The 83,049-nt window shown below is 56.4% G+C and carries 88 protein-coding genes (1 of these 88 only partly in view); 37 read left to right on the top strand and 51 right to left on the bottom strand.

Annotated elements, in window-relative coordinates; genetic code table 11:
- The first annotated feature begins 95 nt into the window (after positions 1 to 95).
- The 6 genes from pta (at position 96) to ACR0IO_RS20005 (ending at position 7,116) form a co-directional block, all read left to right on the top strand.
- On the top strand, positions 96 to 1,118 hold the full coding sequence (pta, locus tag ACR0IO_RS20030) for a phosphate acetyltransferase (protein WP_480744050.1): 1,023 nt from the start codon (positions 96 to 98) through the stop codon (positions 1,116 to 1,118).
- 77 nt (positions 1,119 to 1,195) lie between these two features.
- Positions 1,196 to 4,009 carry a molybdopterin oxidoreductase family protein gene (locus ACR0IO_RS20025; RefSeq protein ID WP_480744048.1) on the top strand — a complete coding sequence of 938 codons (2,814 nt, stop codon included), beginning with the start codon at positions 1,196 to 1,198 and terminating at the stop codon, positions 4,007 to 4,009.
- A complete protein-coding gene (locus tag ACR0IO_RS20020; RefSeq protein WP_170336767.1) occupies positions 4,006 to 4,770 on the top strand; it encodes a 4Fe-4S dicluster domain-containing protein in 765 nt (254 codons plus the stop codon). Before ACR0IO_RS20025 ends, ACR0IO_RS20020 begins: the two co-directional genes overlap by 4 nt.
- Positions 4,770 to 5,657 carry a dimethyl sulfoxide reductase anchor subunit family protein gene (locus ACR0IO_RS20015; protein ID WP_480744046.1) on the top strand — a complete coding sequence of 296 codons (888 nt, stop codon included), beginning with the start codon at positions 4,770 to 4,772 and terminating at the stop codon, positions 5,655 to 5,657. Before ACR0IO_RS20020 ends, ACR0IO_RS20015 begins: the two co-directional genes overlap by 1 nt.
- A gap of 104 nt (positions 5,658 to 5,761) precedes the next feature.
- Entirely contained in the window at positions 5,762 to 6,223 is a 462-nt protein-coding gene (locus ACR0IO_RS20010; protein WP_480744044.1) for a carboxymuconolactone decarboxylase family protein, read from the top strand.
- Positions 6,220 to 7,116, top strand: coding sequence for a sigma-70 family RNA polymerase sigma factor (locus ACR0IO_RS20005; RefSeq protein ID WP_480744042.1), 897 nt, complete (start codon positions 6,220 to 6,222; stop codon positions 7,114 to 7,116). The genes ACR0IO_RS20010 and ACR0IO_RS20005 overlap by 4 nt, the downstream gene beginning before the upstream one ends.
- 23 nt (positions 7,117 to 7,139) lie before the next feature.
- Here ACR0IO_RS20005 and dapA read toward each other — a convergent pair whose 3' ends face one another.
- Positions 7,140 to 8,012, bottom strand: coding sequence for a 4-hydroxy-tetrahydrodipicolinate synthase (gene dapA / locus ACR0IO_RS20000; RefSeq protein WP_480744038.1), 873 nt, complete (start codon positions 8,010 to 8,012; stop codon positions 7,140 to 7,142).
- 133 nt (positions 8,013 to 8,145) lie between these two features.
- Here dapA and ACR0IO_RS19995 point away from each other — a divergent pair, with 133 nt between their 5' ends.
- Entirely contained in the window at positions 8,146 to 10,119 is a 1,974-nt protein-coding gene (locus tag ACR0IO_RS19995) for a lytic transglycosylase domain-containing protein (protein WP_480744036.1), read from the top strand.
- Here ACR0IO_RS19995 and ACR0IO_RS19990 read toward each other — a convergent pair.
- Together ACR0IO_RS19990 and mnmC2 are read right to left on the bottom strand one after the other, a co-directional pair.
- Positions 10,093 to 10,962: a DMT family transporter gene (locus tag ACR0IO_RS19990; protein WP_480744034.1), complete on the bottom strand. Its 870-nt coding sequence runs from the start codon at positions 10,960 to 10,962 to the stop codon at positions 10,093 to 10,095. The genes ACR0IO_RS19995 and ACR0IO_RS19990 overlap by 27 nt on opposite strands.
- Positions 10,959 to 11,624 (bottom strand): tRNA (5-methylaminomethyl-2-thiouridine)(34)-methyltransferase MnmC2, encoded by a 666-nt coding sequence (gene mnmC2 / locus ACR0IO_RS19985; RefSeq protein WP_480744030.1) that lies wholly within the window; start codon positions 11,622 to 11,624, stop codon positions 10,959 to 10,961. The genes ACR0IO_RS19990 and mnmC2 overlap by 4 nt, the downstream gene beginning before the upstream one ends.
- A gap of 55 nt (positions 11,625 to 11,679) precedes the next feature.
- Here mnmC2 and ACR0IO_RS19980 point away from each other — a divergent pair, with 55 nt between their 5' ends.
- Positions 11,680 to 12,714: an NAD(P)/FAD-dependent oxidoreductase gene (locus ACR0IO_RS19980; protein ID WP_480744054.1), complete on the top strand. Its 1,035-nt coding sequence runs from the start codon at positions 11,680 to 11,682 to the stop codon at positions 12,712 to 12,714.
- On the opposite strand, the gene ACR0IO_RS19975 is transcribed toward ACR0IO_RS19980, so the two are convergent.
- From ACR0IO_RS19975 to ACR0IO_RS19960, 4 genes are all read right to left on the bottom strand, one after another.
- Complete coding sequence (locus ACR0IO_RS19975) at positions 12,706 to 13,521, bottom strand: HTD2 family dehydratase (RefSeq protein WP_480744028.1); 816 nt, start codon at positions 13,519 to 13,521, stop codon at positions 12,706 to 12,708. The two genes, ACR0IO_RS19980 and ACR0IO_RS19975, sit on opposite strands and share 9 nt — an antisense overlap.
- A 49-nt stretch (positions 13,522 to 13,570) precedes the next feature.
- Positions 13,571 to 14,113, bottom strand: coding sequence for an NADPH-dependent FMN reductase (locus ACR0IO_RS19970; RefSeq protein WP_480744026.1), 543 nt, complete (start codon positions 14,111 to 14,113; stop codon positions 13,571 to 13,573).
- Between the two features lie 134 nt (positions 14,114 to 14,247).
- Positions 14,248 to 14,919 carry a YiaD family glycine zipper/OmpA-like lipoprotein gene (locus tag ACR0IO_RS19965; RefSeq protein ID WP_480744024.1) on the bottom strand — a complete coding sequence of 224 codons (672 nt, stop codon included), beginning with the start codon at positions 14,917 to 14,919 and terminating at the stop codon, positions 14,248 to 14,250.
- 117 nt (positions 14,920 to 15,036) lie between these two features.
- Entirely contained in the window at positions 15,037 to 15,729 is a 693-nt protein-coding gene (locus ACR0IO_RS19960; RefSeq protein ID WP_170336783.1) for a helix-turn-helix transcriptional regulator, read from the bottom strand.
- 104 nt (positions 15,730 to 15,833) lie between these two features.
- Here ACR0IO_RS19960 and ACR0IO_RS19955 point away from each other — a divergent pair, with 104 nt between their 5' ends.
- Positions 15,834 to 16,025, top strand: coding sequence for a hypothetical protein (locus ACR0IO_RS19955; protein WP_480744022.1), 192 nt, complete (start codon positions 15,834 to 15,836; stop codon positions 16,023 to 16,025).
- Between the two features lie 6 nt (positions 16,026 to 16,031).
- Here ACR0IO_RS19955 and ACR0IO_RS19950 read toward each other — a convergent pair whose 3' ends face one another.
- Positions 16,032 to 16,679, bottom strand: a complete 648-nt coding sequence (locus ACR0IO_RS19950) for an RluA family pseudouridine synthase (protein WP_480744020.1) — start codon at positions 16,677 to 16,679, stop codon at positions 16,032 to 16,034.
- A 96-nt stretch (positions 16,680 to 16,775) separates the two neighbouring features.
- Here ACR0IO_RS19950 and ACR0IO_RS19945 point away from each other — a divergent pair, with 96 nt between their 5' ends.
- Together ACR0IO_RS19945 and ACR0IO_RS19940 are read left to right on the top strand one after the other, a co-directional pair.
- Positions 16,776 to 17,186, top strand: coding sequence for a nuclear transport factor 2 family protein (locus ACR0IO_RS19945; protein WP_480744017.1), 411 nt, complete (start codon positions 16,776 to 16,778; stop codon positions 17,184 to 17,186).
- 2 nt (positions 17,187 to 17,188) lie between these two features.
- Complete coding sequence (locus tag ACR0IO_RS19940; protein ID WP_480744015.1) at positions 17,189 to 17,902, top strand: SGNH/GDSL hydrolase family protein; 714 nt, start codon at positions 17,189 to 17,191, stop codon at positions 17,900 to 17,902.
- Here the strand turns inward: ACR0IO_RS19940 and rarD are convergent.
- The 10 genes from rarD to ACR0IO_RS19890 form a co-directional block, all read right to left on the bottom strand.
- Positions 17,893 to 18,795: an EamA family transporter RarD gene (gene rarD, locus ACR0IO_RS19935; protein ID WP_480744013.1), complete on the bottom strand. Its 903-nt coding sequence runs from the start codon at positions 18,793 to 18,795 to the stop codon at positions 17,893 to 17,895. The two genes, ACR0IO_RS19940 and rarD, sit on opposite strands and share 10 nt — an antisense overlap.
- Positions 18,796 to 18,973: 178 nt before the next feature.
- Positions 18,974 to 21,427, bottom strand: a complete 2,454-nt coding sequence (locus ACR0IO_RS19930; protein ID WP_480744010.1) for a GcvT family protein — start codon at positions 21,425 to 21,427, stop codon at positions 18,974 to 18,976.
- Positions 21,428 to 21,514: 87 nt separating this feature from the next.
- On the bottom strand, positions 21,515 to 22,498 hold the full coding sequence (locus ACR0IO_RS19925) for a GlxA family transcriptional regulator (RefSeq protein ID WP_480744008.1): 984 nt from the start codon (positions 22,496 to 22,498) through the stop codon (positions 21,515 to 21,517).
- A 10-nt stretch (positions 22,499 to 22,508) separates the two neighbouring features.
- On the bottom strand, positions 22,509 to 23,402 hold the full coding sequence (locus tag ACR0IO_RS19920) for a homocysteine S-methyltransferase family protein (RefSeq protein WP_480744006.1): 894 nt from the start codon (positions 23,400 to 23,402) through the stop codon (positions 22,509 to 22,511).
- A gap of 12 nt (positions 23,403 to 23,414) precedes the next feature.
- Positions 23,415 to 24,467 (bottom strand): alcohol dehydrogenase family protein, encoded by a 1,053-nt coding sequence (locus tag ACR0IO_RS19915; protein ID WP_480744004.1) that lies wholly within the window; start codon positions 24,465 to 24,467, stop codon positions 23,415 to 23,417.
- Positions 24,468 to 24,477: 10 nt separating this feature from the next.
- Positions 24,478 to 24,954, bottom strand: a complete 477-nt coding sequence (locus ACR0IO_RS19910) for a cupin domain-containing protein (RefSeq protein WP_170336798.1) — start codon at positions 24,952 to 24,954, stop codon at positions 24,478 to 24,480.
- 19 nt (positions 24,955 to 24,973) lie between these two features.
- Positions 24,974 to 27,424, bottom strand: a complete 2,451-nt coding sequence (locus ACR0IO_RS19905; RefSeq protein ID WP_480744001.1) for a GcvT family protein — start codon at positions 27,422 to 27,424, stop codon at positions 24,974 to 24,976.
- A gap of 15 nt (positions 27,425 to 27,439) precedes the next feature.
- Entirely contained in the window at positions 27,440 to 27,820 is a 381-nt protein-coding gene (locus tag ACR0IO_RS19900) for a GFA family protein (RefSeq protein WP_480743999.1), read from the bottom strand.
- A gap of 4 nt (positions 27,821 to 27,824) precedes the next feature.
- Positions 27,825 to 28,448, bottom strand: coding sequence for a LysE family translocator (locus ACR0IO_RS19895; protein WP_480743996.1), 624 nt, complete (start codon positions 28,446 to 28,448; stop codon positions 27,825 to 27,827).
- Positions 28,448 to 29,017: a helix-turn-helix domain-containing protein gene (locus ACR0IO_RS19890; RefSeq protein ID WP_155145780.1), complete on the bottom strand. Its 570-nt coding sequence runs from the start codon at positions 29,015 to 29,017 to the stop codon at positions 28,448 to 28,450. The genes ACR0IO_RS19895 and ACR0IO_RS19890 overlap by 1 nt, the downstream gene beginning before the upstream one ends.
- Positions 29,018 to 29,073: 56 nt before the next feature.
- Between ACR0IO_RS19890 and ACR0IO_RS19885 the strand changes: the two genes are divergently transcribed.
- Positions 29,074 to 29,415: a DUF1294 domain-containing protein gene (locus tag ACR0IO_RS19885; RefSeq protein ID WP_480743994.1), complete on the top strand. Its 342-nt coding sequence runs from the start codon at positions 29,074 to 29,076 to the stop codon at positions 29,413 to 29,415.
- Between the two features lie 21 nt (positions 29,416 to 29,436).
- On the opposite strand, the gene ACR0IO_RS19880 is transcribed toward ACR0IO_RS19885, so the two are convergent.
- The 3 genes from ACR0IO_RS19880 to ACR0IO_RS19870 all read right to left on the bottom strand — a co-directional run bounded on the left by ACR0IO_RS19880 (position 29,437) and on the right by ACR0IO_RS19870 (position 31,535).
- Positions 29,437 to 29,715, bottom strand: coding sequence for a DUF3303 family protein (locus ACR0IO_RS19880; protein WP_480743992.1), 279 nt, complete (start codon positions 29,713 to 29,715; stop codon positions 29,437 to 29,439).
- A gap of 108 nt (positions 29,716 to 29,823) precedes the next feature.
- Positions 29,824 to 30,273 carry a GAF domain-containing protein gene (locus ACR0IO_RS19875; RefSeq protein WP_155145784.1) on the bottom strand — a complete coding sequence of 150 codons (450 nt, stop codon included), beginning with the start codon at positions 30,271 to 30,273 and terminating at the stop codon, positions 29,824 to 29,826.
- A gap of 89 nt (positions 30,274 to 30,362) precedes the next feature.
- Complete coding sequence (locus ACR0IO_RS19870; protein WP_480743988.1) at positions 30,363 to 31,535, bottom strand: thiolase family protein; 1,173 nt, start codon at positions 31,533 to 31,535, stop codon at positions 30,363 to 30,365.
- Positions 31,536 to 31,632: 97 nt separating this feature from the next.
- Between ACR0IO_RS19870 and ACR0IO_RS19865 the strand changes: the two genes are divergently transcribed.
- The 3 genes from ACR0IO_RS19865 to ACR0IO_RS19855 all read left to right on the top strand — a co-directional run bounded on the left by ACR0IO_RS19865 (position 31,633) and on the right by ACR0IO_RS19855 (position 34,222).
- Positions 31,633 to 31,974: an STAS domain-containing protein gene (locus ACR0IO_RS19865; protein ID WP_155145788.1), complete on the top strand. Its 342-nt coding sequence runs from the start codon at positions 31,633 to 31,635 to the stop codon at positions 31,972 to 31,974.
- A 19-nt stretch (positions 31,975 to 31,993) separates the two neighbouring features.
- Positions 31,994 to 32,431, top strand: coding sequence for an ATP-binding protein (locus ACR0IO_RS19860; RefSeq protein ID WP_209016161.1), 438 nt, complete (start codon positions 31,994 to 31,996; stop codon positions 32,429 to 32,431).
- A gap of 213 nt (positions 32,432 to 32,644) precedes the next feature.
- On the top strand, positions 32,645 to 34,222 hold the full coding sequence (locus ACR0IO_RS19855) for a gamma-glutamyltransferase family protein (RefSeq protein ID WP_480743985.1): 1,578 nt from the start codon (positions 32,645 to 32,647) through the stop codon (positions 34,220 to 34,222).
- 35 nt (positions 34,223 to 34,257) lie between these two features.
- Here the strand turns inward: ACR0IO_RS19855 and hspQ are convergent, their stop codons facing one another.
- Positions 34,258 to 34,584, bottom strand: coding sequence for a heat shock protein HspQ (gene hspQ, locus ACR0IO_RS19850; RefSeq protein WP_155145794.1), 327 nt, complete (start codon positions 34,582 to 34,584; stop codon positions 34,258 to 34,260).
- Between the two features lie 80 nt (positions 34,585 to 34,664).
- Between hspQ and ACR0IO_RS19845 the strand changes: the two genes are divergently transcribed.
- Positions 34,665 to 35,546 carry an AEC family transporter gene (locus ACR0IO_RS19845; protein ID WP_480743983.1) on the top strand — a complete coding sequence of 294 codons (882 nt, stop codon included), beginning with the start codon at positions 34,665 to 34,667 and terminating at the stop codon, positions 35,544 to 35,546.
- Between the two features lie 60 nt (positions 35,547 to 35,606).
- A complete protein-coding gene (locus tag ACR0IO_RS19840; protein WP_155145795.1) occupies positions 35,607 to 36,188 on the top strand; it encodes a transglycosylase SLT domain-containing protein in 582 nt (193 codons plus the stop codon).
- A 16-nt stretch (positions 36,189 to 36,204) separates the two neighbouring features.
- Here the strand turns inward: ACR0IO_RS19840 and ACR0IO_RS19835 are convergent, their stop codons facing one another.
- From ACR0IO_RS19835 to ACR0IO_RS19820, 4 genes are all read right to left on the bottom strand, one after another.
- On the bottom strand, positions 36,205 to 36,801 hold the full coding sequence (locus ACR0IO_RS19835) for a LolA family protein (protein ID WP_480743980.1): 597 nt from the start codon (positions 36,799 to 36,801) through the stop codon (positions 36,205 to 36,207).
- Positions 36,802 to 36,841: 40 nt separating this feature from the next.
- Positions 36,842 to 39,787, bottom strand: a complete 2,946-nt coding sequence (locus ACR0IO_RS19830; RefSeq protein WP_480743978.1) for a DNA translocase FtsK — start codon at positions 39,785 to 39,787, stop codon at positions 36,842 to 36,844.
- Between the two features lie 14 nt (positions 39,788 to 39,801).
- Positions 39,802 to 40,983 (bottom strand): aminotransferase class I/II-fold pyridoxal phosphate-dependent enzyme, encoded by a 1,182-nt coding sequence (locus tag ACR0IO_RS19825; protein ID WP_480743976.1) that lies wholly within the window; start codon positions 40,981 to 40,983, stop codon positions 39,802 to 39,804.
- Positions 40,984 to 41,092: 109 nt separating this feature from the next.
- Positions 41,093 to 42,421 carry an amidase gene (locus ACR0IO_RS19820; RefSeq protein ID WP_480743973.1) on the bottom strand — a complete coding sequence of 443 codons (1,329 nt, stop codon included), beginning with the start codon at positions 42,419 to 42,421 and terminating at the stop codon, positions 41,093 to 41,095.
- Positions 42,422 to 42,509: 88 nt separating this feature from the next.
- Here ACR0IO_RS19820 and ACR0IO_RS19815 point away from each other — a divergent pair, with 88 nt between their 5' ends.
- Entirely contained in the window at positions 42,510 to 43,736 is a 1,227-nt protein-coding gene (locus tag ACR0IO_RS19815) for an FAD-dependent monooxygenase (protein WP_480743971.1), read from the top strand.
- Here the strand turns inward: ACR0IO_RS19815 and ACR0IO_RS19810 are convergent.
- The 6 genes from ACR0IO_RS19810 to ACR0IO_RS19785 form a co-directional block, all read right to left on the bottom strand.
- Positions 43,733 to 43,918: a Trm112 family protein gene (locus tag ACR0IO_RS19810; protein ID WP_155145805.1), complete on the bottom strand. Its 186-nt coding sequence runs from the start codon at positions 43,916 to 43,918 to the stop codon at positions 43,733 to 43,735. The two genes, ACR0IO_RS19815 and ACR0IO_RS19810, sit on opposite strands and share 4 nt — an antisense overlap.
- Complete coding sequence (locus ACR0IO_RS19805; RefSeq protein WP_155145807.1) at positions 43,915 to 44,556, bottom strand: LON peptidase substrate-binding domain-containing protein; 642 nt, start codon at positions 44,554 to 44,556, stop codon at positions 43,915 to 43,917. The genes ACR0IO_RS19810 and ACR0IO_RS19805 overlap by 4 nt, the downstream gene beginning before the upstream one ends.
- A 27-nt stretch (positions 44,557 to 44,583) precedes the next feature.
- Positions 44,584 to 45,501, bottom strand: a complete 918-nt coding sequence (gene trxA / locus ACR0IO_RS19800) for a thioredoxin (RefSeq protein WP_480743967.1) — start codon at positions 45,499 to 45,501, stop codon at positions 44,584 to 44,586.
- An 88-nt stretch (positions 45,502 to 45,589) separates the two neighbouring features.
- Positions 45,590 to 46,378 carry an exodeoxyribonuclease III gene (locus ACR0IO_RS19795; RefSeq protein WP_480743965.1) on the bottom strand — a complete coding sequence of 263 codons (789 nt, stop codon included), beginning with the start codon at positions 46,376 to 46,378 and terminating at the stop codon, positions 45,590 to 45,592.
- Between the two features lie 98 nt (positions 46,379 to 46,476).
- Positions 46,477 to 47,019 (bottom strand): Imm26 family immunity protein, encoded by a 543-nt coding sequence (locus ACR0IO_RS19790; RefSeq protein WP_480743962.1) that lies wholly within the window; start codon positions 47,017 to 47,019, stop codon positions 46,477 to 46,479.
- Positions 47,020 to 47,232: 213 nt separating this feature from the next.
- Complete coding sequence (locus tag ACR0IO_RS19785) at positions 47,233 to 47,919, bottom strand: response regulator transcription factor (protein ID WP_120634046.1); 687 nt, start codon at positions 47,917 to 47,919, stop codon at positions 47,233 to 47,235.
- 162 nt (positions 47,920 to 48,081) lie between these two features.
- Between ACR0IO_RS19785 and ribA the strand changes: the two genes are divergently transcribed.
- Both ribA and ACR0IO_RS19775 read left to right on the top strand, forming a co-directional pair.
- A complete protein-coding gene (ribA, locus tag ACR0IO_RS19780) occupies positions 48,082 to 49,176 on the top strand; it encodes a GTP cyclohydrolase II (protein ID WP_170336832.1) in 1,095 nt (364 codons plus the stop codon).
- A complete protein-coding gene (locus ACR0IO_RS19775) occupies positions 49,173 to 49,673 on the top strand; it encodes a L,D-transpeptidase family protein (protein ID WP_480743957.1) in 501 nt (166 codons plus the stop codon). Before ribA ends, ACR0IO_RS19775 begins: the two co-directional genes overlap by 4 nt.
- Here the strand turns inward: ACR0IO_RS19775 and ACR0IO_RS19770 are convergent.
- Positions 49,657 to 50,316: a YggS family pyridoxal phosphate-dependent enzyme gene (locus ACR0IO_RS19770; protein ID WP_480743955.1), complete on the bottom strand. Its 660-nt coding sequence runs from the start codon at positions 50,314 to 50,316 to the stop codon at positions 49,657 to 49,659. The genes ACR0IO_RS19775 and ACR0IO_RS19770 overlap by 17 nt on opposite strands.
- 103 nt (positions 50,317 to 50,419) lie before the next feature.
- Complete coding sequence (locus tag ACR0IO_RS19765) at positions 50,420 to 51,439, bottom strand: porin (protein ID WP_155145821.1); 1,020 nt, start codon at positions 51,437 to 51,439, stop codon at positions 50,420 to 50,422.
- A gap of 314 nt (positions 51,440 to 51,753) precedes the next feature.
- Between ACR0IO_RS19765 and ACR0IO_RS19760 the strand changes: the two genes are divergently transcribed.
- From ACR0IO_RS19760 to ACR0IO_RS19740, 5 genes are all read left to right on the top strand, one after another.
- Positions 51,754 to 52,242 (top strand): DUF3576 domain-containing protein, encoded by a 489-nt coding sequence (locus ACR0IO_RS19760; RefSeq protein ID WP_480743950.1) that lies wholly within the window; start codon positions 51,754 to 51,756, stop codon positions 52,240 to 52,242.
- Positions 52,243 to 52,313: 71 nt separating this feature from the next.
- On the top strand, positions 52,314 to 54,869 hold the full coding sequence (gene leuS, locus ACR0IO_RS19755; protein WP_480743948.1) for a leucine--tRNA ligase: 2,556 nt from the start codon (positions 52,314 to 52,316) through the stop codon (positions 54,867 to 54,869).
- Positions 54,856 to 55,347: an LPS assembly lipoprotein LptE gene (lptE, locus tag ACR0IO_RS19750; protein WP_170336839.1), complete on the top strand. Its 492-nt coding sequence runs from the start codon at positions 54,856 to 54,858 to the stop codon at positions 55,345 to 55,347. The genes leuS and lptE overlap by 14 nt, the downstream gene beginning before the upstream one ends.
- Positions 55,344 to 56,372 carry a DNA polymerase III subunit delta gene (holA, locus tag ACR0IO_RS19745; RefSeq protein WP_480743945.1) on the top strand — a complete coding sequence of 343 codons (1,029 nt, stop codon included), beginning with the start codon at positions 55,344 to 55,346 and terminating at the stop codon, positions 56,370 to 56,372. Before lptE ends, holA begins: the two co-directional genes overlap by 4 nt.
- Positions 56,373 to 56,448: 76 nt before the next feature.
- A complete protein-coding gene (locus tag ACR0IO_RS19740; RefSeq protein WP_480743943.1) occupies positions 56,449 to 57,045 on the top strand; it encodes a glutathione S-transferase family protein in 597 nt (198 codons plus the stop codon).
- Here ACR0IO_RS19740 and ACR0IO_RS19735 read toward each other — a convergent pair.
- Complete coding sequence (locus ACR0IO_RS19735; protein WP_480743941.1) at positions 57,042 to 58,232, bottom strand: TIGR03862 family flavoprotein; 1,191 nt, start codon at positions 58,230 to 58,232, stop codon at positions 57,042 to 57,044. The genes ACR0IO_RS19740 and ACR0IO_RS19735 overlap by 4 nt on opposite strands.
- A gap of 48 nt (positions 58,233 to 58,280) precedes the next feature.
- Between ACR0IO_RS19735 and ACR0IO_RS19730 the strand changes: the two genes are divergently transcribed.
- On the top strand, positions 58,281 to 58,577 hold the full coding sequence (locus ACR0IO_RS19730; RefSeq protein ID WP_155145833.1) for an HNH endonuclease: 297 nt from the start codon (positions 58,281 to 58,283) through the stop codon (positions 58,575 to 58,577).
- Here ACR0IO_RS19730 and ACR0IO_RS19725 read toward each other — a convergent pair whose 3' ends face one another.
- The 3 genes from ACR0IO_RS19725 to ACR0IO_RS19715 are packed head-to-tail and all read right to left on the bottom strand — an operon-like array spanning position 58,578 to position 60,666.
- On the bottom strand, positions 58,578 to 59,315 hold the full coding sequence (locus ACR0IO_RS19725; protein WP_155145835.1) for a VOC family protein: 738 nt from the start codon (positions 59,313 to 59,315) through the stop codon (positions 58,578 to 58,580). It abuts the gene before it with no gap.
- Positions 59,312 to 59,920 (bottom strand): enoyl-CoA hydratase/isomerase family protein, encoded by a 609-nt coding sequence (locus ACR0IO_RS19720; RefSeq protein ID WP_209016163.1) that lies wholly within the window; start codon positions 59,918 to 59,920, stop codon positions 59,312 to 59,314. Before ACR0IO_RS19720 ends, ACR0IO_RS19725 begins: the two co-directional genes overlap by 4 nt.
- Positions 59,917 to 60,666: an SDR family oxidoreductase gene (locus ACR0IO_RS19715; protein WP_155145837.1), complete on the bottom strand. Its 750-nt coding sequence runs from the start codon at positions 60,664 to 60,666 to the stop codon at positions 59,917 to 59,919. Before ACR0IO_RS19715 ends, ACR0IO_RS19720 begins: the two co-directional genes overlap by 4 nt.
- Before the next feature lie 134 nt (positions 60,667 to 60,800).
- On the opposite strand from ACR0IO_RS19715, the gene ACR0IO_RS19710 reads away from it, so the two are divergent.
- From ACR0IO_RS19710 to lpxK, 5 genes are all read left to right on the top strand, one after another.
- Entirely contained in the window at positions 60,801 to 62,324 is a 1,524-nt protein-coding gene (locus ACR0IO_RS19710; protein ID WP_480743938.1) for a DUF2125 domain-containing protein, read from the top strand.
- 231 nt (positions 62,325 to 62,555) lie between these two features.
- The gene (locus tag ACR0IO_RS19705; RefSeq protein ID WP_480743936.1) at positions 62,556 to 63,902 is read left to right on the top strand and encodes a TldD/PmbA family protein; all 1,347 of its coding nucleotides are present in this window, start codon (positions 62,556 to 62,558) and stop codon (positions 63,900 to 63,902) included.
- The gene (locus tag ACR0IO_RS19700; protein WP_480743933.1) at positions 63,889 to 64,689 is read left to right on the top strand and encodes a 3'(2'),5'-bisphosphate nucleotidase CysQ; all 801 of its coding nucleotides are present in this window, start codon (positions 63,889 to 63,891) and stop codon (positions 64,687 to 64,689) included. Before ACR0IO_RS19705 ends, ACR0IO_RS19700 begins: the two co-directional genes overlap by 14 nt.
- Complete coding sequence (locus tag ACR0IO_RS19695; protein ID WP_480743931.1) at positions 64,686 to 65,921, top strand: 3-deoxy-D-manno-octulosonic acid transferase; 1,236 nt, start codon at positions 64,686 to 64,688, stop codon at positions 65,919 to 65,921. The genes ACR0IO_RS19700 and ACR0IO_RS19695 overlap by 4 nt, the downstream gene beginning before the upstream one ends.
- Positions 65,908 to 66,906 (top strand): tetraacyldisaccharide 4'-kinase, encoded by a 999-nt coding sequence (lpxK, locus tag ACR0IO_RS19690; RefSeq protein WP_480743929.1) that lies wholly within the window; start codon positions 65,908 to 65,910, stop codon positions 66,904 to 66,906. The genes ACR0IO_RS19695 and lpxK overlap by 14 nt, the downstream gene beginning before the upstream one ends.
- On the opposite strand, the gene ACR0IO_RS19685 is transcribed toward lpxK, so the two are convergent.
- Genes ACR0IO_RS19685 through ACR0IO_RS19675 form a run of 3 tightly spaced genes read right to left on the bottom strand, consistent with a single transcriptional unit; the run spans position 66,907 to position 69,204 of the window.
- Positions 66,907 to 68,019, bottom strand: coding sequence for a CaiB/BaiF CoA transferase family protein (locus ACR0IO_RS19685; protein ID WP_480743928.1), 1,113 nt, complete (start codon positions 68,017 to 68,019; stop codon positions 66,907 to 66,909).
- The gene (locus ACR0IO_RS19680; RefSeq protein ID WP_155145849.1) at positions 68,019 to 68,684 is read right to left on the bottom strand and encodes a DsbA family protein; all 666 of its coding nucleotides are present in this window, start codon (positions 68,682 to 68,684) and stop codon (positions 68,019 to 68,021) included. Before ACR0IO_RS19680 ends, ACR0IO_RS19685 begins: the two co-directional genes overlap by 1 nt.
- A 13-nt stretch (positions 68,685 to 68,697) precedes the next feature.
- A complete protein-coding gene (locus ACR0IO_RS19675) occupies positions 68,698 to 69,204 on the bottom strand; it encodes a DUF721 domain-containing protein (protein ID WP_170336866.1) in 507 nt (168 codons plus the stop codon).
- A gap of 81 nt (positions 69,205 to 69,285) precedes the next feature.
- Between ACR0IO_RS19675 and mutY the strand changes: the two genes are divergently transcribed.
- Positions 69,286 to 70,341, top strand: coding sequence for an A/G-specific adenine glycosylase (gene mutY, locus ACR0IO_RS19670; protein ID WP_480743925.1), 1,056 nt, complete (start codon positions 69,286 to 69,288; stop codon positions 70,339 to 70,341).
- A gap of 59 nt (positions 70,342 to 70,400) precedes the next feature.
- Positions 70,401 to 71,537, top strand: coding sequence for an alkane 1-monooxygenase (locus tag ACR0IO_RS19665; RefSeq protein WP_480743923.1), 1,137 nt, complete (start codon positions 70,401 to 70,403; stop codon positions 71,535 to 71,537).
- A 56-nt stretch (positions 71,538 to 71,593) separates the two neighbouring features.
- Here ACR0IO_RS19665 and ACR0IO_RS19660 read toward each other — a convergent pair whose 3' ends face one another.
- The 4 genes from ACR0IO_RS19660 to ACR0IO_RS19645 form a co-directional block, all read right to left on the bottom strand.
- Positions 71,594 to 72,976, bottom strand: coding sequence for an adenylate/guanylate cyclase domain-containing protein (locus ACR0IO_RS19660; protein ID WP_480743921.1), 1,383 nt, complete (start codon positions 72,974 to 72,976; stop codon positions 71,594 to 71,596).
- Positions 72,977 to 73,125: 149 nt separating this feature from the next.
- On the bottom strand, positions 73,126 to 74,229 hold the full coding sequence (locus tag ACR0IO_RS19655; protein ID WP_170336873.1) for a site-specific DNA-methyltransferase: 1,104 nt from the start codon (positions 74,227 to 74,229) through the stop codon (positions 73,126 to 73,128).
- A 106-nt stretch (positions 74,230 to 74,335) separates the two neighbouring features.
- Complete coding sequence (locus ACR0IO_RS19650) at positions 74,336 to 74,953, bottom strand: ribonuclease HII (RefSeq protein ID WP_480743917.1); 618 nt, start codon at positions 74,951 to 74,953, stop codon at positions 74,336 to 74,338.
- Between the two features lie 111 nt (positions 74,954 to 75,064).
- Positions 75,065 to 75,532: a hypothetical protein gene (locus ACR0IO_RS19645; protein WP_155145863.1), complete on the bottom strand. Its 468-nt coding sequence runs from the start codon at positions 75,530 to 75,532 to the stop codon at positions 75,065 to 75,067.
- A 176-nt stretch (positions 75,533 to 75,708) separates the two neighbouring features.
- Here ACR0IO_RS19645 and ACR0IO_RS19640 point away from each other — a divergent pair, with 176 nt between their 5' ends.
- The 3 genes from ACR0IO_RS19640 to ACR0IO_RS19630 all read left to right on the top strand — a co-directional run bounded on the left by ACR0IO_RS19640 (position 75,709) and on the right by ACR0IO_RS19630 (position 78,359).
- Positions 75,709 to 75,996 (top strand): hypothetical protein, encoded by a 288-nt coding sequence (locus ACR0IO_RS19640; RefSeq protein WP_155145865.1) that lies wholly within the window; start codon positions 75,709 to 75,711, stop codon positions 75,994 to 75,996.
- Entirely contained in the window at positions 75,968 to 76,669 is a 702-nt protein-coding gene (locus tag ACR0IO_RS19635; RefSeq protein WP_155145867.1) for a winged helix-turn-helix domain-containing protein, read from the top strand. Before ACR0IO_RS19640 ends, ACR0IO_RS19635 begins: the two co-directional genes overlap by 29 nt.
- Positions 76,670 to 76,787: 118 nt before the next feature.
- Positions 76,788 to 78,359, top strand: a complete 1,572-nt coding sequence (locus ACR0IO_RS19630; RefSeq protein WP_480743911.1) for a DUF427 domain-containing protein — start codon at positions 76,788 to 76,790, stop codon at positions 78,357 to 78,359.
- A 49-nt stretch (positions 78,360 to 78,408) separates the two neighbouring features.
- Here ACR0IO_RS19630 and ACR0IO_RS19625 read toward each other — a convergent pair whose 3' ends face one another.
- The 6 genes from ACR0IO_RS19625 to ACR0IO_RS19600 all read right to left on the bottom strand — a co-directional run bounded on the left by ACR0IO_RS19625 (position 78,409) and on the right by ACR0IO_RS19600 (position 82,094).
- A complete protein-coding gene (locus ACR0IO_RS19625) occupies positions 78,409 to 79,200 on the bottom strand; it encodes a DUF1217 domain-containing protein (protein ID WP_480743909.1) in 792 nt (263 codons plus the stop codon).
- A complete protein-coding gene (gene flbT / locus ACR0IO_RS19620) occupies positions 79,197 to 79,598 on the bottom strand; it encodes a flagellar biosynthesis repressor FlbT (RefSeq protein WP_155145873.1) in 402 nt (133 codons plus the stop codon). Before flbT ends, ACR0IO_RS19625 begins: the two co-directional genes overlap by 4 nt.
- Positions 79,595 to 79,972: a flagellar biosynthesis regulator FlaF gene (flaF, locus tag ACR0IO_RS19615; protein WP_170336883.1), complete on the bottom strand. Its 378-nt coding sequence runs from the start codon at positions 79,970 to 79,972 to the stop codon at positions 79,595 to 79,597. Before flaF ends, flbT begins: the two co-directional genes overlap by 4 nt.
- A 77-nt stretch (positions 79,973 to 80,049) precedes the next feature.
- On the bottom strand, positions 80,050 to 81,261 hold the full coding sequence (locus tag ACR0IO_RS19610; protein ID WP_155145877.1) for a flagellin N-terminal helical domain-containing protein: 1,212 nt from the start codon (positions 81,259 to 81,261) through the stop codon (positions 80,050 to 80,052).
- Between the two features lie 208 nt (positions 81,262 to 81,469).
- Positions 81,470 to 81,829: a flagellar biosynthesis protein FlgN gene (locus ACR0IO_RS19605; protein ID WP_480743906.1), complete on the bottom strand. Its 360-nt coding sequence runs from the start codon at positions 81,827 to 81,829 to the stop codon at positions 81,470 to 81,472.
- The gene (locus tag ACR0IO_RS19600; RefSeq protein WP_170336886.1) at positions 81,813 to 82,094 is read right to left on the bottom strand and encodes a rod-binding protein; all 282 of its coding nucleotides are present in this window, start codon (positions 82,092 to 82,094) and stop codon (positions 81,813 to 81,815) included. Before ACR0IO_RS19600 ends, ACR0IO_RS19605 begins: the two co-directional genes overlap by 17 nt.
- 111 nt (positions 82,095 to 82,205) lie before the next feature.
- Between ACR0IO_RS19600 and ACR0IO_RS19595 the strand changes: the two genes are divergently transcribed.
- Positions 82,206 to 83,049, top strand: partial view of a flagellar hook-length control protein FliK gene (locus ACR0IO_RS19595; RefSeq protein WP_480743903.1) — the 5' portion only. It continues 401 nt past the right edge of the window; only the first 844 of its 1,245 coding nucleotides appear in the window; it begins with the start codon at positions 82,206 to 82,208; its stop codon lies off the right edge, out of view.

The following is an 83,049-nucleotide window of genomic DNA, read 5'->3' as shown; positions in this document are numbered from 1 at the left end:
ACTGGGTGAACCCTTCCGCCGCGACGCCATGAAAAAACCCGTCGCAGTCGCAGGCATCGACGCAAACGACATGACACCACAAGAGGCGTAACTGGGTGAAACCTCTACGCACAATACTCGGAGCTGCAACCAGCTCCGACAAGATCATCGCCCTCGCTGAGGGCGATGATCCAAGAGTCGTCGAAGGCGCCCTGAAGGCCCGCTCTGAAGGGGTCGCCCGGATTATCCTTATTGGTGAGCAGGCCAAGGTCAAAGCTGAACTGGCAAAGCAAGGCGGTTCGGATGTTGATGGGATCGAAATTCACGACCCCAACAGCTCTTCTCTGACCGAGTCCTTCGCCGCGGAACTGCACGAACTGCGCAAGCATAAGGGCATGACGCCCGAGCAGGCCCGAGAGCAGATCACGAAACGCCTGAACTATGCCGCGATGCTGGTTCACAAGGGGCTGGCCGATGGAACTGTCGGCGGCGCGGTAGAAACAACATCGGACACCGTCCGTGCAGCCTTGCAAATCATTGGCAAAGCACCTGATGCTGCTATGGTCTCGAGCTTCTTCCTGATGCTCTATTGCCGCGATCATCATTCGGTAAGGGGCGCTCATATCTTTGCGGATTGCGGTCTGGTTGTTGATCCGAACGAAGAAGAACTGGCGGCAATCGCCCGTGCCTCGGCAGCATCCTACCACGCATTGACGAATGAAACGCCACGCGTGGCGATGTTGTCATTCTCGACTACAGGCAGCGCCAAACATCCGAAAGTGTCAAAGGTCGTCGAGGCGACAGAGATTGCCAAGGCTGCGGACCCGGATCTGCTGATCGATGGTGAACTGCAGTTTGACGCAGCCTTTGTTCCGGAAGTAGCGGCCAAGAAAGCGGCAGCTTCTCCGTTGCAGGGCCAAGCAAATGTCTTTGTTTTTCCAAATCTCGACGCTGGCAACCTTGGCTACAAGATTGCGCAACGTATCGGCGGCGCCGAGGCGATCGGACCAGTCCTGCAAGGATTAGCGAAACCTGCAAATGACCTCTCGCGCGGTTGCTCGGCCGAAGATGTCCTGCACATGGTGGCGGTGACCGCAGTCCAGGCGCAAACCTCCCAAACCCGAAAGGATGTTTCCTAAACTCGGGCGAAGCAAAATAATGTTCCGATTTTTCCATCGGGTATGGAAAGATCGGTTCAATAGCCACAGGGACCCAAATGAACCAGCCAATCATCGACACATCGCCAAAGGTTTCAGACGAAATCCGGCGAACCACTTGCTACATGTGTGCCTGCCGCTGCGGCATCAATGTGCACATGAAAGACGGCAAGGTTGCCTATATCGAAGGCAACCGCGATCACCCTGTCAACAAGGGGGTGTTATGTGCCAAGGGCTCGGCTGGCATTATGCAGGTCAACGCTCCATCGCGGCTACGTGCACCGCTAAAGCGGGTGGGGCCGCGCGGTTCCGGCGAATTCGAAGAGATCAGCTGGAATGAGGCGCTTGAAATCGCGGTTGGTTGGCTGAAGCCAATCCGCGAGGACAACCCCGAGAAGCTGGCGTTTTTCACTGGCCGCGACCAGAGCCAAAGCTTCACCAGTTTCTGGGCGCAGAATTTCGGCACCTGCAACTACGCAGCCCATGGCGGGTTCTGTTCCGTGAACATGGCCGCCGGTGGCATATATACTATGGGAGGGGCGTTCTGGGAGTTCGGCCAGCCCGACTGGGACCACACCAAACTGTTCATGCTGTTCGGCGTGGCCGAAGATCACGACTCGAACCCGATCAAGATGGGCATCGGCAAGATCAAGGCGCGCGGCGCGCGGGTGATTGGTGTCAACCCGATCCGTTCGGGCTATAACGCCGTTGCGGACGACTGGGTTGGGATCACTCCGGGAACCGACGGCCTGTTCATCCTGTCGATGATCCACGTGCTGATGAAGGCGGGCAAAATCGATCTCGATTACCTTAGCCGCTACACCAACGCGCCGGTTCTGATTGACGCGTCCGAAGGACCGACCAAAGGCCTGTTCCTGCGGGATGAAGACGGTAAACCGCTGGTCATCGACCGCGCCACCGGCGAGTTGACGGCCTTTGACAAACCCGGTGTCCGCCCGGACCTGTCGGCCACCTATGAAAAGGATGGCGTCACCCACCGTCCGGTCTTCCACCTGATGGCCGAGCGCTATCTCAGCGACGAATACGCCCCCGAAAAGGTGGCCGAACAGTGCGGCATTCCCGCCACTCGCATCCGCGCCATCGCCGGTGAACTGGCCCGTGTTGCCTTTGACGAGGCGTTCGAACTGGATCACGAATGGACCGATTTCCGTGGTGAGAAACACACCAAGATGATCGGTCGCCCCGTCGCCATGCACTCGATGCGCGGCGTGTCGGCCCATGCCAACGGTTTCCAGACCTGCCGCGCGCTGCACGTGCTGCAGATCATCCTCGGCACGGTCGAGGTTCCGGGCGGCTTCCGCTTCAAACCGCCCTATCCCAAGCCGGTCGAGGCACACCCGACACCGCACTGCAAGGTGACGCCGAACTCGCCACTGGATGGCCCGCATCTCGGCTTTGTTCAGGGGCCAGAGCATCTGGCGCTGAAAGAAGACGGCAGCCCGGCGCGGATCGACAAGGCGTTCACCTGGGAAAATCCGATGTCCAGCCACGGGCTGATGCATATGGTGATCTCGAACGCGCATGCGGGCGATCCCTACAAGATCGACACATTGTTCATGTACATGGCCAACATGTCCTGGAACTCGACCATGAATACCAAAGGTGTCATGGAGATGCTGACGGACAAGGATGAGAACGGCGATTATGTGATCCCACACATCATCTATTCCGACGCTTACAGCTCGGAAATGGTGGCCTATGCCGACCTGATCCTGCCGGACACCACCTATCTGGAGCGCCACGACTGTATCTCGCTGCTTGACCGCCCGATCTGTGAGGCCGAGGCAGCAGCAGACGCCATCCGCTGGCCCGTGATAGAACCCGACCGAGACGTGCGCGGCTTCCAATCGGTGCTCATCGATCTGGCCAACCGGTTGGAATTGCCAGGCTTCACCAAAGAGGATGGCAGCGCCAAATGGGTCGATTATGCGGACTATATCGTCAATCACGAACGTAAGCCCGGCATCGGTCCCCTCGCCGGCTTCCGTGGTGAAAATGGCGACAAGGAAGGTCGTGGCGAGGTCAATCCAGACCAGCTGAACCGTTACATTGAGAACGGCGGCTTCTACGTAGCCCACATTCCCGAAGGTGCGGACTACTACAAACCGTGGAACACCGCCTATCAGGACTGGGCCGTTGGTATGGGCATCTATGACAGCCCGCAGCCTTACCTGTTCCAGCTGTATTCCGAGCCGATGCGCAAATTCCAGCTTGCCGCCGAAGGCCATGGTGAGCGTCAGCCGCCGGACCATCTGCGCGCGCGGATCAAGGAAACGCTGGACCCGATGCCGATCTGGTATGAAACCGACCAGCACGGCAACGAAGGCTTCACCGTTAACGCCCTGACACAGCGCCCGATGGCGATGTATCACAGCTGGGGCACTCAGAACGCGTGGCTGCGTCAATTACACGGTCGCAACCCACTCTATGTTCCGACAAAACTGATGCGCGAGCATGGGCTGCAGGATGGCGACTGGGCAAAAGTGACGTCTCCGCATGGTGAGATCACGGTTTCGGTCATGGAAATGGCGGCACTGAACGAAAACACCGTCTGGACCTGGAACGCCATCGGCAAGCGCAAAGGCGCGTGGGCATTGCAAGAGGACGCACCCGAGGCGACCAAGGGCTTCCTGCTGAACCACCTGATCCACGAGCTTCTGCCGCCTAAGGGTGACGGTTTGCGATGGGCCAACTCTGACCCGATCACCGGTCAGGCTGCGTGGTTCGACCTCAAAGTGAAAATCGAAAAAGCTGCGCCACCTTCGGATGCAGAAAGCCAACCCGAGTTCGATCCAATTAAATCGCCGGTTGGCACCGGCCCCAAAGACTTGGCGTGGAAGGTAGGCAAATGACCCAACTCCCCCAATCCACTGAACGCAAGATGGGTCTGGTCATCGATCTGGATACCTGCGTCGGCTGCCACGCCTGCGTGATTTCGTGCAAAGGCTGGAACACCGAAAATTACGGCGCACCCCTGTCAGATCAGGACGCTTATGGCGCCAACCCATCAGGGACCTTCCTGAACCGAGTACATTCCTACGAAGTGCAGCCCGAGCAGGGTCATGCCCAGCTCATCCACTTTCCCAAATCCTGCCTGCATTGCGAAGACGCGCCCTGTGTCACCGTTTGTCCCACAGGGGCCAGCTACAAGCGGGTCGAGGACGGTATCGTGCTGGTGAACGAAAGCGATTGCATCGGCTGCGGCCTGTGCGCGTGGTCCTGCCCTTACGGTGCACGTGAACTGGATCAGGCCGAAGGCGTGATGAAAAAGTGCACCCTCTGCGTTGACCGGATCTATAACGAAAACCTGCCCGAAGTAGATCGCGTCCCGTCATGCGTTCGCACCTGCCCCGCCGGAGCGCGACATTTTGGCGATCTTGGTGACCCGGACAGCGATGTCAGCAAACTGGTCGCAGACCGTGGAGGCATGGATCTTATGCCCGAAATGGGCACCAAGCCGGTCAACAAATACCTGCCGCCGCGCCCCAAGGATCAGGTCGAAGAACAAATCGACATCCTGGCACCGCTGCTGGCCCCGGTCGCTGAGGAGTCCAAAGGGTTCCTGGGCTGGCTGGACAAAGCGCTCGACAAAATTCCCGGAGGAGCGAACTGATGCATCCCGCACCTTCAGTCATCATCTTCACGACCTTTTCGGGTCTGGGCTTTGGGCTCTTGTTTTTCCTGGGCCTCGGCCAACCGTCGGTCACTGGCTTTGTCGCCTTCGTATTCTACGCCATCGCCTATGCGCTGGCGGTGGGCGGTCTTCTGGCGTCAACATTTCACCTGGGCCATCCGGAACGCGCATGGAAAGCCTTCAGCCAATGGAAATCCAGCTGGCTCAGCCGCGAGGGCGTCTGCGCAGTAGCCGCGCTTATCATTATGGGTCTCTATGCGCTTGGAGCAGTGTTCCTGCAAAGCCACTGGACATTGTTGGGTTGGGTCGGTGCGATACTCAGCCTTGCTACCGTCTTCACCACCTCAATGATCTACACCCAGCTCAAGACCATCCCACGCTGGAACATGAATCTTACACCAGCCATGTTTCTGTCCTTTAGCCTGGCGGGCGGTGCGCTGTTATCAGGGGCTGAAACACTTGCCCCCTGGCTGCTTGCAATAGCGGGCGCAATTCAGCTGGCATACTGGGCCAAGGGCGATCAGGCCTTGGCAAGCTCCGGCACCAATCTGGGCACAGCAACTGGTCTTGGGGATCGTGGCACCGTTCGGGCGTTCGAACCACCGCATACCGGAACCAACTATCTGCTGCGTGAATTCGTCCATGTCGTGGGCCGCAAACACGCTCAGAAGCTGCGTGTGATTTCATTCGTTCTTGCGTTTATCCTGCCCTTGCTGCTGATCCTGACACCGGTCGCGGGGGTCGCGATCAAGCATGTCTTTGCGCTGCTTGCCGTACTGTCACACCTGACCGGGGTTGTGGTCTCGCGTTGGCTGTTCTTTGCTCAGGCCGAACATGTGGTCGGGTTGTACTACGGAAAACGATAATCTGATTAAGAGCCTCGTTACCGAGGCTCTTTTTTTAATAACAATGTCACAAACCCGGTGGCCCGTCCGTCCTGTTTTTGTTCAAATCAAAACAGGAGAATTCGATGTCCCCTCGGATCAATCATTTTGCCGTCGCGCCTGAACTGCTGCAACCGATGCTCGACATGGAGGAGCGCCTGCGTGCCTCAGGGTTGGAGCATAGTCTGAATGAACTCGTCAAACTTAGGGTTTCACAGATCAATGGCTGCGCCTATTGCATTCACATGCACACGCACGACGCCCGAACCAATGGTGAGAGCGAAGATCGCCTGCACCTTCTGAACGCCTGGCATGAGTCTTCGCTTTATTCAGAACGTGAACGCGCCGCTCTTGCATGGGCCGAAGCCCTGACCCGCGTTGAAGCCAATCGGGCTCCGGACGATGTGTATGAGACGATGGCGAAGTATTTTTCGGAACACGAACAGGTCGCACTGACTTTGGTGGTCACCACCATCAATGCGTGGAATCGTCTGGCGATCGGATTTGCAGTTCCTCACCCCGACACCACTAAGGCCACAGCAGCGTGACACAGACGGGTCCACAGCCTAAAGAACAGGCCTTTGTCGATATGCAACCGCGACTTTTCGCGGTTGCATATCGCATGCTCGGATCGGTCAGCGACGCTGAGGACATCGTACAGGACGCCTATCTACGCTGGCAGAGTGTCGAGTTCGATCAGGTACGAGATAAAGCGGGTTACTTGATCCGGATCGTAACGCGCCTGTGTCTCGACCAACTGCGCGCAGCACGAACAGTACGTGAGACCTATCCCGGTGAGTGGTTGCCGGAACCTCTGATCACTGACGATTCGACAGAGCGGCTGGATCGCGATGTTTCGGTCGCGCTTTTGATGGCATTGGAACGTTTGTCACCGCTCGAACGCGCGGCCTTTCTTCTTCATGACGTTTTCGAACACTCTTATGAAGAGCTTTCAGAAACGCTCAAACGCAGTCAGAGCAGTTGTCGTCAACTCGTCAGCCGTGCGCGCAAACATGTCGAACAGGTCAAGCCACGGGTTCGGGTTGAACGTGAACACGGTGAGGAATTGGCCAAAGCGTTTTTCAGCGCTGCAAAAAGTGGTGATACAAAGCACCTGACTGCTCTTCTGGCGCGCGATGTTCAATTGCACTCGGACGGTGGTGGAAAGATCATTGCGACTCTGAACCCGATCTACGGACGGGACAAAGTCATCCGTTTCTTTGCCGGGCTGGCACGAAAGCCGTCAGCACCACGTTCATTCCGATGGGCATTTTGTTGGTTGAATGGTTTGCCCGCAATCATCAACCGCGAGCCCGGAGGCTCATTGCAGGCAACATCACTGAAGATCGAAGATGGAGAGATTGCGGAGATCTACATGGTCCGCAATCCGGACAAAACTCAGCATCTGGAAGATCTGCTGGATAAACAGGGCCTGCTTTAGCCAGTAGACCCTGACAGCTGAATCTACACCAGTCCGGCGTGCGCCATGGCCTTGTCGATGGCGGATTTTGTGCTGTCCTCAAGTGTGGTCAGCGGCGAACGAACCTCTTCACTGCAACGGTCCAGCTTGCTGAGGGCGTATTTGGCACCCACGAGACCGGGTTCGATGAAGATAGCCTCATGCAGAGGCATCAGACGATCCTGATACTCCAGCGCTTTCGCATAGTCGCCATTCAGCGTCGCCTGCTGGAACTCAGCGCAAAGCTTGGGCGCAACATTCGCTGTGACCGAGATACAACCCACACCCCCATGCGCATTGAAGCCCAGCGCCGTCGCGTCTTCGCCAGACAGCTGGCAGAAATCTGCGCCACAGCTGGCACGTTGCTGGCTGACACGCGCCAGATCACCGGTGGCATCCTTGACGCCGACAATGCGCGGCAACTGAGCCAACTCACCCATCGTGGCAGGTGTCATGTCGATGACCGAACGACCCGGAATATTGTAGATGATGATCGGAATATCTGCGCAGTCGTGCAGTGCACGGAAATGCGTGATCAGCCCCTTCTGGGTCGGCTTGTTATAGTAGGGGGTCACAACCAGAGCCGCCGCCGCACCAACCTTTTGAGCGAATCGCACAAAGCGGATTGCTTCGACGGTATTGTTGGAACCAGCACCTGCGATGACCGGCACGCGCCCTGCCGCCGCTTTCACAACCTCTTCGACCACGACCTCGTGTTCTTCGTGGCTCAGTGTGGGGCTTTCACCGGTAGTCCCAACAGGCACAAGTCCGGTCGAACCTTCCTGAATCTGCCATTCCACCAATTGTTTGAGCGTATCCAGGTCCAACTCGCCGTTGCGGAACGGGGTGACGAGAGCTGGCATCGAGCCTTTGAACATGGAGCGCTCCTTAGCGTGCAGTTTGCAGATTTTGCGTCCCGGCCTGTCACGATTTTGAGTTTGTGAGTTGATCCCGGTGGCGCAAGGTTTATCCTGCATGGCTGTATCCTTGGTTGGTTGGGAAATGCAAGGGATGACACGCATTCTGTCACTTATGATCGCCGTGATTCTGGCTTCGGTGTTGCAGGTTCAGGCTGCCCGCGCCGATGCGGCTGCGGATTTGCGCGCCGCGCTGTATCAAATGCGGAAAGGCGATTGGAACGAAGCACTGCGGGTGGCAGGTGCGCGTGGCTCTGTCTCGCGCGACATCATTGTCTGGCATTGGCTGCGCGAGGGTTTTGGCAGTTCGGGCGACGTGCTTGTGTTTCTTGACCGCCGTCCTGACTGGCCCGGTCTGGCGTGGCTTCGCCGCAAGAGCGAACCCTCCTTCACGGGTGCTGACCCGGATCGGGTCTTAAGGTTCTATTCGGACACGCCTCCGCAATCTGCCGAGGGCGCCCTGAACTATGCCGTAGCCCTGATGGCCAAGGGGCGTCAGGGTGATGCTGAGGCAGATATCGTGGCCGCATGGCGCACGATGCCCATGGGGTCGGGACTGCAAGGTGACTATCTGGAAAACTTCGGCAAGTTGCTGAAACCACATCACGAAGCGCGGTTGGATCGTCTGTTATGGGATGGTCATCTGGTCAGCGCCAAACGGATGCTGCCGCTTGTAAGTTCCGATCAACGCAAACTGGCCGAAGCGCGCATTGCGCTGCAGGAACGTGCGCCAGGTGTAGACAGCAAGATTTCGGCTATACCCAAATCGCTCACATCATCGCCGGGCTTGGCATTCGACCGTTTCGTTTGGCGGGATCGGAAAGAACTGGATGACAGCGCAATCGATCTGATGCTGGAACGCTCGACCAGCCCAAAGTCGTTGGGCGAACCGGATAAATGGGCCGAAGGGCGACGCCGGCTGGCCCGGCTGGAAATGCGCAACGGGGACGCAAACCGCGCTTATGTCATCGCCGCAAACCATCACATGACGCCTGAAATGGGCTATGGTTATGCCGATCTGGAGTGGCTGGCGGGATTCCTTGCCCTGCGCAAGTTGGATGATCCGGCGACAGCTGTGCGGCATTTCCAGAATTTCTCGGACGCTGTTGCATCACCGATCTCCAAAGGCCGTGGCGGGTACTGGCTGGGTCGCGCCTATGCCGCGCAAGGTAACGCCGAGAAAGCTTATGAGGCCTATGCGGTCGGTGCTGACTATCAGACCTCTTTCTACGGTCTGCTTGCGGCCGAGCAGATCGGTCGCCCATTCGACAGCGAATTGGCGAACCCGCGCCGCGCGCCCCATTGGAAACAAGCGGAGTTCACGAAATCCAGCGTGTTGGAAGCCGGGTTGCTACTGCATGCAGCCGGGGAGCCAAACCTGTCCGAACGATTTCTGACACATCTGGTCGAAGAACTTGATCAGGTTCAGGCCAATCAGCTTGGGGATCTCGCGCTTGAGCTGAAAGAGCCCCACCTCGCCGTCATGATCGCCAAACGCGCCGCTAAAACCGGTGTTGTCCTGCCTGCAGCCTATTATCCGGTGCATCCGGTGGCTGATATGGGCCTGCCAATGGCCAAAGAGATGACGCTGGCCATTGCCCGTCGTGAAAGCGAATTCGATCCGGTCGTCATCAGCGGGGCCGGCGCCCGTGGACTGATGCAGGTCATGCCAGCCACTGCGAAACTGGTCGCAAAGGACCTGGGTATCCTCAGCGGCCATCAGACCGGTCGACTGACCACTGACTGGCAGTACAACGCCAAACTGGGGGCAAACTATCTGGCTGGGTTGGCCGAGGATTTCAACGGCAACATTGTCATGATGGCTGCAGGTTATAATGCAGGACCAAGGCGACCCATCTCATGGATGGAGCGCTATGGCGATCCCCGCGCCGGAGAGATTGACGTGGTGGATTGGATCGAAACGATCCCCTTCAACGAGACCCGGAACTACGTGATGCGGGTCTCCGAAAGTCTGCCGGTTTATCGGGCGCGACTGGGTCAGCCTGCCTTGCCCGTTCCGTTCACAGAAGAACTGATCGGCTCAACCCTGTCGTCTTTCGCGCCATAGGGTGAACAACCCGGCTGCGACCACCAGTGCAGCGCCAATTACGACTGCAGGTCGCAGCGTTTCGCCAAAGATCGAGATGCCCAGAATGGCGCTCCAAACCAGATGGAAATAGGCAAAGGGCTGAACTGCGCTGGCCTCGGCCATCTCGTAGCATTTGATCAGCAACCAGTGACCCAACACACCACTGACGCAAAGCAACGCCATCCACAGCCAGTCCGGGCGGGCCATCGGTTCCCAGAACCACATGCCCACCGCGGTCATCGCGACCGCACCGACAATACCTGTCCAGAAAAAGCTGGTGGCTGAGCTGTCACGCCGGGCAACATATCGGGTCAACAGTCCATAAATTGCAAACATCAGGGCCGAAATCAGCGGTATGATTGCCCAGGGGTTGAACACCCCAACACCCGGTTCGAGGATGATAAGCACACCGATGCATCCTACCCCGATAGCCGCCCACCGGCGCCAACCGACCTTTTCGCCCAGTACCGGTCCGCTAAGCGCCGCAACCAACAGTGGGTAGCAAATGAAAACGGCCATACTGTCGATCAGACCAAGGACAGTGAAACCATAAACAGCAACACAGATTTCACCCGCCAGCAACACACCACGCAGAATCTGCAGACCCGGTTGGCTTGTCTGTGTGGCTGCCTTCAGACCACCCGGCGCACGCGCTGCAAGCGCTATAACAAAGGCAGCAAAGAACCAGTACCGGATCATCACGACCATATAGGTGTTGTAGGTGCCCGCCAGATGACGCGAGACGCCGTCCTGTAGTGCGAAGACGATAGTTGCCGCGATCATCAGAACAATACCTGCGCGGCTGTTGTTCTGCTGTGTCATGCTTTGACTGCCTGCGTCATGTGCCGCTTGCGGCCATATCCGGAACTTCGCGTAACGGCAAAGCCAGCCTCTTCAAGTCCCCTGCGGACAAAGCCAGCGGCGGTATAGGTCGCAGCCGTTCCGCCCGTCGCTGTGTGATCCGCAACCTGTTGCATCAGATCTGCTTCCCACAATTCGGGGTTCTTCGCGGGAGAGAAGCCATCAAGAAACCAGGCATCCGCGCTGCCCGTCCAGCAGGACAAAGTCTGGCGTGCATCGCCTTCGATGACCTCCAGATGAAGCGTATCCAGATCGCATGTTTTGCCATTCCAGGCTGCCAGGAATCTCTCGCTCCAAGGCGACAACTCGGGAAAAGCTTGCAGCGCGCGATCCATGTCTTCTACCGCCATTGGGAAAGCTTCAAAGCTGGTGAAAGACAAAGGAGTGGTTTGCCCCGATCTCTCCCACTCGGACCAGACCGTCAGCATATTGAGGCCAGTGCCAAATCCCAGCTCGGCAATCCGGAATCCGGGTGCAAAACGTGCTGGCAAATCATTACCCGCCAGAAAGACATGGCGTGTTTCCTCCAACCCGTTCTGAAGCGAGTAGTAAGGGTCGTCGAAACGGTCCGAGACGGGAATCTGGTCCTCCGTCCAAGTCAATTTGGCGCGCTGGTTTGCCATCGGGTATTCCTGTAGCTAAGCGACGCGACACTGAAGAAGGAAAAAGGGATTGGCAATGGTCGATGTGACGGTTCGCGGTGCAGGAATTTTCGGCCTGTCCATCGCCTGGACCTGCGCCCGTCGCGGCGCAAGGGTACAGATTGTTGACCCCTTCGGCCCCGGCGCAGGATCAAGCGGGGGACTGGTCGGTGCATTGGCGCCACATGTTCCTGAAAACTGGAATGCAAAAAAGGCGTTTCAGTTTGAAAGCCTGATCATGGCCGAACCATTCTGGAAGCAGGTCGAAGCGACCGGAGGTGTGTCGCCCGGCTACGCTCGTCTGGGCCGCATTCAACCGATCCCGGATCAGCGCAGTCTGGAACTTGCACAACAACGTCATGTCACGGCGCAAGAGCTTTGGCACGGTAAAGCGGAATGGCGTGTGGTCGAAGCGGCTGCGGAAGGTGCATGGTGCCCTCCAACCCCGACCGGTTACGTCATTCACGATACTCTGACGGCCCGCATGCATCCGCGCCGCGCATGTGCCGCTCTGGTCGCCGCTCTCGCGGTGATGGGAGTTGAAGTTGTGACAGAGGCGCAGGACAGGGGGCGCATCATTCACGCAACCGGAGTCGCCGGTCTGCAGGAGCTTAGCGAAGCCCTTGGTAAAACCGTTGGGAACGGCGTTAAAGGACAGGCGGCTTTGCTGCGGTTTGATGCGGGCGAGGTGCCTCAGCTATTTGCGGATGCGATCCATATCGTCCCCCACGCCGATGGAACACTGGCAATCGGCTCCACATCGGAACGCGAGTATAATGACCCTACTGGCACAGACGATGCATTGGATGACGTGATCGAGCGAGCGATGCGCGCAGTCCCGGTTTTGCACGGTGCAGAAGTCATAGAACGCTGGGCCGGTGTCAGACCGCGCAGCAAGAGCCGGGCACCAATGCTGGGTCAGCACCCTCTTTATTCGGGGCAATTCATTGCAAATGGTGGTTTCAAGATCGGGTTTGGCATGGCCCCGAAAGTAGCAGAGGTGATGTCAGATCTGGTTCTGGAGGACCGCGATACGATCCCCGAAGATTTCAGGCCCGACGCCTCACTCTGATCGCGGTACTGCCACCGCTTGCATGCACTGACGACCATCCGGGCCGCGTACCCAAAGGTCTTGCCCATTGCGACAGAACAGAGCGGTTTCAAAATGCATAAGCGGTGACGACGCTCTGAATGAAAACTCGGCCATGGGCCCAATAACTTCGGTCGCAAGCAGCATCAGATGTTGGGCCAATAGCGGTCCGTGAACCACCAGCCCGGTATACCCTTCGACATCGCGGGCGTAGTCCAAATCATAGTGGATACGGTGACCGTTGAACGTCAGTGCCGAATAACGAAACAACAATGTGGAATCGAAGCTGATTTTGCGGCTATCCGTTTCATCGACCCGGGCCGTGGGTGGGGTCGGCTTCGTTGCGTCAGGGACAGGATCTTCACGATAGACGAGGTCCTGCCACTCGGTCAGACGCAAAGTGCCTTCCTGCCGGATTTCATGCCTGAGCGTGACAAAACCCAGCGGGCCGGTTCTTCCGGTTTTAGAGCTTGCGCTATCCAGCATCGACCGACGCTCTGCCTCGACCCCCGCCATCAGGGGGGATTGGAACTGCAATCGCCCGCCGGCCCACATGCGGCGCGGCAATCCCATGTCCGGGATCAACCCGGTCCCACCAACCTTAGGGTGCCCATCCCTTCCCAATCCGGAAGGCGGTTGAGGGGACCAGAAGTAGAGCTGGTGGAAAAATGGCGGAAGCGGCGACCCATGTGTGATCGAAGCTGCCTGCCCCAGCGCCACCTGAAAGGCGGCAGCCCGGGCAGGATCCATTACATCGCTTTGCGTTTCGGTCAGTGTTTTGTTCGTCATACCGGCAGCTTAGGTCCCGTCGGATGGCGGAACAAGCGGCAAGGTATGGTCAGAACCCCACTTCGGCACGAAGCTTCTTCATCAGGGAGTGAAGCGATTTCTCATATCGCTCATTTGTCAGCTTGCCCAGTTCATCAAACTCATTCGAACTGTCGGCAATATGAATCTCCGGACCTTGCAGAATCCGGGGTTGGAACGGAACCATATAGGCACGCAGGATCATCTGGGCACGTTCACCACCTGCCCGGCCTGCGGCAGCGGACATGACGGCAACCGGCTTGTCCGCCCATGGCCGCCCATCCGTACGGCTCACCCAATCCAGCGCGTTCTTCAACACACCAGATGGGCCTTTGTTATATTCCGGGGTCGAGATGACCACAGCGTGGGCCTGCGCAATCTGATCAGCCAGCACCTGAACCTTTTCCGGGATCCCCTCGCCATCTTCCAGATCACCATCATACAAAGGCAAGTCCAGATCAGCCTCGATGTAGGTTCCGGGCTCAAACAGCCGTGCTGCTTCGCGCACAAGTTTGCGGTTGGTTGCGCTTTGGCGCAGCGAGCCGGACAGGGCCAGAAGGATTGGTTCAGACATTATGGGGAACTCCGTCAGTCAAATTTCCGGTAGTTTAGCCAAGTCATTACCGCACTGCAGCCCAATTGACGCGCAGTCACTGTGCAAAAAAGGGGCCTGGCAGGCCCCCTTTGATCATAGCGACTGCGTAGGGATTACGTGTTGCCGCTGGGCACAACTACGATTTCAACCCGACGGTTCTGAGCTTTGCCTTCTGCCGTCAGGTTCGAAGCGATCGGGTTATTCTCACCCTGCCCAACTGTCGTGATGCGGCTGTAGCTGACACCATTTGCCTGAAGAATGTCCGCCACCGCATTTGCGCGCCGTTCTGACAAACGCAGGTTATATGCGGCTTCACCATCGCTGTCGGTGTGGCCGATAATCTGGACGTTAGAGTTGGGGTAATTGACCAGATTCTGACCGACCCGGACCAAGTCCGACCGCAGCGCCGGGCGCACAGTTGAACTGTCCGTATCAAAAGTAATGTCATTTGGCACCGTCACAATCAGCCGGTCGCCCGCATTTACGATTGTGATGCCATCGTTGGCCAATTGCTGACGCAACTCAGCCGCCTGTCGGTCCAGTTGATTGCCGATCAGGCCACCACCGGCCGCCCCAACCGCAGCACCTGCCAGAGCACCCAAGCCAGGGTTTGAATCATTTGCAATGGCGCCAACGCCGGCACCGATAAGGCCGCCCAGCAGAGCACCCTGCTTTGCGTTCTGGTTCGGATCGTTCTGTACAGTCAGCGTACCCGGGTCGGTACATGCGCTCAAAACAAGAGCCGAACACAGCCCTGCCGACAGAACAAACTTGGAAATCGTCATGGAATCACCTTCTGCTCCACTACCCGTTAGCCGGGTTTGCCTCTTTGGCGCAGTATAGCATGGCAGTCATAAGCGGGCTCAAGCAACAATGCAGTGAGATCGGCAAATACCTGCCGTCTACTCTGCGGCAGCATAGGTCTCCCATTGGTTCTGCTCCTGCCAGATGGCACGCAGATGCTGTCCCTGGCCGCAAAAGTGATCGTCGATAAGGTCGCAGGACCAGATCCGGTCGGTGCGAAAATGGCGAAATCCATTCCTCATCTCGCACCAAGCAGCCAGCATGGTGCATTCGATATGGTAGATCAGCGCGACAGGTCGCACGATCCTCTCTGTGCGCTCATCCTTGGCATTTACATAGGTGATGCGAATCTTCTGCTCGGCCCGGATGGCTTCGCGATAGTTCACTACAGGCACGCATCCCTTTTCCGGATCATCAAGCGGCGCCCCCCAAGGCGCAACCTGTAGCCAGTCGGCCGGATCACGCAGCGCTTCGATCTTGCGACACACGCGGTCTGCTGCCTGTTGCAGCGTACTGTCACCCGTTCGGGCCAGCATCGACAAGCCCACCCAAAGCGCCTCGACCTCTTCCGCGTCGAAATTCAGTGGCGGCAGATCATAGCCTCGCCGCATCAAGTATCCCACACCAGCTTCGCCTTCTATCGGCGTACGCTGGGATTGCAGGGCAGCAATATCGCGATAGACCGTGCGCACCGACACTTCGAGCTTGTCCGCCAAGGCCTCAGCCGTCACCGGCGCATCAGCTGCGCGCAGAATCTGAATGATCTCGAACAAACGGGTCGAACGGCGCATGTCTCACTCCTAGCGGTCTGCTGACACTTTAGCACACCCCCCTGACAAGGTGGTGTCAGGAGTGATGGGCGAAGCTTGGTCAAACACAAGAAAGGAGATTGGATATGCCAAGCCGGGACAATCACGTCATGATGACCTTGCAACTGGGCCGCTGGGCGCAGGATCATACACTGCGCGCCTATGAGATTGAGCGCGAGATTATGGCTGATCGGCAGCCACGGTTCGCAAGCCCCAAAAGACGCACCAAACGATTCTCGCTGGGAAATCTGAAAATGTTGTGGAGCAGCACAGCCTAGCGACGCTTAGAAATCTGCTGCTGCCCTGAACTTCATCGACATGCCATCTTCGGGATGCTTCAATCGCAGTTCTTCGGAATGCAGCATTAGCCGTTCGAAATCCCGAGCCGGGCCATCAGCATAGAATGGGTCCCCCAGTATCGGATGCCCAAGCGCCTGCATATGAACGCGTAACTGATGTGATCTACCCGTTTTGGGAAACAGGCGAATACGCGTGGTATTGCCCTCATGCTTTACCACGCGCCAGTCGGTCACCGCGGGCTTTCCGGTTTCGTGACACACCATCTGCAAAGGACGATTTGGCCAGTCGACGATCAGCGGCAAATCAACCGTTCCTGTCTTGGGCTCGACACTGCCCCAGACCCGCGCGACATAGGTCTTGCGGGTCTGACGTTTTTCAAACTGTAGGCTCAGATGGCGTTGCGCATGGGGTGATTGCGCAAAAACCATTACGCCAGATGTATCCCGATCCAAACGATGCACCAGCAACGCCTGAGGAAACGCAGCCTGAACGCGGATTAGCAGGCAATCGGCCAGATGCTCTCCCCGCCCCGGCACAGACAACAGGCCAGAGGGTTTGTTCACCACGATCAACTGCGCATCTTCATGCAGCACGTCCAATGGGGTTGTCGGGGGATTATAGGTCTCGCTCATGCGCGCCTGCCTATCGCAGCGCGCAACCTCTCGCAACGTCGTCCTTGCCCAGACCCCTAGCTTAGGCAAATCTGACCCCAACGGAGAGGAGAAATCATGCACCCGACTATTGAGCGAATGCAGGAGGTTGTCGCCAAAGGAGACGAAAACCTGATCCACGAGCTGCTGGCCGAAGATGTACGTTTTATGCCGCCAACCTACTATAAAACATGGACCGGTCGTGCGCCGGTGGCAGCTGTGCTCGGCCATGTGGGAAAGGTATTCTCGGACTTTCGCTATCGCCGGATCATGGGGCAGGGCAACGATTGGGCGCTGGAGTTTCAGTGCAGGGTCGGAGAGCTGGATGCCATTGGCGTCGATCTGATCACACTCAACGAGGATGGACTGATCCAGGAGTTCGAGGTGGTGATGCGCCCCTACAAAACCATCGGCACGTTGCGGGATGCTATGAATGCCCGGGTTATGACCGATGCCCGTTTCCTTGAATATCGCGAAGCTTTGTCCTGACAATGCCCAGCCCTATCGCCGCTGATCAGATCCTACGTGTTCCCTTGTTGCCGCTGTTGGCAGCGCAGGGCCTGTCCGTTCGGCGCAATGCGCAATTGCTCCCGGAACCAACAGGCCCACGCGAAGGGCGCGAAGGGCGAGGGCCACGGCTGCGATTGCTGATCGCCGGGGACAGCTCTGCCGCCGGTGTCGGTGCCGGAACCCAAAAGCAGGCTTTGTCCGGACAACTGGTGCGGCAACTGGGCAAACACTACACGGTCGAGTGGCGGCTGGAGGCTACCACCGGCCATACCACCCGTGACACCATTGAACGGCTGCAAAACATCGAAGGTCGTTACGATGTCGCTGTAACCGCGCTGGGTGTGAATGATGTCACCCGTGCGGTGACCAAAGCACAGTTCATGCACAGGCAAACCCGGTTGCTGAAGCTGCTCACGGAAACCCTGGGAACCCGTCTCATAGTGCTTACCGGCGTTCCTCAGATGCACCGGTTTCCAGCCTTGCCGCAACCATTGGCCTGGGTACTGGGCAGGCAGGCAGGTCGCCTTGATCACGGGTTGCAGCAGGTTGCGGCGTCTTTTACGCAAGCCCGTCACCTTTCGCTGGATTTACCCGCTGACCCGGCACTGGCCGCACCAGATGGCTATCATCCAAGCCCCAAGGCCTATGCGATCTGGGCTGAGGAAGCGGCGCAGATCATCCGTGATCAGGGCTGAGCCCGCATCTGCCGCACCATCGGAATAGAGTAGATTACCAGTGCAGCCCAAATCATGGGAAACGCAATCATGCGGCCCCGGTCAATGTGTTCTCCGAACAGTGTGATCGCGGTAATGAAGATCATGGTTGGTGCAATGTATTGCAGGATGCCCATTGTCGACAGGCGCACCAGCTTGGCCCCATTCGCATAGATCAACAACGGGACTGCAGTCACCACACCCGCACCGGCCAGCAAAAGTGTATCAGTCGTTGCGGCGCCGAAATGCCCGGTGCCTTGCGCACCCAACCATGTGACATAGGCGAGCGCCGGGATCAGCAGGATCAGCACTTCAAGCAGAAAACCCTGATTGGGACCGATCGGAAGCGACCTCTTGAAGAAAGCGTAGAAACCCCAACTGACCATAAGACCCAATGCGGCCCAAGGGAATTTTCCTGCCTCAAGCACCAGAACAAGGACGCCCAGCGCAGCCAGTGCGACGGCTGCCAATTGCGTTCTGTTCAGCGGCTCTCGCAGAAGGATCGCGCCCAGTGCGATGCTGAACAGAGGGTTGATGTAGTAGCCCAGCGCTGCATCCAACGCATTGCCGCTGGCGATGGCCCAAACATAAATCGCCCAGTTGACCGAGATCAGGGCTGCAGTCAGACAGGCCATTCCAAGCATTTTCGGATTGCGCAAAGCCGCCTTCAGATCACGGGTACGTCCCAGCGCAATCAGCAATAGCCCCGCGATGGGGATCGACCAGATGATCCGGTGCGCCACGACCTCGACCGGAGAGATGTGCGCCATCGCCTTCATATAGAGCGGAAGAAACCCCCAAAGAAGGTAGGCCGTAATGGCCAGCGCCAAACCCTTAGGGGTGTCGACATTCTCTGGTTTCACAGGTTCAGTCATGGTTTGTCTCCGCATGATACCGTTTGTCTTTACGGCACGTCGAGCGGGTAAGGGAACTGCAAAAACTGTGAGGTGGGGTATCAAGAAAATTGATAAGTTGCAGTCAACGGCGATCTGTGAATCACAAACGAAAAACGGGGCGCATGAAGCGCCCCGCTCAACTACTCACCGTGAGGGATCAGACCTTCACGCGTTCGGATTTTGGATCGTACATCGGCTTTAGCGAAGCCTCGGCTTTCACTTTCACACCGCAAACGTCGATCTCATATGTCGACGCCAGCACGTCGGCCGCTTTTTCGCCTTCGCAAGGCACATAACCCAGACCGATGGCGCCGCCCAGCGTATGACCATAATTGCCCGAGCTGAGATAGCCGACGTATTCACCGTCACGGATGATCGGTTCATTGTGGAACAGCAATGGTTCGGCTTCGGTCAGCTTGAACTGGACCAGACGGTTTTTCGGGCCGCTTTCCTTGCGCGCGATCACTGCCTCTCGGCCGATGAAGTCGCTGCCCTTGTCCACCTTGACCGCAAAACCAAGGCCCGCATCAACAACGTGATCTTCGCAGGTGATGTCGTGGCCAAAGTGGCGGAAGCCCTTTTCGATCCGAGCGCTGTCCATCATGTGCATGCCGCACAGCTTCAGGCCCATGTCCTGCCCCGCTTCGTGCAGGGTTTCGAAAACGTGACCAGCCATGTCGGAGGAGACATAAATTTCCCAACCAAGCTCACCAACGTAGGTAACACGGTGTGCGCGCGCCAGGCCCAAACCGATCTCGATTTCCTGTGCAGTGCCAAAGGGATTAGTCGCGTTGGTGAAATCGTTCGGTGAAACCTTCTCGAGCAGAGTACGCGCGTTGGGGCCCATCACCGCCAGAACGCCTTCACCCGCTGTCACATCAGTGATGACCACGTTGAAGTTGCCCGCGTGACGCTGCATCCAGGTCTGATCTGCCAGACGAGTCGCTGCTGGGGTAACCACCAAGTAGGACGTTTCAGTCAGACGCGTTACAGTAACGTCAGCTTCGATCCCACCGGTCCGGTTGAGGAACTGGGTGTAAACGATCTTGCCGTTCGGCACCGAGTAGTCGCCGCCGCCCACGTAGTTCATGAATGCTTCGGCATCCGGGCCTTCGACCCGGATCTTACCGAACGAAGACATGTCGTACATGCCAACGTTTTCGCGAACGGCTTTATGTTCAGCGGCCGAGTTCTCGAACCAGTTCTGACGCTTCCAGCTGTACTGGTACTCCCGCTCCTGCCCTTCATTCGCAAACCAGTTGGCACGTTCCCAACCTGCAAGCTCACCAAATACAGCACCCTGTTCTTTCAGGTGATGATGGAACGGAGTACGGCGCACACCACGTGCCGTGGCCTTTTGGCGATAGGGATAGTGATCGGCATAAAGCAGGCCCAGCGTTTCTTTCGAACGCTCAAACAGGTATTGCTTGTTGCCCTGGAACGGTTGCATCCGGCTGATGTCTACATCGCCCAGATCAAAGGGTTTCTCTCCGGTATCCATCCACTCGGCCAGTGCCATACCCGCACCACCGGCAGATTGAATACCGATCGAGTTGAAGCCTGCCGCGATCCAGACATTGTCCATCTCAGGTGCCAGACCCAAGTGATACGCATCATCCGGCGTGAAGGATTCAGGACCGTTGAAGAAGGTATGAATGCCCGCTTCGGCCAGCATCGGCATCCGGTTACAGGCCGCTTCGAGGATCGGTTCAAAGTGATCGAAGTCTTCGGGCAACTGGTCGAACTCGAACGTATCCGGGATACCGTCCATGGCCCAAGGCTTGGCGTTGGGCTCGAATGCGCCCAGCAGAATTTTCCCGGCATCTTCCTTGTAATAAGCGCATTCGTCTGGAACCCGCAGAACCGGCAATTGGGACAGTCCGTCGATGTTTTCGGTCACGATGTAGAAATGCTCGCATGCGTGTAGCGGTACGTTAACACCAGCCATGCGACCAACTTCATGCCCCCACATGCCGGCACAGTTCACAACCATATCGCATTCGATGTGGCCCGAGGCACTGCCGTCATCGGCAACCCAGTCAACGCCGGTTACTTTGCGCCCATCTTTGACGATATCGGTGAACTTCACGCGCTCCTTGACGATACCGCCACGCTGACGCGCACCTTTGGCTAGAGCCAGCGCAATATTGGCCGGGTCGCCCTGACCGTCGAGCGGCAGATGAACAGCGCCCTTGACCCCTTCGAGGTTCAGATGGGGATACAGTTCCTGCACACGCTCGTTGGAAATCTCTTCAACTTCGACACCAAAGGCGCGAGCCATAGCTGCCTGACGGTAAATCTCTTCCTTGCGCTCTTCGGTCAGTGCCACAGTGATTGAGCCGTTGCGCTTGAAGCCGGTTGCGACGCCGGTCTCTTCTTCAAGCGAGCCGTAAAGCTCCTGGCTATACTTTGCCAGCTTGGTCATGTTCGCTGTTGCCCGCAGCTGCGCGATCAGACCCGCCGCGTGCCAGGTCGTACCGGACGTCAGCTGCTTGCGTTCCAACAGGACAACATCAGTCCAGCCCTTTTTCGTCAGGTGATAAGCAACAGAACATCCGATCACACCGCCGCCAACAATGACCACACGGGCTTTGGTAGGAAGATCAACCATGGTGAAGACTCCGAATTTTAGCTGAATTCTGACTGACACGAATTGCCGACAGAAAACCCATCAAAAACGTCAGAGCATCCGTAATAATCACCGATGTGAGGCTTGCCGCTTTTCTCGCCGTAGAACAAATGGCGTAATGCCAAAGTAACTCTTGTAGACGGAAGAGAATCCGTTGGGAAAGCCGCATGCAAGTCCGATCTCGCGAACACTCATGGTCGTGTTCAGAAGCAGGTTGTTGGCCTTGGCCAGACGCATTTCACGATAGAACCCGTTGGGAGTTGTCCCGAAAAACGACTTGAACTTACGCTCAAGTGACCTGTTTGAAAGATGCAGTTCCTCAACGATCCGATTAATCGGCAAAGGCTCTTCAATGTTTGCCTGCATAAGCTTGATGCACTGATCCAGCTTGGCGTCCCCGGTTGCAGTGTTTTTGGCACCCGAAAAGGGCTGCATTGACGAAAAGTCGCGAATATTCTCATGCAACATAATATCGGCAACCGTCATCTTGGCCGGTCCGGAAATGTGACGCCCGATCACGGCCAAAGCAATGTCCGTCGTGGCCTCCATCCCTGCACAGGTGACGACCCCACCCTGTTCGGTTGCGATTGACAGCTTGGCTTCAAACTGAGCACCGCGTTCGCGCAGGAATGATGCGTTTTCCCAATGGGTTGCCAGATCAGCTGTCCCTTGCTCTTTGATGTAGCGACTGGCCGCCTCGGCCAGCAGAAACACCTGCGCGCCACGATAGGTATAATCCGATACAATTCGCCCAAGCGACAGATCCGGCTGATCCGGATCAGAATTGCCAATCACGAACAGATAATCCGCATCCGGCTGTGCAGATACGCCTTTGGTCGAAATCATCGCAGCACTGCTGCTTTCAATCGGCCCGCCCCTGATCGAACGATAGGTATAGGTAAAAGGTGGATGTGGGCAAACGCGGTTAGCAAGACGTATGACCTCGACCAAAGAAGCCAATTCCAGCAGCACATATCCCGGCGCCACCAGAATATCGAAGTGTTTCTGCTTCGTCTTGTTTGGCGATTCATCCGGCCTTTTATTGGCAGCCATCATCCTCTCCTCAAACGATTCGATGCCCGGCATTGCGCAGGTTTTGGGCTAGTGTTTCGATGTGGTCTGGGCCAACTTCGCAGCATCCACCCACAATCGTTGCGCCTTGGGCAATCCACGTCATCGCGTGTTCTGCATAGGCTTCCGGTCCGAGATCTTTGCGTTGCTCAAGCGCATCGACAGTCGGCGCGTCCTTCAGAAACCCCTCGGAGATACGCGTGAACCCATTTGCATAAGCACCAAACGGGCGACCCGCTTCCGATACTATATCCAGCGCGGCCGGAATCGCCTCGGGTCGGGAGCAGTTGATCAAAACGGCCTCGACATCAAAACGCTCAATCACCGGCATGATATCAGCTAGCGCCTCACCTGAACGCAGGTGGGTGCCGTCTTCATCCATAACGGTCAACGCCAGCCAGACAGGCTTGCCACAGCCCTGAGTTCCTCGCAGCGCACCTTCCGCCTCTTGCAATGACGACACGGTTTCGATGAGAAACAGATCGACACGATCCGCCATCTTACGAACGATTTCCGAGTACTTTTCTGCGGCTTCGTCCGGGTCCGGTTTCAGATCCGGGCGATATGAGGCAAGCAACGGACCGAGTGATCCGGCGATGCGGCCTTCAGCCCCTTCACGCGCCTTTTCGGCTTGCGAAACTGCCGTGTCGATCAGAGAATCCATCTGATCTTCCATTCCAACGCGTACGAGGCGGGACCGATGCACTGCATAGGTGTTGGTCGTGGCTATGGTCGCACCCCGCCGGAAGTATTCAGCATGAACATCACCGACCAAATCGGGGTAATCAATCATGACACGCGTCGACCAAAGCGGTGTCGCTCTGTCACCGCTGCGCTTTACCAGCTCCTGACCGATCGAACCGTCGAGCAGAGTTATGTCAGCCATGGATCAGCCTCCTTAAGGGATCAGGACAAGTTTTCCCGCAAGCGCCTTGGATTGGAAATCCTCCTGCGCTTTCGCAATTTCGTTCAACGGGTAGGTTTTTGAGATCAAGGGTTTGATCTGGCCTTCGTTCATCATCGCGACAAGACGACTGAAGACCTCATAGGCCTGATGGGTACATCCGTGGATGGTAATGTCACGCAGGTAGATTTCGCGCAGGTCTGCCTCGACAATCGGACCGGCAATCGCGCCGGACACGGCATAGTGCCCGCCGGGCTTCACCGCGCGTATGAGGCCGGGCCAAGCAGGTCCACCAACGACATCAATCACAACGTCGAACATATCTTTGGGAAGGTTGGCATCGCGGGCGAATGTGTCTGTTGCACCCTGCCCTATGACAAAATCGGCCTTGGCTGAGCTGGTCACCCCCCAGACAGCGGCACCGCGTAACGCCGCCAACTGCACAGCCGCCAATCCCACACCGCCGGATGCGCCGGTAACCAGAACCTTGTGTCCTGCGGTTATGCCTGCGCGTGTCAGCAGGTTTTCAGCTGTCCCAAAAGCACACGGGATTGCAGCAATTTCGACATCAGTCAGCGGGGATGCAGAAACATCATAGAGATCGTCCGCTTCGACCAGACAATATTGGGCAAATGCACCGTCGATCTCAGAACCCAACGCAATGAACCCCTGAGGATTTCCGGGGCGCGGGCGCGGCAAATTGATAGGACAGGTAACGCGCTGGCTAGGATCAAAGGAAACACCCGGTCCAACCGCGTCAACAATCCCGCACAGATCACCACCCTGAATGCGTGGAAAAGCTAGGGCACCGCCCCAGCCGCCTGTCTCGACATCCTGTTCAACGGAATCCGTCGCAGCCGTCACATCAGACGAGTACCATCCGATCCGGGTATTGATATCCGTGTTGTTGACCCCTGCTGCAGCAACTTTGACCAGAACCTGACCGGGTCCGGGCGTTGGAACAGGGATATCGTCCCTCCATTCCAGCACCTCCGGCCCGCCGTGACGGGTCAGGTAAACTCCGGACATTGTCTTTGGTGTTGCCATGACGTCCCTTTCAGACAGTGTCGTCGGGATGCGCGGGAACCGGTCCCATGGGGATGATGTCATAGCGACTGTTGAGTTCAGCCATCTTGGCCTCGTCTGCAAAATCAGCCTCAGTCATTGTTGCAAGTTCAGCCAGAAACCCGTCGAAACCCGAAGGCTGAAAGATCATCAGCATCCGGGCCGGAGCATTATTGGCAACGCGACAGGCATGGGGTACGCCGGGCGGAACATGCATTGTCGTCCCTTGCTTGCAGCAATGCCAATCCCCATCGACATAGAAATCGACCTCGCCCTCAAGAAAGTAAAAGGTCTCGGCATGCGTATCGTGCCGATGCAAACCCAGCGCAAAGCTGGATTTGAGGTTGTCCTCCATGAGCGTATAGGCGCCACCGGTGTCCTGACCGGACACTTTGACAAAGGTATGATCGTTTTCCCAGTCATAGTTGGGACCCTCACCGGGTCCCAGTTTGGCGTACCTTGTGCCCATGGAGGCCTCCTTATCGCGATCAGGCGCGGAGCCGCTCGTTTTCAGCATCCCAGAGCGGCTGATCTTCCTGTACCACAGCGCGGCACTTTTCGCCGTAGATTTCGACCTCAAGCTCGGTACCCGGCACCGCCAGATCAGGGCGAACCATGCCCAGCGCGACTGACGCATTGATGCGATAGCCCCATGCGCCAGAGGTGGTTTCGCCAACAATCTGGCCATCATGCCAGATGCAGGACATGTACGGCGCGTCGCAATCCTTGGCATCGACCAGCAAGGTTACGAATTGCTTCTTCGCGCCCTGCTGCTTTTCGTTCAGGATTGCAGCCTTGCCGGGGAAGTCCTGCGGTTTATCGAGTTTAACAAACCGACCCAGACCACCTTCGAGCAGCGAGAAGTCAGTCGACAGATCGCCTTTCCACGCACGGTATCCCTTTTCGATGCGCAGGCTGTTGAGCGCATACATTCCAAAGGGCTTGGCACCCGCATCGATGATCGCCCCGTAGATCGCGGGCATGTGCTCGTTCAGGGCGTGCACTTCCCAGCCCAACTCTCCGGCGAAGGAAACGCGGATCAGATAGGCAGGCTGGCCAGCAACAGTTGCCGATTGGTGGGTCAGCCATCCGGTCGACAGATCCGCATCGGTCAGACCCGACAGGATCTCACGCGATTTCGGACCGGTCACGATCAGCGTGTCACGGGTAGTGGTCACATCATCGACTGTAACGCCGGCAGGCATAGCATTGATCAGGATGTCCCGATCATGCCACTGAGCGGTCGCAGCTGTGATCATCATGAACTCGTCGTCACCTAGACGGATACAGGACATCTCGGTCAGAATGCGGCCACGGTCGTCAGAGACATAGATCAGGTTCATCCGGCCTACTTTTGGCAACCCACCGGTTGCGAGACCGCGCAATGCCTCAGCGGCACCCTCTCCTTTGACCATGAAGCGCGAGAAGCCTGGCAAATCCAAAACGCCACAATGATCCCGCACGGCCTCGCATTCTTCTTTGATCCGTTGCTCCCAAGGGCCGGAACGACCCCATGTGTGAGTGCTTTCCTCGCTTACATCATCACCGGGTTGCGCGAACCAGTTGGCACGCTCCCAGCCGTTGTAAGCACCCATGACACCACCCAGTTCCTTAACCTTGGCATGCACCGGCGACAGTTTCTTGTCGCGCGCCGCAGGCCATTCGTGATGAGGGAAGTGCATGGCGTATTCGTTGCCGTAGACTTCCAGCCCTTTCTGGTTGCAGTAGTCCTGATCGGTGTAGTCGGTGTAGCGGCGCGGATCGACGGCCCACATGTCCCACTCGGTGAAACCATCGACAATCCACTCGGCCAACACTTTGCCGGCACCACCACCCTGCGCGATACCGAAGGTGAATGTGTGCGCCTCAAATGCGTTCTGAACACCTGGCATCGGGCCAATCAGCGGCAGACCATCCGGGGCATATGGGATTGGTCCGTTGATCACACGACCAACGCCCGATGTCGCCATCAGCGGCACGCGCTCCATCGCATCGGTGACGATATCCTCGATGCGGTCCAGATCATCATTCCACAGCTGGAAGCTGAAGTCTTCGGGCATCGGATCATCCTCAGTCATCCAATGGCCCTTGCAGTTGGGCTCGTACGGACCAAGGTTGAAGCCGTTCTTTTCTTGCCGCAGATAGTAAGAGATATCCACGTCACGCAGCAGCGGCAGTTTCTTACCACCGTTTTCCTTCGACCAGGCTTCGATTTCAGGCACTTCGTCCGTCAACAAATACTGGTGGCTCATGACCATCGCAGGAACGGTTCGCCCGCCGAACGGCTTGAACCATTCACCTACACGTTGCGCATAGTATCCGGCCGCGTTCACGACATAGTCACAGTCGATATCACCCTTTTCGGTGTGCACGGTCCATGTGCCATCTTCCTTCTGCGTCACACCCGTCGCAGGGGTGAACCGCAAAATCTTCTGACCCATGTCGCGGGCGCCTTTGGCCAACGCCTGCGTCAGCTGCGCCGGGTCGATGTCACCATCGCTTGGGTCAAACAGCACGCCCTCAAGGTCGTGGGTTTCAAGGAACGGGTATTGGTCCTTGGCCTGTTCCGGCGTCCACATCTCCATCTCGATGCCCTGATAGCGGCCCATGGCGCATGCGCGCTCGAACTCCTGCATCCGCTCTTTGCTGTGTGCCAGACGGATCGAGCCGGACTGATGATAGTTCATCGGATAGTCGACCTCTTCCCCAAGGCGCGCATACAGCTCGGTTGAGTAGCGCTGCATGTTCATGATCGCCCAAGAGGTCGAGAAGGTAGGCACGTTACCAGCCGCGTGCCAGGTCGAGCCAGCAGTCAGCTCGTTCTTTTCCAGCAAAACGCAGTCAGTCCAGCCCTTTTTGGCCAGATGGTAGAGCGAGGAGGCCCCCACCACACCGCCACCGATGATGACCACGCGGGCTTTCGTCGGAAAATCACTCATGTCTTTCAGTTCCTGTTATTGCGCCTCTTGAGGCAGGTCGTCCGTGATGTCGTAGTAGTCGCCCTTGTCAGCCACAAAGATGTGGCGGGCGAGTTTCAGTCCGGTAGGTGCATCCAGCACCCCCATGGAAATCGAAATCGTGTCTTCGTCATTGTGCTGCCAGAACAGGAATGAACCGCAATTCCGGCAGAATCCGCGCCGGGCAAAATCCGAGGCGCGGAACCAGCTAAGCGTATCGCTGGCCGTAAAGCTCAGATTGTCCTGATGGGTCCAGGTCGAAGCCCAGACATGGCCCGATTGCCTGCGACACTGGCCGCAATGGCAAACTGATGGTGGCGACAGCTCTCCTTCAATCGTGAAAGCCACCGAACCGCACAGACAAGAACCAGTATGCATTACCTTATCCTCTTGCTGCGGGCGTGGTGCTGGTTCCCAGCAACACACCGTAGATGATGAAACACGTCGCCATGACCCGGCGCACCCAGATGTTGAACACCGCGCCCAGCGCTGCTTTGCCCATCAGGGCACCCAGTAGTGTAAAGCCTGTGTAGCTGAGCGTTGTGATGACCAAAGCGGTCGGCATGATGATCGTCATTTGCTGCCAGATCGACACGTCGGGCTGCACGAACTGCGAAAACGCAGCAAGGTAGCCGGCAACACTTTTTGGGTTGATTGTGGCAACGGCCAGCGCATGCAGATAGACGTGGCGCGCAGGGCGTTCCGTTGCAGGAGCCGGTTTAGTCGCGTTCATCCAACCGCGAACACCCAGCCAGATCAGAAAGCCGGCACCGATCAGCTTGGCAATAAAGAACCCTGTCGGAGAGGCCGCGATCAATGCGGTTATGCCTAACGCCGACAAGATCAGAAATGCACTGGCCTGTGTCAGGATCGCCAGCACGCCCAGCATCGCCTTGGGGAACGGCAGGCTCATCCCGTTTGAGATGCAGTTAACTGCATTCGGGCCCGGGGTGGTCACGAATACCACCCAGAAAACCGCAAATATGGTCCACGCCTCAAAGCTCATCAGTACACCGGTGGAGCGATGACCCAAACTGCAACAGCAGGCTCGTCATAGGGGTTGGACCATTGGTAGGGCTCGTGCTTGATCCGGAAACTGTCGCCGGGACCAACGGTGTATTCGCGATCTCCGATTTTCAGATCAAGCTGGCCGGAAACCAAATAGCCGACTTCCTGCGTGGGGCGGTTCGCCGGGGTTTGCATATGGGAGTGCGGCTGAAATGTGGAATGCACCATCTCGAAATCGTCGGTCAGATCGGGTGAAAGCAGCTCTTCGATTAGCCCTTCTTCGCCCGAACCCATGGGACGGCGTGATCCCGCGCGAACAATATGACCCTGTTCGTCAGCAGGTGCAGCCGAATGTGCGAACAACATCGACATCGGAACACCCAGACATTGAGCAATCTGCCGCAGATCAGAGATCGAGGGCTCTGACATGTCGCGTTCAACCTGACTGAACCAACCGACTGATCGATCAAGCTTGGCAGCTATCTCGGCAAGTGTCAGTCCGCGCGCCTTTCTCAAGGCACGGATATCGGCACCAAGTGTCGCGCTATGAGGGGCTTGGTCGTTCAAGAACCGCTCCGAATCTCGTGAAATTTTCTCCTCGTTTTTCACGATGCCTCGAATCGGTGAAAAAACCAAGCGTTTTTTCATTTGCTGCGATCATAGGCATTGGCTATGTCCGGCGCATGTGGATCGCGATCATGTATCTTTGGGCCATCAACGGGCTGACACTGTTGGCTTTTGGCTGGGACAAGCTGCGTGCTCGTCGCAAGAAGCGACGGATACCGGAACGCAGGCTGTTGTGGCTGGCCGCTCTGGGCGGTAGCCCCGGCGCTCTGGTCGGGCGCTGGATTTTTCAGCACAAGACCCGCAAGCGCAGCTTTTCTGTCTGGTTATTCGCGATCACTGCTATTCAGTTGGCGACTTACTATTTAATAGCGTCAGGCGCTTTATCGATACAATCGTGATTAAAGGCGAGCAGCCATGCCTTACAAGGCACGCTGCAAATCATCCGCTGTAAGTACTGGCTGAATTTCAATTGATGCGTTGAGCGCTGCAAACAGCGGTTCGTTGAGCTTAGGCATCCGGGCCTGATCTGTTTCTTCAAAGATGATGATACCCATGCGCTTACCATCTTCGAGCGCGAAGTAAGACGCCTCGGCCTTGACCTCTTCGATCAGCCCGGCAATCGTCTTACCCAATGTACCGTCGCGCTCGGCCTCGTTTCCTTTTTCAACCGGAATCGTGAATTTCATCATCAAACGCATTGTGTTCTCCAATACTTGAACCTGCAGCGCTTGTATCAGAAACCGCTCAATCGCTCACGCGGTATCCACGCGCAGCGTTTTCTCAGACCTTTGAATCATCGTCTATGACTAGGCAAACACAGTCGACAAAATCGCACCAATCGCGTCTGCGTCAGCTTGGGTAAAGGCATCAGGCTGATCACTGTCGATATCAAAGACCGCTATGATTTCGCCCGCGGCATTCCGAACCGGCAGCACCAGTTCTGAACGTGTCGATGACGCGCAGGCAATGTGCCCCGGGAATGCATCCACATCCGGCACCAGTTGCGTTTCACCTGTGCGAGCAGCTGCACCGCAAACACCGCGCTCGAATGGAATGACAAGACAGCCGTGCCCGCCCTGATAAGGCCCTATCTTCAATAGACCCGGTTCAGTCACACGATAGAAACCCGTCCAGTCGAACCGATCATCCGAATGGTGCACTTCGCAGGTAACAGTCGCCATGAGTGCGACTTCATCGGTTTCACCTTCAGTCAGTGCAGCGATTGTCTTTGCAAGCGTGTCGTAATCGGCGGTCATGGCAATGCTCTTGATAGATTTGGGAAAGGACTTCCCTTTCCCAAACCCGGTTTCATTCGATCCGGAAGTATTTGGAAATAGCCGAGGCGTCAAACACGTTCGATCGCGATGGCCGTACCTTCACCACCCCCGATGCAAATGGCAGCCACACCTCGTTTGAGTCCGCGTTTCTCAAGCGCGTTCAGCAGTGTCACCATGATGCGAGCACCGGACGCACCGATAGGATGGCCCAGTGCACACGCACCACCGTTTACGTTTACCTTATCGCGCTGAAGACCCATTTCATGCATGAACGCCATCGGAACAACGGCGAAGGCTTCGTTGACTTCCCAGAGATCAACCTCATCAGCACTCCAACCGATCCGATCAAGAAGTTTCCGGGCAGCAGGAACGGGGGCCGTTGTGAAAAGACCCGGCGCTTGCGCATGGCTGGCGTGCCCGACAATCCTTGCACGCACCGTCAGTCCCTTTGCCTCGGCCGCGTCTGCGGAAGCCAGTACCAGTGCGGCTGCACCATCTGAGATTGACGAGGAATTGGCAGCCGTCACGGTGCCATCCTTACGGAAGGCTGGCTTCAGCGTCGGAATTTTCTCAGGGCGGGCAGATTTGGGCTGTTCATCTGCATCGCGAGAAGTTTCACCTTTACGAGTTTTGACGAGAACCGAGGCAATTTCACCATCGAAAGCTCCACTCTCCTGCGCAGCCAGTGCATTCGACAACGACCGAAGCGCATACTCATCCTGCGCCTCGCGAGTGAATTGATAGGCCTCAGCGCAGTCTTCCGCGAAGGTCCCCATCAAACGGCCTTTGTCATAGGCATCTTCCAGACCATCCAAAAACATATGGTCTACGACCTGGCCATGGCCGATCCGGGCACCGCCGCGCATTTTGGGCAGAAGATACGGGGCGTTGGTCATGCTCTCCATTCCGCCAGCAACCATCGTATCCGCATGGCCTAGCGAAATCTGGTCAAAGGCCATCATCGCCGCCTTCATGCCCGATCCGCACATCTTGTTCAGCGTGGTGGCCGGCACCTCTTCGCCAAGTCCCGCTGCGAACCCGGCCTGCCGAGCCGGAGCCTGACCCTGTCCGGCCGGAAGAACGCAGCCCATCAGCACTTCGTCCACTGTCGATGTACCCGCACCTTCGAGAGCTGCGCGGATAGCGGCCCCACCCAGATCAGCAGCGGCAACCCCATCAAACATACCCTGGAACCCACCCATCGGCGTCCGGGCGGCACCGGCGATCACGACCTCTTTCATCTCAACTCCTCCTCTTTTGATGAGTTGAATACCGAATGGTAAGAAATGCCGTCTAGCGTATTTCTACGAGGTTTTTTAGTTTTGGAGAGTGGCGCCAATGGCTCTGACCAGCAGCACGACCGGCACGACGCAGGTTATTACAGTTCGCGCGGATCGGATTGATGCCGCCATGGCCATCCAATTCAAAGAGGACATGCGATGCCAAACCGAAGGCGGGCCCACACGCGTCATACTGGACCTGAGCTCTGTCGAATTCATCGATTCCAGCGGTCTGGGAGCGATAGTCGCCTCGATGAAACAACTCGGCAACGGGCGCACTCTGGATCTGGCCGGACTTCATCCGGTTGTTGAAAAGGTATTTCGATTAACGCGCATGGACACAGTTTTCAGATTATATCCAACCATGGACAGCGCCCTTTCGACGGCGGTGGAACAATAGTCGGCGGGAGTTGACGAGTGTGAACCGCAAGTGTGACAAGAAATGCCTTGAGCTGAGCTTTCCGGCAGTCGAAGCGGAGGCAAGCATTGGGATTGCGACGCTTAGCGCGCGATTGACCCAAAACGGTTTGCCTGAACACAAAACCGATGACGTCAAGATTGCTCTTGCAGAGGCCATCAATAACGTTGTCGAGCATGCCTATTCGGGAATAGCCCCGGCAAATGTGCAGGTGAATTGCCGCCTTTGCAAAGAACGTTTGGAAATCGTGATCTCGGATAGCGGCGCTCCGTTGCCCGGCCTGCGCATTCCTGACGGCAAACCGGCGGCATTGGGATCAAGCATTCAGAACCTGCCAGAAGGCGGATTTGGCTGGTTCCTGATCCACCAGCTTACAAGCGAAATTCGCTACGAACGGTATGACGGTAACAACCATTTGTGCTTGCGATTTGACCTGTAAGAGCGGCATCGAATGGCCACAATAACGCCGTTTTCGCACCATTGTCGCGCCGCAAACAAATGTGAAAAACAGAATGTAGCTCAGATAGCTTCCCTCGGCGCCTTGTGTCACAGCCCCCACCCAGTGAACGGCGCCGAGGAACTTCTCCTTGAAATGACTGGACAAACTTTAAGCGCGTTCTAGTGTCGGCGTGTTCAAAGGGAGAGCGGTATCATGCGTGATTTGCACATGCCGGGCCGATCCGAGGTTCTGGCGACTGAGGGGATGTGCGCAACATCTCATCCACTGGCGGCTAAGGTAGCTCTGGATATTCTGGCTCAAGGTGGCAATGCGATGGATGCCGCAATTGCAGGCGCGGTGTTGCTGGGTATTTGCGAACCTCAGATGACCGGCCTCGGCGGTGATTGCTTTGTGCTCTATAACCGCCCCGGTGAAAATAACATTCGCGCTTTGAACGGATCGGGCCGGGCCGCGTCCGCCGCGACAGCGCAATCGCTGCGTGCTCAAGGTCTGTCTGCTGTGCCGCTGAACAGCCCTGATGCAGTCACCATACCCGGCGCAGTGGATGCATTTTGTCATTTGTCGGAAACAGAGGGACGTCTGGGTCTCGATACCATTCTACAACCAGCTATTCAGTACGCTGAGATTGGCGTGCCCGTCGCCCCGCGCGTGGCGTTTGACTGGGCAACCGGGGTCTCAACCTTGCAAGGTGCGGCGCGAGACCACTATCTGATCAACGGCAAAGCGCCCAAAATCGGGCAAGTTTTCCGCTCACCCGGGCAGGCAGAAGTCTTACGGCGAATTGCCACAGAAGGTCGGGATGCATTTTATTCAGGGGAAGTTGCTGATGACATGATCGCCACCCTGACAGCCAAAGGTGGCGTACACACGGCCAAGGATTTTGCAGATACAAAGTGCAGTGAAACCCAGCCGGTCAGTGGCGAATATGGCGGCACGGAACTCGTCGAGCACCCACCAAACGGTCAAGGCGCAACTGCAATCCTTCTACTGAATATCCTGAAACATTTCGATTTGGCCGGGATGGATCCATGGGGCGCAGAGCGCGTTCATATCGAGGCCGAAGCAACCAAGCTTGCCTATGATGCAAGGGACCGATTCATCGCGGATCCGAACTACACCACCCGAATGGAGCATTTTCTGGCACCAGAAACCGCCGCAGAACTGGCTGCATTGATCAATCCACAAAAAGCGATGGCAGCCGCAGCACCATTGACCGAGGCGGTTCACAAAGACACGGTTTACATCACAGTCGTGGACCGGGACCGTATGGCCGTATCACTCATCTATTCCATCTTTCACAGCTTCGGGTCGGGGATTGCTTCTGACAAATTCGGGATTTTGCTGCAAAATCGGGGGGCCGGTTTCACACTCGAGGCGGGGCACCCTAACGAGCTTGGTGGCGGTAAACGTCCAATGCACACCATCATCCCCGGCATGTTGCGCCAGAACGGCAAGGTTACGATGCCATTTGGTGTAATGGGCGGCGCGTATCAGCCAACTGGCCATGCGCGCTTCTTGTCAAACCTCACCGATTTTGGCCTTGAACTGCAACAAGCAGTGGATGCGCCGCGCGCATTTGTCGAAGATGGCACTTTGAAACTGGAACGTGGCTATTCAGATCAAGTTTTGAGACAATTATCCGACTTTGGCCACAATGTTGAGATCAGGGAAACGCCATTGGGCGGAGCTCAGGCCATACGAATCCGTGAAGACGGAGTTCTGGAAGGAGCAAGTGACCCACGAAAAGATGGTTGCGCACTAGGCTATTGATGAAAACCCAAAGGCGTCAATCTCAACCGGTCAAATCAGTTCAACTGGAAGTGCAGCGGGTACGACCCGTCTTCGAATGGTCCAAACATATCTGGGATATCCGGATGGTCCACCGGTTCACCGGATTGGTCCTCAACCAGATTTTGTTCAGAAACATAAGCCACATAGAAGGATTGATCGTTCTCGGCCAACAGGTGGTAGAACGGTTGATCCTTGATCGGACGGCTGTCTTCCGGGATCGCCTGATACCATTCTTCGGTATTTGCAAATTCCGGATCCACGTCAAAAATCACCCCTCGGAAGGGATGTTTTTTGTGTCGAACCACCTGACCCAGGCGGTACTTGGCATGTGTCTTCAGCATTGTTTCAGCCCCCAAACACGTTACTACATCTTTCCGGGCCGGATTGCCAATCATTGATCTGAAATTCAGGGAAACAGTCTGTGAACCTCATACTGACAGTGTTCGAAATCGTGGCCCCCGTCTTCCTGTTGTCAGGGATTGGATTCACGTGGGTTAAGCTGGGATTCGAGTATCGGCTTCAGTTCGTTACACGCTTTGCGATGACATTGGCGGTGCCCAGCCTGATCTTCGTCGCCCTGATGCAGACCGAAATCCCGGGCGGGGATCTATCCCGGTTCACGCTCGCTACCATCGCAGCCAATCTTATTCTGGCTGTCGTTTTCTGGGTGCTGGTTCGCGTGCTGAAGCTCGAGCAACGCACATATCTTTCTCCGCTTATATTTGGGAATACCGGCAATCTGGGCCTACCATTGTGCATCTTTGCATTTGGTCAGGCCGGACTTGGGTATGCAGTGATTTTCCTGGCCGTTACGGCTTTGTTTTCATTCACTTACGGCATCTATCTGGTCGCGGGAAAAGGTGCATTTGGCAAAGTTGTACGTGAACCCATGGTGTGGGCGACATTGCTGGGTGCCCTGTTTCTGTGGCGTGGATGGGAAACACCCTTGTTCCTGACAAATACGCTGGATTTGCTGGGGCAGATGGCGGTTCCGATGATGCTGATTACTGTTGGGGTCGCGATCGCACGTCTGACAACCCACAGCCTGAGCCAAGCAGTCTGGTTATCGATGCTTAAGCTGGCAGTGTGCTTTGCCTTGGGGTGGGGAATCGCCGTTGCCTTTGAGCTCGAAGCGATCGCGTTTGGTGTTCTTGTCGTACAGATGTGTACGCCGGTTGCGGTGACCTCATATCTGTTGGCTGAGCGGTTCAATGCCAACTCGGATGCGGTTGCCGGAATGGTTATGGTCTCGACACTGCTTTCAGTGGCCGCATTACCTGTCGTTCTGGCTATGGTTTTGTAACGATTGTGATTTCCTAAGCGGTCAATTTGCGCTAGAATGCCGAAAAAAGGCACGAGGCACATGAGCAGAATTCTTTTCGTACTCTTCGGGGTGCTTCTTTTGGCATCCTGCGGGGGCGGGTCTCAGCGACCCCCCAGCAATCTGAATGACGCCTGCAGCATTGCGCGCGAGCGTCCGGATTTCATCAAGGCCTTCAAAAGCACCGAACGCAAATGGGGTGTTCCCGTGCATGTTCAGATGGCCACGATCTATCAGGAAAGCCGTTATCGGCATGATGCACGCACCCCACATAAATACGTACTGGGCGTGATCCCCATGGGACGTCAAAGCAGTGCCTATGGGTTCAGTCAGGCACTGGACGGAACATGGGATGAGTATCAACGCGAAACCGGGAAACGCCGCGCGAAGCGGGATCGGATTCGTGACGCATCTGACTTTGTCGGCTGGTACATGAACAAAAGCTATGAGCGGAACGGTATCCACCCCAGCGATACGCGCAATCAGTATCTGGCCTATCACGAAGGGCACACTGGCTTCTCGCGCGGTACCTACAACAACAAGTCGTGGCTGCTGCGGGTAGCCAACGATGTTGACGCCCGCGCGCAGCTTTATCAGGCCCAGTTGGCCAGCTGCAGATACTAGCTAGTACCCTTGCGGGTCAGCGATCAGCTGACCCGCTTCTTTTTCTGTTGGAAAACAGGCTCTGATCCACAGACCCTGTCTCGTTCAACGGGCCAAGCAAAACGGTTGTCTGACTGCCTGCATTGTCATGAATAACCCATTTGCGCAGTTCGATCGGCTCACCAGTGAACATCAGTTCAATGCGACCCGACTCCGGGTTTTTGGGATCCTGTGCGGTCACAACGGTCGCTGTGCCATCAAAATCATGCCCCACGACCATATTGGCCTGATTCAGGTTCACGTTTCGGGCCAAAACCAACGATAGCGGTGTACGCTTTAGCGGATACTGCTCGGGTGGCTGATTGGACTTTGGATCAAAAATCATCACCGTCCCGGCACGTGCAAGTACCACAGCACTGTTGGGCGGGTCATATTCGAAGCGCATCTTTCCCGGTCTTTGCAGCCACAGCTTACCTGTGCTGAGCGATCCGTCGTCGTTCACCTGCGTGAACGTCGTCTGAACCGTCTTCATATTGTTCAGGTAGTTGGAAATCTGAGAGAGAGGCAGCTTATCAGCAGCCCAGGCCGCCGGAGCAGCCAGTGTAAATGCAAGGGCAAAGGCAATCTGTTTCATAAGCTACCAGATAAGCGCTTTGCCCTTGTTATTAAATATCCTACTGCTCAGGAACGAGGATTTCGCGCTTACCGACGTGATTTGCCGCCGAAACAACGCCTTCGTCCTCCATTTGCTCAACAAGTCGCGCAGCTTTGTTGTAGCCAATGGCGAGTTTCCGCTGAATGTATGAGGTCGAGCATTTGCGATCCTTGATCACAATCGCCACCGCCTGATCATACAGAGCATCCTCACCGTTGGTATTGCCACCCGTATTGAGCCCCAGAACAGCGTCAATGTTATCGGCCTTGTCCTCGGCCGGACCATCAACGACACCACCGATATAGTCCGGCGGACCAAACTGCTTGAGGTGGTTCACAACCTCTTCAACTTCTTCATCCGAAACAAACGGGCCATGGCAGCGCGTGATCTTGGCACCGCCGGCCATATAGAGCATATCACCCTGCCCCAGCAGTTGTTCGGCACCCATTTCACCCAGGATGGTACGGCTGTCGACCTTTGAGGTCACCTGGAATGATATCCGGGTGGGGAAGTTCGCTTTGATCGTACCGGTGATCACATCCACCGATGGGCGCTGCGTGGCCATGATCAGGTGAATGCCTGAGGCGCGCGCCATCTGTGCCAGACGCTGGATACAGGCTTCGATTTCTTTACCTGCAACCATCATCAGGTCCGCCATCTCGTCGACGATGACCACGATATAGGGCATGGACTTGGGCTCGAACTCTTCGGTCTCGAACATCGGTTCGCCGGTTTCATCGTCGAAGCCGGTCTGAACTGTACGACTGAACATCTCGCCCTTGGCCAGCGCATCCTTCACACGGCCATTGTAGCCCGCGATGTTACGCACACCCATCTTGGACATCTTGCGATAGCGGTCTTCCATCTCGCCCACGACCCATTTCAAGGCAACAACCGCCTTTTTGGGGTCGGTAACGACCGGCGACAGCAGATGCGGAATGCCGTCATAGACCGAAAGTTCCAGCATTTTGGGGTCGATCATGATCAGGCGGCATTCATCCGGCGACAGCTTGTACAGCAGTGACAGGATCATGGTGTTGATCGCAACCGACTTACCCGAACCCGTCGTACCCGCAATCAGCAGGTGAGGCATCTTGGCGAGATTGGCCACGACCGAGTCACCACCGATGTCCTTGCCCAGCGCAAGCGGCAATGCCTGATTGCCATCGCCAAAGTCACGGCTTGCAAGAATCTCGCGCAGAACAACCATTTCGCGGTTTTCGTTCGGAAGTTCGATACCGATGACCGAGCGGCCCGGCACCGTTGAAACACGTGCCGAAAGGGCTGACATCGAGCGGGCAATATCGTCCGCCAAACCGATCACACGGCTGGCTTTCAGACCCGGCGCAGGTTCCAGCTCGTACATGGTGACCACAGGGCCAGGGCGAACGCTGACGATCTCGCCCTTTACGCCGTAGTCATCCAGAACATTTTCCAGCATCCGAGCGTTTTCTTCCAACGCTTCATCACTCAGATGGTGGCGTTGAATGCCTGTCGGATTGGTCAACAAGCCCAGAGGCGGCAGTTCGAAATCCGAGTGACGCTCTTCAAAGGACAAGGTAGGCTGCGCCTCGGCCTGCGCACGGCGGGATGGCAGAACATTCCGGCGAACTGGTTGAGCTACGACCGGCTTGCGTGGCTCAGCCACGGGAATTTTCATTGCTGGTGCTGCAGGGGCTACAGGCTCAACTGCTTCCTCGAACACTGCCTCGTCTTCGTAGCCCGGATCCGACGGATCGTCCTGAACATAACCAGCTTCGGACGCGTAGTCCGGTTCGGGCGCGTATTCGTTGATCTGAGGCTGTTCCCACTGTGATGCTTCCATCGCCGTCATCGGTGGCTCTGGCGGCAAACCATCAGATGTCAGCGGCGGCTCAGCTGGCAATTCGCCCGATTGCATCGAATTCAGGATCAACGGGTCCGGCCCTCTGCCCCGGCCTTTGGTCAGCGGCAGATTGGGATCGGGTTCAGGGGTCAGCTCTCCTGATGCAACTTTGCGGTTGCGCACGGCTGCCGAGATTTTTGAGCGAATACGGTCCTCGCCCGGCATTTCATCATAGCCCTGGACAGGTTCGGGATCGACCAGTTCCGGCTCTGGCATAGGTTCGGGGCGACGGATCAGAGCAGGCATCCGCGCCAACAGCCCCGTTTTGGCCACTGGTTCGGGTTGCTCAATCTCCGGTTCCTCAAAGATGGGGTCGGCGTAGGCCAGCTCATCATCAAACGTGGCCAGTGCGGGTTCAGCACGCGCTGCCTTGCGTTCTTCCCATTGCGCCCGACGTTCACGGGCCGCCTGGGCAGTCGCAGTGGCTCCACGGCCCAGAAGTTTCATCATCATGTCATATGACATCACGAGACCCAGCAGGAAGGCGCGGAACCCGCGCTGAACATCAACTTTGCTAAAGCCGAGTACGAATACCCCAAGCGCCAACATGCCTACAGCCATGGCCAGAGACATCAGCTTGACCAGAAAGTGTGAGGAGATTGGCAAAAGCGTCAGCAAAGCACCCATTACGGTGTCGCCGAATAGACCGCCAAGGCCATAGCTGTGTGTTGCACGCCACTCCGCACCCGGCACCAGCGTCGCAGCATATACTGATACAACCGCAATCCAGATTGGTGCAAAAATCAAACGGGCGACAGCGCGCTCTTCGCTGAAATGGCCCGTGAAACGGACACCCCAACCGATAAGCACCAGCGCAATACCCAGACTGCCCCAGCCCACGATCATGAACAAAGGCGCAGCAATCGATGCCCCAATCCGCCCCATCCAGTTCTGTACCGGTGCATCTGTTGACACCATCCAGTTCGGATCATCGGGCGTGTAGGACCAGATCATCGCCGCAGATGCCAAACCCAACAGGATCAGGGCAATTCCGATCAGTTCCTTACTGCGCCGCTCGAGTGCGGCCTGAGTCGTGCTGTCCAACAATGGGTCGCGATTGCGCGCGTTCAAAGATGCCATTTTGCCCTCGTACCTCACGAATAGATGCAGTCGCGGAGTGTAATCAGCCCGCGCTGCAACTCTGTTTTTGGGGCCACCATTGCGACCCTGATAAATTCTTCGCCCGGGTTCTGCCCCGGATCACCTTGTGAAAGATAAGCACCAGGCAGAACCCGAACACCGGTCTCCTGCCACAGTTTCAATGCGGTTGCTTCGCCGCTCTCGACCGGCAGCCACAGGAAAAAGCCAGCTTCGGGGGGCATATAGCCCTGTACCCCTGCAAACACATCGTCTGCGATGGCGTATTTCTCCTGATAGAACGCGCGATTCTCCTGAACATGAACTTCATCTGACCAGACCTTGGCCGCTGCAGCTTGCAGAGGCGCTGGCAGAGGTGCACCGGAATAGGCGCGCAACTGTTTCACTCGTTTGATGGTTTCCGGACCACCAGCAATAAGGCCCGAGCGCAGACCAGCCAGATTCGACCGTTTCGAAAGCGAGTTGAACAATGTGATCCGCTCAGGATCCGCGCCAAGCTCGTGCGCGACTGTCAACACACCGGTAGGAGCTTCTTCCCGATAAATCTCCGAATAGCACTCATCGGCGAAAATGCGGAAATCATACTTCTCGGCAAGCTGGATCAGCTCGGCCCAATACTCGCGTGACGCAACCGCGCCCTGCGGATTGGCCGGCGAGCAGATATAGGCAATAGCGGTGCGGTTCAGCACATCCTCGGGCAATCCAGCGTAATCCGGCAGATGCCCAGTAGCGGCGGTGGCAGGCACAAAGTAAGGCTCGGCGCCAACCGAAATCGAAGCCACCATGTAGACCTGATAGAAAGGGTTCGGGCAAAGAATGATCGGCCTTTGACCATTTTTCTGCTCGGGGCACAGCGCCATGGCAGCGTTATACAGGCCTTCACGCGTGCCATTCAGCGCCATGACGTTGGCGTCGGCATCTAAAGAAACGCCATACCTGCGCCCGATCCAATCGGTGATGGAGGCCCGCAGCTCTGGCGATCCTTCATTTGGCGGATAGCCCCGAAAATCCGCTGCATTTTCCATGATGATGTCGGTGACCCAACCCGGAAAATCGTGTTTCGGCTCACCAATCGTCATATGCACGACTTCACCGCCCGGCTGATGGTGATCCAACAGGGCGCGCAGACGCGGGAATGCATAAGCCGGTAGGTTCGAAAACCGCTCGGGGAAATTCATAACTACTGCCTCAATACCGGGATCATTTTCGCCCCGTTTTTTTGGCAGATTACAGGGCACGCCCTGCTTCGTCCAGACAAAGAGGTTCCGAATCAGGGGATTGTGGCATTCAGGCCAACGCAGTTTCGGCCGCTGATCCCAGGCGCAGCAAGACTTCTTCAGACCTCGGATAACCCAGCATCATCAACCCGCACCCCGGGGTTCCGGTAGGCAAAGTCAACGCCGCCAGACCCATCAGATTCCCGATACGCGTGTTGCGCAGGGCCAGAAGATTCTCGGTCACGTAATACTCATGATCGCTCATCAACCGATCCAGGTTTGGTGGCAGTATTGGCGCAGTCGGCGCAAGAACCGCATCGAATCCGGAAGTCGCCTCATCCCACGCAGCCCGACAGGCCTTCAGCCTGGACCACGCCGCAACATAGTCCGGACCGGAATATTCTTTCCCCATGCGGAACCGCTCCAGTATCTCCGGGTACATCGCATCTGGATTGGCCTCGATCACATCACGCCACAGCCCATAGGCTTCGGTCGTGTACAAAACACCTGACAAGGCCATCGCTTCGTTCAATTCAGGCACTTCGAGCGGGACGATTTCGGCCCCTGCATCCCGCAAACATTGCAGGGCGTGCTCATAGGCCTCGCGCGGGGTATCGCGCAGATCGTCTTTGGCTACGTTCTGCAAATCCGCAAAACGGCGGCCCTTCAATGTTGAGCCGCGCAAATCGGCCACTGGTTTGCCTTCCAGAAGCGCCAGCATATGCGCTGCATCCTCGACCGAGCGCGCCAGCGGCCCCACGGTATCGAACCTCAGGCAAAGCGGCACTGTACCCTCAAGGCTGACACGTCCGGCGGTTGTTTTCAGACCCACCAGGTTGTTCCACGCAGAGGGAATTCGGACCGACCCACCTGTATCCGAACCAATCCCACACGCCGCCAGACCCCACGCAACCGATGCCGCCGCACCTGAAGATGACCCGCCTGGCACCGCATCTTCATCATCCACACAAGGCGGTGTGTCGGTGATCGGGTTCAGCCCCAAACCGGAAAAGGCGAGCTCGCTCATATGGGTTTTGCCAAGGCAGACCGTCCCCATTGCCGTGGCATTGCGCACTACAACGGCGTCATGGTCAGGTACCCGCCCCTTCAGAAGAGCCGAACCTGCCTCTGTCCCAATACCAGCAGTGTCGAAGAGGTCTTTCCAACTGATCGGAACCCCGTCCAACAGGGAACGGCGAAGCCCTAATCCTGCCCGCTCCTGCGCAGCTTTTGCCTCTGCACGGGCACGATCGTGGGTTACGCGGGCATAAATTCGGTCCCGATGCGGGTGCGCGTCAATCGCTGCAAGATAGGTCTCCGTCAGCTCAACCGGATCGATCTGCCCCATGCCAATGCCCCGGCCCAGATCACACGCTGTCATGGTCAGCCAATCCTGCATCACACCCCTCCCGAATTCTGTGCTTTCGGGGACGGTAGCGACAGGACCGCACATGGACAATCCCGAAAGGGCGCGCATATTGCACATCATGACAAAGGCTTCGGATATCCTGATCGTTGGCGGTGGCCTGAACGGCCCTGCCTTGGCACTGGCACTTGCGCAGACCGGGCATTCAGTGACCGTGATTGATGCTCTGGCTCAGAAGGTGCGCAAGAACGCTGCCTTTGACGGGCGGGCCTATGCGCTTGCACTTGCATCAAAGCGATTGCTGGACGCCATCGGAGTTTGGGAGCGTGTCGCAGACCACGCCCAGCCGATGTTGGAAATCAAGGTGACTGACGGCCATGCCGGTGCTGGTCCTGCGCCCTTCTTCATGCATTTCGACCATGCCGAAATAGAAGAAGGCCCCATGGGTTACATGGTAGAAGATCGCCATCTGCGCCGCGCCTTTCTTGATGCAATGGCTGAAAACGAACGAATTACGGAAATCAGTGGCAAAACCGTTGTGTCTCAGGACGCGGATGTGTCCGGGGCAACGGTTACGCTGAATGACGGGACAACCCTCACGGGCGAACTGCTTGTCGGATGTGACGGGCGTCGCAGCGGAACAGCGCAACGAGCAGGCATCAAGCGAACCGGTTGGGATTATGGCCAAACCGCGCTCGTATGCGCCATCGAACACGACCTGCCGCATCACGGCGTCGCACACCAGTTTTTCATGCCGCCGGGACCGCTGGCGATCCTGCCTTTGACTGGAAATCGCAGCTCAATTGTCTGGAGCGAGCGTACAGAGACAGCTCACCAGATCAACGCCATGTCCGAGTCAGACTATCTTCAGGTTCTGAGGCCCCGTTTCGGGGACTTTCTGGGCGAAATCCGACTGCAAGGCGATCGCTTCACTTATCCGCTGAACCTTACGATCGCAAATTCATTCATCTCGGATCGTCTCGCTCTGGTTGGGGATGCAGCCCACGGCATGCACCCGATTGCCGGTCAGGGGTTGAACGCGGGCCTGCGCGATGTTGGCGCTCTGGCCGAGGTCCTCACACTGGCCGGTCGCCGCGGTGAAGACATCGGTTCGATACTGGTTCTGGAACGGTATCAGGAGTGGCGCCGTTTCGACACCGCAGCGCTTGCGATAGCGACGGACGTGTTCAACAAGCTGTTTTCAAACGACAACCCTATCCTGCGGATGGGGCGTGATATTGGCATGGGGATTGTCGGCTCATTGCCAGGCCTGCGCCGGGGCTTTGTACGAGAAGCAGCCGGGCTGACGGGTGATCTGCCCAAACTGCTGCAGGGTCGCGCGATCTAGTCGAGTTCGCGCGCCTCATCCACCAGCATGACCGGAATGCCATTGCGGATCGGAAACGCAAGACCAGCAGCCTTGGAAACAAGTTCCTGCCGGTCAGCATCATAGTGCAGTGTCGTATGGGTCTGCGGACAGATCAGTGCCTCAAGCATGTGCCGGTCAAAGGCAAATTCAGAATCGGTCATTGCAGTGTTTCCTCATTTGATCCGCCTCGCAGCGAAAATTCGATCAGTGTCACAAGTGTCTCACGCCGGGTACGCAGGCAAGGTGCCTCAAGCAGGGCCTGTTTATCCTCGGGGTCGAAATCCAATAGCATCGAAAGCGAATTGACCAACAATTCGTCGTCAGCATCCTTCAACGTGTCCCAATCGGTCGACAACTGGCGCGAAGAAAAGAAGCGCTCCAAAAGCTCAAGGAAACGCGCACGGTTAAAACTGTCATCCAATTCAGCCTTACCCAGATCGCGATCAAAGCCATCCCATGAGACCTGACAGCGGCGATATGGGGTAAAACTGTCCAGCTCGGACTTGATCCGAAACCGAGAAATCCCGGTCAGCGTGATCAGATATCGGCCGTCTTCGGTTTCGGAAAATTGCGTCACACGGCCAGCACAGCCGATCTGATGCAGCTTGTTCTCATTGCTAAGGCAAGGGTTTGGCTGAACCATACCGATCAGCCGTTCCTGCGTTTTCAACGCATCGTCCAGCATCTGCAGATAACGCGGCTCGAAGATGTGCAACGGCAAGCGTGAACGGGGCAGCAACAGCGCCCCGGGCAATGGAAAAACGGATACCATATCCGGCAGGTCGGCGGGATGCATCATGTACCCGAGTGTAGTCCTGAACGGGAATTAGGCAAATATCATCGAGCTGAGCTTGCGTCGCCCATTCAGAACAATCGGATCATTGGGCTTGAGCGCATCGAAAACGGTGAACAACTGCGTCTTGGCCGCGCCGTCGTTCCATTCACGGTCCCGGCGGAACAGCTCGAGCAATTGTGCCACTGCTTCTTCGACATCACCATTGGCGTGCAACGCCTGTGCCAGATCGAAACGGGCCTGATGATTGTCGGGCTCAGCCTCGACCGCTGCAGTCAATTCAACCACCGGGCCCGCATCAGCGGCTTGCTTGGCCAGTTCAAGCTGGGCATGTGCCGCCTCAAGCTCCGGTGAACCTGAAATCTCAGCCGGTGCGCCATTCAGGATGGCTTCGGCCTGCTCCAAATCACCAAGGGCGATATGGGCACGCACCAGCCCGCCATAAGCGCCCGCATGGTTTGGATCTTCGCCCAGAATTGCAGCAAAGGTCTGGGCCGCATCGACCGCTGCGCCGTCGTTCAGCATGTCTTCGGCGGCTTGCACTGCATCATCCAACTGACCTCCGGGGCTTTCACCACCGGCAGCTTCAATCACGCGATCGACAAAAGCCTTGATCTCGGATCCGGGCACAGCCCCCTGAAAGCCATCAACCGGCTGACCTTTGAAAAATGCATAAACGGTCGGAATGGACTGAATACGCATCTGCGAGGCGATCATCTGCGCCTCGTCGACGTTGATCTTGACCATCTTCACCGCGCCCTTGGCGGCGGTTACGGCCTCTTCCAACAGCGGACCAAGTGTTTTGCAAGGGCCACACCAGGGCGCCCAGAAATCAACGATCACCGGGGTTTCCTGCGAGGCTTCGACCACGTCGGCCATAAAGGTCGCCTCTGACCCGTCCTTGATCAGATCGGTGGCTTCGGGGCTGGCTGCGCCGTTCAGAAGGTCCATAGCATTCACTCTCCGGTTCGTCCTTGCGCCCTATATGCAACCACGTCGCGCGGAAACCAAGGGCCGAGTTGGCGAATTACGTTTTTGATCAGACGTCGAAAGTTGCAAAGACGGGTGCATGATCGCTGGGTTTTTCCCAGCCACGCGCGTCACGTAACACACGACTTGAATGGCCCGCGTTCGAAATGTCGGGCGTTGCCCATACATGGTCCAGGCGCCGTCCTTTGTCCGCAGCATCCCAGTCACGCGCGCGATACGACCACCAGCTATAAAGCTGTCCTTCGGGGATATCCTGACGCGTAATGTCGACCCAGCCACCTGCATCCTGCGTTTCGGCCAGCGTTTCGACCTCGATTGGTGTATGCGAGACCACTTTCAACAACTGCTTGTGAGACCAGACGTCATCTTCACGCGGAGCAATATTCAGATCGCCGACAAGGATGGATTTCTTGGGCTTTTCAGCATGGAACCAATCGCGCATATCCGTGAGGTAGTCGAGTTTTTGGCCGAACTTCTCATTCTTTTCGCGATCCGGAATGTCACCGCCTGCCGGAACGTAGAAATTGTGGATCGTCACACCGTTTTCCAAACGACCCGCGATATGGCGTGCGTGGCCCAGACCGGCAAAATCCTTGTCACCCACTTCCTCGATCGGCAAACGCGACAGGATGGCAACACCGTTATATCCCTTTTGCCCGCGCGCAATCATGTGGGTGTAACCCAGTTCGGCGAACCCCTCGGTCGGGATCTTTTCGACCGGAGATTTGCACTCCTGCAGACACAGCACATCCGGAGCTTCTTCCTGCAACAGTTTCAGCACGATAGGCTCGCGCAGACGCACGGAGTTGATGTTCCAGGTGGCAAGGGTAAAGGGCATCGGCGGTTTCCTTTGTCGCGTTTGGCGAGAGGTTAGCGTGGTGTGAGATGGGGTGCCATGAGAAAAGGAAGCTAAGCGGACTTAGCGGACATCTATCATCAGTGAATGTCGTTCTGGTGTGCAGGGACTCTTGTCAAATCTATCGCCAAGGAACTGACCCATTTACATTCGTGGCCGTTACGCGCAGCGATGATCCGGTCTTCAACATGACTTGCCTCCCATACTGCAGCGCATTCCAATCCAAGGCACTCGCTCAGAAGCGCTGGCCGTTCCCAGCCTTGCTCAGCAAAGTCTGAATGATGAAGCGAAAGAGCCCCGGAAATTTTGTCCTGCTTGAAACGGTAATCTTCGTTCATCACATCACTTCGAGGCTCAACTCGGCCAATTTTCAGCCAAAAACCTCTACTAATAACGTCACGATAGACAAAGGACTTGAACAATATAGGCAGGTGAATCAAATTTTCGATTGCCGGGCGTTCTGAGAAATATCCTTCAAAAACCGCGACGAAATACTCTTCCCCAAGCTGCCCATATGCCCAACAGTTTTCAGCAATTGGAATCTCAACTAACGCCCCAACTTGCCAGCGCTGCCGTTTTATAGGTTGGCCTCTTTGTGCTCGTAGTAAGTCATTCGTGCCCATGCTTCGTGCATCGCATGCTAAACACTTATTCTCAATGTCAAAGAAGGGCTCTATGCCGACCTTTGCTTCCAATCAAATCACAAAAAAAAGCCGGGCCAAAGGCCCGGCAGTCCAACAGGGAGGTACATGTCATTACCCGGACATGTGCGGGATGGAAGTAACCTTAATATGGGTCAGATAGTATCACTTTGATCCAACTCAATCCACATCCAGTTAAGAAACCAGCCTATAGCCACCAGATTCTGTGACCAAAAGGCGTGCATTCGACGGATCAGGCTCAATCTTCTGACGGAGTCGGTAGATGTGAGTTTCAAGCGTATGAGTTGTCACACCGGCGTTATAGCCCCAGACCTCGTGCAGCAGCACATCGCGTGCAACTACGCCATCTGTCGAGCGATACAGGAACTTGAGGATGTTGGTTTCTTTCTCAGTCAGGCGAATCTTGCGATCATCTTCGGTGATCAGCATTTTCATCGCGGGTTTGAACGTATACGGCCCCAATACGAACACTGCATCCTCAGATTGTTCGTGCTGGCGCAGCTGCGCACGAATACGGGCCAGCAGCACCGGGAACTTAAATGGCTTCGAGACATAGTCGTTGGCACCGGCATCCAGACCCAAAATCGTATCTGCATCGCTGTCGTGACCAGTCAGCATCAGAATTGGGCTTTTCACACCCTGTTTGCGCATCAGACGGCACAGTTCACGCCCATCGGTGTCCGGCAGGCCCACATCCAGAATCACCAGGTCGTAAATCGCCTCGCGGGCGCGCTCCATGGCGGATTGACCGTCATGAGCTTCGAACACATCGAAATCCTCGGTCATCACAAGTTGCTCGCTGAGCGCCTCGCGTAGGTCTTCATCATCATCCACCAGCAGGATTTTCTTGAGCTGAGCCATGTTCGGGTCCTCCTAAGCCTGTTGCATCACTTGCGCGTGGAATATGCAATCAACAAGATTTACTGCAATCGTCTCACGGCCTCGTGTCCGACGCGGCGGAAATGTTTCACATTTGCTGCAGAAAGGGCTAGGAGAATGCCTGATCGCTATAGGGTATCATAGATGAGTCTCATCCCTGACATTACCGAACTGCTCGCGCGCGCACGTGCGGATCTGCGAATGGGCGTGCCTGTGGTCCTGACCGATGACAGCGGTTTCAGCGTGCTCGCACTAGCCTCCGAGACCTTGAGTGCTCAGCGCCTTGCCGATTTAAGAGGATTGGGGGGTGAGCCTGTTGTCGCCATCACCGGACGTCGGGCGGAAACACTCAAGGCGCGGGCCTATGATGGTGATCTGGCACGTGTGATCATTCCGTCAGATGTAGACATCGCCTGGGTTCAGGCCGTCGCCGACCCATCCGACGATCTCAATGCCCCTATGAAAGGTCCGCTGATGACAGAGCGGCAGGGCAACGCCAACCTGCATCGCATCGCCATTGCGCTGACGAAATCCGCGCGCCTGCTGCCTGCCGCCGTGGTAGTCCCTGTCGAAGATGGTCGGGCATTCGCTGCAACGAACGGGCTGACCTGCATTGATCATACGTCTGCCGCACCACACCTTGCAGATCGCAGTGCGCTACATGAGGTTGTAGCAGCGCGTTTGCCTATGGAAGTATCCGAGGCTGGCCGATTGCATGTATTCCGGCCCGAAGATGGGGGCGAGGAGCATTATGCTGTGGAAATCGGGCGACCTGATCGCGGAAAACCCGTCTTAGCTCGCCTGCATTCGGCCTGTTTCACCGGCGACCTCATGGGCAGCCTGAAATGTGACTGCGGGCCGCAACTGCGCGGTGCGTTGGCGCAGATGGGCGCCGAAGGCTCAGGTGTATTGCTATATCTGAATCAGGAAGGCCGAGGTATTGGCCTGGCCAACAAAATGCGAGCCTATTTCCTGCAGGATCAGGGATTCGATACCGTCGAAGCCAATCACAGGCTGGGCTTCGAAGATGATGAACGCGATTTCCGACTGGGATCGGATATTCTGAAATCACTCGGGTTTAATTCGGTACGGCTGTTGACCAATAACCCTGCCAAAATCTCCATGATGGAACGCACAGGCATTGCAGTCACCGAACGCGTGCCACTCAAAGTCGGTGAAACAGCCCACAATCGGGGATATCTGGCTACAAAGGCGGCGAAATCGGGTCATCTGCTTTGACACCCGACGATCTGGTTCTGACCCCAAAGGGGGTGCGGTTTTCAGGAAGACTCTTTCCCTGTTCAATCGGCAAGGGTGGACTGAGCGACCAAAAGCGCGAGGGTGATGGCGCGACCCCGATCGGCGTTCATAGAATCGCTGGCATGCTCTATCGACCTGACCGGATCACGCCCCCTGCCCCGTGGGCACGCCCCATAGGGCCACATGACCTCTGGTCGGATGATGTTTCAGACAGCAGCTACAATCATCTCGTTACAGCCCCATATCCGTTCAGCCACGAACGTCTAAGACGATCCGATCCTTTGTATGATCTTGTGCTGATCACAGATTGGAACTGGCCCAATGCAGTTCCGGGAAAAGGATCTGCGATTTTCATCCACCAATGGAGGCGGCCAGGCTATTCGACAGAAGGCTGCGTGGCATTTCGACGTGACCACCTGCGCTGGATCGCGGAACGGATATCGCCCGGTACCCGCCTGATTATTCCGCCGACTTAATCCGCTCACCAAAGATGGCAGATCCCACGCGCACATGTGTAGCACCCAGCGCGATCGCAGATTCGAAGTCTCCACTCATCCCCATCGACAACCCTTCAAGCCCGTTTCGCTGAGCGATTTTGGCGAGCAATGCGAAATGCAAAGAAGGCTCTTCCTCGACAGGGGGGATGCACATCAATCCACGCACAGGCAGATCAAGTTCTCGGCAATCGGCAATGAATTCATCCGCATCAGCAGGCAGAACACCCGCCTTTTGCTCCTCTTCACCTGTGTTGACCTGAATGAACAGGTCCGGACAGGAACCCATTTCCTGCGCGAGCCGGGCGAGAGTCTTTGCCAGTTTCGGTCGGTCCAGCGAATGGATCGCGTTACACAGCTCCATCGCCTGCCGGGCTTTGTTCGTCTGCAATGGGCCGATCAGATGTAAATCTATGTCCGAATAGCGCTCTTTGAATTCCGGCCACTTCCCGGTTGCCTCCTGAACACGGTTTTCGCCAAAGCAACGGTGCCCCTGATCAAGGACGGCCTCGACGCGCTCATTCGGTTGCACCTTAGAGACAGCTATCAGCTTCACCGATCCCGCCGGGCGACCAGCTGCGGTTTCAGCTTTGGCGATACGGGCGGTGATTTCTTGCAGCGGCATTGCGCGGTCCTCAATTTTGTTTTGCGCAGAGAAACACCAAGTCAGCGCAAAAGAAAAGGGCAGGTCCTAAGACCTGCCCTCAAACCTTGCGGTTCAGATCAACTTAGAAGTTGAACTGTGCACCGAAGTCAGCTTGGGTCACGCTTGTGCCCTGACCGCGCTTCGAGCGACCAACACCACCGCGCAGGGTTACACCGCCGCCCAGATCGTAGATGGCGCCGATGCCGTACTGCTGGTTATCGTCGTCAGCAGAACCGTCACCGTAGACGAACTGCAGAGTGGTTGCGGAACCAACAGTGTAGGCACCCGAAACACCGTATGCAGTACCGTTGCGAGCAGCGTTGACCACGTCATCGTCCGCTACAAACAGGCTACCAGTGAAGTTGCCGAATTCTGCACCCAGAGTGAATACAGTCAGCGACTCTTTTGTGCTGGAGCTGTTCACGCTTGCTTTGGTCTGACCGTAGGCCAGAGCAGCTGTGATGTTGTTGAACGCATAGGTTGCGCTGATGTCCCAGCGGTCGCCGTCCTGCGGAACACCGTTAACTGCGAAAGTCGCTTGGTCGTACGATGCGCCGAACGAGAAGTCGCCAACTGCATACTGGAAGAATACAGCGTTCGAGCCCGAACCGGTCGACGAGTAAGCCAGGAAGTTGTAGTCAACGCCCGAGTACTGACCTGCGAACAGTTCCAGACCGATTTCAGTACCGTAGTAGTTTGCCAGGTTGTCAAACGAACCCGCTACGTTACCCGCGTCAACACGCAGACCGCCGTAGATGACCGAGAAACGTGCGCCGTTCAGGCCAGCCGAGTTGGCTTCACCGGTGTTGGCGTTTTCGTCAGCCTGCAGACGAACACGAGCCGAGAACTCAACGCCACCGTCGGTTTCTGCGGTGCCGTCGATGTTCAGGCGGAAGCGCGAGACCAGGATGGTGTTGTCGGTTGCAACAGTCGCCGTGCCAACGGTCGGCGGAGTTGTGGTGGTGTCGATGTTCGGTACAGTACCGGTACGGTCTTCTTTGTACGCGATACCAAAACGGCCGTAGCCGCTGAACTTAACTTCCGCTGCTGCAACGCTTGCGGTCGCGATCAGCGCGGTCGTTGCGAAGAGAACTTTTTTCATCTTGTTTCCCTCGGTTTCAATAATTTCTACTCGACATATGCCTGCTGCACATGTCTCAGCACGGACATCGTTTCGCTCTTTTCGCCCCCAAAGCGCAAGCTTGCTATAAATGCACCGACGTCATTGAGCCCTGATTGGTGCAAGGATGCCACAGTGCATTTGTGCGAAAAGCTGTGCCGACCCCCCGACGGCACATGAACGTGCCCGCAGTGCCCCTAATTAATAAGTGCCAAGTTGGGGGTTGTTGCAGGAGTTTTCCTTCTCTAGGAGTATCTCTCAGCAATAAACAACAAGTGAAACAGGACCTGCCGACGATGCGCCTGCTGACGATTCCGGGTTTGATCATACTGACTGCCACCGTTTCGGCCTGCAGTCGTAATAACGACGGGCCTCCGGCTTACAACCCGAAGACACTTGGGGGCGGAAATGCAGCCGAGGCGGAACTTGATGATCCGAATCGCTCGACAATCTGGGATTTGTTTGGCCCGAATAACGCCGAACAGACCACCCAGGTGAATCGGTACTTGTGGGCGGCATCGCTTGATGTGCTGAATTTCCTGCCCGTTCAGGAGGTTGATCCGTTTACCGGTGTCATCGTCACTGGATACGGCACACCTCCGGGTGGAGGCCGATCCTATCGCGCGACTGTGCATATCAGCGATCCGGCCCTTGCAGCACGCTCTTTGTCGGTCGCGCTGCAGACGAGCGGAGGTGCTCCGGTAAGCGCCGCAACAACGCGGGCGGTCGAAGACGCCATCCTGTCGCGGGCGCGCCAGCTACGTATTGCGGACAACAAGCTCTAGTAACCCGCATCAAATCGCAATATTACCACGCCGGGTTCATGCCCGGCGTTTTCATTACGAAGGACCGTACGATGTCTCGCTACTCGGCCAACGAAATCGAAGCAAAATGGCAGGAAGCCTGGGACAAGGCTGGAATCTTCACCGCCAACCACAAGGCGGACAAGCCGAAGTATTACGTGCTTGAGATGTTCCCCTACCCGTCGGGCCGAATCCATATGGGGCACGTACGCAACTATACGATGGGCGATGTGATCGCGCGTCACAAGCTGGCAACCGGACACAACGTGCTGCACCCGATGGGCTGGGATGCGTTCGGGATGCCCGCGGAAAATGCCGCTATGGCCATTGGCGGCCACCCCAAAGACTGGACCTATAGCAATATTGCCGACATGCGTGGGCAAATGAAACCGCTGGGCCTGTCGATAGACTGGTCCCGCGAATTCGCCACCTGTGACCCGGAATATTACGGCCAGCAGCAGGCATTGTTCCTTGATATGCTCGATGCTGGCTTGGTTTACCGCAAGAACGCCGTGGTGAACTGGGACCCGGTCGATATGACGGTTTTGGCCAATGAGCAGGTGGAAAACGGCCGCGGGTGGCGCTCGGGTGCGCTGGTGGAACGGCGCGAGCTGACCCAGTGGTTCTTCAAAATCTCAGACTATTCCGAAGAATTGCTCGACGCGCTGGACACTCTGGATGACTGGCCCGCTAAGGTACGCCTGATGCAGGAAAACTGGATCGGCAAGTCACGCGGCCTTCAGTTCGGGTTCGAACGTACCGATGGCGAAGAGCCGATCACCGTATACACGACTCGCCCGGATACTTTGCTGGGCGCGTCTTTCGTTGGCATCTCACCAGACCACCCGATTGCCAAGCAGCTTGAGGCCGAAAACCCCAAAGTCGCTGAATTTGTTGCCGAATGCCGCAAGGGTGGCACCACGGAAGAGGCGATCGAGACCGCTGAGAAACTGGGCTATGATACCGGTATCCGCGTCAAACACCCGCTGGACCCGAATTGGGAACTGCCGGTCTGGATCGCGAACTTCATCCTGATGGACTACGGCACCGGCGCGATCTTTGCCTGTCCGGCGCATGATCAGCGCGACCTCGACTTCTGCCGCAAATACGGCCTGCCGGTGGTCGATACCTTCTTTGCACTTGATGACGACACACCGGTCGACCGGATCGCCTTTGTACCTCCCAAAACTGAAAAAGTCCGCTGGGTGAACCATTTCGCAGGCTTGACCGAGGCGACAGGTGAAGAGGCAATCAACGCCACAGTCGATTTCGCAGAAAAGGCCGGTTGGGGCGAAGGTGTCACCAAATACCGTCTGCGCGACTGGGGCTTGTCACGCCAGCGCTATTGGGGCTGCCCGATTCCCGTTGTTCACTGTGAAAAATGCGGCACCGTGCCCGAAAAGAAAGAGAATCTGCCGATCGAGCTGCCATATGACGATGGCAACGGTAAGCCGATAGACTTCTCGATCCCCGGCAACCCACTGGACCGCCACCCCAACTGGCGTGATACCCCGTGTCCGTCCTGCGGAGCCTCGGCCAAGCGCGAAACCGACACGATGGACACTTTCGTCGATTCGTCCTGGTATTTTGCCCGTTTCACTGCTCCGCGCGCTGAAACGCCAACCGATCTGACTGAGGCCGAATACTGGATGAATGTCGACCAGTATATCGGCGGGATCGAGCATGCGATTCTGCACCTGCTCTATTCGCGTTTCTTTGCCCGGGCGATGCACATCACCGGACACCTGCCGAAGAAGGCCATTGAGCCGTTCAATGCCCTGTTCACGCAAGGCATGGTGACACATGAGATTTATCAGACCCGTGATGCCAACGGTCGTCCGGTCTATCACCTGCCCGAGGACGTGACCGACGGCAAATTAGCTGACGGCACCGAGGTCGAGATCATTCCCTCGGCCAAAATGTCGAAGTCCAAGAAAAACGTGGTCGACCCCGTCAGCATCATCTCGGCCTTCGGTGCGGACACCGCACGATGGTTCGTTCTGTCCGATTCGCCGCCGGAGCGTGACGTGGAGTGGACAGCTGCGGGTGCGGAAGCAGCCTTTAAACACCTGAACCGGGTGTGGAATCTCTGCGACAAGATCGGCGCAATGGACCCTGATGCGAAAGGCGAAGGGGATGAGGAGCTGCTGCGCGAGATGCACAAGACCATACACGATGTGACACTGGGTGTGGAAAGCTTTGGCTTTAACGCAGCTATCGCGAAACTCTATGCATTCACCAATACGCTTGCGAAATCCAAAGCAGGTGCAGCCGCTCAAAAGCAGGCGATCAAGACACTGGCGCAGCTGATGTCGCCAATGACCCCGCATCTGGCCGAGGATATCTGGGCACATCAGGGCGGCGAAGGTCTGGTGGCCGTCGCTCCTTGGCCGGTCGCTGACGAGGCAATGCTGGTTGATGACACCGTCACCCTGCCGATCCAGATCAACGGCAAGCGTCGCGCAGAAATCAGCGTGGCCAAGGATCTGGCCAAGGATGAGGTTGAAAAAATCGCGCTCAGCACCGAAGCTGTGCAAAAGGCGCTGGATGGTAATGCGCCCAAGAAAGTGATTGTTGTACCGGGCCGGATCGTCAATGTCGTCGTTTGATCGCAGAACCTTGTTGCTGATGCCGCTGGCAATCGCCGCGTGCGGTTTTCAGCCCGTGTATGCCCCAGGTGGGGCGGGATCGAACCTTTACGGAAAGGTCGCCGTTTCTGCCCCCAATACGGTCGACAGCTATTTGCTGGTCCAGAATCTCGAACAACGGCTCGGGCGTAGTGCGACATCGGGCAGTGATTACAATCTGGATGTGCAGGTTTCGGCCGTTGTCCGGGGGGCCGCCATCACCCCAACCAACGAAACCACGCGCTACACGATCGATGGTCGGGCGGATTACTCGCTGAAATCCGCAGAAACCGGTCAGATCGTTGCCTCGGGCACGGTGACCGATTTCGTCGCCTACTCTGCTGCCGGTTCAACCGTGTCCACGCTCGCAGATGAACGCGATGCAAAGGATCGGTTGATGACGATTCTTGCGGATCAGATTGTCACGCAGCTTTACGCCAACCCCGGTCTCGCCACATGAAGTTAAGCCCGCGTGAGGCAGAAGGCTATTTCGCTAAGCCTGACGCGGACAAGGTTGGATTGTTGATCTACGGGTCGGATGCCATGCGCGTCGCACTCAAGCGTCAACAAGTCTTGGTATCTCTGCTCGGCCCGAATGCCGAAGAAGAGATGCGCCTGACACGAATGCCCGGTGCAGATTTGCGCGGTGATCCGGCACTTTTGTTGGATGCAGTCAAAGCAGTTGGCTTTTTCCCTGGTCCCCGGGCCGTTTTCGTTGAAGACACAACAGATGCTGCCGCACCGGCGATCATCTCGGCGCTTGAAGACTGGGCACCCGGTGACGCACAGATCATCATCACGGCCGGGCAGCTCAAACCAAGTTCCAAAATCCGCAAGGCGTTTGAGGCGAATCCTGCAGCCTATGCGGTTGGTATCTATGACGATCCGCCATCGCGGGCCGAGGTTGAGCGGGTACTCAACCAGGCCGGATTGCAGAACATCTCACGTGATTCCATGTCTGCTCTCAGCGAGTTGGCGACAGGGTTAAGTCCGGGAGATTTCACCCAAACCGTTGAAAAACTGTCGCTTTACAAGCGCGGTGACGAATCGGAATTGACGGTCGAAGATATCGAGGCTTGCGCACCCCGCTCGACCGAGGCGGCATTGGATGATGTACTCAACGTGGTAGCCGAAGGTCGCGCCGGAGAGATCGGACCGCTGATCCGACGCCTGCAGGCGCAGGGGACCAATGGTGTAACCCTGTGCATCGGCGCAACCCGGCATTTTCGTACCCTGTATGCGTGTGCCTCTGATCCGGGTGGGGCCGCACAAGGCATCGGCAAACTGCGCCCGCCGATTTATGGCAAACGGCGTGACCGCATTCTGCGACAGGCGCAGGGTTGGGGTGCACCCAAGCTACAAACCGCACTTACGGTTCTGACCGATACGGACCTGTCTCTGCGGTCAGCTGGACAAACTGCGCCCGCTATGGCGTTGGTCGAACGCGCGATGATCCGGATCGCCATGCTGGCCCGCTCACGCTGAGGTGACCTCCCGTTTGACTTGACGCCCGCCAATTGAACTTCAGATTGGACGCAGACATGTCAGCCGGGAGATTCTCATGTACAAAGTCTATGGTCGCATCCAAAGCCGCGCATCGCGGGTAATCTGGTTGCTGGAGGAGCTGGGACAGGACTACGAGTTCATCAATGTCGGACCGCATGATCCTCAGGTGCTGGCTTTGAACCCGTCGGGTAAAATTCCGGTTCTCGTGGACGGGAACACTGTAATCTCAGACAGCTCGGCGATCATGACCTATCTGGCCGACAAGCATGGCGCATTTACCTTCCCGGCCGGCACCGAAGAGCGCGCTGTGCAGGATTCTCTGTTTCACGCGCTTCTGGATGAATTTGACGCAGTTCTGTGGGTCGCTGCGCGCCACGGGTTCGCATTGCCCGAAGAAAAACGTGTGCCGCAGATCTCGGATTCAGCGAAATGGGAATTCGACCGAAACTTTCAGCGTATGGGTGATCGGTTCAAAGGTCCCTTCCTGCAAGGTGAGACCATGACCATTGCCGACATCCTGTGCATCCATTGCATGAGCTGGGCAAAGTCCGCCGGTTTCCCGCTGAACTCAGACGTGTTGAGAGCTTACGGCAAAGAGGTACGCAATCGCCCCGCCTATCTTAAGCTAGGAGAGCTGGCTCAAGCCGCCTAAGCGTTACCGGTCTGCTGCAACCATTCCGCAGCAGACCTGCCAGCCCACCGACCAGTCGCGAGACACGCGGTCAACAGATACCCCCCGGTCGGGGCCTCCCAATCCAGCATCTCACCGGCACAGAACACGCCCGGCAAGTCGCGTAACATTAACCCGTCATCCATGGCTGATCTCTTCACGCCACCAGCTGTTGAGATAGCCTCGTCCAATGGTCGCAATCCTGCATGGCGGATTGGAAGCTTTTTCAGCATCCTGACCGGGTCTTCCTGCATTTGAGGATCGCCTTTTGACATCTCATGAAAAAGGGCAATCTTTTGCGGCGAAAGGCGCAACCCATTCTTAAGCCATTGGGAAAGAGTAGTTTTTGATTTTTTCCTGGCAAATCTGACCTTCAATTCGTCCCGAGTTAAATCGGGCAGCAGATCAACACAAAGCGGCACCCCTTCCCGCAATGCAGGGGTCAGAGGGTAGAGGCCACCACCTTCCAATCCGTTTGCTGATATCGTCGCCTCACCCCGGCTTTCCAATTCTCCGGCGGTCCAGCGCACCGCCTTGAGAGCAGCACCAAAATGGGCCTGCATATATGCGCTCCATTCTACTGAGAGTGCCGAATTAGCGGGCGCAAACGGAGCAATCGGAACACTTTTGTCAGCCAGAACCGGTGCCCATGCACCATCCGAGCCCAGACGAGACCAACTGGCACCGCCCAGCGCCAGAATCGTCGCATCCGCCTGTACTTCAGTGCGGTTATCAGGGGTCTCAAACACCAGCGAAGAACCCTCCCAGCCAGTCCAACGCCATCGGGTTCTGATCTGAACACCTTTTTCCCCCAGACGCGCCAACCAAGCCCGAAGCAGAGGTGACGCCTTCATGACCTTCGGAAATACTCGTCCAGTGGAACCGGTAAACAACTCCTGCCCCAGATCTTGGGCCCAGCCCTGAACGGAATGTGCGTCGAATTCGGCAATGATCGGGCCCAGCCAGTTCTGCGCCTGATCGTAAGACTGGATCAATTGCTCGAACGGCTCATCCTTGGTCAGGTTCAGACCGGACTTCCCGGCCATCAGAAACTTGCGCGCGACCGAGGGTTTGGCTTCGGCTACGAGAACCGAATGACCAGCATCAGCAAGCTGCTCAGCGGCCATCAGCCCGGCTGGACCTGCCCCGATCACCACGGTCTGCGCCATCATCACCCTCTTGCGTTGCTCTGTTTTCAGCGCGAATTTGCTGTCATCATGACGAACAGCGATCCGATCTGCCCACTTTGCGACCGCCCCATTCCGGACGGGACCGGCAGCCTGCATCATCTGATCCCAAAACTCAAAGGGGGCAAGGGTGGAGCAACAGTTTTGCTACATCAGATTTGTCATAAAGAGGTTCACGCCACTCTGACCGAGGCCGAGCTTGCGCGCAGTTTCAATACTGTCGATGCCCTGCGCGCCCACCCTCGCCTCGAGAAATTTCTCAATTGGGTTCGCAAACGTCCGCCCGGATTTCGCTCCAAAGTTCCGGGCAAGCGACGCGGGCGATGATCAGCCGGGCAAGACCGGATCGCCCTGCACATCCTGCAACGGCTGGGTGAGGCCCTGAACCTCAATCCCCCGATATTCTGGCACAGAGACAAATCGAGCCTCAGGAACGTGTTGGAGTTCAAGCGTTGTATAGGGACGCTTCCAAAGCCACTCTCGGTTTTCAACGGCCCAGAGATCCGGGTTTGGCGGCCTCTCATCGGTGAAAGCATAGAAATGCAGATCGAAACCGTAGGGGGCAACTTCCTGTATCGAAAGCAATTGCATTCCCTGTTTGCGCCAGAAAGTTTCTTCGGAGGCTATATCACCTGTCCGCAGCGTGATCTGACCGATGCAGGCTTCAGAAAACGGTGAAGCCGGATCGCCAGCTTTCACCGGACGATTGCTTTCGAAATCATGCTGCAGCAATTCGATGACAAAGCCTTCGGGGTCGCTCAGATGGCACATATAGCCGATATCCAGAAACTGGTTCGGCTCACTTACGGGCACACCCATCCGACGTAGATGCGAAGCTGCTAAATCCACGTTCGGCAGCGTGATGCCAATCTTCCAATATCGATGCCCCCTGTCGTGGCTGTACCCGTTGCCTCCGGGCATCAACAAAAGATCTGCATCCTGCCCGGGATAACCAACGCGAAGGTTTGGCCCCTCGTGTGATACCGACATCCCCAGAACATCCCGATAGAAATCGGCCAATCGACCCGGGTCGGCAACACGCAGGTGTAATGCGGAAAGCCTCATCCACATAGCTCCGCAATGCCTGCCGCAATCCTGGGCTCAGCGGCAACGCTGTCAGCAACGAGGTCACGTGCGGTTTGCATCAGCAGGTCGGGTTCAACGATGCGATCCACCAGTCCGAAGGCATAAGCCTCGTCTGCTGAAATTTTCTGCCCTGCCATCAGGATCATTTTGGTTCTCGATGGACCGATCAATGCAGCCATCCGTTTAGGATCAGAGGGTTGCGGCAGGAAACCCAGTTTCATCACAGGATAGAAAAACCTGGCAGAAGGGACGGCAATACGAATATCGCAGGCCAGTACCATCCCATTCGCACCGCCAGCCAATGTACCATTCAGAGCGGCAACAGTCAGGCACGGCAGGGCTGCAATAGCACCCGACAAACGCTCCCACACATCCGAGGTCGCAAGCCCGGCACGTGCCTCATCAAGATCTGCGCCGGCGCTGAACACTTTGCCAGCACCGGTCAGAATCAAAGCCTTGGCTTCGGTCGCCGACTCGGCGATTTCGGCCAGTTCCGTCAGCATGGCCTCGGTCAAGGCGTTCGCCTTGTCGGGGTTATTGATAGTGACCGTCCACAGACCACCGTCTTGGGTGAGTTCGATCACGACAGTCCGATCCTTTTGCGAATGTCTTCCACCCTCAGCGAGATTTCCGCACCAAGAAACTCATCTGCATCTTCAGAACACATCCACAGCAGCGCGCGGGCAGGCCAATCCGCCGGGATGTGATCCTCCCAGTCCAACTGGCTGACGGGGTTGATGCCGCTAGCCTTGATCACACGCTGCATTTCTGTGGCAACCGTTCCGGGTGAAAGCCCCATTGCACGGATCCCGTGATGTGCTTCTTCCAGATGCAGACATTCGGTCAGCATCTTTGCACCGGCCTTCGAGGCACAATAGTGGCTCCATGCCTCAACCGGGTTTGATGCCGCACCCGAAGATACTGTCAACACAGTACCTCCGCCTGCCGCTCTCATGATGGGTAAAGCAGCACGCATTCCGTAGAAGACACCCTTGAGGTTGATATCAATCGCCTGACTCCATGCATCTGTATCAGCGTTGGATAAATGGAATATCGGCTCGATGACCCCTGCATTGCCGATCAGGATGTCCAGACCACCGAACCGGTCAACACAATCAGCAACCGCCTGCTCGACCTGTGCAAAGTTGCTGACGTCGCAGGCCAGCGCGATTGCATTATCGCCCAGCGCGGCCGCGAGCGCCTCGATCTGGTCGCGGCTGCGAGCCACCAAAGCGACATTGGCACCGGCTGCGGCAAAAACGCGCCCCGCCTCTGCGCCGATACCCCTGCTCGCGCCGGTAATGAGTACTGTTTTGCCCTGCAACTGCATCGTCTGCTCCCCATGCTTTGAGATTGAGTAACGTCGTACCGTGCAAAGGGGGAATTGGTCCACCCCTTGCCCCCTTGACGACCGACGCCTCAGGCACGACGATGCGCCCAAAATTGATGAAGAAGGGTTCCCTTATGTCTGTTTTCCTTCGCCGCAGCTGCGGCGCGGCCTTGGCTTATGCCGTTATTACCCAAGGCGCATTTGCTGAAGTTACTGCAAAAGATGTCTGGTCGGACTGGCAGTCCTACATGAGCAGCATGGGTTACACCGTGAGCGGAGACGAGAGCGTCTCGGGCGATGTAACCACCATTTCCAATCTCACCATGACCATGGATATCCCGGAAAATGACGGGAAATTCGACATGGTCGTGCCTGAAATGAAGCTGACTGAAAACGGCGATGGCACTGTGAGCATCAACTTCCCCGATAGCTTCCCAATGACCATTTCCGGGGATGCTGAAGGTGAGGCGTTCTCGGTTGATGTTCTGTATACCCATAGTCAGCTTGAGATGCTTGTCTCGGGCTCGCCCGAAGATATGACCTATGACTATTCGGCCGACAGCCTTGGAATCTCGCTGGACAAGATCGAGGTTGATGGGGAAGCCATGCCCGACGACGCGCTTGTCGTGAAAGTCTCGATGAATGACTTTGCCGGCAAATCACGAATGCTGATCGGTGAAAACCGCGATGTTGATCAGAGCTTTACCGCAGCGGACCTGACTTATGATCTGATGTTCGATGAACCGGACTCAGATGAAAAGGCCCGGATCAACGGCAAGCTGGAGAAACTAGCTTTTGAGGGTGAAAACATCATCCCCGCTGGTTTCAACTTTGCAGACATCCAGAGCGCTTACGAAGCAGGCTTCTCGTTCTCGGGCGTCTTTGACTACGCTGCCGGGATGACAAACATCGCTGGAACCAGCGAAGGCGAAGACTTCTCGATGGCCAGCAGCTCGGAAGGGGGTCGTTTCGCGGCCAGCATCGACGCCGAGCGCCTTGCTTATGACGTTGAGCAGAACAGTTCGAAACTGGAAGTAACAACCGCTGAACTGCCTTTCCCAATCGAAATCGCTATGGCGAAAGCAGGCTTCAAGTTCGAATTCCCTATTAAAGCTTCGGAAGAGATTCAGCCTTTCGGCTTTGCCATGAACCTGACCGATTTCACCATGTCAGATGTGCTGTGGAGCATGTTCGATCCTGCAGGCGAATTGCCGCGTGATCCGGCGACAATCTCACTCGACACGACCGGCACGGCTAAGGTCATGGTGAACATTTTGGATCCTGAAGTCGCAGAATCGCTCGAATCTTCGGATGAGATGCCAGGTGAACTGCACTCGCTGAAGGTTAACGAGCTGCTGGTTTCGCTGGTTGGCGCAAAACTGACGGGCGATGGTGATTTCACCTTCGACAATTCCAACACCGAGAGCATTGACGATCTTCCGGTTCCGGCTGGCGTTGCAAATCTGCAATTGGTTGGTGCAAACGCTCTGATCGACAAACTGATCGGCATGGGTCTGATGTCTGACAACGACGCGATGGGCGCGCGTATGATGATGGGAATGATGGCCGTACCGGGCGAAGAACCCGATACGCTGAACTCGACCATCGAATTCACAGAAGACGGTCAGATTCTGGCTAACGGTCAGCGCATCAAGTAAGCGCCGCAGAATAGAAAAGACCGCACTGCGGTCTTTTCCTCCCTCGGGAACTCAGGGTTACAGTGATCGCTTCAATTTCGCTAAGAATTGACGGCAACCGAACCCTATGAATACCTTCATTATCTCAGGTATATCGCTCGTTTCGCTGGGTTTTGATGCACCCAACCAGGTGTCTGGCCTTGCGGGACGCGCCGTCCAAGGCTAGGTCCAATGAAGTCAGACGGAGGCCTCATGACCAGAACGCCCGAAGAAATAAGCCACCAGTTGCTGGATGCCGCGCGCAAAGCGGGCGCTGAAACTGCGGACGCCATCGTAATCGACGGCTCGTCGGTTTCGGTCGAGGTCAGATCAGGCGTGCTGGAACACGCGGAGCGGGCTGAAAGCACAGATCTGGGGCTGCGGGTCTTCCTTGGCAAACGTCAGGCGATCGTGTCCAGTTCGGACAGCCGTCCGGAAACATTGGCCGCGATGGCCGAGCGCGCAGTGGCCATGGCGCGCGAAGCACCCGAAGATCCGTTTACGGGGCTCGCAGATGCTGATCAGCTGTCCAAAGGCTGGGACATGGATGCGCTGGAATTGTTCGACCCTACGCCAGAACCCTCTGCTGATGAGCTTATGAACGACGCCATCAGTGCCGAAGCCGCAGCTTTGGCCGTTCAAGGCGTTTCGCAGGTATCGGACGCGGCAGCGGCCTATGGAACCCATGTTGTGCATCTGGCGGCAACCAACGGTTTTTCAGGCGGCTACGCACGCACCAGCCGCTCGACTTCCTGTGTCGCCATCTCGGGCGAAGGCACCGGGATGGAGCGTGATTATGATGGCGACAGCCGAAGCTTTCAGGCTGATCTGCGTGATCCGGAAGAAATCGGGCGGACCGCGGGCGAACGCGCAGTCCAACTTGTCGGCGCCCAAAAGCCTGCAACCGGCAGCTTTCCGGTTTTGTTAGACGAACGCATCTCATCTTCTTTGATCGGCCACCTTTTGGCGGCCAGCAACGGTGCCGCAATCGCGCGCGGTGCATCGTGGTTAAAGGAATGTTTGGGTGAGCAGGTTTTACCTGCGCATCTGTCACTGATCGAAGACCCGCATCGCCCTCGTATTTCGGGTTCCAGACCCTTTGACGCCGAAGGACTACCCACTCAACGCCGCGCCATCGTTGAGAATGGTGTTCTGACCGGATGGACCCTTGACCTATCCAGTGCACGTAAGCTGGACATGAAATCCACAGGCAACGCCGCACGTGGCGTGTCGGGGCCGCCTTCACCCAGCAACTGGAACCTCAGCCTAACGCCGGGCGACAAGAGCCGCGCCGACCTGTTGCGGGATATGGGAACGGGACTTTTGGTAACCTCGATGATCGGTTCAACGATCAACCCCAATACGGGCGATTATTCCCGTGGTGCATCGGGTTTCTGGGTGGAAAACGGCGAGATCACGCACCCCATTAACGAATGTACCATCGCGGGCAATCTGCGGGATATGCTGATGCGGATCATCCCGGCCAACGATGCGCGCCCATACCTTTCGCGCGTCGTACCATCGTTGCTGATCGAAGGAATGACACTTGCCGGCAACTGACCTGTCCCTGCTGATAGACGCCGCACTTGAGGCCGGAAAAATCGCCACCCGTTACTCGGGCAGCGAGGCGCAGCGCTGGGACAAGCCGGATGGGGCGGGCCCGGTGACCGAAGCGGATCTTGCAGTCAATGCGATGCTGGAGCAGCGCCTGCCATCAGCCAGGCCCGGATATGGGTGGCTGAGCGAAGAAACCGAAGACAACGCTGACCGTCTCTCACGCGATCGAGTCTTTATCATCGATCCGATCGACGGCACCCGCAGCTTTGCCGAAGGGTCCCGAACGTGGGCACATTCTCTGGCCGTTGCTGAAAATGGCGTGGTCACGGCCGCAGTGATTTATCTGCCTCTGCGTGATCTGCTGTTCGCCGCCGCCCACGATCAGGGGGCAACTCTGAACGGTGAACCGGTTCGGGTTTCGCAGACGAATGACGTCCAGAAAGCCGATATTCTGGCCGCAAAACCAAATCTCGATACCCGCCACTGGCGGTCCGGGCAGGTGCCGGAGTTCAAACGCTCCTACCGACCCTCTCTCGCTTATCGTATGGCGTTGGTTGCGCAAGGCCGGTTCGATGCGATGCTAACCCTGCGCCCCAGCTGGGAGTGGGATATCGCCGCAGGCGATCTGATCCTGCGTGAGGCAGGTGGAGTATGCTCGGACCGTATGTGCAGCCCCCTGCGCTTCAACAACGCACACCCTCGACTGAACGGTGTCGTCGGCGCAGGTTCAGATTTGCACCCACTACTGTGCGCTCAACTCGATCCTGCGGGCACCGGCATTGACGCATGAGTAAACCGCGTTCTCTCAGCCTGACGGCCTATCGCGTTCTGTCATGGGGTGTCCCGAGCAGTAACGGACGGTCACCCGAGCCTCGTCCCGATGGAGAGCTATTGTGGATCCATGTCGGCTCACACGACCGGCTACGGGCAGTAGAGGACTTTTGTCAGCGTTTGCTTCCGGTTCGTCCCGGTTTGTCTTTGCTGCTGACCACACCGCATGATGCAGATCTCAGAGATTGGGGAGATCACAGCGGTATTCTGGTTAATCTGCCTGCAGAGCAAACAGGTGCCGCGCGCGGATTCCTCGACCACTGGCGGCCTGACATAGGGGTCTGGATTGGTGGTGGCCTGATGCCCAATCTGATCACCCGCGCCGAAGAACGCAGCATCCCGATGATCCTGCTGGAGGCTGAAGTAGACGTCAAAGTCGGCCGAGGTGGCAAATGGCTGCCCGACATCACACGCTATACTTTCGACTGTTTTCGAAAGATTCTCGCCACTTCCGAGGCAACAGCGCGACAGGTTCGAAAACTTGGCATCCCTTCGTCGAAGGTCTCAGTGGCTCCGCCCCTACACATCAGTCCCGCACCGCGACCCTGGCCCGAGGATGAATTGATCGAAACAAACCATGCGCTTGCCGGCAGGCCGGTTTGGCTGGCCGCGTGGGTGCAGGACAAAGAATTCATTTCTGTGCTCAGTGCGCACCGGCAAGCCTTGCGGATGTTGCCACGCCTTGCACTGGTGCTTCATGTCGCCGACATGTCCGAAGCCGAACCCCTTCATCGTCGTTTGGAAGCAATGGACCTCAGATGCGCAAACTGGGACGATGGGGACATGATCGAAGATACCACACAGGTAATTTTGACCTCGGACCCTGAAGATCTGGGTCTGTGGCACCGCGTTTCAGCCGTGACGTTCATGGGCAGCTCTCTGGAGAGAGGTGCAGGGGGCCGCGATCCTCTGGTCGCAACTGCACTTGGATCAGCAGTGGTTCATGGTCCTTACGTGAACAAGTTCCAAAGCCTCTACGATCAACTAAGGCAGGCTAATGCTGCACGCGCTGTCAGGTCTGCCACAGAACTCGGCGATGCTGTCGTTGAATTGCTGGCTCCGGATCGTGCGGCCGACATGGCACTTGCCGGATGGCAAATGGTGACCGAGGGTGCCCCTCAGGCGGATCTGCTTATCGATATGGTACAGGAGACGCTGGATCAGCGGAGAGCGGAAAATGCGGGCGCCTGAATTCTGGAATACCTCGCCGGACCAGTTGGATTTACGCGCCCGGCTGTTGGCGCCGCTTGGGAAAATCTACGCAAATGCCACAGCTCGCCGGGTGGCCTCGGATAGCGGAATCAACCCCGGTATTCCGGTCGTCTGTATTGGCAATCTGAACGCAGGCGGCACCGGAAAAACACCAACGGTCATCTGGGTGGTCGAAAAACTGCGCGATGCCTGGCACAAGCCACATATCGTAACCCGAGGGCACGGTGGTTCCCTCGAGGGTCCTGTTCGCGTTGATCCAGGCAAACACACTGCCGCACAGGTTGGCGACGAACCACTCTTGCTGGCAGCTTTTGCCGAAGTGTGGGTTTCCAAGGATCGCGCCGCCGGAGCCCAGGCCGCCGCCGATGACGGAGCGACAGTTATCGTGCTGGACGATGGGTTTCAGAATCCGTCTGTTGCCAAAGATTTCTCAATCATTGTGGTCGATGCCTCTCGTGGATTCGGCAATGGGTTATGTTTACCGGCAGGGCCATTGAGGGAACCGGTCGATATCGGGTTGCAACGCGCAGATTTGGTTTTGTCTCTGGGTGACAATGCAGCTCAGGAACAGTTTGTTGAACGTTGGGGCGATGTGATCACGATCCCGCACGCCGCCGGTGAAGTCAGCCCGCTTCAGACCGGAATGGATTGGAGCGACACGCCGGTTCTGGCATTTGCCGGGATCGGCCATCCAGAAAAATTCTTTGCAACCCTTCGCCAACAAGGCGCAAGGCTCTTGCGGGCCGAGGCTCTGGACGACCATCAACCCCTGACCCCTGCCTTGATGACCCGACTGGAAAACGAGGCGAAGGCCTTAGGCGCTCAGATGGTGACCACGGAAAAAGATGCTGTTCGCCTGCCACCTTCCTTTCGAAGCAAGGTGATTACGCTGCCGGTACGTCTTCAGATCACCGAGACCGAAATGGTCAAGGACATGCTATTGCAAACAGCGCCTTCGCCATGATCAATCGTCTTCGCCCAGTTTAGGGGCCGGTCGGGTCAGGGCCAGTTCCGCTTCTGAGAAGACAAAGGGTGACCGCACACCGGGCACACCATCCAGATCGATCTTCATCCCGCGTGCGACAACCTGCGGGTCCGCCATCACTTCGTCCAGCGTGTTGATTGGACCAGCTGGAATCCCGTGGGCTTCGCAAGCAGCCAGCAGGTCAGCCTTGTCTCGCATAACAGTTGCACCGTTGAGACGAACGATCATGACCCGCCGATTGGCAAGACGATCCTTGTTGCGCAAAAACTCGGGCGCCTCGGCCATATCGTCCAGCCCCAGCACGCGGCACAGGCGTTGATACTGGCGATCATTTCCGGTGGCGATGATGATGTGACCATCGGCACAGTCAAATACCTGATAAGGTGCCAGATTTACGTGGGCATTACCCATTCGCTGCGGCACATCACCGGTTGTCAGATAGTTCAGAGCCTGATTTGCGGTGACAGCGACCGCCACATCCAGCAGCGCCATATCCACGTGCTGACCACGTCCGGTCTTTTGCCGTTGATGGAGTGCGGCCAAAACGCCCGTTACTGAATATATACCTGTAAACACATCAGTGATCGCGACACCCGCCTTTTGCGGCTGTCCGTCAGGCTCACCCGTCACGGACATAAGCCCTGACATGCCCTGAATGATAAAGTCATATCCGGCACGGTGGGCATAAGGCCCGGTCTGACCAAAGCCGGTGATGGAGCAATAAATCAGACGCGGATTCAGTTCTTTGAGACTGTCATAGTCCAGGCCATATTTTTTTAGACCGCCGACTTTAAAATTCTCGATCAAGATGTCGGCATCCGCGACCAGCGCCAGAACCTTTTCCCGGCCTTCCTCAGTCGTAAAATCCGCGGTGACAGATGCCTTCCCGCGATTGGCCGAATGGTAATACGAGGCTGAAACATCATCACCTCGGGTTACAAAAGGTGGCCCCCAGGCGCGGGTATCGTCACCTGCCGGGGATTCCACCTTGATGACGTCGGCCCCAAGATCAGCAAAAGTCTGGCCAGCCCAGGGGCCAGCCAGAATTCGCGCCAGTTCTACGACCTTAAGACCGGCCAGCGGTGCAGTCATCAGCTGCCCAGTTCTTCTTCGATCAGCTTCTTGAAATCGTCGTAGGACTGGTTCTCGACTTTCTTACCGTTCACGATGAAGGAAGGCGTGGCATTAATCCCGTCACGTTCTGCGTTTTCCTGGTACCAGGCCACCAACGTTTGCGCACGGGTACCATCCTGCAAACAGGCCTCAAGCTGGTCATTGTCGATGCCAGCCCGACGACCGATCTTACGCAGTTCGTCAACGATTTCAGCAGGCCCACCAGCGCGGGTCCATTCCGACTGACCTTCATAGATCAGATCGGTAATACCAAAGAACTTCTCGGGTCCTGCACAGCGCGCGACCATCGACGCCCACAGGCCGTAACGGTCAAAATAGACTTCGCGGTATGTGAACTTGACCTTGCCGGTATCAATGAAGTCTTTCTTGAGTTGCTTGTAAGCCCCGGCGTGGAAATTCGCACAATGCGGGCAGGTATAGGATGCATACTCGATGATCTCGACAGGCGCGTCTTCGGCACCCTGAACCATTTCAACGATGGTTGACGTGTCCAGATCAGCATCCTGCGCTTGGGCAGCGCCAACCAGCAGGTTCGAAGGTGCGGTGTTGGACGACTGCGTCAGCCAGTAGCCGCCTGCGGCCACGGCGACGGCCGCACAGATTACGGTTGCAATACGGCTCATTCTCAGCCCTTTCTCAGCGTTTCTGCTTGGATAAAACGTTGCGGCCCAGTCGTTCAAGGGCCGCGCGTAAATCACCATCGTGAATATCGCGTGACACTTTGTCTGCCTCGGCGGCAATTTCTGGTGCAATTGTGGGTTTTGCCTGTTTCGGCTTGTGATCGAAACTGGCCTGCCCCTCGGCAAATCCTGTCGGAGCGGTCTGCGTAATTCTGACACGGCTGATAGCGTTATAGCCATAAACCGCATTCACCTTGTCGCGCAGCTGTTCCTTTTGCATTTCCAGCATCGGAGCCTGCGGACCGGTGGTCAGCACGGTCAGCGTCGCGCCAAACCCGCCTTTGCCATATCCCACATTCACGGGCCGCGCGATCGAGGCGGTATCCTGTCCGACAATTTCGGCCCAATGAGTCAGCAATCTTGATACGGCAAAGCCCCGGCTTTCACCGGCACGCCGTATCTTGTCGTTCAGCAAAGTCGCGGTACGTTTGAAACCGCGGGTCGAGGAACGTCTGCGCTGCATCTGGTTTCCAACTCCTGCGCCGCTATTGTAATGGGCATGCAGCCGGGCGCCAGCGAAACCCGACAGGGAGTTAGATAAAACTTGCGTGACACCAATGAACTTGATGTGAGCTCCGCCCTGTTGGAGTGGTACGACTGCCATGCCCGCGAAATGCCATGGCGAATTGGCCCAGCAGATCGAGCGATGGGTGTCCTGCCCGATCCTTATCGGGTGTGGCTATCCGAAGTCATGCTGCAGCAAACAACAGTGACTGCTGTGCGGGACTATTTCATTCGTTTCACAACCCGTTGGCCGACTGTTGAATCTCTGGCAGCCGCCCCGGATGAACAGGTGATGGGCGAGTGGGCCGGGCTGGGCTACTACGCCCGCGCCCGAAACCTGTTGAAGTGTGCGCGTGTCGTCGCCAAGGAATACGACGGGAAGTTCCCAAATACCTATGACGCGTTGCTAAAACTGCCCGGCATCGGCCCTTATACCGCTGCCGCAATCTCTGCCATTGCCTTTGACCAACCTGAAACAGTTCTGGATGGGAACGTTGAACGCGTGATGGCGCGTCTCTACGACATCCACGACCCGTTGCCCGGATCAAAGCCATTGCTAAAGGAAAAAGCTGCAGCTTTGACGCCCGAAATTCGGCCCGGTGATTACGCGCAGGCGGTCATGGATCTGGGCGCCACGATCTGCACACCAAAGTCCGCTGCTTGCGGCATTTGCCCGGTGCGAGACCCATGTCAGGCACGGCTTGCAGGGACATACTCAGAGTTGCCCCGCAAATCTCCAAAGAAACCCAAACCCACCCGATTGGGGCATGTCTATATCGCCCGCCGGGACGATGGCGCCATGTTGATGGAGCGGCGTCCCGACAAGGGTCTTTTGGGAGGTATGCTTGGCTGGCCCGGGTCCGAATGGTCAGAAAACCCTCACGAAACCCCTCCCTATCCGGCAGATTGGAAAGAGTTGCCCGGCGAGGTACGTCACACATTCACCCATTTCCACCTGATACTTCGCATCTGGTCTGCCGATCTGCCTCCAAATGTGGCCCCTGACACATTGGTCATTCTCGACAAGCACGAATTCCGACCCAGCGATCTGCCAACTGTAATGAGAAAGGCCTATGATCTGTGGCGCGGCCAATAGACCGCTGTGCAAATGTACAGACGCCGACTAATCTGCACGTGGAATTCGGAGCACCAATCATGATCGCATCTGACACCATGTCTCGTTGGCAATCTGCATTGCCCTTCTGGATTTCATATCTTCTGATTCCACTCCTCTGGTTCTCAGCTTTGGTCGGAGGATGGTGGATTCTGCTGGTTCCGTTGTCGACTTGGTGGGCGTTTGCAGTTCTGGATCGGCTGACAGGCCTCAACCTTGAGAATGCGGATCCTGATATTTCGGAAGACCAGTTAAGCTGGTACATCCTGCTGACCAAGTATTGGGTGCCGGTGCAATTCATCACGCTTTATGGACTGATCTGGTACACGACGCACACCGACCATCTTTCGACAATCGAGAAGATTGGCCTGTTTTTCGGAATGGGCGTTATTTCAGGAACGATCGGGATCAACTACAGCCATGAGCTGATGCATCAGAAGGGTAAGCTTGAGCGCTGGCTCGGGGATATTTTGCTTGCGATGGTTCTGTATTCTCATTTCCGGTCAGAGCATCTGCTGGTCCACCATCGATATGTCGGTACGCCGCGTGATCCCGTAACGGCACGCTACAATGAAGGCTTCCACCGTTTCTATCCGCGTGTGCTGCGGCAGAGCCTTGTTTCGGCCTTCAATGCTGAGCGCAATAAACTAGCGCGCAAGGATTTGCCTTGGACCGATTTCACAAACCCGTTTTGGCGGTACTGGGCGCTGCAGGGTGCGATGCTGTTGCTGGCCGCTTTGATCGGCGGCTGGGCTGGATTGGCCCTGTTTCTGGTACAGGCGGGATCTGCCATCTGGCAACTGGAGCTGGTCAATTATGTTGAACACTACGGCCTGACCCGCAAGTATCTGGGTGACGGGAAATACGAACATGTCCGCCCGCGCCATTCATGGAATGCGTCGCAAAAAGCGTCGAACTGGCTGCTCATCAATCTGCAGCGTCACTCTGATCATCACTTCAAACCAAGTCGCCGCTTCCCGCTGTTGCAGCATCATGCCGAAGAGGCCGCCCCACAACTGCCTTACGGGTATCCTGTTATGACCGTGGCAGCGATGATCCCTCCGCTCTGGCGGCGGGTCATGAATCCACGCGTTCGCGCCTGGAGACGTCAGTACTATCCCGAAGTGACCAACTGGAAACCTTACAACAAAGCCCAGAATCCGATGCCGCGCACGTAACCCGTACGTCTCAACCGCATCAATACTGCGGCATTAACCGACAGGCTTGTCTGAAATTACATCATCCAGACATTCATGTTGTTTTCGACGCCCCGAACAGATTTGTTTTCGTGTCGGGAAAACCCCGCCATCAACTCCGACCCTGTTGGGCTTTCACGGGCGACCTGCGTGCTTAAGTCGTCGCTCATCACCACGCGCGCGCCGAATTCACGGGTCATCGCCTCCAACTTCGCCGCCACGTTCACCGCGTTCCCGATCACAGCAAACTCCAGCCGATTGGCGCCAATGTCACCCAGAACGACCGAGCCATAGTGCAGCCCGATCCCCACGTGGATTTCCGGCTCGCCCGCACGGCGACGTTCAAGGTTCCAGCGATCAATCACCTCTACCATAGATCGGGCACAGGCCAGCGCATTGCTGGCATCCAGGGGCGTCGGTACCGGCGTGCCGAAAGTGGCCATCAATCCGTCGCCGAGATATTTATCGAGCGTCCCGTGATGGCGGAACACCTCGGTCTCCATCCGCGCATGAAAGCCGCGCAAGACTTCGATCACATCATACGGATCACGACCTGAGGCGAATTTCGTGAAACCCACAATATCAATGAACAGAACTGCTACATTCTCTTTGCGCACCTGCTTAAGCGGCTCGTCATTCTGGCTGAGTTCATCGACCACGTTGGGCGAGAAGTAGCGCGACAGGTTTGCTCTCTCGCGTTCAAGTCCGGCATTGGTCATCAGCAATCGGTTCAACCGCCGCATCGATACCCCAAGTGTCACGGCAACCATCAGAAAGACGATCACCTGCTGAATACGCTGGGGTGCCATGAAGCTGTTGGGATCCAACATCTCTGCCACATCCGGAAACCCAGCCAGGGCTTCGTTGACGCGTTCCGTGATGCCGGGAATTGGCGTGGCCACCCACCACGCGATGATCCAGCCAGCAGTCCACATCATTGCGGTCCAGGATCCGATCGCGATCACCGTACGCCAGGAATAAGCCAACGTTCCCGCCGCCAGAATGATGAAAAAGTACTGGAAATTGTCGAACCTGTATTGCATCGCCAGCGGTCGCACATCATCGCTGAACGGGTTGGGAATGATCATCCCCAGTGTCATGATCAGCAGATCCACGAATATCAGCAGCAATTCCGTTCGCGACTGTCCCACGCGACCAGCCCTGCGGATCAGCCAGCCATTTGCGCAAATGAGCAGCAGAATGAAATGATACCAAAGAACATCCCAATACGGGTTAAGATAAATCAGCAAAATGCCAGTCAAACCCATCGCGATCCACCGGGCGCGGACGGCCAGTTCCAGCCCTTCTCGCTTGTGCCGCTCCAACGCGGCTTCGGTGTATTTGTTGTCCAGATCGAAGTTGTCCGGCTGCGTGACAAAGAAACGTTCGAAACGGGATTGGTTTGCGGTGGTATCGGACATACCCAATGCTCCCTCGTTGTACTGCCGGATATGGGGATCGGTGCCCCATCCAAACACCCCATAGATGAAAACAAAAGACCCCGCCGGATACGGCGGGGCAAGGCTTAGTGCCTTGTGTCAGGCCACAGGCACCGGCGGTATGGGTGAAATTAGTTGTGCAGTTCGGCCCGGATCTGCTGACGCAACACGTCAATCGGAACCGTTTTGCCGTCACGTTTAAAGCACCAGTAGGTCCATCCGTTGCAGGACGGCGCATTCTCCAGATGCGCGCCAACCTGATGGATCGAGCCTTTGACATTATCGCCGACCAGCGTGCCGTCCGCACGAACCTTGGCCTTGTGGCGCTGGTTCATGGAATAGAGCTCTTCACCCGGGCGCAGCATGCCGCGTTCGACCAACTGGCCAAAAGGTACGCGCGGTTCGGCTCGTTTGCTGGCGCTGACTTCCAGCGCTTCGCGGTCGAACTTGCGAACCTTCGAGATACGCTTTTCGGCGACCTTGCGATAGCTTTCCTCGCGTTCGATCCCGATGAACTCGCGTCCCAACATTTTGGCAACAGCACCGGTCGTGCCCGTGCCAAAGAACGGGTCAAGGATCACATCGCCCGGATTGGTCGAGCCAATCAAAACACGGTGCAACAGCGATTCCGGCTTTTGCGTCGGATGTGCCTTGTCACCGTTTTCGTCTTTGAGGCGTTCGTGGCCAGTGCAGATCGGCAGTACCCAGTCGCTGCGCATCTGCACGCCTTCGTTCAGCGCTTTCAGCGCTTCGTAGTTGAACGTGTACTTGGCACCTTCACGCTTGGACGCCCAGATCATCGTCTCATGTGCGTTGGTAAAGCGCTTGCCACGGAAGTTCGGCATCGGGTTGGACTTGCGCCACACCACGTCGTTCAGAATCCAGTACCCGGCATCCTGCAAGGCCGAGCCAACGCGGAAAATGTTGTGGTAAGACCCAATCACCCAAATCGCGCCGTTCGGCTTGAGCAGACGATGCGCGGCTTTCAGCCATTCGCGAGTGAACTGGTCATAGACACCAAAGCTCGAGAACTGATCCCAGTGATCATCGACCGCGTCGACCTGCGAATTATCGGGACGGTGCAACTGACCTTTAAGCTGCAGGTTATAGGGCGGATCTGCGAAAATCAGGTCAACAGATTCAGCGGGCAGACTGTTCATCACTTCGATGCAGTCCCCGGATAGAATCGTGTTTAAAGGGAGCGCGGTTGCGCCCTTTGTCTTGGTCGTTGTCATATCTCTGCCTCAAGTTCCACGGCGCTTTTGCGCTCATTTGGTTGAGACAAGGATGAGTCAAAGACGATTCGCCGTCAATTTCTTTTTTGAATCAGCAGCTTACGATTTACTCTTGATACAAGATATTGTGTACCGGTTTGAACGAACGCCTATGATGTGGGGTCACGCCGAGATTTTGCAGTGCTTCTCTGTGTTGTTTTGACGGATAGCCTGCGTTCTTCTCCCATCCATAGCCGGGATGCTGTTGCGCCAAATCCACCATCAGTTGATCGCGCCAGTTTTTAGCAATTATCGAAGCCGCCGCAATCGACACCGAATGCGCATCGCCTTTGACAACCGCCTGGGCCGGGATCGCCAGACCTCTCGGGATCATGTTTCCATCGATCAGCAAATAGTCCGGCTGCGGGTTCAGGGCAGCAACTGCGCGTTCCATCGCCAGATGCGAGGCACGCAAGATGTTGTGTTCGTCAATCTCGGCAACCGAGGCTTCGGCAATGGCAAACTCGGCCCGGTCACGCACAGCCGCGTTCATTGCAACACGCCGCTTGGCCGTCAGCTTCTTTGAATCATTCAGCCCCTCGGGAATATCCTTGGGGTTCAGAATAACCGCCGCTGCAACCACCGGCCCGGCCAGAGGCCCGCGGCCAACCTCATCCACGCCGGCAATTCGCAGGTACCCCTGCGCCACTGCCGCCTGTTCAATTGAATAATCCGGTTTTGTCATACCCATCGAAAACCGCGTTTCGCGCCCCGTCGCAAGACAAAAAAGAGAGGGCGGCCTGCACCACCCTCTCCTGCGCGCTGCTTCTTTGGCACCGCTCCTGCTCGAAAGTAATTACTTGTAAACGACGCGGTAACCTTGCTGGCGCAGGCATGCGGGTTCATATGCCCGCTTCACCTTTTTGCCATTCCAGAAACCGACCTTGCACTCTTGCGGCAGGCTATTGGCATGTTTGTAGTGTTTCTTGAGGCATTTCGGGGCCAAAAGCGGCTGATTGTTTGAATAGGCGTTATAGGTGCGCAGGCACTGTTGCGGCAGGTCGTACCGCGCAACGTGTTGTGGCAAGGGGCGCACCGGGTAGCTGGGCTGAGCCACGTAGGGCTGTGGCGTATATGTCTGATGGCGCGTCGTCCGTTGCTTGCGCTTTTCCTGATTATAGTAGTGGACCCCTGCCCCGATGATCGCAATCGCGGCCAGACCGCCCAGAATATCATGAGCGTCAGCAGCCCGGGCCTTTGAAGCCGAAACACCAGTGATTGTGACAGCTGTTGCAACGATCAGAGCAATGAATTTCTTGTGCATGATGCGCGTCCTTTCGGATGATGGGGCGAACCGGAGATTGGCCGCGAATTCGATGCGTCAAATCTGGTCCTGCCCCCATCAGACAAGCAATAACGGCGGCTTGTTATCGAATATCAGTGCCGCGAAACCCTTTGAGTTATTGAATATCACGCAAACACATGCGCAGGATGCGGCCTATGAAACAGATCGTCTCTTCTCTGACTATCGCGACCCTGATATCGCTTGGAGCCACCGTTGCGGCGGCGGAATGTTATGCCGATTACAAGGCCAAGCAGGATAACCCTCTGCGTCTGCACTACGGCGTCATGCAGGTTTCGGCCTGTGACAAAGGACAGGCCCAGCAGGAGGTCGCCCAACGACTAAAAGCTTCGGGTTGGACCTTGCTGAATGTTCTGACCGTATTCGGATCGGAAGGATTGGATCAGAGGAAGGCCAATGCCGGAAAATTCTATCTCCGTTTCTGAGGCCCGGCGTTCAGGGGTAAGGCTTGTCGGCGCGGGTATCGCGGCGATTGTTTTGATTCTGGTCACAGCCGCCGTGTTTCTGTTCTGGACCTTGCCGGATGCGAATGCATTCAACGCCCGGGTTGAGAGACTGTTCATAGAAAGCGATCTGACGTCGCAGGCTGAAATCCGGTTGCTGGAGATACTGGCGCAATCCGGCACTGCCTTTGCCGATACGTTGTCCAGCTATCGCATGGTGATTTTTGTTCTGTTGGTCTTTGCCACAGCAATGCTGATCAGTGCATTGGTGTTTCTTGTCATGCTTGTAATGCTGAACCGGCGCATGGCTCAGATCGAACGGACAGGGATTCAGGTCACCTCTCTGCTGATCAGCCGCGAAGAAAACACTGTTTATCTGAACAATATGGATTTCAAGCTGACACCGGCAGCGATGGAGACCCTGTCTGTACTGGCGGAATCCCGACTGGATGATGAAGTTCTGTCCGGTGCTCAGATCGAGGCGATGATTTCCGGCAGGGATGCAGCCGATTGTGATGAAGCCGCCGGCGCCACAAGGATCAAGAGACTGCGTGACGCGTTGGGCAATCAAATGGTCAGCGAGTTGCTGGTCAAGAACATCGCCAAACGCGGATACATGTTGTCTATCGAAAAGGATGTCATCCAGATGGTGTGATGCTGACCAATCGGTTAGCGACCATTATCGGTCTCATTTGGTAAATTCTGCGTCGACCCTCTTGGAAATATCAACCTCAGGTCCCATCCTATAGAGGCCCGGGCACAGGAGGTTACTGATGAACGTCCACGCCACCCCAAAGATCAAAGGCTATGGGATATCCGTTGAACGGTTGAATGGTCGGATCGCCATTTATCGTGATGATACCCTGCTGGCTGAAAGCCACGATGCCAAAGTCATGTATGAAACCCGTCTGCCGCCCGCGATCTACGTCCCGCGCAAAGACGTTTGCGTCGATCTGAGCGACGAAACAGAGTTGCAGACCTTCTGCCCCTTCAAAGGAACTGCCAGTTACCACGACATCCTGTTGCCGGGTGAACAGCTCGCAAACTCGGTTTGGGCATATGAAGACGCCTTGCCCGAAAGCAAGGCTATTCAAGGTCATATCGGCTTTATGCCCACAGCATATACAAACGTAGATCTCGGCGAAAACCAGTTGCGAGAACCCGATGATGGCAACATCAGTGGCCCGCTTATAGATTGGTTAATGCGGGGTGCTTCGGTCGTTGATACTCCGGAAGCCTTCACCAAAGCGCTTGCCGAAAAGATGCTGGATCATGGGATCGCGATTCAGCGACTCAGCATTCTGGCATGGTCCCTACATCCCCTGATCGCGGGTAAACACTACATCTGGGAAAAGGGTGAAGACGAGATTTCTACCTTCGCGCCCACGTACGAGATTTATGACCACCCAGCTTTCACCAACAGTCCCCTGCGCCATGTGTCAAACGGGCTTGGCGGGGTACGGCAACGCCTGAACAGCGACAATCCGCATAACAGCTTTCCAATCATGGAAGATTTACGCGCCAAAGGTGCCACGGACTATGTGGCGATGCCTCTGCCCTTTTCCGATGGCCGTACGAACGTGCTGACACTTACCTGCGATCACCCCGATGGGTTCACAACCGAAAACCTGGGTCTTGTCTTCGAGTGTTCGTCCGTTATCGCGCGATACTATGAAGTATTCATGCAACGCGAAAATGCACAGGCGTTGCTGGAAACCTATGTTGGCAAGCGAACCGGCGCACGTGTGCTGGGGGGTGATATTCGCCGCGGCGACGGTGACGACATAGACGCGGCAATTATGTTCTGTGACCTGCGCAACTCAACCAGTCTTGAAGAGCAATTGGGACGCAGCGCGTACATTACACTGCTCAATGAGTTTTTCGAGACAGTCTCGGGTATAATTCACGAAAATGGCGGCGAAGTTCTGAAATTCATTGGCGACGCTGTCCTGGCTGTCTTCCCCGCCGGCGACGATGCCGCAACGGCCAGAACAAACGCCCAGCGCACCGCAATCGAGATTGTCGAACGATTGGCAGAACTTCGCACCTCAGATACCGATCATCACTATGATTGTTCTATCGGGGTTGCTTTCGGGCGCGTCACATATGGGAATGTCGGTTCGCGCGAGCGACTGGACTTCACCGTGATCGGACAGGCCGCAAATATTGCTGCTCGGTTGGGGGAATTCGGCAAATCGGTCAATCACAGAATCGTCGTGTCTGAAGATATCGAGCCCGCTTGCAAACATGCGGTTCCACTTGGTGATGTCAAACTTCACAACGTTTCCCGACCCGTCACATCTTATGCCCTTCGCACGTCAGCTGACGCGGTTTTAGATGCATGAATTTATCCACGCTGTTCACCTTCACAGATCTGCTAAATCCAACCCAATTTCACGCACCCAACAAAATCAGCGCAGTTTGACCCGGTGAAATCGTATTCTGGAGTTGTGCAATCTGACTGCGGGCAAGAAAGGTGTCTGTCAGTTTTCGGACTGCATCCGGATCAGAGAATTGTGATAATTCAGCAGATCCTGTCAGATCGGAAAGTTTGTCCCTAAACACGCCAAGTTGTTTGTCGATATCCAGTTGAGAGAACGCAGCTGGCAGACCCAGAGCGGTCTCCATCATTTTCCGCAACGGCGGCAGACCCATCAAATCGTACCACTTTCTGGTCTCGCTGCCGCCTTGTGATGCCAGATCTGACAACTTGTGCTGAGCATAAAGCGCCATCCGCATCGTCTCATCAGTTTCACCGACCGAAATCTCAAACTGTGATATCAGATTGTTTTGGGCGACCTCTTCCATATTTGTGATCAGACCAGTCTTGCGAACGTCCCCGGGGCCCAACCCAAAGGCATCAGCAAATTCGCGGTATCGCTTGTCAGATAGCCTGTTCGCCAAAGCATCATCGGATCGCGTTCCATCCGACAGAATCTTTTGGACAAAGTAACGATTGTTGATATCGCCTTCCAAACCAAATGCACCCAATGCCACCTGCAACAATCTCCGATCCGAGACGAGGTCTTCAGCCGACTTCACATTGCTGATGTTCTCAAGGAAGTATTTGGTCTCCCTGTCATTAGATGGTGAGGCAGAGAAAGTTTGCAGTTGAGTATCATAAGTTCGCTGCAGAAATCGCCAGCCTGCCACTCCCCCCGCAGGAACCACCGGTTGAAAAGTCATTGGTGGTAAGCCATCAGTCGCTCTTCACGTGGCAGTAACGAGCGGAGTGATTTCAGGCATTTGTAGTATTGTTCTGCGACCAGCGCCTCAGTCGCTTCGCCCAACACGCGACGGCTGTCGGCATCTGTGAATACCTGGCTCAATTCCTCGACCCGCCGCAGCAATTGCTGGCGTGCATCGCCAGCTGCCATATCTCCGGAAAGAACCAGTTGTGCTGCATAGCAAACCCGTCGCACCGGCGTGTTCACCTCGTCCGGATGAATGGCATCGCGCAGTCGTAGAACGTTTGCCTGCGGCGTCATTATTGAAAAGCGACTGCGGCGGTCACCGTTTTCTATTACCACGCCGTTGATCAACACCCTCTCTTTGGGTGCAAGTTTCAGAACCAGCCCACTCATCCGGTGGCCCTCATCTGACGCAGCCCGCGCAACACGGCCATGTTGATTTCCAGTAACGGTTCAACTGCTGCCTTGTTTCCCAAAACCTGACTGCTGTGTTGTTCGGTGAACTCCGCGAGATAGAAAATCCGTGCCCTCAGATCATGAGGCAACGCGTTGTCATCATCCGAAACTCCCGTCGCCAGCAGAGTCCATAGACGCCGATTTTCGTGCAGTGCCTGCACGAATGCACCGAAATCTGTGGCCTTGCGTGCTGCTGCCGCCTTAAGGCGATGAGTGATTTTGGAAATCGCCTCATATTCTGTATCGCGAGGTGTTCGTGTTGGAGCGGCCGTTTGCGCGTAAGCGCGTTGTGCAAGCGTTTGAGGGGTCACTGTAGATCCTTCCAATTGGCGTTCGTTGGGCTAATCTGGAATGGGGCGCAGACTTGCGCCCCATTCTGTGTTCAGGATTAGCGGAACAGTGACAGGATTGATTGCGGCGCCTGATTAGCAATCGAAAGCGACTGCGTTGCCAATTGCTGCTGAACCTGCAGCGCCTGCAAACGTGCCGACGTCTCTTCCATATCTGCATCGACCAATGCGCCGATCCCGGATTTGAAGGAGTCAGACAGGTTCGAGATGAACTCTTTCTGAGTTTCGATCCGCCCCTGTGCCGAACCAAATGCAGCCGAAGCGTCAATCGAAGTATCGATCAAAGTTTCAACAGTGGCCAAAGCAGCTGTCGCTCCGGCGCCGGTCGACACATCAATACCCGCCATCGCACCAAGGCCACCGGATCCAGCATTCACGAACTGGGCCGAGAACGAGATGTCCGCGCCGGTGTTGTTTGCTATCGCCAACGTGCCTGCCGTGCCGGAGTCATATTCGACGGTCAGCCCGGTGATGCCCATCTCTTCGATCTTGGCCTTTAGCCCGACCGCTACAATATCACCAGTTGTCGTCGCGGCAGCATCCGCCGCAGTAACCGTGTATGAGACAACACGGTCATCAATAGCCACAACCACTTTGTCACCAGCTGCAAAGGCACCGCTGGATTCGTCAGTTACCAAAGCTGTTGCCGAGGTCGCGGTGTTTGCGATCGTCGCACCAACCCGGTCATTGCCGGTGGAAGACCCGGTTGACCCGTCAAATACCTGCTTGGTGACATAACCACCGGTGGACAGGTTCTGGCCCGCAACGTTGATGGACGATGCGGTCACGTTGCCGGTGTTGTCACGGTCCAGAGAAGCCAGGATTGAGGCGGAACCAGCCGAACCGTCTACCAGGTTCAAGCCGTTGAATTGTGCCGCGCCAACAACCGAAGCGATCTGATCCTTCAGCGCTGTAACGTCCGCGTTGATCTTGTCACGGTCGACGTTGTCCTCCTGCGCCGCTACGATCTTGCTTTTCATCTGGGTCAGCAGATCAGTCACGGTCTCAGAAGCGTTTCGCGCAACCGCCACAGTCGATTCACCTAATGCCAGACTGTCTTTGATGGCATTGAAACCTTTTACGTCGGATTCCATCACCTTCGAGATCGCCCAAACAGCCGAATTGTCCTTGGCTGTCGCAACATCTTTACCCGTCGAGATCGCGTTCTGAGTTGTCGCAAGGTTCTTGTTGACCGACTTGAGCGTCTGCAGCGCGACCATCGCGCCATTGTTTGTCAGAATGCTGGACATGTTCTTTCATCCTTTTTCATTCGGGCATTCGTCGCCCATTTGCGCCTGCGGAATCCCGCAGGCATTTTGTCGTTCTGACCTGTGCGATGTACCATCCGGTGTTCGCGCCACCTGCTGTTTCAGGTGCGGGACCACTTTTGAGCGCGATCCACTAACGGAGTGCTAAGACCCGCTGCCCGTAAATTTTGCATTTGATTCAAACCACCGTTCATGCCCGTTTTTCCAGCTTGGCATGGCTGCGCACGGCATAACCGCTGCGCTGCCCGGATGAGTCATATGTACTGAACTCCTGACGCACCCGGCGCAGCTCTGCCATACGGGTGGCTACCGCGCGAATTCCATCCGCTGCGCTATTCAACAAGGTCTGATTCCGCTCGATCTTTTTTTGGACCCGAATCAAATCAGCACTGTCGAACACTTGCACGTCATTGAGTGATTCGATCAGCTTTTCCTTCTCGGGAAACATATGATCTAGTCTATCCAGCTCTCCATCAACAAGAGCTGCGCGCTCAAGAGCCAAAACTTCTTCAAGAGCTTTGATCAGGTCCGATTCAGGGTTTCTTTGCATCCGCTTTCTCCATCATGGCGTTGAACAGGATTTCAGAAAGACCAACCCCACCCGATCGCGCCAATTGCTGCGCCTGGTGCTGTACAAGAAACGAGGTGAACTGATCCTCACCCGCTCCCCCGCCAAAAAGCTGGCGTGATTTTCCCATCCCTGCAGACTTGAGCATCTCTGCCAGAAAGGTCGCTTCCAACTCCGTCGCTGCGGACTTGAGCCTTTCCGTAACCGGTCGGACTGGCTCTGAGGATGGGGTGTGCACGATTTCCATCATTATCTCCGAAATTTGCTTCGAACTTTCACGATCAAAGAGGAAAGCGGTTAAAATAAACGTAACCTCCTGCGGGCAAGTTTCCGGACAAACAAACGGAGCCGGAGCAAAATGCCCAACCCTCTGACATTAATGACCGCATCGGTACAGCCGAATGCCAATCCCGATAAAAGTCAGCCGGAGCAACGTGAAACCAATGGCGGGTTGATATTTCAGGACATCGTTGACGAGAACGCAAATCAAGACGATGTCGATGATGACGCCGCTGTCTTCTCTGAACGGGAAACTGATGGCGATATAGTCGGTGATGAAATTCGTACAGACGCCGACCCTGAGCCCGAAATTGTGGTTCACACCATAACTAGCCCTTCTACCAAAGCGGAGTTGGCAACAGAGCTGCCCGACAAGGACAAAGCATCTCAGCCTGGCTTCCATGAGACTGAGGTGCAGCAATCTCGAAACCCAATTCCAGCCGGGAACATGCTGCCGGATCAGAAGTCAGCCAAACCCATCGATCCGGCCAGAATCCAGACAAACTCTGAGTTAAGGGTCTCTTCTGTTTCATTCGAAAGGCACAGCAAAGCCAGTCAGCCAAATCTGTCCTCTTCAGATCAAACACGTCTCATTACAGAGCAGGCGGTTATCACACGAGCAGTCAGCGTGATCGACTCCAGCTCATCAATCAATGAAAACAAGATGGATCTAGTGCCGGAACACTGGAGCAAACGCGCATCTTTGAGTGATACCCCACAGCGGGTTCAAATTCACAATTCAGCTCCGCAGATGCTATCAGCTCCTGCGCATATGCAATTGCTGGCGAAAACCAGTGAGTACCGAACTGACGAGCCCTTTGTGCTGCAAGAAGTGGGAGAAATTCCGTCCTCAAAGGAAGCAGTTCAAACTCAGAATCCAAGAGACAGCGGAACAATCGCGAATTCAGCACCGCCTACAGCGC

It is taken from the genome of Ruegeria sp. CE12, from assembly GCF_056537525.1.
The sequence above is the reverse complement of the archived record's forward strand: the minus strand, read 5'-3'. Positions and strand labels throughout refer to the sequence as shown.

Excerpts from the sequence above, each read along its gene's own strand:
- ACR0IO_RS20025 (WP_480744048.1), top strand. The coding sequence starts at position 1,196 with ATGAACCAGCCAATCATCGACACATCGCCAAAGGTTTCAGACGAAATC.
- ACR0IO_RS20020 (WP_170336767.1), top strand. The coding sequence starts at position 4,006 with ATGACCCAACTCCCCCAATCCACTGAACGCAAGATGGGTCTGGTCATC.
- ACR0IO_RS20015 (WP_480744046.1), top strand. The coding sequence starts at position 4,770 with ATGCATCCCGCACCTTCAGTCATCATCTTCACGACCTTTTCGGGTCTG.
- ACR0IO_RS20010 (WP_480744044.1), top strand. The coding sequence starts at position 5,762 with ATGTCCCCTCGGATCAATCATTTTGCCGTCGCGCCTGAACTGCTGCAA.
- dapA (WP_480744038.1), bottom strand. The coding sequence starts at position 8,012 with ATGTTCAAAGGCTCGATGCCAGCTCTCGTCACCCCGTTCCGCAACGGC.
- ACR0IO_RS19995 (WP_480744036.1), top strand. The coding sequence starts at position 8,146 with ATGACACGCATTCTGTCACTTATGATCGCCGTGATTCTGGCTTCGGTG.
- ACR0IO_RS19990 (WP_480744034.1), bottom strand. The coding sequence starts at position 10,962 with ATGACACAGCAGAACAACAGCCGCGCAGGTATTGTTCTGATGATCGCG.
- mnmC2 (WP_480744030.1), bottom strand. The coding sequence starts at position 11,624 with ATGGCAAACCAGCGCGCCAAATTGACTTGGACGGAGGACCAGATTCCC.
- ACR0IO_RS19980 (WP_480744054.1), top strand. The coding sequence starts at position 11,680 with ATGGTCGATGTGACGGTTCGCGGTGCAGGAATTTTCGGCCTGTCCATC.
- ACR0IO_RS19975 (WP_480744028.1), bottom strand. The coding sequence starts at position 13,521 with ATGACGAACAAAACACTGACCGAAACGCAAAGCGATGTAATGGATCCT.
- ACR0IO_RS19970 (WP_480744026.1), bottom strand. The coding sequence starts at position 14,113 with ATGTCTGAACCAATCCTTCTGGCCCTGTCCGGCTCGCTGCGCCAAAGC.
- ACR0IO_RS19965 (WP_480744024.1), bottom strand. The coding sequence starts at position 14,919 with ATGACGATTTCCAAGTTTGTTCTGTCGGCAGGGCTGTGTTCGGCTCTT.
- ACR0IO_RS19960 (WP_170336783.1), bottom strand. The coding sequence starts at position 15,729 with ATGCGCCGTTCGACCCGTTTGTTCGAGATCATTCAGATTCTGCGCGCA.
- ACR0IO_RS19955 (WP_480744022.1), top strand. The coding sequence starts at position 15,834 with ATGCCAAGCCGGGACAATCACGTCATGATGACCTTGCAACTGGGCCGC.
- ACR0IO_RS19950 (WP_480744020.1), bottom strand. The coding sequence starts at position 16,679 with ATGAGCGAGACCTATAATCCCCCGACAACCCCATTGGACGTGCTGCAT.
- ACR0IO_RS19945 (WP_480744017.1), top strand. The coding sequence starts at position 16,776 with ATGCACCCGACTATTGAGCGAATGCAGGAGGTTGTCGCCAAAGGAGAC.
- ACR0IO_RS19940 (WP_480744015.1), top strand. The coding sequence starts at position 17,189 with ATGCCCAGCCCTATCGCCGCTGATCAGATCCTACGTGTTCCCTTGTTG.
- rarD (WP_480744013.1), bottom strand. The coding sequence starts at position 18,795 with ATGACTGAACCTGTGAAACCAGAGAATGTCGACACCCCTAAGGGTTTG.
- ACR0IO_RS19930 (WP_480744010.1), bottom strand. The coding sequence starts at position 21,427 with ATGGTTGATCTTCCTACCAAAGCCCGTGTGGTCATTGTTGGCGGCGGT.
- ACR0IO_RS19925 (WP_480744008.1), bottom strand. The coding sequence starts at position 22,498 with ATGGCTGCCAATAAAAGGCCGGATGAATCGCCAAACAAGACGAAGCAG.
- ACR0IO_RS19920 (WP_480744006.1), bottom strand. The coding sequence starts at position 23,402 with ATGGCTGACATAACTCTGCTCGACGGTTCGATCGGTCAGGAGCTGGTA.
- ACR0IO_RS19915 (WP_480744004.1), bottom strand. The coding sequence starts at position 24,467 with ATGGCAACACCAAAGACAATGTCCGGAGTTTACCTGACCCGTCACGGC.
- ACR0IO_RS19910 (WP_170336798.1), bottom strand. The coding sequence starts at position 24,954 with ATGGGCACAAGGTACGCCAAACTGGGACCCGGTGAGGGTCCCAACTAT.
- ACR0IO_RS19905 (WP_480744001.1), bottom strand. The coding sequence starts at position 27,424 with ATGAGTGATTTTCCGACGAAAGCCCGCGTGGTCATCATCGGTGGCGGT.
- ACR0IO_RS19900 (WP_480743999.1), bottom strand. The coding sequence starts at position 27,820 with ATGCATACTGGTTCTTGTCTGTGCGGTTCGGTGGCTTTCACGATTGAA.
- ACR0IO_RS19895 (WP_480743996.1), bottom strand. The coding sequence starts at position 28,448 with ATGAGCTTTGAGGCGTGGACCATATTTGCGGTTTTCTGGGTGGTATTC.
- ACR0IO_RS19880 (WP_480743992.1), bottom strand. The coding sequence starts at position 29,715 with ATGCGTTTGATGATGAAATTCACGATTCCGGTTGAAAAAGGAAACGAG.
- ACR0IO_RS19875 (WP_155145784.1), bottom strand. The coding sequence starts at position 30,273 with ATGACCGCCGATTACGACACGCTTGCAAAGACAATCGCTGCACTGACT.
- ACR0IO_RS19870 (WP_480743988.1), bottom strand. The coding sequence starts at position 31,535 with ATGAAAGAGGTCGTGATCGCCGGTGCCGCCCGGACGCCGATGGGTGGG.
- ACR0IO_RS19865 (WP_155145788.1), top strand. The coding sequence starts at position 31,633 with ATGGCTCTGACCAGCAGCACGACCGGCACGACGCAGGTTATTACAGTT.
- ACR0IO_RS19855 (WP_480743985.1), top strand. The coding sequence starts at position 32,645 with ATGCGTGATTTGCACATGCCGGGCCGATCCGAGGTTCTGGCGACTGAG.
- hspQ (WP_155145794.1), bottom strand. The coding sequence starts at position 34,584 with ATGCTGAAGACACATGCCAAGTACCGCCTGGGTCAGGTGGTTCGACAC.
- ACR0IO_RS19840 (WP_155145795.1), top strand. The coding sequence starts at position 35,607 with ATGAGCAGAATTCTTTTCGTACTCTTCGGGGTGCTTCTTTTGGCATCC.
- ACR0IO_RS19835 (WP_480743980.1), bottom strand. The coding sequence starts at position 36,801 with ATGAAACAGATTGCCTTTGCCCTTGCATTTACACTGGCTGCTCCGGCG.
- ACR0IO_RS19830 (WP_480743978.1), bottom strand. The coding sequence starts at position 39,787 with ATGGCATCTTTGAACGCGCGCAATCGCGACCCATTGTTGGACAGCACG.
- ACR0IO_RS19825 (WP_480743976.1), bottom strand. The coding sequence starts at position 40,983 with ATGAATTTCCCCGAGCGGTTTTCGAACCTACCGGCTTATGCATTCCCG.
- ACR0IO_RS19820 (WP_480743973.1), bottom strand. The coding sequence starts at position 42,421 with ATGCAGGATTGGCTGACCATGACAGCGTGTGATCTGGGCCGGGGCATT.
- ACR0IO_RS19815 (WP_480743971.1), top strand. The coding sequence starts at position 42,510 with ATGACAAAGGCTTCGGATATCCTGATCGTTGGCGGTGGCCTGAACGGC.
- ACR0IO_RS19810 (WP_155145805.1), bottom strand. The coding sequence starts at position 43,918 with ATGACCGATTCTGAATTTGCCTTTGACCGGCACATGCTTGAGGCACTG.
- ACR0IO_RS19805 (WP_155145807.1), bottom strand. The coding sequence starts at position 44,556 with ATGATGCATCCCGCCGACCTGCCGGATATGGTATCCGTTTTTCCATTG.
- trxA (WP_480743967.1), bottom strand. The coding sequence starts at position 45,501 with ATGGACCTTCTGAACGGCGCAGCCAGCCCCGAAGCCACCGATCTGATC.
- ACR0IO_RS19795 (WP_480743965.1), bottom strand. The coding sequence starts at position 46,378 with ATGCCCTTTACCCTTGCCACCTGGAACATCAACTCCGTGCGTCTGCGC.
- ACR0IO_RS19790 (WP_480743962.1), bottom strand. The coding sequence starts at position 47,019 with ATGGGCACGAATGACTTACTACGAGCACAAAGAGGCCAACCTATAAAA.
- ACR0IO_RS19785 (WP_120634046.1), bottom strand. The coding sequence starts at position 47,919 with ATGGCTCAGCTCAAGAAAATCCTGCTGGTGGATGATGATGAAGACCTA.
- ribA (WP_170336832.1), top strand. The coding sequence starts at position 48,082 with ATGAGTCTCATCCCTGACATTACCGAACTGCTCGCGCGCGCACGTGCG.
- ACR0IO_RS19770 (WP_480743955.1), bottom strand. The coding sequence starts at position 50,316 with ATGCCGCTGCAAGAAATCACCGCCCGTATCGCCAAAGCTGAAACCGCA.
- ACR0IO_RS19765 (WP_155145821.1), bottom strand. The coding sequence starts at position 51,439 with ATGAAAAAAGTTCTCTTCGCAACGACCGCGCTGATCGCGACCGCAAGC.
- ACR0IO_RS19760 (WP_480743950.1), top strand. The coding sequence starts at position 51,754 with ATGCGCCTGCTGACGATTCCGGGTTTGATCATACTGACTGCCACCGTT.
- leuS (WP_480743948.1), top strand. The coding sequence starts at position 52,314 with ATGTCTCGCTACTCGGCCAACGAAATCGAAGCAAAATGGCAGGAAGCC.
- lptE (WP_170336839.1), top strand. The coding sequence starts at position 54,856 with ATGTCGTCGTTTGATCGCAGAACCTTGTTGCTGATGCCGCTGGCAATC.
- holA (WP_480743945.1), top strand. The coding sequence starts at position 55,344 with ATGAAGTTAAGCCCGCGTGAGGCAGAAGGCTATTTCGCTAAGCCTGAC.
- ACR0IO_RS19740 (WP_480743943.1), top strand. The coding sequence starts at position 56,449 with ATGTACAAAGTCTATGGTCGCATCCAAAGCCGCGCATCGCGGGTAATC.
- ACR0IO_RS19735 (WP_480743941.1), bottom strand. The coding sequence starts at position 58,232 with ATGGCGCAGACCGTGGTGATCGGGGCAGGTCCAGCCGGGCTGATGGCC.
- ACR0IO_RS19730 (WP_155145833.1), top strand. The coding sequence starts at position 58,281 with ATGACGAACAGCGATCCGATCTGCCCACTTTGCGACCGCCCCATTCCG.
- ACR0IO_RS19725 (WP_155145835.1), bottom strand. The coding sequence starts at position 59,315 with ATGAGGCTTTCCGCATTACACCTGCGTGTTGCCGACCCGGGTCGATTG.
- ACR0IO_RS19715 (WP_155145837.1), bottom strand. The coding sequence starts at position 60,666 with ATGCAGTTGCAGGGCAAAACAGTACTCATTACCGGCGCGAGCAGGGGT.
- ACR0IO_RS19710 (WP_480743938.1), top strand. The coding sequence starts at position 60,801 with ATGTCTGTTTTCCTTCGCCGCAGCTGCGGCGCGGCCTTGGCTTATGCC.
- ACR0IO_RS19705 (WP_480743936.1), top strand. The coding sequence starts at position 62,556 with ATGACCAGAACGCCCGAAGAAATAAGCCACCAGTTGCTGGATGCCGCG.
- ACR0IO_RS19695 (WP_480743931.1), top strand. The coding sequence starts at position 64,686 with ATGAGTAAACCGCGTTCTCTCAGCCTGACGGCCTATCGCGTTCTGTCA.
- lpxK (WP_480743929.1), top strand. The coding sequence starts at position 65,908 with ATGCGGGCGCCTGAATTCTGGAATACCTCGCCGGACCAGTTGGATTTA.
- ACR0IO_RS19685 (WP_480743928.1), bottom strand. The coding sequence starts at position 68,019 with ATGACTGCACCGCTGGCCGGTCTTAAGGTCGTAGAACTGGCGCGAATT.
- ACR0IO_RS19680 (WP_155145849.1), bottom strand. The coding sequence starts at position 68,684 with ATGAGCCGTATTGCAACCGTAATCTGTGCGGCCGTCGCCGTGGCCGCA.
- ACR0IO_RS19675 (WP_170336866.1), bottom strand. The coding sequence starts at position 69,204 with ATGCAGCGCAGACGTTCCTCGACCCGCGGTTTCAAACGTACCGCGACT.
- ACR0IO_RS19665 (WP_480743923.1), top strand. The coding sequence starts at position 70,401 with ATGATCGCATCTGACACCATGTCTCGTTGGCAATCTGCATTGCCCTTC.
- ACR0IO_RS19660 (WP_480743921.1), bottom strand. The coding sequence starts at position 72,976 with ATGTCCGATACCACCGCAAACCAATCCCGTTTCGAACGTTTCTTTGTC.
- ACR0IO_RS19655 (WP_170336873.1), bottom strand. The coding sequence starts at position 74,229 with ATGACAACGACCAAGACAAAGGGCGCAACCGCGCTCCCTTTAAACACG.
- ACR0IO_RS19650 (WP_480743917.1), bottom strand. The coding sequence starts at position 74,953 with ATGACAAAACCGGATTATTCAATTGAACAGGCGGCAGTGGCGCAGGGG.
- ACR0IO_RS19645 (WP_155145863.1), bottom strand. The coding sequence starts at position 75,532 with ATGCACAAGAAATTCATTGCTCTGATCGTTGCAACAGCTGTCACAATC.
- ACR0IO_RS19640 (WP_155145865.1), top strand. The coding sequence starts at position 75,709 with ATGAAACAGATCGTCTCTTCTCTGACTATCGCGACCCTGATATCGCTT.
- ACR0IO_RS19635 (WP_155145867.1), top strand. The coding sequence starts at position 75,968 with ATGCCGGAAAATTCTATCTCCGTTTCTGAGGCCCGGCGTTCAGGGGTA.
- ACR0IO_RS19630 (WP_480743911.1), top strand. The coding sequence starts at position 76,788 with ATGAACGTCCACGCCACCCCAAAGATCAAAGGCTATGGGATATCCGTT.
- ACR0IO_RS19625 (WP_480743909.1), bottom strand. The coding sequence starts at position 79,200 with ATGACTTTTCAACCGGTGGTTCCTGCGGGGGGAGTGGCAGGCTGGCGA.
- flbT (WP_155145873.1), bottom strand. The coding sequence starts at position 79,598 with ATGAGTGGGCTGGTTCTGAAACTTGCACCCAAAGAGAGGGTGTTGATC.
- ACR0IO_RS19610 (WP_155145877.1), bottom strand. The coding sequence starts at position 81,261 with ATGTCCAGCATTCTGACAAACAATGGCGCGATGGTCGCGCTGCAGACG.
- ACR0IO_RS19605 (WP_480743906.1), bottom strand. The coding sequence starts at position 81,829 with ATGCAAAGAAACCCTGAATCGGACCTGATCAAAGCTCTTGAAGAAGTT.
- ACR0IO_RS19600 (WP_170336886.1), bottom strand. The coding sequence starts at position 82,094 with ATGGAAATCGTGCACACCCCATCCTCAGAGCCAGTCCGACCGGTTACG.